Source organism: Mucilaginibacter ginsenosidivorax (assembly GCF_007971525.1).
Taxonomy (GTDB): Bacteria; Bacteroidota; Bacteroidia; order Sphingobacteriales; family Sphingobacteriaceae; genus Mucilaginibacter; species Mucilaginibacter ginsenosidivorax.
In genome coordinates this window covers 6,736,340-6,851,682 of the sequence record NZ_CP042437.1, presented here as the reverse complement: position 1 = coordinate 6,851,682, position 115,343 = coordinate 6,736,340, and the positions used below count along the sequence as shown (strand labels likewise).

The following is a 115,343-nucleotide window of genomic DNA, read 5'->3' as shown; positions in this document are numbered from 1 at the left end:
GTTTTTTGTAATACCGGGCTTTGGTTTCGTCCTGTATCTTGTTATAAGGCGTTTGCCTGCTGTTTAGGGTAGCGATTATCTGCGCTACCCCCTGCACCTGCAGCTGGCTAAATGCCTGGTTTATATAATTGTAGGTGTGGTATTCTTCGTTTTTAATATTTTGTTCCCAGGTAACCGCGCCGCTGTCAAGCTTATTGGTTAGTTGGTGTATACATAAGCCTAATTCTTTTTCGCCGTTTTTCAATTGCCAAAAAACCGGCGAAGGCCCCCTGTATTGCGGCAGTTTACCAAAGTGGATATTATACGTTCCCTTTGGCACACCACTTAATTCCTTTATATCAATTTTATGACTGTAACCTGTTATGAAAATTATATCAGGTTCGTTTAGTTGTTGCCAGTTATAAAGCTCTTTTTTATCATCTTCTGCGTAGAACGGTATATAGTTCATCCTGCAAAAACCGGCCATGTCATTTACACTCACATCAGCATGGGCCGATTTCCCGAAGTATAGTATAACCTCTGCTTTAATACTGCTTAGGTATGAAAGCAGAGGTATACATATTTTTGAATTTGATACGATACCAACTTTCATTGGCATGTATTGAAATCCATCAAAGTTTTGTTCATTATTATGGTCTTGAAGGCCAGATTCCCTGCCAGGCAATAATGAAATTGACGGCTAAATAAGGTGTTACTACATTTACAGGTTGGTTACCACCTGCAGGTGCAACAGCTAACGGATTCATTTGCGAATCTGTTGTTGAGGCGTAGCTATTAATAATTGTGCCTAAGGCCGGGTCTGAAGAAGCAGCTGGATACCCTGCCGCCGGAACTGCAAGGTCTGCAGTTGAAGAACAATTGATTACGTGCGAGTGCGCAGGCATTTGCGGTGCAATTAAGGTAATGTTTTCGTTGCCGCCCACCTGGCCAAGCTCATAACGTGATACGTTTTTTCCTTGCCCGTTACCCGAGTGTATAGGGGCACGACCACGAAGATCTGGTATTTGAAAAGTGCTCATGCCATCGCCACCATAAGTAGTGCCTAATAAAGAAAAAAATGCACTGTACTGTGAAATTGATAATAATGAGCCATCACAAAAAAACCACCCCTGGGGTGCAAAATTGCCGGCGAACATGCGGATTTCGCCAATGTAAGGTTCCATAGTGTTTAAATTTTAGGTTTTAGTTATAAGTTATTTTAGGTTTAGAATTGGTTAATTCTATTTAATTATCGGTAAATATATATTATTAAAATTTAACAACAGCTTAATTCGCATTTGATAACAATAATAAAAATTTTAATTACCCACTTAAAAATCAATCACTTACAATAATATACTATAAGCTAATTTACACATCGGATAAAGCACAACACCAGCATTACAAAGCATTAATATTGCCGATAAGTTACATTTAACCGAAAATTTGAATTATTTAAAAAAAGAACGGACGTAATGTGTTCTGTATTTGCATCACATCACAAATGTCTATCATAGTAAAAGGACAACATAGGGTGTAATCAGCTTTTTTTAAGGTGTTTTTAAGGGTGAAAAAAGGTTTAATATAGATGTTGTGGTTGTACCGATTATTAACCACTTTCGATAAACTTAATTAACAATATTATGACCCTAAAAATTACCCTAATTACATTGGCAGTTGCCGCTATTGGTTTTAGCGCATGCCAACAAAAGCAGCAAGCCGATGTTAGCACAAATAAAATTGGCATCAACATGGATACCTTGAGTCTTCAAACGGCGCTGAGGTATGTAAAAAATTACAGTAAAAATGCCGGCACAGTTGATTCAGCCTTTTCTGATGCGCAAGCCGTGGAAAAGACCTATAAAGGATCAAACACAAGGTGCATTTGGTTTAGTGTTGACAGGCTGCAGGCTCTTGTTGATTCAATAAAAAAGGAGAGAGGTGATGGCGTTCGTTTTTACCTGGCTACTTATGACAAATCTTACTCCGAAGATTTTAAGGGCGGCCATAAGCCCGATAAACAATACTGGGGCTATAATACACTTGTAATGGTATCGACAAAAAAAGACAGCACTTCAGGCAATATAATTCACCAGGATTACTATGGCAAAAACCCCCAACCGGGCCAAAATGGCAGCCAGCAAGGCTTTATTGTTGGCTCCACTCCCGAAAATCGCGGCGAACAATGCCCGCCACCAGCTACCTGTAAAGGTGCAACCCTATTGCTATTAGGCAACTAAATCAACTAAAACAAATGATGTTCATCACCATAAATACCGGGTGTGAATTTATGTGCTTCCTGGCTGCCTTTATTTTTTTAATAAAAGATAAGGATACAGCCTGGAAGCTGTTTATCCCATACCTGCTGCTAACCTGCCTTGTTGAAGTAACCGGTGTATACATGCGCAAAGTAGCGCACGTGCCTAATTATAACCTGTACAATGCTTTTTTACTGGTTGAATGTGGTATTACTGGCTACACTTTTTATAGTTTATATAAGCCATTTAAAAACACAGGCAAATGGCTTATTACATGGTATGTCATTTTTATAGCCACCTACCTGGCAGAACTGGTGATGACCCATTTTAAGGCATTTGTTTCAATAACGGCAACCGTTATGTCGGTTGTATTTGTACTGGCAAGCCTTTATTATTACTATCTTAAACTGATGGATGAAAACTTTGACCGGCTTGCATTTTCTGCACCCTTTTGGTGGGTAAGCGGATCGCTGTTTTTTTACTTCGGCAGCACAACCTGCAACATTTTTTTCGATTATCTTTCCAGCTTAAAACCTATTAATAACCAACTTTCCATCCGGTATTATATTTTTATTTTATTAAACATAACCTTATACTCTTTTTGGACATACGCTTTTTTATGCAGATATCTTCGCAGGAAATCATCTTCCTGATTGGGCTAACATCCCTTATTTTCCTGATTGCCCCACTCTTCCTGATCATTTATGTTGCTTCGTACAATCGCAAAAAGAAGAAACATCAGGAGGAGAAATTGCTAATGCAAAAAACATATGAAAATGAGCTGCTTAAAACCCAGATAGAAGTACAGGAGCAAACACTTAAAACCATTGCCTACGATCTGCACGATAATATAGGGCAATTGCTGAGTATTACCACCATCACGTTAAGCTCTATCGACCTGAATAACACGGATAAATCTGCCGAAAAACTTGCGTTTATTGATGAGTTGACAACAAGGTCAATTAAAGAAGTAAAAGCCTTATCGCGCCTGTTGCACGGCGAAGAGCTGGTAAACCGCGGGTTGGCCGCAGCTATTGAATTTGAACTGGAATGGCTGCAACGATCAGACAAATTTAAGATCAATTTCGAAAAGAGGGATTTCGGGACCTTTAATCCCGATAGCGGTCAGGAAACTATCCTTTTTAGGTTGTTCCAGGAGATTATAAATAACATTATACAGCACGCAAAAGCAACCGAAATATTTATAACTTTAGAGCAGATTGAAAATTCATTTAAGTTAACAATCCGTGATAACGGCAAAGGTTTTAATGTTGAAGAAACCTTAAAAAGAAAATCCGGGATGGGCCTGCATAATATAACAAAACGGGCAGCCATGATTAACGGAACAGCCTTTATTAATTCGGCCCCGGAAAGCGGATCAGAAATTATTATAACTATACCCTACTAAATTTTAATGTACGCAGACAAAATAGATATTGTTATTGTTGACGATCATACCCTTTTTAGACAGGGCCTGGTAAGCCTGCTTACCGATTCGGGCAAAATAAATGTGATTTTTGACGCCGAAAACGGCCAGGATATGATCCAAAAGTTATCCCGACACCCCCTGCCGGAAGTGATCCTGATGGATATTACCATGCCCCTGATGGATGGCTACGAAAGCACCAAATGGATTAAAGAAAACCATCCTGAAATAAAAGTACTGGCACTAAGTATGTTTGAAGAAGATAAGCCGATTATAGGCATGCTTAAAAGCGGCGCCGGCGGTTATATGCTCAAGCAATCACGGGCTTCTGATTTGATTGACGCTATCACCGGCATCGCTAAACAATCATTTTATATTAATGAGCTGGTAAGCGGCAAACTGTTACGCAATATTCAAAACAATCAGCCTGTAAAAACCCAGCAGGTTGAAGTAAATGCCAACGAATTAAAATTCCTTGAGCTTTGCTGCAGCGACCTTACGTACAAGCAAATAGCCGATATGATGAACTTAAGCCCGCACACGATAGATAATTACCGCGAAGCCTTGTTCCAAAAGTTTGAAACTAAATCGCGAACAGGACTGGTAATTGCCGCCCTGAAGCAGGAATTGATAAAGATATAAGGGGGCTTCAAGCCCCTCTCAAACCCTCCCCGGAAGGGAGGGCTTTATTAAAACAGATAATCAAAAAGCTCCCCTACTCAATAAAGCTCCCATCTCCTCTCCTTTTCATCCGCTGTCCGTGGCGCATTGGCGAGCCTGTCCATTTTTGGAGGTTTAGTTTGGCACTAAACATGAAATAACGGCTTTGCGCGTTACTGAGGGTATTGGTTACCGAATTTTCGGTAGTTACCTGGCTAATAAAGTTGTTTTGTTTTAAAATATCAAACACCTGGAACGTAAGGGTAAGGTTGCGGCGCTTAAAAAACTGTTGTTCAATGTAAGCGTTAATTACCAATGGGTTACGCGTAAGGTTTTGCGAAATCCCTTTAACAAAGTTTTTGTTGGCGATGTATCCAAAAGTAGCTGTGCGGCCGGTAAGGAAATAAAATTTTCCATCAATTGCCAACGCCGTTGTGCTGATATTGGTATTTACCGAATGGGGCAATGTAAAATATGATTTTGCCACATCATAGGAAACATAAGGATTTATCTCCACCGATTCACTTGGGTTTATTTGAGGGCCTAAGCGCTCATTAAAATGCCAGGTAGTGTTGAAGTTTTGTACATTGTTACTCATGGATATGCCATGTCCGTAGTTAATTGTACCATTGAGTGATAAGTTATACTTTCGATCGGCCAGTTGTTTTGATATATTGTAGTTACCGCCAATGTTGTAACTGCCATTTAAGTTTATGTAATGCGTTTCGTTTTTTAAAGCACCAAGGGTATCGGCTATCTGCACCGTATTGGTAACAATCTGGTTTTTGATAAAACTTACATTGGCGTTGGCCGATACGTTGAACTTTGAATCGACTATGTAATTATTGTATTGCAGGTTAATGGAGTTCCTGAATGATGGTTTCAAATCAGGGTTACCCACAACCGGGTTTTGCGGATTGGATTCATCACGCACGGGTTGAATCTGGTTAAATGTTGGCTCCTGCGGGCTACCTGAGTAGTTAACCGAAAAACGCTCCTGTTTTGACCACACGTACTGAAAGCGCGCTATCGGTATCAGGTTAAAATTAGTACGATGTGTGCTTACCACCCCGCCGGTTATTTTTGTACCATCCAAAACGGTTGGCACACCGGTAACGCCTAACGAAATATTGTATTTTTTTTGATTGACACGGTAATTAAGAGCCAGCCGGGTTTCGGTAAATGAATATCTGAAAACATTGCTCAGCGAGTCGACCAGGTTGCGCCTGCCCAGCGAATCTATGTTGTAGGTATAAGCCTGGTTATCATAACTGCGCGAATTTACCTGCGCATTAAACTCCAGTTGCGATACATCTGTAAGCGGTTCAACATAAGTAAAACTGGTTCTGAAATTCTTACTCAGGTTGCTGCGACTAATATGGCGGTTTACCAACGAATCTTTTAAAACATGATTGGTTGAGTCCTGGTAGTAAATAATGTTGTTGTCCTGCTCGTTAGCTGTTTTGTTATCAGAGCGATTGTAACTTACCTGAAACGACAGGTTGCGCTTTGGCTTTTTAAATAAATGCTGATAAAACACAATAGCGCCCCAACTGGGCACAGTATTATTGCTACCGGTTAGCCCCAGAATATCCTGGTGAATAAGGCCGGTTTTAAAACTTTGAGATGTGTTTGTTGAATTTACGCCCGAGTAGCTAAAATTGGGTGTAACTTTCAGGTAGTTGGCACTATCAATATTATACTCCAGTTCCAGGTTCACATTATGAGTTTTGTTATTATTCTGCGAATTGGAGTTCCTGATAAAATTGGTGGTGCCCAATGTGCTAAACTGTTGGCCATCGCTATGGTTAATAGAATTAACGTCTCTGAAATTATAATTGTAGCTGGTATTTATTTGTATCTTTTTGGTGAGATAGCTCCGGTAGCTGATATTGGGGCCGCCTGTTTTGGTAGTACCACCGCTGCCGCCCCCTGTTCCGCCCGAAACCCCATTTACCGTGTTTACAAAACTACCTATCAGCCCTATCTGTTCGTTGCCGTTTATCCGCTGAAAAAACAAACGGTTATCATAACGATCATCACTACCTACACCCGCGCTTAACCGGCCAACATTACCTACCGATCTATCGGCCCTGGTAGTGATATTAAGTACTTTCTGCGGATCACCATCTTTAATCCCGGTCCGGGCGGCCTGGTCACCATAATCATCAACAATCTGGATTTTATCTACAATATCTGCAGGCAAATTTTTAATTGCTTGCGCTACATCGCCACCTATATAGTCTTTGCCGTTCAGCCTGGCTTTTACTACTGCTTGCCCCTGGTGGGTAACCGTTCCGTCTTTCGCAACTTCTACACCCTCCATTTTTTTAATCAGCTCGTCAACAGTTGCGTTCGGGCGTACCTTGTAATCGCTTGCACGGTATTCAACCGTATCTGCTTTATAAGTTACACTTGGTTCGCCGTTTATCACCACCTCGCCCAGCATATGCTGCTGCGGCTTTAAAACAAAGGCATCAAGCTCAAGGCTACGTGATTCGTCGTTGTTCAGCATCTTGCGTACTATCGTTTGAAACCCCACGCTGGTAACGGTAATCACAAACGTGGCCGACTTAACCTTCCCAAATCTGAACTTACCTGTTGGCCCTGTGCTGGTAACCATACTATCTGTAGCCGATACCAGCTTAATAGTTGCCCCTTCCAGTTTTTTATTTGCGGTATCCTTAACTACCCCATAAACTTCCCTGAAAGGCAAAGGACCTTTTTGATCTGTTGTACCGCGTTGCCTCCCGAAATTACCGGCGCCATTGTTTCCGTTCCCATTGCCACCTCCCCGGCGGTTTTGGGCATAGCCTGTGGCGGCAAACATCAATACAAATAAACAGAGTAAAGTTTTTTTCATGGTAAGGCAGATGTAGCTGGGTTAAGTCCAGAGTTAAAAAGTCTTAAGCCTTAATTTATAAGTTGCAAAACGGGCTATAACTTAAAGCTATCTATTTAAACTTGTAAAACTGACAGTAATTAACCTTGCTAAAAATACAAGGCTGCAACGGTTTATTTTAAACTGTTGCAGCCTTGTTACATAACATCCTTGTTACCTGCTTTCTTCAAGCTGTAAAACAACGCTTGTTCTGCCGCTGTTAACATCGGGGTTGATGCCTACGGTCATTAAAAAATCGCCTGTTAAAACCAGGTTATTTTCGATAGATGAGTTGGAGCCTGGATAAAGGTTAATTTCTTTAACCAGGTATTTTTTTTGCGGATCGAGGCCTTTCAAGCGGATAGGCACCTTTGTTCCAGCTCCGTAACGATTATTAACCAAATAGTTAAATACTACCGCTTTTGACTTGCTATCGTTAACATACATGATAGAAGCTGCATCGTTATCCCATGGCGATTGCAGGCGATATTGATCGCCGTGCCAGATGGCATCTTTCAGGTATTCGTAATTTTTAAGGGCATCGTGCACATAGTCAAGGTCTTGCTCACTTAATTTACTTACCACAATATCAAAACCAAGTTTACCCATCATCGCTACATCTGTGCGGAATTTTATTGGCTGTTTACCCCAGTCGGTAACGTGGTTTGAGCTGGTCATAGCCGGGTAAAAGTAGGAATACTCCCATTGGATAAACACCCTTTCTAAGGGTTCGGTGTTATCACTTGGCCAAAACTCGGTAAAGTATTTGAGTGCACCATAATCAACACGGCCACCGCCGCCGGAGCATAGCATCAAAGGTACTTTGGGATATTTTGCCCTGACACGTTCCAATACTTTATACAAACCGAAAACATAGTCGGTATACAAATGCGATTGATCCTTTTTCAGATAAGCCGAATATGCATTATAGATCACCGCGTTGCAATCCCATTTAATATAGGCGAGGGTAGGATTTTTGGTAAACAGGTCATCCACTATCCCAAATACAAAATCCTGTACCTTAGGATTGGCAAGATCCAACACCAACTGGTTGCGGAAATATTTTTCGGGACGGTTTGGTTGTTTTATCACCCAATCTGGATGTTTGCTGTAAAGCTCACTTTTGGGGTTAACCATTTCGGGCTCAATCCAGATGCCAAATTTTACGCCATCAGCCGTTGCCTCTTTTACCAACGATCCGATCCCGTTAGGTAATTTCAACTTATTTTCCTGCCAATCGCCTAAACCTGCATGATCGCCATTACGTGGAAATTTATTGCCAAACCAGCCATCGTCCAACAAAAACAGATCGACTCCTAATTTTTTTGTATCTTTTAATAAACCAAACAGTTTGCTTTCGTTAAAATCAAAATAAGTCGACTCCCAGTTGTTCAGCAAGGTAAGTCTATCGCCCTGCCCGTCAACAATTTTATATTTGCGTGCCCAGCGTTGCAGCTTGCGGCTGGCATCTCCCTTGCCATGATCGGAGTAAGTATAAACAAACGCCGGCGTGGTAAATTCCTGAGCTGGTTTGAGGTGATACTCGGCAGCTGCGTTGTTAATACCGGCAATAACCCTTAGGTTATTTGATACATCCAGCTCCAGGTCGATTTTAAAATTACCCGACCATTCCAGCGCGCCCAGCACTACTTTGCCTTCATCCTCGGTAGCCGGTTTATCCATAGATACCATGAACATCGATGGCTCATACAAATTGGCGCGGGTGCCCAGCTTGCTATCAATAGTTTTAATGCCGTGGGTTAGCTTTGCTTCTTCTGGCTGCATCTCCAATGCCCAGTTACCATGATATTGTTTAAGCCAAAAGCCATTACCTTTTAAATTAAGATTGGCTGATGCATATTTGTTTAGCGTTACTTCACCCTTTTCGTTATGTTTTATTACCGACCATTGTTCGGTAACGTCCTCTTTAAAATAGGTTTTATAATATAATGTTACTTCAAACGGATAAACAGGATCTTTCAGGTTAACAGCCAGCAGGCTCACATCTTCATCAACTTTGGTAACGGTGTGGCTTACATAAATTAGGTTGAGGGATTTATTACCATCGGTATGTGTAACCGTTATTGCCGGTTCGGCCAGGCTTTGCGAACCTGATGCCATATAGGCTTCAGTTAACACACCTGAGTCATCGGCCTGTCGGTACATTTTACCAATTTGTTCATACTCTTTGGCGTTACCCAGCTTGCTGCCGAAATAAACCATTTTAAGGGTTTTATCGCCATCGGTTTGCAGCACCAGGGCATTATTTTGCGTTTCTACAGGAATAGTAACAGTTTGGGCGTGGCTTCCCATAGCCATCACAACCGAACTTACAAGCACCACACCAAATGGCAGTACTTTGTTTATTAACTTCTTTTTCAATTTTTTATAGGTTATTTATCAGGTACAAATAAGGTTAAATTTATTGATTATTGGTTCTTGAATTCAAATTTATATAATGCAGCATCGGCAGCAGGAAGCTTTACATTCAAATCGGTATCGGCTCCTTTTAGTATTTCGCTGACTTTATATTTTTGCGGAGGAAGGCCTAATCTTTTAAAATCCAATGCAAACTCCTTAGGCTTATCCGAGTAATTAAATATAGCAACATAATAGGCATTTCCGATTTTTTGAACAAATAGTTCAGATGCGTTTTGGCCGGTGTTACCTTCTACCGGTTTAAAAGATTTACCATTTTTTATCACCGCTAATATTTCCGGGTTTTGATACCACTGCATAGCTCTTGCACTCCATTGCCCATGCACCGAAAAATCATCGCCGGTAATAAACGTCCCCGTAATAATAGCCGAAAGCATCCGGGCACGGTTAGCCCCTTCACTTTCGTTGTTTAATACCACATGGTCGGCATCAACAAAATTGTACAAATAGGTTTGCCACCAGCCGTAGCTTACACTATTTAAAGTGTACTGGGTATTATCGATACTTTTAAAAGCATCGCAGGCTATGCGGCGGGTATGCACATAACGGCCCGACGCCAAACTTGGCGATATGGCAGCGTAAATGAGCATCTGATCGCCCAGTTTGCTGATGAGGTATTCCATTCCTTTACGGTAAGCCTGCATGCCTGTGGTAACAGCCGGATCATAAAAATGGGTGGATTCAGCAGTAGCGTGGCCCAGGAAATCTATTTTAATCATTTTAAAGCCGCATTCTTTCAGCTTACCAATCACCAAATCAATATGTTGCAGCGTTGCAGGATGTGTAGGATCAACAGCCCTTGCACCATCTATATCGTGGTAGCCTTTGCCAACTTTTGTCCAGGTTTCGCCATAGGTGTAGTTGGTGCCGGCCACTTTTCTGTCAGGACCATCTTTCCATCCCCAATCGGTAAATGGCGCCCAATAAACTCCTGGTTGCAACCCTTTGCTTTTGCAGTAGTCGGCAAACTCCTTCAGCTTGCTGTAATCGCCCTCTAAGCCGCCCTTCAGCATAAAGTCCCAGTAGGAATCCAAATCAATAAAAGCGGTGTTACCTGTGCGGAAGGCTGATAGGCTGTCGGCAAAAAAATCGGCCACTTTGGTAGCTTTTTCGTAGGTAAGTTTTTCCTGCATTACGCCCCAGCTATTCCAGCCAACGGGTGTTGGTTTTATCCAGTTAAAAACAAACGGAGGTTCGGCAATGCGGTTGGCTTTAGCGTATTCTTCCATACCGGTACGCCAGTCATCGTAATAACCAATAAAAATCTTTGGCGACCGCACTATATCGCCTTTAACATCACCGTGCTCAATATTATCGCGGGTTACGCTTTCTTCGGTATACCCGCTCCAAACAACCATCCGGTTGCCTTCACCGGTGGCCGTGCTGCGTACCCCGGTTTTCCAAATCTCGTGCTCAACAGATCCGGCTACGTAACCGTTGCGGCTGGTGTTATCATATACGGTACCCACTTCGGCGCTGGTATTGCTGAAAGGGGCTTTAAACTCTTTGGCATTGTAGCGGATAAACGTATCGTTATCAAAGGGCACAAAAATGCTGCGGGCATCGCCGGTAACAGCAGGAATATTACCGGAAAATGGAATAATAGAATTACTCGAGAGTTTTTTTCCTGACAATACAACCTGGGTCAGGAAAAATTCCCGGCCCGGGTAAACGTAAAATACCTGTTCAATTTTTGGCAAGTTATTACCGGTATGCGTTACTACGTATTTTTCGCCTTTACCAAAACCATCATTTACAGGGGATGAAGCGTACTTGCGGTATAAATTATCGGTGGTAGCTACAGCCAAGTCTTTTATTTTGAACGTGGCTGTTATATTAGAAAACAAGGTTGTTTTGCCATGATAAACATTATAGGTACCGGCTTTAAGGTCATAAACAATGCTGTTGCTTTTACCGTATGGAATTGTCACGGTAGTTGTTTGCCTGGCGGATGCAATACTGACCAGCGTTTGTATGACTAACGAAAAGGTAAAAATTATTTTATAGCTTATTTTCATTGATTAGTATTTTTAATAATAAAGCGTCATTGCGAGGTACGAAGCAATCCCCGATATGCCAAGTCCCACATAGTTCAGGATTGCTTCGTACCTCGCAATGACGATAGTTTAGCACATTGATTTACTTACACCTTTTGCGCCATCACTTCTTTCATTACCCCGTTAACCTTTACTTTCACCTTACGCGGCGTGGTTGATGTAACGCGGTAGCTAATGACTTTACCATCCTTCCATTTAAAATCAACGGTAAAATTGCCGCGGGCACGTAATCCCTTCACATCACCCGACGCTTTCCAGCTGTCAGGAATAGCCGGGATCAGGTTGATGTAACCTTCATGGCTTTGGATCAGCATTTCGGCAATACCTGCTGTAGTGCCAAAATTTCCATCAATTTGAAACGGCGGCCCCGCCGACAAGAGATTTGGATAAATACCGCCCCCTGCACCGTAATTTATGCCTGTACTTGTAGTCGGTTTCATGATCTCGGTGAATAGTTTATAGGCCCGGTTACCATCGTGCAGCCTTGCCCAGAATAAGAGTTTGTAGGCGATAGACCAGCTTGGGCCATCGTCTCCGCGTACATCCAACGTTTTCTTAGCTGCGGCTGCCAGGTCGGGTGTGCCGTCTGCTGTAATTTCGGATGCGGGGTAAATACCATACAGATGCGAAATATGCCTGTGCTGTGGCTCGGTTTCCTTATAATCTTCCAGCCACTCCTGTATGCGGCCATCTTTGCTGATGATACCGGCAGGGGGAATTTCTGTTAATCGTTTTTTTAATTGGGCACGGAAAGCGGCATCAATACCTAAAGTTTCTGACGCGGTAATTACATTGGCGAACAACTCGCGCATAATCTGGTTATCGATAGTTGCACCGATGCAAATGCTGGCGTGATTGCCGCTGCCATCGGGCATCATAAAGCTATTTTCGGGCGATGATGACGGCGCAGTTACCATATAACCGCTTTTAGGGTCTTTTACCAATATGCTGTTGTAAAACTGTGCCGAGCCTTTCAAAATGGGGTAAATACTTTTCAGATAGCTTTTGTCATTTGTAAAAGCATAATGATCCCAGATGTTACTGCACAGCCAGCCCGAGCCAGCTTTGGTTACGCCCCATGAAGCGCTTTCGCCGGGCTCAGTCCATCCCCAAACATTGGTTATTACGTGGGCAACCCAACCATCAGCATTGTAGTAAGCCTTAGCTGTACGCTCACCGTTTTTCACCATACCGCGCACCAGTTCAACCAATGGCAGGTTTAGCTCAGACAGGTTAGAAACTTCGACCGGAAAATGGTTCATTTGAACATTTACATCCAGGTGGTAATCGCCATTCCAGGGGGTATGAACTTCGTTGGCCCAAAGCCCTTGTAAATTGGGCGGCAACAAGCCTACCCTTGTGCTGCAAATACTTAAATAGCGCCCAAATTGATAAAACAAAACTGGCAAACCTTTATCGTTGGCAGGCGCTTTATGGAAGCTAATGAGCCGCTGATCGGTGGCCTCTGCCGAGTTATCATCGCCTAAATTGATACTTACCCGGTTAAACAGCTTTTGAAACATGCTGATATGCTCCTGCTTTTCTGCCGCGTACGGCCTTAGCATAGCATCAGTTAAATTCTTAGCCATTTTAGTCTTAAAATTGGGACTTTTAAAATCGGTAGTTGCCGAAATGTAGATAATAACCTCGGTAGCATTTTTGATAACCAGGCTATTATCTGTGGAGGTTAAAGTCCCCCCGGTAAGCCTGGCTTTAACATTGGCTATGTATTGCATGCCGTTACCATCGGTACCGTTATCCAACCGGCCTTCCATTTGCAGCGTATTACCAATTGTGGTGGTTTTTGACCGCTCCGGTCGGCTAATACCAATACTAAAATTCAGCTTGCCGGGCTTATCGGCGCTAAGCTTAATCACATCCACATCATTGCCAAAACTGGTAAAATACTCCCGTTTATAGGTTACGCCGTTAACAGTATAAATACTTTTAGCAATAGCGTTATCCAGCGACAATTCACGCTGATAGTTGGTAAATTTCGAAGCATCGGCACCATTATAATCAAACTTAAGGTTTAAATCGCCAAGAGTTTGAAAACAACCCCATTGTTTGCCTCCCGATCCGGGGCCTTTGCATACAAAATCTTTATCTATCAGGGCCTGCGCTTCCACGTTTTTGCCGGCTAATAGCAATGCCTTTATCTCGGGCAATTTTTTATAGGCGTCATAATTATTGGCGTCCTGCACGGAACCCGACCAAAGTGTTATGTCATTAAGTACAATTTTTTCATCACTCACTCCCCCATCCGGCATCATGCCTAAACGGCCGTTGCCCAGGGCAAGAGTCTCTTCCCAGCGCGATGCAGGCTTATCATAATGTAAATTAAGCGCCTTTTTCTGGGCGATTGAAACCGTCGACAGCAATAAAAAAGCAGCTGCAGCGGGTATATATTTTTTAAAATTCATTTAGTTTGGTTATGATTTTATTACAGGAATATCCATAGCGTTAACATCAACTTCCAACACAATTACCGAGCAATTTTCATCAGGTAAAGTGGCAGGCAACTCTATTTTATAGCCTTTACTATCCGACCGGATGGCAACGGCGTTACCATTCAGAAAATAAGATTTCAGGATTTTGGTATTGGGCAGTAATGGAATATTTAACGTGCTATCCTTACGTTGAAAAACGTTGATATAGATTTTGTTCCCTAAACGGGTCGCACCGTATTCGGCTGTCGGCACATACGGACCACCTTTTGTACCGTAAATTGCCTCGCCATTTTGCTTTAGCCAGGCCCCCATTTCTTTTAAGCGGGCTACCTGCCGGGCTTCCATGTGGCCATCCATCGCCGGACCGACGTTAAATAACAGGTTACCATTACCCGATGCCGATGTTACCAAAGTTTGGATGCACTGTTTTAATGATTTCATCCCATCGTTTGGTTTCCAGGCCCATTGGTTGCAAATGGTAATGCAACTTTCCCACGGCTCATCCATATTAAGTTTGCCTATGGTTTGTTCCGGTGTTAAAAAATCGCCAACCGCATCACCGCCCAATTTTTCGCTTATCTTACCCAGGCGATTATTGGTAATTACGTTAACATCAACGCTTTTGATGTAGTTGTAGATTTCCTGACCATCGGCCGTTGTCCATGGGGCTTCCCAATAGCCATCGAACCAAAGCATAAAGGGGTGATATTTGGTTATCACTTCTTTAAGCTCATTTTTCATCCGGGTTTTAAATGCAGTCATATCACCTTTGCGGGCATTTATTTCGGGATGGTGCGGGTTATCTATCGGGTAATCTTTATCGTGCCAATCTAAAACGGTACAATAAATACAAAAAGTGATGCCTTGTTTTTTACAAGCTTTTTCCAATTCACCTACAATATCTCTTTTAAACGGCGATTTTGAGATATTATAATCTGAGAAAGCGCTTGGCCACAACAGGAAGCCATCGTGATGCTTGGCCGTAATAACAAGGTATTTCATCCCGGCATCTTTTGCGGCTTTTACCCATTCATCGGCATTAAATAATTTAGGGTTAAACTCGTGGTATAAGTTATCGTAGTCCTCCTCGGGCACCTGGTCGTTACGGCTCCAGCCAATTTCGGTACCGCGTTGGGTTACCGGGCCAAAATGAATAAACATACCAAAACGCTTATCCATAAACCGATCCATAACCGCCTTAGGAGTTTTAACCGGAATTGAACTTGTTGCCTGCTGCGCTATAGCTAAACAGGTACTTAATAAAAGGACTCCCAATAGTCCTGCTTTTCTTTTCATAGTATAGTTTAATTATTTTTTTGGTTAGATTGGATTAGATTACTTTGATTGAGTTGGATTAGGTTAGTTTGGCTTTAAAAACTACTCACTCATTCAACCCAATCAACCACTCACTCATTTATTTACAAAAAAGTTAACAATACGACAGGCATGACCTTTACTTAAGTTGTTCTTTTTGTCGCTTATTTTAATTTTCAACGTATGGCTGCCATTAATAAGGTTATCGCCCAGCATGTGGTAAACGCCCAGGTGAATCCAGCTATAAAATTCAGTCAACAAGTCAAGATCTTTATAGGCACCACCATCAATGGAATAAGATACAATACCGGCGTCGGGCCCGGCCACTACTGCAACACCAACAGCTGTGCCTTTGAATGGTAGGCTTAATTCGCTACCCGGTTCTGTAGCTTGTAGCATAGGCACATCAACAAACCCCGGGCGGGTTGACAGGCCATCCCTGGGATTCCATTTAGCATCAATAGCCCATCCTTTATCCAGCCTGGCGTTAGTAATATTATAATAACTGCCATTATTATAGCTGGCCTTATCAATTGGTTTAGGCAAAACAGCTTTAACAGGTTGTTTGTAATTTGCAGCAACGCCGGCCTGCAACAGAGCTTTAATTGTTTCAAAGTAAAGCTCCTGCCCATGATACCAGGGGTGGATATCTTTAAAATCATCGGCCCAGGTTAACTCCTTATTTTTTATTTTATCGTTAACTTCCAATGCCAGGTTTACATAGGGCAAATTGTAGTGGGTAGCTACCCGTTGATGATTCAACAGTTCGGGCGATACTTTCCCTTTAGCATAGCTTTCTATTTTCTGAGGGTCAACAAAGGCCATCATAATAACATCCATCATGGGGTTGTTCATTTTTGCATGCCTTACAATGCCTTCTAACGCCCGAACCTGCGTAGTACTATCGGTGCCCCTATCGTTTACAGCGGCCTCTACAAACAGCAGATCGGTTTTACCCGAATCAAGTATATCTCTTTGTAACCTGAACGCATGCGGTAAACTGCCTAAGGACGGGATACCGGCTGCTATAAAATGAAAATCCGTTTCGGGATAAGTTTCCCTGAGGTATTTGCAAATCTTATCGCGCCAGCCGGGATTAAAAGTGATCGATCCGCCCAAAAAAGAAACGGTAGCTTTTTTATTTACTGTAGCAGCGTAGTAAAAATTATTTAAGCCGCCTGCTTTTTTGATATAATCTGTATAAGGCAGTATTCTTTGTACCGGGTACGAGTTATTGTATATAAATTGGGCATAGTAAGCCGGGCGATCTACCGTAAAATGATGCCCTTGTAACTCCATTGGCCCCTGTGTTATGGGATGGATACTAATGGGGCCACCTAAAGCAATATAGCGTTTGGCCAGCACATCACTATTCTCGGCAGGCGGGGCGAGCTTATCCTCGAGCCCTATGGTATGTAAAATAGGTACACGGAATGAGGCCAGGCCTTCCAGGTTATCAATCGGGTTATCGTTGTAGGCTATGGCCTGTTCTTCGGTAAAATGATAAACCTGTTTTAGCTCATTCCAGGCACTGGCGTCTCCGGGGCCCTTAAGTTTTCCACCTGGCCAGCTTTTAATATCACAAACCGGCGTTTCTGCATAAATACAGGTCACTTTATCGGGGTTGCGTTTGGCCCAGGCATAAGCATAAAGGCCTCCCCTGCTTACCGCCTCGAGGGCCACCTTTGGTGCAAAGGCAAGTTGCGTGGTTAAATAGGTATAAAACACATCATAAAAACTCATTGCCGATGGTGCACCATACTGGTTATCGACATTGATAAAGGCTATGTAAAACCCTTTTGCAAGCAAAATGCTGTCAATTTCGGTATGCCAGTCGGGAAAAGATGTGCGCCAAACCCAGGGATTACCAGGCAGCGGGTGCGTTGGCTTAACATAGTAAGCATCCTTATCGGCAAATTTTAGTTGTACTCTCTCAAAGCCCTTCCATAAACTGGTCTTGCTTTGCGCATGGACACCAATAAAAGCAGTTAGTAACGACAATAAGATAACAGCGTGTTTAAATTTTGACATTGGCTTTAACATTTCAATTTCGGGCAAAGGCATTTGCGAGCCTTGCTATTTTAGTGAATAAAGTATTTTTAAATAGGCCGTATTACGGCAATGTACATGTATTAAAAAATGCAGCATCTACCCGATTGTGTTATTATTGGTTAGGGTAAATGTATCAGCTAATTACTTTTCAAAAAATGGATAAACCTTTTAAAACGATGGACAATCCACTGAAATCATGGAGTTAGATATGTATATTACTCCAAAATCACTCAACACCGTTTCATCAGCAACTACCGCACAAAAAAACAACTGCAAATGATTAAACCTAAAGGTAATTGTATCAATTTTGTTATCCAGACATGGAGAAAACACCTATATGTTTCTACCGTTCTTTATCGGTTATAAATTCTATTAAGCAATACCAGTGTATTTGTACAATCCTTAAATTTTATCAGGCCAGCTTTGGCAACAGGCGTACTGGTAACTTTGAAGCTGTTATTTAACACCCTGATATTAGCAGTGCTTTTTGCATAAACTGCCTCGGTGGCTGGCAATAAAATAAATTCATTACCCGTCACTAAAATATTGTTGTGTACTTTTATTACGTTGTTTTGAGTATTTTCGGGCGATACCAACACAACGGGACCGCCACATAAATAGAATTTATTATTCCTGATAGCCAGGCTCTTAACCATCCCCGATTCGTACCAACTTGCTGCATCGTCGGCTACGGCTATGGCGCTGTTATTGACACGCCGAAAAATGTTGTTTTCTATTACCGCTTTGCCACGCGTGGTAACCAAAATCCCCCTTGTGGGAATGCGTTCGATGGTATTATTACTTATATATACCCGAGGTGTCCAGGTAATATTTTCTACCACATCATTTGGCATTATCGTATCGGTTAAGGGCGCTTTAAGGGTTAACAGTATGTCTTTATCATTTACCCTTACCGCCTTTGATACAATGCTTTCCCCATATTGCAAAAGGCTGTTTGAATGTACAAAAGCGATACTATCCCCCTTAACAAAAGCTTCGAAACCAAAAGTTTGGTTGTGCATAAACCGGACAAGGAGCTGATTGGGTTGCGGTTGCTGTATAATGCGCAAATAGGTACCATGCACATTAACGGCATCGTCATTAGCACCCGACAACCAGGAATTGATGATCGATATTTTACCGACACAGCCCGAAAAATGTAAAATATCGGCCCAGGCTGCGCAGGTTCGCCCGGAGTTCGCAGCCGGCTTTACAAAAACAGAATCGATGGTAATATTCCGGCAAAACTGGCTTACCGCTCCCATGCCGTGCATAAAATTGATATGGATGTTTTTTAATACCAGGTTATTGCTCCTAACTAAAAAAATTCCTGCGCAATCCCTTGTAATATCCCTGTTTTGATATACAAGCCCGGCTTTAAAACCGGGATTACGTTTAAAATAAACCCTTACATTATTTATACCTGATGCCACATATTTTAATCCCTCCATATTGATATCAACGCGTTGAAGATGGCCTGTTGCAGGGTCGAGCACCTGCCATAATGATATCGAATTATACCCCCAACCCTCTCCTTCCCAGGTAAGCAGGCTATCTTTAATACTATACTTTGAATCTGGATGAATTTTCAAATCGGCAAAATTATCTGCCGTTTTTATCACTTCTAACTCTGATACTGTAGGTCTGTAATAATCATACGTGGCGCCATGTATTTTGATATCATGACTATGATCAATACAGGTTTCTATCATCTTCCCGCGCATCAGCATTTTCGCTCCCACGGCTTCTATATCTACATAGCTTGAACTATCAATATAGATAGCAATAGCTTTTGGCGTGTAGGCATCATCATTGGTATTTGATATAAAGAATTGCTTTTTAAAACTTGCTTCCGGATAAAAATTATAGGTACCTTTTTCAAATACCAATTTAACGTGTTTTTTATTACTACCGCGCGCTACCAGGAACAGCGATTCCCGGAAATCTGCAGGTCCTGTAATTACTATCCTGTCTCCTGCCGAAAAGATCCGCCGGTTAACCTGCTTGAAGGTTTTCCAGGAATGTTTTTTATCTACTCCTGAGTTATCATCATTTCCTTTTTCAGCGTCCATATAATACGTAGTATTACCCGGCGATACTTTACGATTACTGATGTCAGGATATTTTGCTACGGCATACAAGGGTAAACCGATATGAATAGCCAAAAATGCTAACAGAAAAATTAAGTATCGAAACCCGGATTGATTGCTATTATTTACCCGCATTGAAAATATACGTTTTACCGGCAACTGAATTAAACTGGTATTTAAAGTCGTTGTTTACCATAACTCCGGGAATCTCTTTTCCTTCGGCCATCAATTTATTTGGCGACCGTAGGCTACACATCCCGCCAGCCAACGATTTAACTACAATGCGGGTAATTTTACCACTTTTCCATACCATATCGGTAATCTCAAAATCGCCACGGGTTTTAAGGCCATGCACACTGCCGTTTAACCAGGCTTTTGGTAATGCCGGCAAAAGCTGAATTTCATCGGTTTGGCTTTGGAGCAGCATTTCTGTAACACCCGCCGTATAGCCAAAATTGCCATCTATCTGGAAAGGGGGATGCGCGCATAGCAAATTAGAGTAAACACCGCCGCCGTTGTTATAATCAACACCCGACCCTCCTGCCAGCGTAATAAAATTATTCAGGATTTTGTAAGCATGATCGCCATCCTGCAGTCGTGCCCAAAAATTCATTTTCCAGGCCATTGACCATCCGGTTGAAACATCGCCACGCGCCAACAGACTAACTTTGGCAGCTTGCGCCAATTCGGGGGTTTTTATAGTGCTTATGCGTTTGCCGGGGTGCAGGCCAAACAAATTTGATGAGTGACGGTGCGTATCTTTAGGGTCATCACGATCAGTTTCCCACTCTTGTAATTGGCCCCATTTGCCAATTTTAGGCTTCAACAAATGATCGCGCATATCGGCAACATGATCGCGATAAGTTTTATCGGCGCCTAAAACATCTGCCGCCGATATATAATTGGTGAACAAATCATATACAATCTCCTGGTCATAAGTTACACCATCCTCGGTTGGCCCGTGCTCGGGCGACCAGCCCAATGGCGAAACCAGGGTGCCATCCGGGCGGCGTTTTAAATGATCGTCCCAAAACTCCACAATCTCTTTAAGTATAGGGTAGGCAAAAGTTTGCAAGTAGCTTTTGTCTTGGGTAAACGCATAATGCTCCCAAATACCCTGGGCATACCAGGCGCTACCGGGAGTATTCCACAAAAAGCTCCCGCCGCCGTAAACGCCATTTTCGGTTTTCACTGTCCAGCCGCGCACACCAGGATACTCTTTTTGTGTACTTACCTTTTTAACCTCGCGCATGCTGTTGATATAATCAAGGTATGGTATATGGCATTCCGAAAGGTTGGTTGGCTCGGCCAGCCAATAATTCATCTGGATGTTGATATTGGAGTGGTAATCACTTCGCCATGGCGGGTTGTTGCTCTCGTTCCAAAGCCCCTGCAGGTTTGCAGGCAAACCGCCTTTACGAGACGAATTGATTAATAAATATCGCCCGTATTGATAAAGCAATGCCTCCAGTTCCGGGTCGGCCTGTTTTTTATAATTAATCAATCGCTTGTAGGTGGGTTCGGCGGCATCCGGTGGTGGTGTTATACCCAGGTTTATGGCAACCCGGCCAAAAAGTGCCGAATAATCGCTTATATGATTATTTAATAGTTGCGCGTATGTTTTGGCAGATGCCGCATCCAGACTTTGTTTCACCTTTACACCTGGTGCTTCACCACGCCAGTGCTGTTCGCGCTTGTTGCTGTAATCGGTAGCTGCCGAAAGTAATAAGGTAAAACCATCGGCATTGCTGATATTAAGTTGCGAACCGCCTTTGCCATCGCTTTCAACCACCGCCGTACCGCCTGTAATTTTCACCTCAATACCTGCTTTATAAGCCAGCCCATTATTCAGCTTGCCTTCAAATTCCAAAGATTTGGTGGTGCCGGAAACTTTTGCACCATGTGCATCTTTGAGGCTGATAATAACCGAGTAAGCGCCCTTTTTATTGGCAGCATAATGCAACACCATCACCTTATCCGGAAAACTGCAAAAGTATTCCCGTTTAAAGGCTACACCATTATCACTATAAGTTATTTGCTGTACTGCTTTACTGATATCCAATTGCCTGCGATAATTAGCAGGTGTAGCCTGTGTGGTGTCCTTGTTTTTAAAGTTGACAAATATATCGCCAAAGGCCTGGTAGGCCCCGGTGTCGTCTTCATCACCGGTCCACAGGCTTATTTCATTAAACTGGATATGCTCTTGTGCCAGACCTCCAAAAACCATCCCACCGAAGCGGCCATTGCCCATTGGATAGGCTTCTGTCATCCAGGTTTTAGCGGGTTTATCATCCCATATTACCGGCGGTTTTACGCCAATGTTAGTTTTATTTTGCGCGTTTGCAGCATTTACGAATACACCGCCTGTAACAATAAAGGCAATGCAAATTAACTTTTTGATCATGTTTGGTTTAAAGTAGGATGAGCTAAATATCTATATAAAACAGCCGTTTATAAACATCGATATTAGCAAATGATTGCGTTTTTAGAACATTAACAGTATTGTTACCAGCAAATTTGCTAAAAAAGAACCTCCCGGGCACTTGCGGCCGGGAGGTTCTTTTCGGTATTATATTAAACAAACAACTATTGTTTATTCCAAAAGGTTATTTCGCTCATGTTGCTGTAGCCAGATCCTGTTACAGTATGCAACACCCTTATACGTATATACCTGACAGGAGGAGGATTACTCAATAAATCAACTTTCAGAGCAGCTTGTCCGTCGTCTGTCCTGGTAACCGATTTAAGTAATATCCATCCTTTGGCAATAGCTTCTGCTTTCCAGCCACTGTTATCGGCCCTTAAAGTGGTGGTAGCACCGGTTAAACTATTTATCCCCCAAACTTCAAACTGATCAGGGTTGTTACAGCAGTTCCTTCCGACTTCTTCCATCTGACCCAAATTACTGTATGACTGCCCCATATCAAACGTAAGCACATGTGGAATATATGAGCCATCGCTGTGGAAAATATTGGGATAGCCTTGCGGACCATCGCTGTTATCCCACAATTTACTGATCGTAGTTTCGCCAGAATAAGTACTAACATCCTGTGGCAGATGAACTTCCGAAAATTTAGATTTATCGCATTTTACATAAATATAGATTGTAGGAAATGTATCAAATTGTGCTACGGCAAATGTGTCGATTGACGTTCGCTCGGGTATGTAGTACGATTTGTACGTAATAGGCGTACCTGCTTTGTAAGTAGGCAGCGTTATTGAATTTACATTTGGAGCAAGCGAAAGCTGCGATGCTACACCAGCTGCATTGGTATAATTAATAACGGTTTTAATGTTAATAGTATCGGGTGTGATAAAGTTTAATTGCACCGACCCATCGCCGTTAACAACATAGGGCGTAGTTGCGTTATAGCCCCGGTTTAATAAATTAGATGCATATACCGGTCCGTAAGCCTTTGCATTATTTAACTCATAAGGAATTGATTTATTTCCTTTTGCATCGTATGAATAAATGGTGAATGAATAGGTATATTCCTGCAAGTTTTTAATTATGGTTCTTATTGTATCTGCTTTAGTAGTAATATTAACAACTTGCGAATCGGCGCCGTTGTTATAATATACAACGTATTTCACAATACTCGGGTCAGAGCTTGCCTTCCACTTCAGGCCTATTTCCAAATTACCAGGTTGTACAATAGCCTGTGCTACCGCACCTGTGTAGGTTAATTCATGACCATCGTAGAATTTTTTATAATCGGTTGCGAGGCCATCTTTTTTGCAGCCGTACCATGCTGCTGCTAAAAAACAGGCAAGCAGTATATATATCAATTTTTTCATGTTTATTTTTTATAAAAATTAACTACTCAGGTTTACCGTATAGTGAAATTTCCATTACGTGCGCAAAGTTACCGCCCGACCACGTTTGAGCGACAGCAAGTCTGATAAAGTGAACCGGTGGCGCTGCCAATGATATATTAAAGTTTACTCCGGCTAATACAAATGCATTATCGGCCGAATTTACAGCTGTTGGCGGTAAACCCGACGGTGGATCGGGGTAACGATAGTTGCCAATATTTGTCCAGTCGCCGACAACGGTACCTACTGCTGATGATACCGGCAACTGTGAATCTTTTGGCGATGAAACATTGGAGCCCCATAACGAGAATATTTTAGGATTACCATGGCCATAGGCATATTGATCTGGCCGTTCCCATAAAATAAAGCGACTTAATTTGTAGGTTAAGCCCACATTAAATGTGCAAACAAACGGTGGATTATGGCCCGGATTGGTGTGCCAACCAGCGCTGTTTCCATCAGTTTTGCCATCCCATAAGTTTGGAAGCACCCATCCATAGCCTATTTCCGTATCCGAAGCCAGGTTGTAAGGACTAAATTTACTCTTGTCAAGTAATTGCTCAAATAAGGGGGAGATAGCTTGTTTGATAGTATCTGAGATATTGCCGAATTTATCGGTTATATAAACCCCAAAGTTCCTGTTGTCTGTATTAAACCCACGCACCGAATAATCAATGGTATCTGATTTTGTATAATGCTGATCCTGGATTTCCATGGCATTGGTTGATTTATCAAAAGCAGTAACAATAACACCAATTTCCTTTTTCAGCGGGTTTAGGGCCTTAACGTTAACACCACCAAAATCGGCACCAATGCTGGTTGTTGCTTTAATAGATATGTAGGGCGGCGTTTGCGGGTGAACCGTAACCTTAACCGGGTCTGATTGTATATTTGCCCTGCTCACGGTATATAATGTAACATCGTAATCAGCTTCTTTTGCAAAACCTTCAACATTTACAGTATCAATATAATAACTTGATTTTGTTTCCCTTGACACACCATTCCTTATCTGGTATTTAGCCTGTACATATAGTATATTATCTGAGTTCGGCAGTGTATAGGTAATATATGCTCCCCCAGGGTAATTATCAACCTTCACATTTGTAATTACACCTGGTTTTGATTTATCTGTTGATATTGGCTCCCTATCCCCGTCGTTCCTTTTACACGATGTTATGCCGGCAGCCATTAATCCCATAAAAACCAGGACTAAATAATTTTTAATATTTTTCATTTTTTTCATATTTAATGATATGATTATTAAACTCTTAACTTACCAGTTTAAATTCTGCACCAGGTTATTATTAACAACCAGGTCATCACTTAGTATAGGCCACAAATAATTCCTGACATTAAATATTGGAATAACCATAGTGGCGGGGCGGTAATAATTTGTTGCCGATGATTCGTAAATATTCCAGCCTTGTAAAGGTTTGCTTAATGCCAACGGCAATTCTTTCCACCGGCGAAGGTCCCAACCCGGCGTACATTCAAACGCAAGTTCGATACGTGATTCCTGGTGAATGATTTGGCGAAGACCAGCTTGTGTGGTATATTTTGAAGGGTCTTTTGAATAGGTTGTCCATGATTCGGCTACCCCTTTTAATCCAGCCCTTGCCCTAACTTTGTCAATCCATGGCAACACTTCTGCTGTGGATTTTCCCTGCTCATTCAATGCCTCGGCATAAAGCAGGTACATACCCGCCAGTCTTATTACCGGCAATCGATAATCGGCAATAGTATAACCATCATCATATACAGTTAAATAGTTTACCAGTTTTTTAGGCCAATAACCGGTAATATTTAATCTTACCCTATCTGTTGGCCCGGCTAACGCGCCGCTTCCGCGTGCCTGAACATAATATTGCGAGTTTTGATTCACCTGCCCGTTACCAAACCATGTACCGCCGTCAAAAGCTATATCAGCATAAAACCTGGGCTCGCGGTCAAAGTGTGCTTTTACCGTTGTGTAGCCATTGCCTATATAAAATCTGTTGGCATCATCACCCGTGCGGGTATCATACCGGTTCACATAATCCCAGGTTTTATCCTCGTTAATAGGAACGCCATTGTGGGTATAAAACAGTTCCTGTTCCTGTATAGGCACGGCGAAAGTGCCCTGGAACGATGGGTTAGCAGCAGCTTTTGACGTAAGCCTTGGCATACAATAACTTTGATCTGGGAATACTGGATTTAAAGCCCATATTGTTTCGGTATTAAGCTCCCATTTTTCAGTAATTGTTGTTTGCAGATCTAACACCGTTTTTAGCGAATCGTTAAGGCCGTTAACACTGGCTGTAGCAATAAACTTGTGAAGCGCAGCACCGTTTGCTTCGGCATTGGTAATTGCTGTCAGGCAAGCCGCAGCTGCTTTATCCCACTTTGTAGCATCGTAAGCCGCAGGAAAAAGCGCCTTTCCATCTTTATTTTTTACGCTGATATAATCCGGGTTACCGTTAAAAAGCGGGCTTGCGGCTGTAGCGAGTATTTGTGCTTTAACTGCAAGCGCAATAGGCTGGGTAATACGCCCAAGCTCTTTGGTAGGGTTAAGTATCACAGGCGGCAAATCGACAGCAGCCTGGTCAAGCAACCTTACCATATAATTTACTACCGAATCAACCGGGGCCCTTTTTACTCTTACTTCGTCGGTCGAGCTATTAATAGGCAGGTTTACATCAACAATCGGAATGGGACCATATAGCCTGAAGAGTACAAAATGATAATAGGCCTTCAAGAACTTCACTTCGGCTATCCATCTTTTCTTTTCATCGGCACCCAGATCAATTGGTTTGTCTATATTTTCCAGCATAGTGTTACACCGTCTGATAGCTTTCCAGGTTGCCTGGCCACCATTATAACCATCCCAATAGTTAAGACCTGGGTTAGCGGCGTTTTGTGTTCCTCTTATAAGATTAAACCCGGTTGGGTCAATTCCCTGGAAATCAGTCAGGTTGTTTGGAAATATAATCTCGCCCGAAGTGGTAAAACCAGGATTATTTTGAACATAGGTTAACTGCTGAATGGTAGCATAACAGGTAAATAAGTAGTTTTCTGCTTCATTCCGGTTCCTGAACGCATAATCTATAGTACCAACATTATCAGGCGTAACATCCAGGTACTTTTTACATGACACGCAAGAGATTGCGAAAACTGCCATGAACAAATATTTATAATATGATTTCATATTTATTTAATGTTATAAATTGACATTTAAACCTATGTTAAACACCTTTTGAATAGGGTATGCAAATCCGTTACCACCCAGTTCAGGATCCCATAATCTGAATGGGCTCCAGGTAAACATGTTTAAGCCGTTGAAATAGATGCGGGCATTTTTTACCAGTAAGGCTTTTGATATCCTTTGTGGCAAAGTATAGCCAACCTCAATAGATTTAAGCCTTAGGAAACTACCATCGCGCAGCCACCAGGTGCTGTTTTGCCTGTTGTTTTCGATAGACGCGCCATCCGGGCCAAGTCTTGGATATAATGCGTACAGATTTTGGTTGTCTTCGCTCCAATGATCATTGGCATAAGCCTGCAATACCTGTGTATTACCAGTGTAATATGACTCGGGGCTTTTTATGAATGGCGCAGTGGTAGCCGGGTTAATAAAGAAGGATACTTTTGCCTGTCCCTGGAAAAATCCGGAAAGATCGAAGTTTTTATAACTGGCAGATAGACCAAAACCATAAACAATTTGCGGCACCGTTGGATTACCGATAAAAGTTTGGTCGGCACCGTCAATTTTCCCATCTCCATTTAAATCCCGGTATTTAATATCGCCGCCCTTTGGAGGGAAACCACCGGTACTAAATATTTGTGAGGGCGAGTTGGCCGCTTCGTTGTCGTCAACAAACAATCGTTCGGCAACGTAACCAAATTGGCGGTTAATTGGCTGCCCAACTTGATGCCTGTACGACTCGGCATAATCAGGAGCTTCAAACTGGGTATATTTATTGGTTGAATAAGTAAAGTTTCCTCGCATCTGTAAAGAAAAGTCTCTGCCTATATTTTCTTTACCATCTACCGATATATCAATACCTTTTGATTCGGCCTTGCCAATGTTGGCAGAGATACCCGATTCAAGGCCCATTGTTGATGGGATTGAAGAGCGGTCCTGAAGGATATTGTATTTATTGTTTTTATAAACCTCGGCTATAACGTTAATCTTTTTAAGCAAGGTAAACTCAATACCTAAGTTGGTTTGTTTAGATGTTTCCCAGGTTACATCATCATTTTCGTAGTTATTGATACTTACACCATTGCGGTAGTAACCATTGTTTTGCCCAAAACTGGCAAAATTTCCGCCATTAAGATTCACATCAGATAGATAGAAAAACCTCCTGTCGCTAATGGCATCATTACCAACCAGGCCATAGCTGCCGCGCAGTTTAAACCTGTCAAATACGTTATACAAATCGCCCCAGAATTTTTCGTCTGAGATAATCCACGATGCGCCAATGGTTGGAAAAAACCCATAGCGATGGGCTGCCGAGAAACGCTCTGACCCGTTTAAGCCAAAGTTAAATTCAAGATAATATCTCCCTTTGTATGAATAGGTTGCCCTACCGGCCAAAGTTTGATTGCGAAAAGGCAATGAGTTGAACAAAGAATTTGCAGGGCCGTTAAGTGTTTGTTGCTCGGTACCTATTAAAGCGGCGCTTACATTATGGTCTACTGCAAAAGTATGGGCGTAATCTAATACGCCTTGCAAGTAAAGGAATGAACTTGCATTGTTACCGAATGAATTATATTGCAAATATTCCCTTGCTACGTTATTGCCGGTAGGCAGGTTATTTATCCAGTTTAACTGGTAAGTGTTGGTAGTTTTATCGTAATTGATGGCATTATAGTAAAAAGGGTTATAACTTAAATACGATTGGAAAAATGAGTGCCTGTTGGTGCTCATAATTGCGTGAAAATTTAACCCTGATGTTAAAAAGTCCAGGTTCTGGTTTAATTCCAATTGCGCAAGCATTCTCGATTCCGACGAGTTTTGGTGGCCTTTTAATAACTCGGCATATGGGTTAATGTATCGGCTTCCACCGTCAGTATTGGATATTGCCGGCGAGTTACCGAATAAGATATGTTGCGTACGCAGATTGGCAGAATCGGCCGGGTAATAAGCCGGAAAATCAACCGGGCTGGTGTGCGATGCCAGGTTATAAAGTTGCGTCTGCTGGGTTCCATCGCTGGTAAGCGGCCCATTATAATCAGCAAAAGTACCAGATAAGCGAATGATCAACTCAGTTTTGCTGGTTACGTTAATGTTTACGTTCGATCGTAACTGGTATGTTTTGTAATTAACGTTGTTATTATTATTGTTCCTGATATCGGTACGTAAAATACCGTTATCATTGGTGAATGCGCCGGCAACATAGTAGCGGGCAACACCGCCGCCACCTTGTAAACTTAAATTAGCGCGTTGCGTATTGGCTCGTTTTTTAAACAACATGCCCAACCAATCAGTAGCCGGGTAAACGTACTGGTTACTACCTGGAGCATGGTTGATAGTAGCCTGTGTGTTGATGATTTTATTTTCATCATATGGCAGCGGGTCTAAAGGATACCGTGTGCGTGTAGCTTCGTTAAAAAGCCGCATATAGGTAATGGGATCGGCAAGAGCAATGGTTTTAACCGATTGTGATTGTGAGTTTTCTACCCTTACATTAATCTGGGCTTTGCCTGCTTTGCCTTCTTTGGTTTTTACCAAAATTACGCCATTTCCTCCCCTTGCACCGTAAAGCGCGGTAGCACTTGCATCCTTAAGTACCGAAAAACTTTCGATATCATCCACATTTAAGCGGGCAAGGTCATTCGTGGTTAACTCAACGTTATCTATCAAAATCAAAGGATCCTGCTTGTAACCAAATGTAGTTACCCCCCTGATAAAGAATTTGGCATTATCCTGTCCGGGCTGACCGCTTGGTGTGAATGCAATAACCCCTGCAACCTGGCCCGCCAGGGCATTGGTTAAGTTACTTGCAGGTATTTTTAAATTGCCGGGCTTTACAGTGGTAACAGAGCCTACAATGGCTTCCTTTAACTGCTTACGACCATAAGCGGTTACAACTACTGTTTCGGCAGCGGTAACATCTTCAACCATTATAATGTTGTACACTTTTTTACCTGGCGTAACTGTAATTGTTTGGGTTTTGTAACCGATGTAAGAAATTTTCACTTCCGTTCCATCTTTCACATCCAAAACAAATTTTCCGTTGTTATCAGTTAGGGTACCAGATTTTTTATCGCCGATAGCTGCGATGGTAACCCCGGCCAGGGCCTCGCCCTTTTCATTTTTTACTGTACCTGTTATTGTTATATCAGCTATAGCTTCAACCGATGTAGCAGAGGTGTTTGTAACCGGAGCATCTTTAATGATAACCGATTTACCTTCAATTAAATAAGTTAGCTGAAAATCTTTTAAACAGGAAGCAAGCACCTGGTCAATTGACGCATCTTTAAAAGCCGCATCAATTTTATGGTTGCTGTTAATGCTTTTAGGCGACCAGAATATATTGTATCCTGTTTGCTTATTAATTTGTTTAAATACTTGCTTTAGCGTAGCATCCTTATTTACATAAGTGATTTTTTGTGAAAAAACCGCTGCGCTCACCTGCATAAAAGCAAGCATGAGCATAAAGCTTGTCATCTTCATTATGAGCAGAAATTTCTTGATGTAGCCCGAAGGCATACAAATGTTTGTAGTAAAATTTTTATACATTTGTTAAGGCTGTTAAAGTTAAAAGTGGAGTCACATTAGCATTTTAGCTTATAAGCTTTTAGATCGGGAACATCGCGAGTGTTCCTGATCTTACTTATATTATAAGCCATCTTTTACTCTTCAGGTAGTATTTTTCTTCATACAGGTGGTTTTAATTTAGGGTTAACAATTGGTTATATATTGGTTTTGGTAGTTTACTTTTTTGCCTTTTTACTGATAATAATCTTTGATCCTTCAATGCTAAAACTTACGTCGCCGGTTTGTTCCATTATTTTAAGCAGGGTTGATATATTGGCAAAGCGGGTGGTTACGGCGGCAAACAAATCGTCTTTAACATCATTATCGCGGTAAACAACATCTACATTATACCAGCGGGAAACTTTACGCATAACTGTTTCCAACCGCTCATCATCAAACCTGAAATAGCCATTCTTCCAGGCTACGGCCTCTTCTGTATCTACATCAGATATCTTAAGATGGTCTGTAAGGCTTGCTTCCTGGCCGGGCTTTAACATGGCGCTTTTATCGCCGCCGGTAACTTTCACCGCCCCCTCAAGCAGTGTTGTTTTAGTATTTGGTTCGTCGTTATAAGCATTTACGTTGAAATGGGTGCCCAAAACTTCAACTACCTGCCTATTTGTAATTACCCTGAACGGGCGATCTTTATTATGGGCTACCTCAAAATAGGCCTCGCCGCTTAATTCAACCCTGCGCTCGCCGGCCGATCCAAAATCTACCGGGTATTTCAATGACGATGCTGCATTAAGCCATACCCTGGTACCATCGGGCAAAAACAACTGAAATTGGCCGCCTCTTGGAGTTTCCATGGTGTTATATTGCGCTACAGCAATTGCATTTGAGCCTCCATTATCATCAGCTGCTGTATAAACCAATTGTCCGTCGGCAGTTTTTGATATCTGAACTCCTTTTTGCTGAGTAATTTGCCCTTTTTGCGCGTCTGTGAGCGAAATTTTTTGACCATTGGCCAATGTTAGGATGGCTTTGTTTCCGCCGGGAACTATTACTGTATTATGAACTAATTCTGGCTTCTGGATACTCCCATTTTTTTTTATAAAAAAAATGGCTCCAGCAGAAAGCAAAAAAAGTATAGATGCTGCGACAGACCAACGCTTCAAAAAAAAGCGATGCGGTTTTTGAGGTTTAGTTTGCTGATTCAGGCGCAAAAGCATTTCCTCCTCAACGCTGTCTTCGTCGTCGGGAAATTCGGCGTCCTGATTGGCTACGCTACGATACCATTCGGTTAAAGTTTCCTTTTCCGATTCGGTCGCAGTATTATCTTTATACTTACGTATTAACTTGTAAATGTCTTGGCGGTTCAATTGGTATTGCGCTTTAGTATAGATATGTACCACGAAAACGTTGATACCCTACATGGTTATTAAAAAAAATAAATAAAATGGCGAAAGCGTTGTTGCGCCTCCACACCGACCATGTTTTTTTATAGAGTTAAAGCCTGAAACTACATATAGCATTATCGCTGCCAAGTAAAACGCAATCTTTTAAGCTTTAGCTGATATTATGCCTACCTTTAAAAAATAAACCTATCCAATGAACATTATTGAACAAGAGGCAATCCACCTGATTGGCCTTTCTCTGAAACATCAAACTATAAATGCAAACGGCCAGTCTGCTATAGATTGCGGTAATTTATGGACGAGATTTGAAAAAGGGAACTACGCGCATCAGGTACCAGATAAAATTAATGAGGCCGTTTTTGCGGTTTACCACGATTACTTAGGCGACTATACACAACCTTACAGTTATTTTATCGGCTGCAAAGTACAGCCAGGCACCTATGTTCCGTCAGGATTGGACAGCTTAATAATTCCTCCCGGCAGCTACTTCCATATCCCGCTGAAGGGAAAAATGCCGGATATGGTAGCTGATGGCTGGCAAAAAATATGGCAGTCGGACCTTCCACGTGCTTACAGGCCAGATTTTGAGGTTTATGATAAAAGGAGTGAGAATTGGGAGCGGGCAGAAGCGGATATTTTTTTATCCGTTAAGCCTGTTTAATTTTTAAGGCTCCCTTAAAAAACTAACAACATACAACACACCGTTGTTAAAGGTTAATATTGCTTTTAAACTGATTTTGATTAAACAAAAATCGCGATTTCAAACAAGTATAGCTGGGCCATAAATGACAAAAGCAGAACTGTAGTGCTTTTTCTATTTGAACAGTCTGTGGATATGAATGGCTATGATGAGTATCCAGCCATGATTTTTAAGTTCGCCCCTGATAATACGGAGCGCGCGGGTAAGGTTTGCTTCTACCCCTTTCTCGGTAATTTGTATTTTGGTAGCTATCTCTGAATTTTTCATCCCAAGGTTGCGGCTGTAGCCAAATACCAGGCGGCATTTTTCGGGCATTTTTTCAACAATTCCGTTTACATACTCTTGCAAAAAAATCGCGTCCAACTTATCTTCATCATTTACAATAGTTTCATACTCGTAATTTTGTAAAGCCAGGTCGTTCCTGCGCTGCTCTTTCTGATAGTACTTGTAAACGGTAAACTTTACCGAGGTTGCCAGGAAAGCGGATAGGTTATTGATCTCAACATCGGTATATCTTTCCCACAACGATATAAATACATCGTGTACAATATCCTTTGCAGCAAGTTGGTCTTTACTATGGTTCCAGGCTATTAACAACAGTTTTTTCCAATACCGCCGGTAAATTTCGGTATAGGCAGCATGATCCCCCTCTTTTAAAAGGGCGGTAAGCTGCTCATCTGTGTATGTGCCGTAGTTAAACATAACCGCCCACCTTTTTCATTTAGCGGGTCTGATTTACATGATTAACAATGCATATCGCATTTTTTACCAGCGGTTTAAACGGATAAAGTTCAAAAAGAATGATGTTTTTGTTAAAAAGTAAAGTTTTCCTCATATTTTAAGTTAACAGGTTAAATATCAGTTTATTTAGTTTTTATCTAATACTATTCGCGCCTATAATCTGTTATACAATCTATCAGCATCTTTCCCAAGGGTTAAAATAACTATATATCGTGTACAATTAAAAACTCAAAAAAACGCCAGGTTTATAACGCAACAGTCGCTTTTGGTGATTCGACAGTTTAAAAATCAAAACTAAATAAAATCCATTAAAGTTAAACATTACGTTTTTCACTAACAATGGAATATTCGCTGTTAAAACACCACTTTATTTTTACGGCATCACTTCAGTTTTAACCAATTAACAAAACAGGATACGTTTTTTACGATTTAAATTAAGCGAAGGTTTTATTCCGTATGAAACACCTCGTCCATTATTTGCCATTGCTGCTTGTGAGCAGCAGCCTCGGGTAGGGGTATTTGCGTTGGATCGGTTTCTTTCCACCAACGTCTGGTGGTTGTATCAGCCGCCATTTTGGCCATATCGCCCTTAAAATCAGAACCCACATATTCAAAGTAACTAAACAAAAAATATTTACCTTCTATTTTTTGAATATAGATGGAGTAATTGCGAATGTTACATTCTTTTATCTTTTTCAAAACACCTGGCCAGGCATGCGCATGCAATTGCTTATAGTAGGCCATCTTTTCGGGCTTTAAGCCGGTTACCATACCGAAACGCTGTACATTCCCCTGCTGTGTTATTTTTGTTGATGCAGTATCCTGCGGTAGGGCCACTTTTTTACTGCCACTTTTACAGGCAAATAAGCCGACGCTGCAAGTGACGAGTATAATTGCAAACTGTTTAATCTGATGGATATTCATGATGCTTATTACCTAAAAATGTAAAACAATATGGCCATTATGCCAATTAACAAAACCGAAAGTACTTTATAGCTGCCCAAACCACTCCAGGCTACACCACGCAGAGGTTCCCAGGGCGATTTCCAATAAAGCACAGCGCTTTCTGCAGTATGCCGAACCGGGTATATATATGATAACATAACCTGCAACAACAAGCATATTACAAATAGATAAAAGGCCATCATCATAAAAGGAATTGAGCCAATTGCGCTTGCCGGGCAAACCTTGCCAATGATGAACACCGCCACTCCTATTGCCGAGCCTATCCATAAAGTATATTTGGCCGAAACAGCCGACGCCTTTTCCCAGAATACACCTAACAAAAACACACAGGTTATTGGCGGGGCTATGTGGGCTATAATGTCATTTAAACCGTTAAAAATGCTCTCGTAATTATTGAGCAATGGCAACAACATTAATGACAGAATAAGTGCCACACCAGCCGCTATTTTACCAATGTTCACCAGTTTTTTATCCGTTGCTTCGGGTTTATATCTTTTATAAATGTCATAGCTTACAATGGTTGATATTGAATTTAGCGCTCCCGATATCTGGCTCATTAAACCCGATAACAATGCTGCAACCAGAACGCCTATCAGCCCGGGAGGAATTAACTGGGTAATCATCAACGTATAAATCCCTTTGCTGTTTACTACTTCTTTCCCATCAACCACACTTTTTAACGCCGAAATATCAAGGTGCCCGCTTTGGGCCAGTGTGTAGGCAAACAGGCCCGGCATCACAAATATAAAAACAGGTAATATTTTGATAAAGCCGCAAAACAGCGGACCAACCCTGGCATGGTTTTCATCTTTGGCACCTAAAACGCGCTGTACAATGGTTTGGTCGGCACACCAGTACCAGATTCCCAATACCGGGTAACCTAAGAAAACAGCATACCAGGGCATGCCGCTGCCATCTCCATGAGGGCGAAGCATTGATAGTTTATTAAGCTGCCCTGTATGTTTTAATACTTCAACCATCGGCTCCCAACCGCCCATTTTGGTGTAAGCTGCTATACTCATGATAACAGCGCCACCTAAAAGTACCACGGTTTGGATAGACTCGGTAACTACCACTGCCGTTAAGCCACCAACTACAGTATATATAGTGGTAATAATAGAAATGATGATGACACTGGTATACATATCAACCCCAAACAGGGTGTGCAATACTATGCCGCCGGCCAATAACGAAAAAGCGATATGAATTAACACCGCCGATACCACCGATATAATAGCCAGCCAATCGCGGCTGGCCCTGTCGTAACGTTTCTCTAAAAAGTCCGGCAGGGTTGACACGCCCGATTTGATATAAAAAGGTGCAAAAAACAAAGCCAGCAATATTAGCGTAAACGCAGCCATCCATTCAAAATCGCCGTTGAGCAAACCGGTATCAAAGCCACTTTGGGCAAGGCTCACCAGGTGCACGCATGAAATATTGGTGGCAAATAAAGCCAGGCCAATCATTGGCCATCGCAGCTTTTTACCAGCCAGGAAATATTCGCCGGCCTCGTTATTGTTATTTTTAGTTTTTTGTTGGTGACGAATACCCGACCACAGCCCGATAATAAATATCGCCGCTATGTACAAGCCACTAATGATCAGATCTGGTGTATGTATCATATTTTTTGTAGATTCAAGAGTTAAGAGTCAAGACAATCCCAACCTTGTTAACTCCATGATGCAACCTTCTTTCTTGATTCTTGACTCTTAATTCTTGATTCTTATTTTAAAACTTTCAAATCACAGCTGCTCCCTGGCTCCTGCGGTGTCTGGTATACGCCACCTGTTATGTTCACCGGGTTTACAAAATGCTTTTGCAAGTGTGGGATATGTTCTAAAAATAAAGCCTCGTGACCAACTGCTATATGATTAAACAACACCAGGTGCTGATGCAGCTGGCCCATATCGCCCACGTGCGGCACAACAGGTACCCCATATTTTTTGCATAGCAGGCTTACGGTTATAAATTCACTTACGCCCCCTACCCTTACCGCATCAACCTGGATAAATGAAGCCGAGCGGGTTTGCAGGTAATTTTTGAAAGTGATCTTGTTGGGCACATGTTCACCTAAAGCCAGTTTTAACGGCGAAATAGCATCCGCCAGAGTTTTATGGGCCAAAACGTCATCGGGGTGAGTTGGTTCCTCTATCCAATAAGGGTTCATGCTTTTAAGTTTATTGCATATCGATATCGCCTGCGGCAGGTTCCATTGCTGATTGGCATCAAGCATCACTTTTACACTATCGCCGGCAACTTCCCTCACAATATGCGCACGGCGGATATCCCTTTCCGGGTCGGCCGAACCAACTTTAAGCTTCATGGCCGTAAAACCTTCTTCCAACGCAATTTTGCAGTTTTCGCGTACCTTCTCATCAGAGTAATTAAACCAGCCTATGGATGTATCATACCCAGGATAGCCTTTTTGTAAAATACTTTCACGGATTGTTTTGGTTGCTTGTTGCTCTTTGAGCATAGCGGTGGCTTGTTCATGAGTCAATTCATCTTCAAGGTACGACAGATCTAAAGTGGATACAATTTGTTCTGGACTTAGGTCTGTTAATAATTTCCATAATGGCACACCCCGTTTTTTGGCCCACAAATCGTAACAGGCATTGGTAACCGAAGCAAGCGCCAAATGCACTATTCCCTTATGCGGCCCTAACCAGCGAAATTGCTGATCGTTAGACAGTTTTTTGAATAAATCGCCAAAATTGGCCATGGTGTCTTCAATGTCCCTGCCCTTAATTTTATCGGCATAATATTGGGCAGCCTTGCAAACCAAATCATTACCCTCGCCCAAAGTAAATGCAAAGCCAACACCTGTGTGGCCGCTATCGTCAAATAAACGGGTTACCGCGTATGAGTAAACAGGATCGGTATGTATAGCATCACTACCGGCCGCGCCATCAAGCTTATAACGGATATCATCAACCTGAATATTTTTAATCATATTATATAAAGTTTTTTAGGGATTGATTAAATGGTTTGGTTTAACACACGGCGATAACCTAATTCGGCGCCACCGGAAACGGGTAAAATACATCCGGTTACAAACCGGGCTTGGTCTGATACCAGGAACAAACAAGCATCGGCCACAACATCACCTTCGGGGCAATAGCCCAGGGCGTGAATATTATCCAGGTAATTTTCAATGGAATTGGTATCTGGCTGTTGCTGGCTCCAGGCCCGCAGCATGGGTGTCCAAACACCTGCCGGAGCAACCGCGTTTACGCGGATACCGTAAGGGGCATAATCAAGCGCCATCGATTTGGTTAAAGCGTTTACGGCGCCTTTAGTTGCGCTGTATGCAGCATGAATCTCCTGCCCCATATCGCCAACCAGGCTACTGGTGTTCAAAATATTTCCGTGAGTTTTTTTCAGTTCGTCAATGCCATATCGGGTGGTGTTAAATATGCTCTTCACATTTACATCAAAAAGGACATCCCACTCATCAGCGGTGGTTTCATGAATAGCTTTTGAAGGGTTGCTAATGCCTGCGTTATTATGAATTACGTCAATTTTTCCGAAATAATCTACAGTTTTAGCAATAGCCTGCCGTATGGCGGCGGCTACTGAAACATCGGCTTTAAGGTACAGTACCTCAACCGACTGTAGTGTTGAACGGGCCTCATCAATGCTCCGCTCCGAATTAGAAACAATGGCCAGCTTGGCGCCAGCCGCATGGTATATTTTGGCGCACTCAAAGCCAATGCCTTCGGTACCGCCTGTTAAAAAAATTACCTTATCCTTTAATAACATATAAATGATGTAGTGTAGCCAGAGCAAAACCGGGCATACACAGGTTTAATATTTAAACTTTAATGTTTTAACCACATAAAAGCTTGAAGCAGGCCATTTGTAGTTTACCGCATTCAACGGGCAACAGGGCAAACTTAAAAGCAACATTGACAGAGCTGGTTATATTGGTTATTACGAACAAACCAAAAGTAAACTGATGTTTGTGAGTTTATAATAGCCTAAACATTTTTTTTAATGGATTATTCAATTAAACCACTTTCAAAATTGTGGTTTATTGGCATAATGCTGTGGCAGGTTTACAATACCGGGTAATTGATTGTAATTTATAGAATGTTTTATCTATAATAGCGCTCAAATGCCGGATGCTATGTTTCTGCTGATGTAATATCCCACTGTAATACCAATTATTCCTTAATATTATATTTGATGAGTAACAGCTTTAAAAGACGGCAAGGTTTTGAGGGTGAAAAATTTATCAGCATTCCTCAAAAAGTACTCCGCGACGCAAAACAACGTCATCCCGAACTTTTTCATATCTACATTACACACATAGGTTATTTCCCTAAGGCGGCATTTCATTATCGCGAACGCCGCAAAGGCTGCGAAGACAACATACTTATTTACTGCCTACAGGGAAAGGGGCATTATATTGTAGATAACAAGCGTTTTGAAGTACGCAGCAACCAGTTTATACTGATACCGGCCACCGATAAATACATGAGGTATTGGGCCGATAATGACGACCCATGGACCATTTACTGGGTACATTTTACTGGTGATAAAATAGAAAGCTTTAACAAATCACTCAACTTAAGTATTGCCCGCGGGCCGTTGAATATCCCTTTTAACGAAAACGCGATTACGATTTGGCAAAATATTTACCAAACCCTTGAAATGGGCTATAGCCTTGAAAACATTAACAGCGCGTGCTTTTGCCTGTACCACATTATAGCTACTTTTTTGATGCCCGAACGGCACATGCAGCACGATACGGATGAGGACGGTGACATCATCACCAAAACTGTTCACTTTATGCGTAATAACCTAAACAAAAAACTGAGTGTGGAAGATATGGCCGGCAAGCATAGTTTATCGGTATCACATTTTTCTAACCTGTTTCGTAAAGCCACCGGCATGCCCCCTATTGATTATTTTATTCACTTAAAAATGCAAAAGGCCTGTCAGCTGTTATATGCCAATAGCGATAAAATAAAGGCCGTAGCTACCCAACTGGGCTACGAAGACCCCTATTATTTTTCGCGCATCTTTAAAAAATACATTGGTTCATCGCCCGAGCAATATCGCATTACGGCGAAAAATACCGGATAACATGGCGGTGGCTACAAGTAAATTATCCATTCAATTTAGAATATTATCTATTTAGCACTTGCCAGTATAACTATATTTTTAGCAAGTTCAATCCCCTTATTGTGGGATAAAAAATCATCAACCTAAAACATGATCAATTTTTACAAAAATGCCTGTTGCCTTGGCGCGCTGTTAGCTATTGGATTTGTGGCACATACTCAAACAATCAAAAAGTTAACCCCTTATGTAAACCCTTTTATTGGTACAGGCGCAGTTAAAGGCAGTTTATCCGGTAATAACTATCCGGGCGCCACAGTTCCGTTTGGTATGGTACAACTAAGCCCGGATACCCGCGATGAACCTGAATGGGATGCTGCCTGCGGGTACGACCATAATGATAATTTTATAGCCGGTTTTAGCCATACCCATTTAAGCGGCACAGGAGCGCCTGATTTGTTTGATATTTTATTTATGCCCTATACCGGCGACGAAAAAACACGAGCCGGCAATGCACAGCAGGCCGGCATCGGCTATGGCTCAAGGTTTTCGCACGATCAAGAATCGGCAAGGGCTGGTTATTACCAGGTTAAGCTGGATGATTATGGCATAAATGTAGAGCTTACCGCTACAGAGCATGCAGGGTTCCACAAATATAGCTTCCCCAAAAAAAGTAAAGGCAGAGTGATAATTGATCTGAATCATTCGCTTAAGAAGCCAAATTTCGGCTGCCATGTTATCGCTGCCCAATTTCATATGGTAAATGATCACACCATAGAAGGTTTTAGGGTAATTACCGGCTGGGCCAAATTGCGTAAGGTTTATTTTTATGCCGAATTTAACAAAGTCATCAAAAGCAACGACCTTGTTGACGGCGGAACCCAGTATTTTGACCAGCAGTTATTAAATGGCACCGATTTGCGTGCAGTACTGAATTTTGATCCCGCCGATGGTACGCCCCTAATGGCTAAAGTCGGCCTGTCTACAGTGAGCACTCAAAATGCAAAACTGAACCTGGTTACCGAGATACCAGCCTGGGATTTTACCAAAACAGTAGCCCAGGCTGACGCCAAATGGGAAAGGGAACTGGATAAAATACAGGTTGAGGGTACATCGCAACAAAAACAAATTTTTTATACGGCATTGTACCATACTCTTATCCAACCTAACAACTATGCGGACGTAAACGGCGATTATACAGACATCGATTACACAACACACAACACAAAAGGAGGCTTCTACAGCACGTTCTCCTTATGGGACACCTATCGTGCAGCCCATCCCCTTTACACGCTTATACAGCCAGAACGAAGCGCCGGATTTGTTAACAGCATGATAAGCCAGTATAAAGCTTATGGTTACTTACCCATTTGGCAACTGTGGGGACAGGAAAATTATTGCATGATTGGCAACCATGCCATACCTGTTATAGTTGACGCCGTTTTAAAGGGCATTCCAGGCATAGATATTAACCAGGCCTATGAAGCCGTAAAAAACTCGTCGGTAACAGATCATCCCGGCTCGCCGTTTAAGGTCTGGGAAAAATTTGGCTACATACCCGAGAATGTTCTATCGCAATCGGTATCTGTTACGCTCGAGATGGGCTATGATGATTGGTGTGTTGCACAACTGGCAAAAAAACTTCATAAAACTGCCGACTACACCCGTTTTATAAAACGATCACAATATTTTAGAAACCTGTATGATGCGCAGACCGGATTTTTCAGGGCAAAAAACACCGATGGCAAACGGCTTGCACCATTCAATCCGCTGCAATATGGCGGCAACGGTGGTAACCCGTATACTGAAGGTAACGCCTGGCAATATGATTGGTACGTACCGCATGATGTTAAAGGGCTTATAGCTTTATTTGGCGGCGAGCAGCAATTTACAGCTAAGCTGGACACTTTTTTTACCCTTAACAGCAAACCCGGCGAGGTAAATGGCAATGCTTCGGGTTTTATTGGCCAGTATGCGCATGGCAATGAGCCAAGTCATCACATTACCTACCTGTACAATTATGCAGGCCAGCCATGGAAAACACAAAGGTATGTAGCCAAAATCTGTAGTGAACTTTATAACACTTCTTCATCCGGCTATGCAGGAAACGAAGATTGCGGGCAAATGTCGGCGTGGTACGTTTTTAGTGCCATGGGATTTTACCCGGTAAACCCGGCAAGCGGCGTTTATGTAATAGGCACGCCGGTGATGCGCAAATCTGTAATGTTGCTTCCGCTGAACAAGCGGTTTACGGTACTCGCGCCAAACAGCTCGGCCGAAAACATTTATATCCAGTCGGCCAGGCTTAATGGCAAGCCATACACCCATACTTTTATCACACAGCAAGATATCATGAAAGGTGGCACCCTTGAGTTTGTAATGGGACCAAAAGCCAACGAGCATTGGGGTATCGGCTTAGCTGACAGGCCAACGAATTAATAGCTGAGTGCGCAGACATACGAAGTTTTGAAAACTTCGTATGTCTATCGCCATGCTATCAACAATTTTTACTCCCTATGCCTTTTATGCTTTTTCTTCTTGTTTGATTTAGAAGAACTTTTCTTCTCAGATTTTTTTGTCGTTGGCTTATCGTCTTGTTTATTTGGTGCGGCATTTGCTGTACCTGCTTTTGGAGCCACATCAACAGAATCTTTGCTTAGTTGCTTTACGGTAAATTCGTTGCGGCTTAACCCATACTCCAGCTGGCGTTTTGCGCCTGTTGAAGCAGCATCTTTACCGCTGCCTTTATAAATTGGAAATTCACGAATGAGTTTGCCATCGCGAATGTAAAAATTGTCATCGCCGCGGTAGCCTTTACGCTGTGAATTGTTCAGTTTAGGAAAATCGAGTTTATTGGCTTTGCCATTATCGTTACTAAACTCAAATGCATAAATACTGGTACGGTTAATGGTATCTTTTGATTTTGCGGCTATCAATATCTCGGGGTTACCATCTACATCCATATCCGAGTTATACACGTCAATAATCTGGCCTTCCAAATCGCCGGTGGTGGTAGTATATTTTATGGCGGCCGAATCAGAGTGCAGGATCATAAAGGCACCCGCTTCCTGCGATCCCCTGCCCCAGCTAAACACATCATAATTTTGCCCCGGCGAAACCTCAATCATTTTATGGTACCTGAATGGTTTCATCAGTTCGGGCACTTTGGGCTTTGCAGGCGGGCCGACTGTTTTAGGTTGATTACCGCCACAGCCGGCCATAGTCACCGCGGCCATTAAAAAAGTTATATAATAAAATCTCCTGACCATTATATGTTTTATCCTTCTGTTAATTTTTCAGCACATCGGCGGTCAACTCAGCCTTGGTTTTGCCCGGTGCCGATATAAACACTTTCAACGTGTTGTTGCCACCGGCGTCTACATATTTAAGTGTAAACTTGTGGTAACCTTTTAATAAAGGCGCGGCACCAAATTGCTCATTGGTTATATGCTTGCCATCATTATCAACTATAACCTGGTCTTCTATCAACAAAACCGAGCCGTTGGCCGATAATGTCGAGAAGCCATAGTTGCCATCAGCTTCAATATTAATAAATCCGTTGTAAATTACACCAAACTTACCTTTACTTTTCCTGAAATCTGTTGTACTAAAGTTTTTTACCGCTCCGCTATCGCTTGGCAAGCCTATTAACTGGCTTGTACTGCCAAAAGTGCCTGTAAATAATTGGTATTTAAGGCCACTTGCGTTGCCTGTGTAATTAACGGCTGCAAAAGGTACTTTATTGTAAACCAATGTGCGGGTAACATTGCTACGCTTGCCCGATGGCGTAATTACAATAGTTTGTAATTCGCGGTACTGGTCGGTTGGTACATCGTAGTTCATCGGAATATGATACTCCAAATCAGTTTCGCGTGGCGTGTAGCCATCAATAGTATAGTAAATTTTTGCACCATCAACCGGCGATTTCAGGTTCACGCTCACCTGCGACCCAATCATTACGGTATCTTTTGCTCCAATAGCAACCGGCACATGATAATCAAGGTTGTTTTTATCCAGCCAGGCTAAGTGCGATGGTAAACGGGTTTCACTAAAATCTTTAAAGTTTTTGTTAGCTAACGGGCTCCAGGCAATTTCAGATAAGGCCATTAAGCGTGGCAGCAGCATAAACTGTACTTTAGCCTCGGTAGCTACATACTCGGTCCAAAGGTTGGCCTGTACACCCATAATGTAAGTTTTTTGCTCGGGTGTTAATGCTTCAGGAGTTGGATCGTAGCTATAAATTTTTGATAACGGCTCGTTACCGCCAATATTCAGTGGCTCCTGGCTTGGTTTGCCCTGCCCGTGATCTATATAAAGGCCGTGGCTGCCAGGTGTCATTATCACGTTATGCTTTTGTTGAGCGGCTGCAATACCGCCTTCTTCGCCGCGCCAGCTCATTACAGCAGCATTCGGGGCAAGGCCACCTTCTAAAATTTCGTCCCAGCCAATGATGTTGCGGCCTTTGGAGTTTACAAATTTTTCAACCCGTTGTATAAAATAGCTTTGCAGCTCATTCTCATCTTTCAGTTTTAGTTTTTTAATCAGCTGCTGGCAAAATACCGACTGTTTCCAGGCATCTTTAGGGGCTTCGTCGCCCCCAATGTGGATGTACTTGCTGGGAAACAGCGCCATCACCTCAGTCAATACATCCTGTATAAAGGCAAATGTTTTATCGGACGGACAATAGATATCTTTAAATACGCCCCAGGTTTCGGCGGGTTTGTACGTTTTGGTTGGGTCGCAACTCAGCTCAGGGTAAGCAGCCAGCGCGGCTTGCGAGTGGCCCGGCATTTCAATTTCGGGTACGATGTTGATGTACCTGGCGGCGGCATATTTTACTACATCGCGAATTTGGTCCTGGGTGTAAAAACCGCCGTAAGGGGTACCGTCAAACTGCTGTGGTGTTTTGTCGCGGTAACCACCAATGAGCGTTTGCGCACGCATACTGCTGATTTGCGTAAGCTTTGGATATTTTTTTATCTCGATGCGCCAGCCCTGGTCTTCGGTAAGGTGCCAGTGAAAGTTGTTTAGCTTGTAGGCAGCCAGCAGGTCGATATATTTTTTAACCATCTCTACGCCAAAAAAGTGCCGGCCTACATCAAGCATGGCGCCACGGTAGCCAAAACGTGGATAATCCTCAATCTGCACGCAAGGCAATTTAGCTGTGGCAGCCCTATCGGCAGGGAATAGCTGGATAAGCGTTTGAATGCCGTAAAACAATCCGGCTCCTTTACCAGCTACTGTAATTTGCTGCGGGGTAATGGTTAGGCGGTAACCTTCGGCAGGCAGGTTATCGGTACCTGCTGATGTTAAGGTGATGACATTTGAGGCTGCTACGGCGTTTTTTGCAACTATAGCCGCGTTGTACGCCTGGTTGCCGGCCAGGTAATCTTTAAAAAACGCCACCGCTTTGTTTGAAGGCGAATCGGCCTGAACCTTTGTTTCCTGGCTGAACAGGAAAGTTCCGGGGGATTTTGTGAGCGACACCGGCGCCGGGATAATCCCTGCATACGGATCGGTATCCTGGGCTTTAACAATAGTAAACACGGTTAACAATGCGCTTAGCATCACGACAGTTTTTTTGAGCATAGTAGTATGAGATTGGTACTGAGCCGTGAATATATAACTTTTTAAAAAAATATAAGAAGTTTTCTATTGTAACAAACTCATGTTTTTTTGCCGAAACGGCAACGAAAAAAAGCAGTCTTTTTTGTCACTTTTGATACATTTTTCGGATACTTTTCAGATACTTTTGCATACTTTTTATACACTATTAAACATTTTTTTCATATTCGCTTACAACATATAAATCTGATAGTCAAATATTTAATAAAAAGAATTAATAACAACGTTTTTGTCATTAATAAAAACAGGGCATTTACCTTTGCAAGATAATGCCCTGTTTTTTGTTGCTATACAAATATACAGAAAATCAAGGAAAATTTCACCAGCCACCGCCAAAGTGCCTAAGGAAACCGCATTTAAAAGTTGATCCAGAAGAAAGGTAGCTCCTATGGAGCAAAAACGGTTGAACAGTTTGTTCTACAAACTGGTAGCCTCTACGAGGCAGCTTAAAAGTGTATTATTTTGTAAAGGTAAACCGTGTACAGCTAATAAAGTTTAAAAGCTATTACTATGCCAAAATGCCCAATAAAAAAAGCCGCCCGTTTCCGGGCAGCTTTCAAATGCTTATTCAAAGCCCTCTCCCTTTCGGGGAGGGTTGGGTGGGGCTTTTACGCCGTTACCACATGCTCTTTGCCGGCAAGGTAACGCTCGGCGTCGATAGCGGCCATACAGCCGGTGCCTGCGGCTGTTACAGCCTGGCGGTATATATGATCCTGGGCATCGCCGCAGCAAAATACACCTTCTACGTTGGTTTCTGTTGATCCGGGGCGGGTTATGATATAACCTGTCTCGTCCATGTTTAACCAGCCTTTAAAAATATCGGTATTGGGGTGATGACCTATCGCCACAAAAAAACCGGTAACGTTAAGGTCGGTTTCAATATTGGTAACATTGTTAATTACTTTAACCGCCGTTACGCTTTGCCCATCGCCAAGAATCTCTTTGGTTTCGGTATTGTACAGGATTTCGATATTGGGTGTATTTTTCACGCGGTGCACCATTGCTTTTGAGGCGCGGAATTCATCGCGGCGAACAATCATGTAAACCTTACGGCATAATTTGGCAAGGTAGGTAGCTTCTTCGGCAGCGGTATCGCCGGCACCTACAATGGCTACATCCTGGCCTTTAAAAAAGAAACCATCGCATACGGCACAGGCCGAAACACCAAAGCCACTATATTTTTGCTCGGATGGCAGGCCCAGCCATTTGGCCGATGCACCTGTTGAAACGATAACGGTATCGGCAAGAATAGTTTTCACCTCATCAACCACCACTTTATGCGGCAGGCTGGTAAAATCAACCGAGCTTACATAGCCAAAACGGATGTCGGTACCCAGGCGTTCGGCCTGTTTCCTGAAATCTTCCATCATTTCGGGGCCCATGATGCCTTCCGGATAACCAGGGAAGTTTTCTACGTCGGTTGTTTGTGTTAGTTGCCCGCCGGCTAATAAACCAGTATACATTACCGGTTTAAGATCGGCCCTTGAGGCATATATGGCAGCAGTATATCCTGCCGGGCCCGATCCGATGATCAGGCATTTTACGTGTTCTAATTCTTCAGACATTTGTTATAAATGAGGCACAAATTTATAAAAAAAGTGGGATTACAGGGTCAGTAAAGGGTAAACAATTTATTGGTATGAACCTGTTTGAAGATTGTATTTTTTATGGAGATTAGCCGGATTACTTAAATTCAACGACGACTCGTAGATATTAAGGGTTATGGTAAAATTGCAATTAATATTTTGCCCTTTTGCAAACGCAGGTTTCCATTTAGCAGAGCTGGTTAAAGCATCAACAACTAAATCATCAAGTTCCTGATCAAAAGAGGTGATGACTTTAGGATTTGTTATGCTCCCCTCTTTTGTAACCACAAAGCTTACAACAATTTTCCCCGTGCTTCTTTTAAAAACGTAATTTTCAGTTTTGCGTTTCATATAGGTACTCAGGTTATAAGGCATCTCCGGCGCACGAAAATCGTTTAAAACGTAATTGTAGTGCTTAACTACAACCCCTTTTTTATTAAAAACCTCTACCCTATCTGCAAAACCGTCACTACCCAAAGTACACCAGTCGCCCTCTTTATGCCCATTAACGTAGTAACCCTCAAAAACAACCCCATCGCCTGCCATACTAAAATTTTGGTACAATCCATCCAATTTATCGTCGACGTAAGTTTTTAAATATTGTAGCCTGCCAGTGTCATACTCGCGCCAAACGCCATTTTTTTTACCATTTAAAAAATATCCTGAAATTTTTATGTGGTTCATGGTATCTACATTTATGCCTGCGAACCCGGTTAATGGTTGTTTTTTTTCGTAATAAATGAATTTACCGGTTGGAATAGTCAATTTTTCATCTTTGTAATAGCCCGAAGAGATGATAGTATCGCGCATATCAAACTCTTTTACAAACCATGCCGAATCTTGCAGCTTTTGGATAAATGAATAAGAAGCCGCCTGCATCCTATCTGCCACGCGTTGGCCATTACGATCCATAAAAACTACATACTTATCCTGGGCGTATAGATTTGAACTTATAACAGTTACAGAAAACAAAATGAAGAGTAATTTTTTAATCATATCGTGATAAAAAGGTTATCGCAAATATAGCTATTTCCCCGTATTAGCCTTCAAAACCCGCATCACATTGCCGCCTAAAATTTTATCAATATCTTTTTCGGTGTAGTTTAGTTTCAGTAGTTCTTCGGTGATTTTTGGATAATCGCTCACGCTATCAAGTCCCAGCGGATAGGATTCGGCGCCATCAAAATCCGAACCGATGCCTACATGATCCACCCCTATTAATTTTACTATGTAATCGATATGATGAATGAGTAAACTCAGGGGCGGACGAATTTTGTCCGATTCGGCTTTATACATCGCATTCAGCCTGATGTTGGCCAGGTCGCCATCGTTGTAAATTTTGGTAAGCGAATCCAGCTCGGCTCTGTGCTGGTGTAAAAACACGGCCACTTTTGGCGAATAGGTGCTATCCACAAATCCACTATAAAAATTAAGGCAGATCACTCCCCCGTTTTTGGCCAGGGCTTTCAACTGATAGTCTTTCATATTGCGCCTGCTGGGGTCGATACTCCAGGCGCAGCTATGCGATGCAATAACGGGCTTGGTAGTGGTGGCCAGCACATCATAAAAGGTGCGTTCGCCTACGTGCGATACATCAACCATAACCCCCAATTGGTTCAGGTGCTTAACAATTTGCTTGCCATAATCGGTAAGGCCTAAAAACTTCAGGCTGTCTTTTTTAGTCACCTCATCACGGGCCGAAGTTGCCCACGAGGTGCTGTTGTTCCAGGTAAGGGTTAAATAATTCATGCCCCGTTTGGCCAGGCTGTCAATATAATCCATTCGGTCTTCAATCATGTGCCCGCCTTCAACCCCGATTAGTGCGGCCAGCTTTTTTTGGTCTACCGCTTTTTTCAGTTCGGCGCTGTTATGTACCAGCGTAATTTTATCCGGATAGCGTTTTATAAGCGCGTATAACGAATCAATTTCGCGATTGGCAAAGGCAAAGGCGGTACCTTTACCATAATTTTCGCCACACCAGATAGAGAAGATCTGTGCATCCAGCCCGCCCTCTTTGGCGCGTACCAAATCAAAATCGCCCTCGGTTTGCCGTTTACCCAAATCAAACTTCGTAATCAGTTCGTTAGATAATACATCGTTATGGGTATCTATTAAAATTGCTTTCTGGTGAATTTTAGCGGCATCCTGCGCGCAAAGTTTTAAAGAAAGGAAAAGTAAAGGAAACAGCAGTTTTTTCATGCGTCAAGATAAAAATTTCAGGGATAATATATGCTTTTTTTATAGAAATGCTACTATCAGCACCACAAGAGCAGGGAAATCGCTTTTATAAGCTGATCCTGAATAAAGGTAGCTCCGAAGGAGCAAAAAAGGGTTAACTGTTGGTTTTCTACAAACAGATAGTCTATACGAGACAGCTTAAATGTGTATTATTTTGTAAACGCCAACACTATTGTAGCCGAGAAAATTTAAAAGCGGTTACCCTGCTATAAGAGAACCAGTTACTGCTATTATATTCCCACTTACTTCTTCTGCAAATTATCAAAAATGAATTAGGGTTATCATATAAAGCACAAAATCAAAACAATAATGAGAGGAATGAATTTATTTTTTCCTGAATGGGCAAGGCCTTTTACTTTTAACCTGTAACTTCGCAGTTTTTAAATCTATAAATTATGAAGTATACTATCATCGCAGCCTTTATTATATTAACCTCGCTTGCCGCAAATGCGCAAACTGCACCCGCTACCGGCACAGTCAATACTGTTGTTTTTGTTAATTCAGATTCGCTTATCAACAATTATGAATATTATAAAGCTGTAAAATTTAAATTGCAGGACCTTTCGCAAAGGGCGCAAGCCGAAATTACAGCAAAAGGCACAGCATTTCAAAAGGAAGTAGCCACTTATCAAAAAAGCGCGGCTTCACTCAGCCTGGTACAGCGTACCGCTACAGAGAAACGCCTGGCAGCAAAACAACAGGCATTACAAGCGTTGTCCCAAAATACAGGCAAGCAATTGCAGGATGAAGAAGCTGAACAAAACACCAAGCTTTACGACCGTATAACCGCATACTTAAAAACTTATACTAAAACAAAAGGCTATAAAATTGTGCTTACTTACTCAAAATCAAACCCATCCTTGCTTTATGGTGACGAAAGCCTTGATGTAACCAAAGAAGTACTTGCCGGCCTAAATGAGGAATATAAAAAGGAAACAGCGCCGGTGAAGTAACTCGCACGGCGGCGACTCGACTCACCCCGAACATCGCTATGCTCGTTCTGCCCCTCTCTCTCCGCTTCGCGCATAGAGGGGCAAAAATATAAAATGGGGTTTACCCTCTATGCGGCGTAAGCCGGAGAGCGGGTCGGCCAGCGTAGCGTAGCCTGGGTGAGTCGTGACCAGCGTTCATCCTAATGTTTATGTAAATCCCAACATGGCATCCCGAGGAACGAATGATCTATCAGCTGTGCATGACTGTTGGAAAAGTTCGCGAACAGATCCTTCGTACCTGCCATTGACACATTTGTAACTATTTGATTATCAATTGAAAAAGTGTCATTTACAATGCGATCATTTGTGCGCAAATAAAGGTTACTCAGGATGACAGTCTGACGGGGGCGGTTAATTTGGAGAATATTGGTTTAATATATAGTAATTAGTACACCTGCTAATATCACCACACCTATCAGGGCAAGTACCCACCCTAAAACTTTACTTAAAAAGTTGTCAATTATAAAATGCTTGTAATCTGCAGGGTCATATATTATTTTGACAACATCCCCTTCTTTATATGCCGAAGGGTTAGAGCCAACGGCGTATTCTTCAGTTATCCAGTTTTTATCTAAAGTAACATACCTGATTACCGGATAGTATAAAAGCATTCGGTCTGTTCCGCTGCTTAAGCGCTCTTCTAATTTAAAAACTACACCATCAACCTTAAGCCCGGACTTCAGTAATTTACGACGTTCATTTATTTTCCCTATCCCCCAAACTATCAAAAAGGTTCCACCGGCCAGTAAAATTAATTCGTCAATTGTTGCATTCATAACAGGATTTTTTCTGAACCGCGATTAAGCAGATTGATCAGATTTTTTGGATTTTGTTCGTTCGATTTAACATAATGCCCACTCACAACTCACAACTCACAACTACGTCTGTATCACCCCCACATTAAATGCCCGCTCGATCGGTGCATGGTTGGCGGCCTCTATCCCCATAGATATTACCTTCCGCGTTTCCAACGGATCGATTATACCATCAACCCAAAGCCGTGCTGCTGCATAGTATGGCGTGGTTTGGCTGTTATACCTGTCGGTGGTTTGTTTTAACAGTTCCTGCTCCTTTACCTCATCTACCAGTTCCCCTTTTGCCTTTAGCCCTGCTGACTGCATTTGCACCAGCACTTTGGCTGCCTGCGCACCGCCCATAACGGCTATTTTTGCCGATGGCCAGGCATATATCAGCCGGGGATCATAGGCCTTGCCACACATGGCATAGTTGCCCGCACCATAGGAGTTTCCTATAACTATGGTAAACTTAGGCACTACCGAATTGGCTACCGCGTTTACCATTTTGGCGCCATCTTTTATAATGCCTCCCTGTTCGCTGCGGCTGCCTACCATAAAACCGGTAACATCCTGCAAAAACACCAGTGGTATTTTCTTTTGGTTACAGTTCATAATAAAACGGGTTGCTTTATCGGCCGAGTCGGAATAGATAACGCCGCCAAACTGCATTTCGCCTTTTTTCGATTTAATCACTTTGCGTTGGTTAGCCACGATGCCTACTGCCCAGCCATCAACCCGGCCCAGGCCGCAAATGATGGATTGACCGTAACCTTCCTTATATTCTTCAAAAGCCGAATCGTCCAATAACCGCAAAATAATCTCGCGCATGTCGTACGCCTTCTCGCGGTTATCGGGCAAAATACCGTAAATATCTTTGGGGTCTAATTTGGGGGCAACAGGCTTAATCCTATCAAACCCAGCCTTGTTATAGTCGCCCACCATGCTCATAATGTTACGGATAGAATCGAGGCAGGCCTGGTCGTTAGGTTGTTTATAATCGGTAACGCCCGAAATTTCGCAATGCGTGGTAGCGCCGCCCAGGGTTTCGTTATCCACATCCTCGCCAATGGCCGATTTTACTAGGTATGATCCTGCCAGGAAAACCGATCCGGTGCCCTCTACAATCATAGCCTCATCGCTCATGATAGGTAAGTACGCGCCACCGGCCACGCATGAGCCCATGATGGCCGAAATCTGAACGATACCCATACTGCTCATCATGGCGTTGTTCCTGAAAATGCGCCCGAAATGTTCTTTATCAGGGAATATCTCATCCTGCAAAGGCAAATACACTCCCGCCGAATCTACCAGGTAAATAATAGGCAACCGGTTTTCCATGGCTATTTCCTGGGCACGTAAATTTTTCTTGGCGGTTATCGGGAACCAGGCGCCGGCCTTCACCGTGGCATCATTGGCCACAATTACACATTGCCTGCCCGATACATAGCCGATACCACAAATTACACCGCCAGACGGGCAGCCGCCATGCTCGGCATACATGCCATCGGCGGTAAAAGCGCCAACCTCCAGCCAGGGTTTATCTTTATCTATCAAATAGGCCACCCGCTCGCGCGCCAGCATTTTGCCTTTTTCTTTTTGTTTCAAAGCAGCTTTTTCGCCGCCGCCCAGGTAAACTTTTTTAAGCCGGGTTTTAAGCTCATAAACAAGCTGCTTGTTTATATCTTCATTTATATTGAATGACAAATCCATAATTGGTTTTATAATAGCGATGGTAATTTAGGGATAATTACCGTTGTAAAGGTAATTTTTAGTTTTCAATTGGTCATTGGTCATTGGTCATTGGTCATTGGTCATTGGTCATTGGTCATTAAGGGCAAGTCTGATTGTGTGACAACTGTTTTATTTTTTTTTAATAAACCCATCAATGACAAGCGCAGCGACAATGACCAATGACAGCGTAGCGAAACAGTAGCACTACGTTTAAAATAGCGTAAAAACACGTATGTATAATTACCAGAATCCATATAGCTTTACTTCACAATTACTTAGCCCCCATCTGTCATGATACAAAAAACCCAACACTACGGCTGGACTCCCGACCTGCCCGATCACCGCGATTTAAGATATGCCATTGTAAGACCCGAAGCTTTAGCCAAGCCGTTGCCACCAATGGTTGACCTGCGCCTGCAATGCCCTCCTGTTTATGATCAAGGCCAATTAGGGTCATGCACGGCCAATGCCATAGGCGGCGCTTTTCAGTTTGAGCTGATGCGGCAAAAACTGCCGGTTTTTAACCCATCGCGCCTGTTTATTTATTATAACGAACGGGTGCTGGAAGGTACTGTAAGCCAGGACAGCGGCGCCCAGCTACGCGATGGCGTAAAATCTGTAGCCACCCTGGGTGTATGCGATGAGAAGCTTTGGCCTTACAACATCAAGAAATTTGCTAAAAAGCCAACAAAAACATCATTTACAAAAGCTAAAAAAAGCTTGGCCATACAATATACCCGCCTAAACAACGCCAACATCAGCGAGTTAAAATCGTGCCTGGCAACAGGCAACCCCTTTGTTTTTGGCTTTACCGTTTACCAAAGCTTCGAAAGCACTACAGTTGCCCAAACCGGCATACTGCCTATGCCAGCAAAAACCGAAAGTGTTTTGGGTGGCCACGCGGTTATGGCTGCCGGGTATGACGATAGTAAGAAAGCATTCATTATCCGCAACAGTTGGGGCGACGCCTGGGGGCAAAAAGGTTATTTTTTGATGCCCTATGATTACATCACCAGCACCGATCTTGCCGATGACTTCTGGACAATAACGCAGGTAGAAGGGTGATCTTTCGATGTGCAGATTTCAGATTTCAAATGTGCAGATGATTTTTTGCATGTTTACATCTGAATCAGGAATTCTCAGATTTCAAGAAAACGAAGGTCATAAAGTACCGTCATTGAGGCACGAAGCAATCCCCGAACTATGTGGGACTTAGCATGTAGGGGATTGCTTCGTACCTCGCAATGACGGATGTTTATGCTAACAGTCAACAACTTACAAACGCGTCATTATAAGGCACGAAGCAATCCCAAAGTATGTGGGACTTAGCATATAAGGGATTGCTTCGTATCTTGCAATGACGGTTTGTTTTTTTAATTTTAGACAGCGTCCTTAGCTTCTCTGTGCGAAATTAGAATTCTATTGAGTTACAAACGTGTCTTTTTTTTGAATTTTGACTTAAAAAAGGTTTCTATCCTTAAACCAAACTTCATCGGGCCTGGCGTCGAAATTACTCATCAGGCTTACCAGTTCGATAGGGTCGCCGGAGGTGATGACCAGTTCGCGGTTGGCGGGTTTCAGGAATTTCTGTTCAACCATTACATCCAGTTGTTTTAACAATGAATCGTAATATCCGCCGGTATTAAGCAGGCCTATCGGGTGGTTGTGCAGGCCCAGCTGCAGCCACGTAAGTACTTCAAAAAACTCTTCGAGGGTGCCAATTCCGCCGGGCAGGGTGATGATGCCATCGCATAAATCATTCATCATTTGCTTGCGCTGGTGCATGTTATCTACAATGTGCAGCTCGGTTAGCCCGGTATGGCCAACTTCCTTATCCATCAAAAATTGGGGTATCACCCCTATCGCTTTACCACCACGGCTTAAAATGGCATCGGCTATCAATCCCATAACGCCAACTTTACCACCGCCAAATACCAGGGTAATATCGCGGCTTACCATAACTTCGGCCAGTTGCTCAATAGCTTGTTTTAATAAAGGATCGCCGTTAAAGTTGGCGCCGCAGAATACAGAAATGGATTTCATGGCGCAAATATAAAATTTACAGTCGCCACTTTACAGGTTACGATAGTATAATCCATTAACTTTAGCCGTTTATCCATTTAATACGTATTATTACATAATTACATTTACCAAACCTTATAAACCAAACACCCATATGAAAAAAGCCTTAATCCTTGCAGCCGTATTATTTACAATTGGCCTTAAAAATTCTTTTGCCCAAACTGTTACCAATCCCGATATTGAAAGTACTGACAGCCCGACAAGTACCATCACCAAAATTGAGACCGATCAACAGTATACCGTAGTAAGCTTTAGGCATTATGCCGGCAGCGATAACGCCTGGGCCGTGCTTAACAGGGAAATTTATATTCAAACAGATGTTGATAACAAACACTACGGGTACGTAAAATCGGAAGGGATTGCCGTAGCGCCCGAGACCAGGAACACCTTAAAAAAACTAAATGATAAGCTGGAGTTTAAAGTGTATTTTAAAAAGATTCCCGCCAACGCCAAAACCATCGATATTATTGAACGCGCCGGCAAACGGAGTGATGGGATAAACTATTTTAATTTTTATAACGTTGATGTTACACACTCATCGCCCGGAGATAAGGGCATAAAAATAACCAACGTGGAATTATTGCCACCGCCACCGGTAAATGGGACGGAACAACCTTCTTCAGATGGCGCTAACGGAATGGCAAATGCCATGGGCGCTATGGGGCCCATGTACGCTTCGATGGCAAAAAGCCTGCTTGACGCACAATTTGCTTATTTTAAACAACCCGGCAAAATAGCCGAGATAGCAAAACTAAATAAAGAGTATTTTGATGCCCTTACCAAAGAGGGCTTTACCAACGACCAGGCTTTAAAAATAATAACAGCAAACAGCATCATCCCAAAGTCGGCATCCATTAACGGTCAGTAAGAATCAATTATTGAATTATTGAATTATTGAATTATTTTCATTTAACGATGTAAACATTGAATGACAGAATCATAAAATCAATAATTCAGTCATTCAATAATTCAATAATTGCTTACCTGCTTGTGTAATTAGGCGCTTCTTTGGTAATAGTAATATCGTGTGGGTGGCTTTCGCGCATGCCGGCTGCGGTTATGCGTACAAACTTGGCGCGTTGCAAATCTTCTATGTTGGCGGCACCACAGTAGTGCATACCTGCACGTAAACCGCCAATGTATTGGAATACCACTTCGGCCATACTGCCTTTGAATGGTACACGGCCTACAATACCTTCGGGAACCAGTTTGGTTACCACATCGGTTTCGTCCTGGAAATAGCGGTCCTTTGATCCTTTTGCCATCGCCTCAACCGAGCCCATACCACGGTACGATTTAAACTTACGGCCTTCGTATATAATAGTTTCGCCTGGTGATTCTTCCACACCGGCAAAAAGCGAGCCTGCCATGATAGAGCTTGCGCCGGCTGCAATAGCCTTAACGATGTCGCCGGTTTGTTTGATACCACCATCGGCAATAACCGGGATGCCACGGCCTTCTAATGCTTTAGCGCACTCGTAAACGGCGTATAGTTGCGGTACACCCACACCCGCAATAATACGGGTAGTACAAATAGAACCCGGACCAATACCTACTTTAACGGCATCGGCGCCTGCATCTGCAAGAGCAATAGCCGCATCGCCTGTGGCTATGTTACCGGCAATAACCTGCAGGTTTGGATGTAAGGCTTTAATGGCTTTCACCATATCAATAACCCCTTTGCTATGGCCGTGGGCGGTATCAACCGTAACCACATCAACACCGGCATTTACCAGGGCGGTAACACGGTCGATATTATCGGCAGCAACACCAACGGCGGCGCCTACACGCAGGCGGCCAAACTCGTCTTTACAGGCGTTGGGGAAGTTTTTAACCTTCTGAATGTCTTTGTATGTAATTAAACCTACCAGCTTACCATTGGTATTTACAACCGGTAACTTTTCTATTTTATTGCTTTGCAGTATCGCGGCAGCTTCGGTAAGTGTAGTGCCTTCGGGAGCAGTGATCAGGTTTGTTTTAGTCATTACCGAGCTAACGGAAACGCTCATATCTTTTTGGAAACGCAGATCGCGGTTGGTAATAATACCTTTAAGGCGATGATCGGCATCAATTACCGGGATACCGCCGATACTAAACTCCTTCATGATCTGGAATGCATCTGCAAGCAGGGCATCTTCCAGCAAGGTAACCGGATCCTGGATCATGCCGCTTTCAGATCGTTTAACTTTACGAACTTCATCGGCCTGTGCCTGAATGGTCATGTTTTTATGCAGCATACCTATACCACCCGCCTGGGCAATGGCAATAGCCAGGCCAGATTCGGTAACAGTATCCATAGCTGCCGAAATGATGGGAATGTTTAAACGGATGTTTTTTGTTAACCAGCTGCTGGTGTTAACATCGCGCGGTAATACTTCTGAATAAGCGGGGAGTAGTAAAACGTCGTCGTAAGTTAATCCTTCGGCAACAAATTTAGATGGGTCTAACTGCATAGCAAATAATTATTTTGGAGTTATTATTTGCCGGGCAAAGGTAATAAAAATTCAGGTAAACAGAAATGCTTTGTGAAATAGAGTCAAGAATTAAGAGTCAAGAATCAAGAATTTTACATTTCGCAGAAAAATATCGCTTTTGCCGATCTTTGCAGCTGTCTTAATTCTTGATTCTTAACTCTTGACTCTTCCTTAATACTTTCCCACTATCACTTTATAGAAACGCTCAAAATGGAAATATTTATTGGCTAACTCCAATAACCTTGCCGAGTCGACACTTTTTACAGTGGCGGCATACCTGTCGTAATAATCATAATCCAAACCGGCAAAGTATATGCTCTTGAATTTATCGGCATGCGAAAAAACATTCTCCAGGCTGCCTAACAGCGAACCTAACATATAGTTGCGTACCAATGAAAGCTCCTCGTCGGGGATCAGTTCAGTTTTCAGGATATTGATCTCCTTTTCAATTTCGGCAAGGGCTGGTTTGCATACGTCTGCGCCAACCTCGGTGGCTACAAAGAATGATCCGGCCTGTTTAAACGAGCCCAGGCCCGAGCCAATGCCATAAGTATAACCCTTATCCTCGCGGATATTGGCCATCAGCCTTGAGCCAAAATAGCCACCCAAAACCGTATTGAGTACCTGTAACTGCTGAAAATCGGGGTGGCTGCGGTTAATCATCGGCGTGCCTATCCTGATAGCCGATTGTAAGGCTTCGGGTTTTTCGGTAAAGTAAAACAACTCTGTTGCAGGTACAATTTCCGGTTGGGTGGTATCGGCGGGTTTATCGCCGTTAACCCATCCTTTATCAAAAGTATCGGTAATAAGGGTTAAAGTTTCCGGTTCAATTTTACCTGAAATGATAATGGTGCAGTTTGATGGCTGGTATTGCTCTTTATAATGCGCAACTAATTCATCGCGCTGCAGCGCTTTATAATTATCAAAGCTTGCACCCACTCCGTATATGGTATCGCCATAAACAGCTTTGTTAAAATTTCGGCGGCCAACAACATCGTTTTTTTGAAGGCTAACCTGTAGCTTTTGCTGCTGGTTGCGTTTAAAAGTTTCCAATTCCTTCTCGGGGAAGGTTGAATTGGTTAAAATATCAACAATAACCGGCAAGGTATGGTGCAGGTGCTTGTTCAGGCTGTACAATACAACCTGCGAGTTTTCGTACCCGTATTCAACCTGCAAAAAGGCGCCGTAAAAATCAACCTTATCGGCAATCTGGGCAGCGCTTAGCGTACTGGTACCTTCGGTAAGCATGGTATTTACGGCCATGTTTAACAACGGCAGTGCCGGGTTAAAACGCAGGTTACCAAAAATCCATTCTATGCGAACCAATTCCTGGTCGCCGGAGTTAAAGCAGAAAATATTACAGCCGTTATCAAGCTTTTGATGCGCGGGCCGTATCAGGTTTATATTATCTATAGCCTTAAAATCAGGGGCTAATGTTCTATCTAAGTTGGTCATTGGTCAGTGGTCATTAGTCATTGGTTCTTTTCTGAACCTGAATTCGTCGAATTAAAGAATGGCCGGAATTAAGAAGAAATTAATTCAAAAAATTCCTTAATTCGACAAATTCCGGTTCAGACAGATTCCAATTCTGTTAATTCTCTAATTCTGAAAATTCTGATTCAGAAACTTCGGCTTTCTCGGCCAGGTATATCAGCGTTGATGAATTATCTTTCCTGAATATCTTGTTGGCAGCTTCTTTGATCTGCGCGGGGGTTACAGCCAGGTATTTGGCGGTTTCCTGGTTCAGCAGGTCGGCATCGCCCAGCAGCTCAAACGAGGCCAGGTTCATGGCTTTATCCAGCAACGACATTTCAGAAAACACCATAGTCGATTCGGTTTTGTTTTGCACCTTGGTTAATTCATCAGCCGGAATCTCGGTGGCTTTTACTTTTTCCAACTCATCCCAAAACGCGGCTTCAGCCTGTTCAATACTAATGTTTTCCAGTGGCTTGCCCTCTAACACAAACATACCTTTATCCAGGCTGCCGGTAATATAGGCATGTACCTCGCTAAAAATTTGCTTATCCTGCACCAAACTGCGGTACAAACGTGAGGAATGGCCACGCGACAGGATATCGCTCAGCAGCTCCACCGGGTAATAATCATCATCCAGCCTTGCTCCCATCTGGAAGGCTATGTACACGTCGTTCAACGGCACTTTGGCAGTAACTGTTTCGCGGCGTTCGTCATGCTGTTCGGGTTCCTGCGGCAGGTTGCGTGTGTATTTATCACCGGCAGGGATTGGGCCAAACCATTTTTCGGAGAGTTTTTTAACCTCCTCGGTAGCAATGTTGCCCCCTACTACCATAATGGCATTTTGCGGGTTATAGTGCTTTTTGAAGAATGCTTTCACATCTTCAATTTTGGCATCCTCGATGTGCTTAATGGTTTTACCAATGGTAGCCCAACGGTACGCGTGCTGTTTATAAACCAGCGGACGCAACTTTAACCATACATCGCCGTAAGGCTGGTTAAGGTAACGCTGTTTAAACTCCTCAATTACCACGTTACGCTGCACCTCAAGGCTTTTTTCGCTAAAGGCGAGGTTTAACATACGGTCGCTCTCCAGCCAAAATGCTGTTTCGATATTAGCCGATGGCAGGGTGATGTAATAGTTGGTGATATCGTTACTGGTAAAAGCATTGTTTTCGCCCCCTACCCTTTGCAGTGGCTCGTCATAGCTGGGAATATTTACAGATCCGCCGAACATCAGGTGCTCAAACAAATGAGCAAAGCCGGTTTGCTCGGGATCTTCGTCGCGTGCGCCAACATCATACAGAATGTTGAGCACTGCCATAGGCGTGGTATTATCTTCATGAACAATAACCCGGAGGCCATTATCCAGTGTAAACCGGTTGAATTTAACCATGGATAGTTCTTATTTTAACAAAGCAAATGTAAAACTTTTGACGACAATCGGGGGGAAAGATGCAAGAATCAAGAGTCAAGAATCAAGACAGGAGAAAACTGGCACTCAGCAGCTGGTATAAAAGACACCGATAATTAATAAAAAACGACCGCGGATTTGCTTTAAAAAAGGCAATTCGCGGTCGTTGTAAAAGGTAACGTTAGTTTTCTTTTATATTATTCAAACCAGGCCATCACCTCGTCTTTGGTGGGCATGGCAATATCCAGTTTTAATTTTTTGCGCATTCCGCCAAGGTCGTTAAATACTTTGTTGGGGTTGCCGGCTTTTAGTTCTTCAACGGTGTTAAAACCCATTTTATTCAACACGGGCACCCACTCGGCGGGTACGCCAATGTTTATAAAATCTTCGGCTGTAACCACTTTAGCTTTCTTCTCCGGGCGCATCTGCGGGAAGAATAATACTTCCTGGATGGTGCTTTGGTTGGTCATCAGCATCACCAACCTGTCGATACCGATACCCAGGCCCGATGTTGGCGGCATGCCATATTCCAGGGCTCGTAAAAAGTCGTCGTCCATGGCCATAGCTTCGTCATCGCCCCTGCCTGCAAGTATCAACTGCTCTTCCAGCCGTTCGCGCTGGTCAATCGGGTCATTTAACTCCGAGTAGGCGTTGGCTATTTCTTTACCATTTACAAAAAGCTCAAAACGCTCTACCAGGCCATCTTTGGTGCGGTGTTTTTTGGCAAGCGGGGTCATTTCGATTGGGTAATCGGTAATGTATGTTGGCTGGATCAGGTTATGCTCAACCTTAGCGCTGAAGATTTCGTCAATCAGTTTGCCTTTGCCCATAGTTGGGTTAACTTCTATTTTCAGTTCGGCACAGGTTTCGCGCAAAGCGGCTTCTTCCATGGCCGATACATCTATACCTGTATATTTCAGGATAGAATCGTACATAGATAATTTTTCGTACGGACCGGCAAAGTTGATCTCGTTGCTGCCAACCTGTACAACCGGGATACCATGAACGGCTTTGGCTACGGTTTCCAAACATTCTTCAACCATGGCCATCATCCATATATAGTCTTTATAGGCTACATAAATTTCCATGGCAGTAAATTCCGGGTTGTGGGTACGGTCCATACCCTCGTTACGAAACATTTTACCAAATTCATATACCCCGTCAAAACCCGCAACAATAAGGCGTTTCAGGTAAAGCTCATTAGCTATGCGTAAAAACAAAGGCATATCCAGCGTATTATGATGTGTAGCAAACGGGCGTGCTGCCGCGCCGCCGTGTACCGGCTGCAGTATTGGAGTTTCTACCTCCATCCAGCCCTGCGCGTTAAAGTAATTGCGCATGCTGCTAATCACTTTGGACCGGTTGATGAATATTTGTTTGTAGGCCGGGTTAACGGTTAAATCAACATAACGCTGGCGGTAACGCAACTCGGGGTCTGTAAAGCCATCATGAATGGTTCCGTCTTCCTCCCGCTTAACAACCGGTAACGGTTTAAGCGATTTGGAAAGCACAATCAATTCGCGAACGTGAACCGAAATCTCGCCGGTTTGAGTTAAAAACACATAGCCTTTAATGCCTATGTAATCGCCTATGTCAAGCAGTTTTTTAAATACGGTGTTGTATAAGGTTTTATCCTCATCAGGGCAAATATCATCGCGTTTCAGGTATATCTGGATACGGCCGGTCGAATCCTGCAGCTCGGCAAATGACGCGTTGCCCATAATACGGCGGGTCATGATACGGCCTGCGATAACTACATTTTGGTAGGCCTCGGGTTTTATTGCAAAATTATCGGTAATATCCTGTGCCCAGGCGTTAACATCAAATGCTTCGGCGGGGTACGGGTTTATACCCAGTGCCCTTAATTCATGTAAAGATTTGCGGCGGATAATTTCCTGCTCGGATAGTGCAATACTCATGTTTTGAACGGTATTTTTAATAAAGGTGCAAAAATAGCGTTTTTAATGGAAAAGCCCCACCTAAATCCTCCCCGGAAGGGAGGACTTTAAAAAGAAATACAATAAAAGTCTCCCCAACCGGGGGAGATTTAGAGGGGGCCTCTTCTTTTTCCTTCAAAAACCTCTTACATTAGCCAACCAATTACCCAAACCATGAAAAAACTGTCCTTGATATTATTTAGCCTGGTAGCTGTCACTTGCAAAGCATTTGGCCAGGATACAACTTCTTTATACAATGCCGGCACCAAAGCTGTGTTAGTTGCCAAACAGTTCGCGTTTACCGAGGGGCCGGCAGTTGATAAACAGGGCAATGTATTTTTTACAGATCAGCCCAATAACAAGATCTGGAAGTATAGCACAGATGGCAAACTATCTGTTTTTATGGATAGCGCGGGCCGCAGCAATGGAATGGATTTTGACAGCAAAGGCAACCTCATAAGCTGTGCCGATGGCAAAAACGAGCTTTGGTCTATCAGCCCCAAAGGAAAAATAGAAGTATTACTTACCGGCTATAAAGGGCAAATATTTAACGGACCAAATGATGTTTGGGTGAGGCCCGATGGCGGGCTATATATTACCGATCCCTACTACCAACGCGACTATTGGACACACAAAAAGCCCGAACTTGACGGCCAAAAGCTTTATTACCTGGCCAAAGGCAAGCACGAAGCTGTTATGGTTGATGATAAATTTAAGCAGCCGAATGGTATAGTAGGTACCGCTGATGGCAAACAGCTTTTTGTGGCCGATATAGGCGATAACAAAACCTATCGTTATGACATCAATAACGATGGCTCATTAAGCAATAAAATGCTTTTTACCTCGCAGGGATCAGACGGGATGACAATTGACGAACTGGGCAACATATACCTTACCGGCAAAGGCGTTACTATTTTTAACCCTAAAGGCGAAAAAATTGGCCATATTGATATTGATGAGCCCTGGACGGCCAACATTTGTTTTAGCGGAAAAAACCGGGATGTGCTTTTCATCACCGCCTCAAAAGCCGTTTATACTTTTCAAATGAAGGTAAAGGGAACTAATTAAGTCGGAAGTCTTAAATCGTGAGTCATAAGCCGGATTTAGTTTTTTTATTAAAAATTTAGACCTTTCGACTATAGACTACAGCACTATGCTTTCTGTTGTAATATAGATATAATTTGCTGCTGCTCGCCGTTGCTGAGCAGTTCGCCTTCGTAGTGCCATGGGCCTGATTGGGGAAAATAGATTGCGCCTAAATAATCCGGATTATCCTCATCGGCCAACGTGGGGCCATCGCCATCAATTTCCATTTCTTCGGTAAACAGCATGGACTCATTGTCGACCGAAGTTTTGTAAATTTTATATACACCCGTATCCGCAAGATCATGTTCCAGCATCGGTTCGATGATAATGTTTCTTGAACTGCCGTCGGCGTGCTTTAAATCTGCGTAAACCGGATTTTTCATAGGTGAGTGGTTATCGTAAATTAATACAAAAATAAGGAACTTTTGTTTTAGGTGCGAGGATAGGTGCAGGCACCATAAACAATTCAGGTTATTAAATAACCAATGAAAACAACAAGTTTCTTTATACAAAAAATAGTAACTTGGAAATGCGTTAATCCGTTTCATTAATGAACCCCATCTGTAAAATATTATTTCTTTTAATCCTGCTCAATATCAAGCAAGCGGGATCATATCGGAATTTGCGACCGATTTTCACAACGCTAACAACGAAAAAAGATTCAACCAGGCAAACTGAAACAGCAATTGTGAACGGCATTAGTTATACAGCAATAAATATTTTGGGCGGCAAATTTTGCATAAAAGATAATAGTGGCAAAGTTGTTTATAGCTCACCTGCAGATGATGGAGTAATCCATTTTAAATTTATTGATTTTAATGGAGATGGTTATAAAGATATCACCGTAGATTTAAGTACCGTGGATTCAGGCGCCCAAGACTTGATCATTTACGACTTAAAGTCAAAAACATTTAAATTCGCCGGTAATTGTTCCAACGCCGAAAAAATACGAAACACAAAGTTTTACTATACTTACGAGGACTGTTGTATGGGAAGAAACTGGAGCAGTAACTTGTTTTACATTGCTGATTCAAAGATCATAAACGTAGGGTATATTAACTATAAAGATGGCGAAGGGCTTTCGTTTTATAAAGTCAACGGTAAAAAGAGTGTATTTGTAAAAAAGTGGAACGTGCGAATTAATGGTAACACGCCCATTACCACAGGTAAGCATATTAATTTCAATTTAAATAATTATTGGAAGAACCACTGGTATAGCTTCATTGCCCAACGCAGTTGAATTATGTAAAAATACCTAAATAGTACCCCGAAAATTTATATAAGGTGATATTAGCGTTGATGCAAATTCAAAAAAAACAAAAGGATCGATAGCTACCTCTTTTCTGAAGCACTTGTTAATTTAGCTTTTATACTTTGCAATCCGGGGTTTAATGCAAGCGCCTTTTTGTAATAAGTAATAGCTTTTGAACGGTTACCCTTTTTTAGGTACGCATCCCCTAACTGGCTAAAGGCGGTTGACGATGCAGGATAGTTTTCGGCATTTATTTCAAATAAACTTATCGCATTATCCAATGCCCCGGGCTGGGTCATTAAATACATTGCCGTATTGCTTATATTTAGCTCGGTTGGTATAATAGCATATCCATATCGTGCAGATAGTTGCTGGTAATGTTGTTTTACAACAGAGGCGTTCAATAATTTCGGATCCATATCTGGCAGGTCCCATTGCTTGTAAATAAATCGTAAAGCATCGTAGTAGCCTTTTACCGGCTCCGTCATATGTATTTCCTCAGGATAGTAAACATATTTATGGTCTAACCCTGTTATTTTACTTTGAGTTATTAAAGAGTCGAATTTTAACAGATTAACATGAAAGGTAGATTTGTCTGATCCTCCTTCGTTTGCGTCACTATAAAAAATCATTTTATTTATAACAGGATTAGTTTTCAGCTTCTTATCAGCAAGGTTAAGTAAATATTCCTTATCCCACCAAAATGATGGGCTTATGGCTATATACGCGCCAAACGTATCCGGCTGTGTCAGCAAGCAATTAATTGTGGTGATGCCGCCAAATGAGTGCCCTGCAAAAATCCTAAAAGGTTCTGTTTTGTAGTGCGCGTCAACATAAGGTATCAACTCGCTGCTAATAAACTTTAAAAAATTGTTGCCGCCACCGCTTGGCTTTAACCAGGATTTTGAACTGGTATCCGGCTTTCCATAATAATCAACAACGCTATGAGTTGGGGTAAGGTCGCGGGTACGGTTGGTATTGGGGATACCTACTATGATCATTTCGGGCGTTACATTTACGTCCCAACGGCTAAGGTACCGGCAATATTCTGCAAGCATACTAAAATGATTATCGCCGTCAAGTACGTATAATACGGGGTAGCGCTTACCAGGCATTAGCGTATCGGCAGGTGGCACGTAAATATAAATTTTCCGGTCTTCATCCAATACTTTCGACGAAAGTTTGATAATATCCGGCGCTATGGGCTTGAAAACCGGATCGGTTTGGGCAAATAAACCTTTAGGAGTTAACAATAGCAGAAGAATATATATAATGTTGTTATTTCTAAAATGGCGCGTTAACCAGTTTCTGTGAGTCATAACGGTTGAGTTTATTGGTTGGCATTTGAAATTACTGTATTTTTTTAATAAAGTATTATTTATAACCCGATATTTTGTCTCCGGGAAGGTATCACCAAACAAATGCTTTTTACTTTATCACCGCAATGTTATGCTGCTTGATCCGTTAGAGATACCACCTTCTTCCTATTCAGGCTTGCTAAATTATATGCTTAACTATTTATCCACCCCCAACTTTTCCGACTGATCCTAAATAATAGCAGTGTTAATTACAAAAACCTATAGAAACAAGAAGCGCCCTCTGATGGGCAGGGGCGCGTTCTAACCAATTATAAACCTAAATTATGAGAAGAGCTGTAAGGGAGGTCTCGAACCTTCTGGTGCTGCCGTTCAGCGCCTTACAAATACTACACTGCAAATATACAACACATCTTTCATTTTGCAAATATTTTAAGTAAAAAAGTAAACTATTAACAATTTAATAATACAACAACATTTTACCTGCAATATTCACAATATAATAATTGTCATTTGAACACATTATTTGCCTGTATATCAATATGTTCATTTAACGCAATAATAATACCAATAGTCTTCGATAATTAAAAAATCTGCAAACTTTATTCAAATAATTGATAAAGCTTGCAGATATTGATATGATTTGTTGAAATTGACACTATTTTAGCAGCCAAAAATAGGCTATTAAATTAAACGCCAACACGTTGTGTATTTTTTACGACACGTATGCCGGCCAATAAAAAATAAAAAGCGCCAAATGCCGAATACCCCGCCAGGTTAACAATGCCCATACCTGGTTGATGCGCCATAACAATAAAGCTTACGCCAGCCAATAAGGATTGCCCTCCGCTTATGATCATTGGCCATTGCCCGTCCAGTTGTTTGCGTCTTTGTAAGCCTGTAATAAGCTGAATAATGCCGGTTAACCCAGCCCATATACCAAAAACAATTAGTGCGGCCGGTACGCCACTTTGGCTGGCAATGGCCACAGCTATAGTTACAATTACGCTTATTGCAGTGTTTACATATTGAGCGGTTAAGTTTTGCCCCTTATTAATGCTGATATCCCATGCGGTGGCCACCACATCCCAGGCTGGGTAAATGACAAGCAATATGGTAGCTGCCAGGGGCATGCTCCTGGTGAATAATGCGACCAATGTAACCCATATGGCCGAAAATGCCACTCGGATAAAATAAAGCTTGCGCTGTGCAAAAGGATTAATAGCGGTAGTTAAAGTGTTTTGATCTGTTTTCATTGTGCTGTGTTTTTTGATTGCTCAAAGTTGAACACTATAAAAACAGCAAATTTTCACCTAAGTGAAAACGGCCGCCGTTTTTTATGGCAGCGGCTGTTAATTACTTTTGGCTGACAAGGCGCTTTTTTATACGCGTTAATGAGGGGTTTTTAATACCCAAGTATGACGAAATATGGTAGGCCGGCACACGGTTTATAATATTAGGATGCTGTTGGGTAAGCTTAACATACCGTTCCTCGGCGGTGTTCAGTAAAAATTCTTCAGCACGGGCCTGCGAATAATTAAAAAACAACTCGGCTATAAGCCGGCCAAATCTTTCCCACCGGGTTGGAGTGGTGTATAAATATTGCAGGTCCTGATAGTTTATGCTGATGATCTCGGCATCTTCCAGGGCCTGTATATAGTAATAACAAGGGTACTGGTTGATAAAACTTCGAAACGATACCAGGAACTGCTTTTCAGAAAAAAAGTAAACGTTTACTTCCTGCTGCGTTTCGGGGTGTACATAATATATTCTGAAAATACCTTTTGAAATGAGGGCCAGATCGGTACAAACAAAACTTTGCATGTTAAAAAAATCGCCCTTACCTATCCTCCGGTTTCGCCATAAACTTTGGCCAAGGGCAATATCGTTGTCTGATAAATCTGCAAAGTTTTTCAGCACCTCGGTTAAAACCAAATGTTTATCGTCCATATAAAACCATTAGCCAACAAAAGTAAGCAATAGGCTTACACAAAATGCATTAGAAATGTAAAAGCCACCCTGCTTAAAGGATGGCTTTTAATACAGCTATAATAGTAACCGTTAATTTTTAGGCGCAGGCGCCGGTTCAATTTTTTTTCGGGCCATTTTTCTCTCTCTTTGAGCGTCAACAAAAGCTGTATACTTTGTTTTTTGGTCGGGCGTTAAAATAGCTTCCAGTTTGGACTGCGCATTATCGCGGATAAGCTTATGCGCGTAATGTTGCTCCTTTTTATCATTTGTACCTTTAAGGGCCTTCAAACTATCAAGTCCTTTACCCTGCTCCAGCAATACCGCGTTTACCTGGGTTATCTGGCTGTTGGTTAAGTTAAGCTGTTTGGCCAATACCTTAGTTTGTTTTGCAGCCCGTAACGCCGGCGTTGCTTTTGCTTTTTCTTGTGCACGTGCAAATAAACCCAGCCCTGCAATAAAAGCTATCATCATGAGTACCTTTTTCATAGTTTATGTTTTTTATGGGGGTATGACTGATTTTTGAAGTATTGGTTTAAATTTTGCCGACCACAAATAGTAGCTGTGGTACCGCTGTTACTACTTTACTATCTGTTGAATAGTAAATATAAATACTTTAAGTATTTTTGAACTATGCCGTTTATATCTGTAAATGTCGAAAAAAGTATTCGCTACAAAATACTGATACCACAAGTTAGCTTGATTAACTTTTTTAGATACTTTTTAGCCTGGTGTTTGGGCTTAGCATTAATTTTTGTGAGCATTGGAGTTAACTTAAACCCCAAAAATCATTATTCGTTATTTTCAACGCTTGTCTTTTATAGTTTCGCTTTGTTTTTTACACTTAACCTGGTACTGTTAAATAATTTGACCCACCTTAAAGGATTTAGTGAAGATGCTAACCGCGCCGATATTACAGCTGTTTTAGAGGAATATTTCGGCAATGCCATTCCACTTGCTACCGGTAGGATTTCAAGAAATGTAAAAGCGCCCAAAGGCCTTAATTCGGGCAGGATAGTAACTGTTATTTTCGATAGGGAAAACGTTTATATAAATGTTACATCAATCGTAGGCTCCAGAAATATCATATCGCCCTATCATGGTCTTTATAATTACATAAAGTGTAAACGTATAGCAAGGGATTTCAAAAGGAGGTAAGCATAATCAACAAAGTGTGTGTACCACCCGGAAATGAAACACTCAGAAACACCATGACACGGGGTGGTACACCTCTTCCTCACCTGTGTTGGCATCACCCGAAATACCAATGAACCATTGAACCAATTAACTAATCAAAAACTTTCCTCTCCAACATGATGTTATTCCATTAATTAAACATCAGTTACCATGAGCCTGGAAACATATGCCCAAAAGCGGGATTTTACCAAAACCGCCGAACCCAAAGCCGGAAAAAGCAAGGACAAAAACAGCCTCGTTTTTGTAATCCAAAAGCACAATGCTTCGCGACTGCATTATGATTTCAGGCTGGAGATGAGTGGCGTGCTCAAAAGCTGGGCGGTGCCCAAAGGCCCGTCAACAGATCCTAAAACCAAACGGCTGGCCATGATGGTAGAAGATCATCCTTATGATTACCGCAACTTTGAAGGCATCATCCCCGAAGGCGAATATGGTGGCGGTACGGTTATAGTTTGGGACGAAGGCACCTATGAACCCATCGAAAAAATTAAAGGCAAGAAAGAGCAGGAAAAGCACCTGTTGAAAGAGCTCGAATCCGGATCGGTAAAAATAAAGCTTCATGGCGAAAAGCTGGAAGGCGAGTTTGCCCTTGTAAAAACCCGCGGCATGGGCGATAATGCCTGGCTGCTTATAAAACATGATGACGATTTTGCATCAAAAAAAGATATTACCAAAGAAGATAAATCCGTAATATCGGGCAAAACCATCGAAACGATGGAAAAAACCAGCGATAAGGTTTGGCATAGCGGGCACGAGGAAAAGATAGGAAAGCCCAAAAAATCATCGTCAAAAGAAAAATCCACTAAACCAGCCGAACCTGATGAAAGCGTGGCCGAACCTGAAGATATTAACGTGCCCATGGTATTAAAAAAAGCCCCCAAAGCCAAAATACCCACCGGCATAAAGCCTATGCTGGCCACATTGGTTGATGAACCTTTTGACGGCCCCGATTGGGTTTACGAGGTAAAATGGGATGGCTACCGTGCGCTCGCGTTCGTAAACAAGGGAGAGGTGGAGCTGTTATCGCGCAATAATAAAACGTTTAACGAAAAATTTTACCCCATCTACAAGATTCTAAAAGGATGGAAAATTAATGCTGTGTTTGATGGCGAGATATTGGTATTAAACGACAAGGGCGTATCTAACTTTGGCAACCTGCAAAACTGGCGCAGCGAGGCGGATGGCGAACTGGTTTATTATGTGTTTGACATTTTGTGGTGCGATGGAAAAAACCTGATGAATTTACCACTCTCGCAACGCCAGGCCATACTAAGGGAGGTTTTACCGGCAGATAACGACAACGTGCGCACCAGCAAAGTATTTAATGCCAGCGGCACCGAATTTTTTAAAGCTGCCGAAAGGATGGGATTAGAAGGTATCATCGCAAAAAAAGCAAGCAGCATTTATTCGCCGGATCTACGATCGAAAGAGTGGCTCAAGATAAAAGTACATAAAAGGCAGGAAGTAGTGATAGCAGGTTTTACTAAAAATGCCGATACAGCTAAACAGTTTAGTTCATTGCTGTTAGGCGTTTATGAAAACGACAGTCTTCAGTATGTAGGTAAAGTGGGCACCGGCTTTTCGGATAAAGTACAAAAGGAAATGATGGCACAATTTAAGCCTTTAATAACCGATAAAAGCCCTTTTGATACCATACCCGATGTAAACAAGCCATCGCGTTTCAGGCCAAACCCGCCCAAGGCCAAGGCAACATGGCTAAAGCCCCAGCTGGTTTGCGAGGTAGCTTTTAGCGAAGTTACCAGCGATGGCGTGTTTCGTCACCCATCATTCCAGGGCATGCGCGTTGATAAAAAGGCAACGGATGTAGTGCGTGAGGTTGCAGAGCCTACTGAGACAGCAATTGAACAAGCGGAAGAAAAACATGAAGATAACCATGCATCGGCCATAAAACCACCAAAAGAGAAAGGAAGAAAAACCTTGCTAAACCCAACCGACGAAACCCAGGTACGCAAAATTTGCGGCCACGATTTAAAGTTTACCCACCTGAGCAAAATTTACTGGCCCGAGGATAAGGTAACCAAGCGTGATATGTTTAACTACTATTACCAGGTGGCGGAGTATATTTTACCGTACCTGAAAGATCGCCCCATGTCGCTTAACCGGTTTCCCGGCGGTATTCACGGGCCAAGCTTTTACCAAAAGGATGTAAAAGGTAAAGCGCCCGATTGGGTAAAAACTTTTCCGTATACCAACGGCGAGGGCGAGCACAAAGAATATTTGGTTGGCACCGATGAGGCAAGCCTGCTATGGATGGCCTCGTTAGGCTGCATCGAGATGAATCCCTGGTTCAGTCGTATCCAATCGCCGGATAACCCTGATTATTGTGTAATTGACCTTGACCCCGACAAAAACACCTTCGACCAGGTGATCGCTGCAGCGCTGGAAGTAAAAAAAGTGTTGGATGCCATTGATGTGCCCTCCTACTGCAAAACTTCCGGCTCAACCGGGATGCACATTTATATTCCTACTGATGCCAAATACAGCTACGATCAAACCCAATTATTCGCCCGCATCATTGTAAACATCGTTCATAAACAAATACCCGATTATACCAGCCTGGAACGTATGGTTGCCAACCGTAAAGGTAAAATGTATCTTGATTTTTTGCAAAATCGCCCCGGCGCAACCATTGCCGGCCCCTACTCACTCCGCCCCAAAATTGGAGCAACCGTATCTATGCCCCTCCACTGGGACGAGGTAAAACCCGGCCTCACCATGAAGCATTTTACCATTTTTAATTCGGTTGACAGACTTAAGGTTGAAGGTGACCTGTTTAAAGGTGTATTAGGAAAGGCTATTGATTTGGAGAAAACAATGGAAAAAGCTAAATCAGTTTTCGGTTAGCAGTCATTGGTCATTGGTCATTGGTCATTGGTCATTGGTCATTGGTCATTGGTCATTGGTCATTGGTCATTGGTCATTGGTCATTGGTCATTGGTCATTGGTCATTTAAGGGCGAGTTTAATTACGTAGTCGTTGTTTTAAAAATTTTCAAATAATCCACCAATGACTAATGACAGCGAAGCGAAATGACCAATGACAAGCGAAGCGACAATGACAAATGGCAGCACAGCGAAATGACAATGACAAGCGCAGCGCTAATGATTAACCACCGGCAATTTCACTATAAAAACAGAACCTTTGCCTTCTGTACTTTCAACCTGGATAGTGCCCTTATGGCTTTCAACTATCTGGCGTACAATACTGAGCCCCAAGCCTGTTGATTGTTCGCCACGCAGGCCGGCGCGGCCGGCCCTGGTAAAGCGGTTAAATATTTCGGGGAGCATAGCCTGCGGTATCCCTACACCATAATCCTGAACTTCTATAATCACATCTTTATTAACCTGGCTTAACCGCATGTCAACACGGCTGTTATCCTTTGAAAATTTCACGGCGTTGCTCACCAGGTTATCAATTACACGAGAAAACTTTTCTTTATTAATGAGCGCATAGGCCGGGTTTACGCTGCTGGTAAAAATAACATCAATGTTCAGTTTGCTCTGGGTACGCCAGGAATTTACAGCGGTTTTAAGCAACTGATTCAGTTCTGTTCTTTCGGTTTCAATAGGTTTTCCGTTTTCATTGCGGGCGGCATCCAGCAGGTCGTCAATGATGGAGCGGGCTTTGGCGCACGATTCTTTAATCATATTTAAATTGTCCTGCGTATCCTCCGTCACCTCATCCAGTTCCATCATCATCGCTATCGATTCAACCGAGGCAATAGGGTTACGTAAATCATGCGCAACCATACCCAGCACCTGGTTCTTGAAGACGTTTGCCCCCTCTATCAGCTGATTTTTTTCGCTTATTTGTAAAACCTGCTGGTAACTATTGGCTTTATAAGTAAAAAAGTATCGGGAAGTTAAATAAAAAGCAGACAACAACACGACCGAAATTAGCTGATTATAAACCATTTGCGTAGGCGATGTTTGACTATACAGGAGCAACGCAGTAAAAAACAGCTCTATACCTATAATAAGTATTACCGTTTCGTAATATTCAAATACTACTGTCGCGCTAATCAAACATAAGGCTATCAGGTAAAGTGTAAGCGAATTACTTGGATCAGACGTGGCTATAAAGCTGGAATACATGCCACAGGTAATAATATACAGCGAAAATAAAAACACCGTAAACGCCATAAGCTGGGTGCTTTTTTTTCGCTTTTTGTATTCCAGTATCAGCAAATTGGCAGCTATCAGGAAAAAGGGAGTCACTACCAGGAATACCCAGTTGCTTGTATTAAATTCGGGGAAGTTTTGCGCTTTGGTAAGGCTCGACGGAAAAACAACATAGAGCACCCTTATAATAATGTTCAATAATAAAAATATGATACTTGCAGCCCGTACAGCAATCAAATTCTGGTACGTGTAAAAATCTTTGTACAATGATCTGTACTTAACAGGCAGGCTATTGAAAAAAAAGCGAGTGTTCAACATGAGCTGGTATCTACAAAATTAATAAAAGTATTAAAAATGTTACAATTATTATGAACCGCGACAAAATGACGCTCAATCTTTTTTTCACGTGACTTTTTATCATGTTTAGTCAACTGGCAAGGGTTTTGACTATTACCACTCATAACACTAATCAATATGAATTTTAACAACTTTACAATAAAAGCACAGGAGGCTGTACAAAAAGCTTCTGAGATTGCTACCGGTAATCAGCAGCAGGCAATTGAGCCGGCGCACCTGTTAAAAGGTTTACTGCTGGTTGATGAAAATGTTATTTCCTATTTACTAAAAAAGCTTAATGTTAACCTTAACCGCCTGAACGACGTACTGGATACCCAGATAGCATCGTTCCCCAAAGTTAGCGGCAGCAATGTTTACTTATCATCTGATAGTAACTCGGCCCTGCAAAAAGCGCAAGGATACTTAAAAGAATTTAAAGACGAGTTTGTATCGGTGGAGCATATCCTGTTGGGCCTGCTGGCAGCCGGCGGCAAAGTAAGCGGGGCGCTTAAAGATTTTGGCGTAAACGAAAAGGATCTTAAAAAAGCCATCATCGCATTACGCGGTGATAGCAAAGTAACCGACCAAAATGCCGAAGCAACCTACAACGCCCTGAATAAATATGCCCGTAACCTGAACGAGTATGCCGAAAGCGGCAAACTTGACCCTGTTATTGGCCGCGATGATGAGATTAGGCGTGTTATCCAGATCCTGTCCCGCCGTACCAAAAACAACCCGATATTGGTTGGCGAGCCGGGCGTTGGTAAAACCGCTATTGCCGAAGGCATCGCTTTCAGGATAATTAAAGGTGATGTACCCGAAAGCCTGAAAACCAAAACGGTGTACTCCTTAGATATGGGCGCATTAATTGCAGGCGCCAAATATAAAGGCGAATTTGAAGAACGCCTTAAAGCCGTTATAAAAGAAGTTACACAAAGCGATGGCGAGATCATTTTATTTATAGATGAGATACATACGCTGGTTGGCGCAGGCGGTGGCGAAGGCGCTATGGATGCTGCCAACATTTTAAAACCGGCCCTGGCCCGTGGCGAATTAAGATCGATAGGTGCAACTACACTTAACGAGTACCAAAAGTATTTAGAAAAAGATAAAGCGCTTGAACGCCGTTTCCAAAAGGTAATGGTTGAAGAACCGGATGCCGCCGATGCTATATCGATATTACGTGGTTTAAAAGAACGTTACGAAACCCACCACAAGGTGCGGATTAAAGACGAAGCCATTATTGCCGCGGTGGAAATGTCGCAGCGTTATATAGCCGACAGGTTTTTGCCGGATAAAGCTATCGATTTGATGGACGAAGCCGCATCAAAACTGCGCCTGGAAATGGATTCGGTACCCGAAGTGGTTGATGAGCTGGAACGCCGCATTATGCAGCTGGAAATTGAGCGCGAAGCTATAAAACGCGAAAGGGACGACCGCAAGGTGAGTGAATTAAGCGAAGAAATTGCCAACCTGTCGGCCGAGCGTGATTCGCTCCGTGCCAAATGGCAGGGCGAGAAAGATTTGGTTGATGGCATAAATACCAAGGTTGAGCTGATTGAAAATTATAAGCTGGAAGCTGAACAAGCCGAACGCGCCGGTGATTATGGCAAAGTAGCCGAATTACGCTATGGTACCATTGTACAGGCCCAGGCAGAGGTTGAAAAACTGAAAGCCGCCTTGCTGGAAAACCAGAGCGATAGCCGGATGCTGAAAGAGGAAGTTACCGCCGATGATATTGCAGGCGTTGTAGCCCGCTGGACAGGCATCCCGGTGAGTAAAATGATACAAAGTGAAAGAGAAAAACTGTTAAACCTGGAAAGCGAGCTGCACAAGCGTGTTGCAGGGCAAGAGGAAGCGATAGAGGCGATAAGTGATGCCATACGCCGCAGCCGCGCCGGTTTACAGGATAAGCGTAAGCCAATAGGGTCGTTCATATTTTTGGGCACAACCGGCGTGGGTAAAACCGAGCTGGCCAAAGCCCTGGCCGAATACCTGTTTAATGACGAAGGCGCCCTGGTGCGGATAGATATGAGCGAATACCAGGAACGCCATGCCGTTTCAAGGCTTATTGGAGCGCCTCCGGGCTATGTGGGTTATGATGAAGGCGGCCAGTTAACCGAGGCCGTGCGCAGGAAACCTTATAGCGTGGTGCTTTTGGATGAGATTGAAAAAGCGCACCCGGATGTATTTAACATATTGTTGCAGGTATTGGATGATGGCCGCTTAACCGATAATAAAGGCCGCGTGGTAAACTTTAAAAATACCATCATCATCATGACCAGCAACATAGGATCAAACATCATCCAGGAAAACTTCCAGACTTTGGAGGATAGTAACCGCGATGAGCTGATAGCCAAAACCAAAAATGAGCTATTTAACCTGTTGAGGGCAACCATTCGCCCTGAGTTTTTAAACAGGATAGATGAGATCATTATGTTTACACCGCTAAGCCGCAACGAGATACAGGACATTGTAAAATTGCAGTTTGCACAGGTACAGCACACCCTGGCCGAAATGGGCATTACCATGGAGGCAAGTGAAGAAGCCCTGGATTGGCTGGCCCAGTTGGGTTACGACCCGCAGTTTGGTGCCCGTCCGTTGAAACGTGTTATCCAGAAAAAAATCCTGAACGAGTTATCTAAACAGATACTGGCCGGCACGGTAGATAAAGACAGTACCATTAAGGTAGATATGTTTGATAACAACTTTGTATTCCTGAACACGCCTAAGGTTGGCGAAGTGGTTGGATAAGTGAGTGGTTGATTAGGTTGATTGGGGTGCTACTGCAACACACATCACGTTAAATCTTATTAAATGAGTTAACGGTTTTTTAATTAGCTATATATAAAATAGCCGCCCGGTTTTCGGGTGGCTATTTTTGTTTGGTGTTTGATCGCTTGAATATCGTCTTGGTTCTTGACTCTAATATCTTGGCTCTTTTCCCGGGCGTTGCCTGCGGCCCGGGCTCTATGCTCATACTGCACAGGCCTTAGCCACATTGGCCGGTATCCGCGCCGATCTAACGCAAATTTGTCTGAACCTGAATTTTTCACATTTTATTTGTTTTTAAGAGGTGTTCAAGAAGGCTACGCCATTTACAGAATTAAAGAGCTTTCAGAATTGCCTACCTTGTTCGCCAATTTACCTCAGACCTCAGACCTCACACCTCACAACTCACAACTCACAACTCACAACTCACAACTTCTCCTCATCCTCCTTCTTCTCATCAACCATTTCAATCTGGGTTTCGTTATCGTTAAAACGTTCTTCGTTTTTGGCAAGTATGGGTGCTGCACCGGCAATAGAGATACCGGTTACAGCTAATAATAAAAACAGGCCCAGGCAAACAAGCCTGAGTAGCTTTTTTAGCTTTTTCATGCATATAGCAATGTGCTTAACAAACGCCGGGGCGGGTTAAGCGGGTAAGAAATTTTTACTTATTCCATTAAATGGATAAACTGGAAGGCACTAAGCGATAGCTGGATATTCCTGATCGACAGGATATAAAAGTCGGATAAATTGAAAATTGGTAATGCTTTTATGCACTAATGAAAGATATTTTACATGCAGGTATTTGATGGCAACGACTTTATTATAAACCGAAATCCTGTTGGCAGTGCTTTCTTTTACAGTTAAATAATGAACAGCTGTTCTGCCACAAAAAGCCAGAGAAGCCCTTTTGTAGCTTATCCCCCGCCGGCCTGCGGGTTCCCGAACCGCCAGGGTTTCGCTATTTACCGGCCTTGTCGCCGACCGGTTATTGTTTATATAACCCGAAATAGCGAAAAAACTCAACAACAAAGTAAACGCCAGCAAACCATGCCTGGCCTTATTTTTTATGCTGATTAAGATTTCGTGGTTGAGCATTGGTAAATATAGTAAATGATTACTTAAATGCGTGTCGGGCCAGCTAAAAACAATCCAATTGTACTACCTGGCAAAATTCAAGACAAACAACCTATTCCAACTCAACCTAATCAAACTCGATCAACCACATTTAACAATAAGTTAATATATTAGCAATAGTTAATTACATAATAATCACCAAGTTTGACACACAGTTAATAAACATATACTTATACATTAATCACCTAAAAAACACACCATGCTAAAATTTACCAATGTAAGGCTGCTTTTTGCTGCCTTGATGGCTGCCGGTGCGCTTATGAGCGGCTGCCAAAAAAACGGCAGTTTACCCGCTCAAAATGCCTCTGCCACGCAAAACACAACAAAACTAAAAACTGAAGCGGTATCACTTACCCAGGGTTTCGAGGTTGGTTCAACAAGCCCAAAAACGGCTTATGATGTATCACCTACAGGCTCAAGCAGTGGTGATAACGTCACACTATCGGGCAACTCATGGAATTTGTACGATGCTTTAATTGGCAACCTCTCTGGCGATTTAAAGGCGGGCTCATGGGCAGCACGCATCCGCAATACAGGTAAAATTACCATGTTGTTTGATGTTACCACCGGCATTAGCACCGTTACCGTAAAAAGCGGCACTTATGGCACTGATGGCGCAAGCACATGGGGGTTGTTTTACTCTGTAAACGGCGGCAGCAGCTGGACACAGGCCGGATCAACCATTACCAGTACTACAACCTTAACCTTATCAACTTTTACAATCACTGGTGTAACCGGTACCGCACGTATCGAAATCCGCAAATTAAGCGGTGGCACTAACCGTGTGGATATAGATGACATCACTATAAATGACAACGGCGGCACCGGCGGCGGCGGCACCGTACTTACAGGTAAAAAATTCCTGTTTGATGCCAGTCATCTTGAAAATGCGGGCAGCGCCGATTGGCAAATTGATGCCGATGGCACCGAGAGCGTGCCAATTTATACCGGCGGCACCACTGTAGAAACAAAAGCACAACGCATCCCTACCCCATCATATACCGGCATAACATCAGGCACTGCCGAAACTTATTGGAAAGGAGCTTTGTCATCATGGGCAATTGAGTTGGTTAAACGCGGTGAACTTGTTGAAACGCTGCCAAGCGGATCGACAATTACCTATGGCACATCTGCCGCACAGGATTTGAGCAATTACGATGTATTTGTGGTTTGCGAACCAAACCGCCTGTTTACCGCCGCAGAAAAAACAGCGCTGATGAACTTTGTTGCCAATGGCGGCGGCTTATTCATGATTGCCGATCATACAGCGGCTACCACTGCAGGCACAGATGCCAACGGCTATAATCCATCTGATAGAGATGGAGATGGCTACGATTCGCCCCGCGTGTGGAATGATTTAATGACCAATAACGGCATTAACAATAACAACCCGTTTGGTTTCAGTGTTAATTACGTTGATATCAGCGAAAGCCCATCAACCAACGTATACACCGGCACCAATGCAAGTGCGCAACTGGTATTAAACGGTGCGGCCGGCACAGCATCTAAGCTGGCTTTTTATAACGGATCGACTGCGACGTTAATACCTGCTAACAACTCAAGCGTACAAGGCTTATTTTGGCGTAACAGTGCCACCAACGGCGGCACAGCAAACGCTATGGCCTTGCTGGCAACCTACGGAAGCGGCCGTGTTGTATGGATTGGCGATAGCTCAGATGCCGACGATGGCACAGGCGATACTAACGATAGCTTATTTAATGGTTGGTCGGGCGATGCACCATCGGGATACACCTCGCATCCGGCTTTGCATTTAAATGCCTCGCTATGGCTGGCTAAAGCACAGTAAAATCTGGATATAAACTTTAAAAGGATAGTACTTTAAATAAACAAAATGTCCCGTTACTTAAATGCAACGGGGCATTTTGTTTTAATATAGATTTACCGGAGGCTTATTATATTCATTAAATCAAAACAACATCAATAGTTCATTGGTTACACAAATAGGCGCATTATTAAACGCTGTTACTTAAACAAAACATCACCATCATGAAAAATTACGAGAGCTTACTTGATGCCACCAATGATCTTTTCAAACGTGGATATACAGCCAACCTTAGCCTGGAAGGCGACACGATAGATGATAAAGCCCAGGCGATTCATATGGGGGCCGACGATTTTATAATTGACGAATTTTACCGTTTTGAAGGCGCCAGCAATCCCGATGATATGTCGATAGTATATGCGGTATCATCACCCAAATATAACCTTAAAGGCGTATTAGTGAATGCTTATGGCACGTATGCCGATGATAGTTCGTCTGCCATACACGCTAAACTGCGTCATGGCCAGGTGAGCCATAACTTACACGGGGAAGATAGACCGCAGGCGTAATAGATGTGCAGATTAAGCCTTTCGATAACCTGCACATTTGAAATTTGCATATCCCGAAGCTCATCCATCTGCACATCTGAAATTTGAAATCTGCACATCTGTAGTTTGAACATCTACAACCCCTTCAATATTTTCTTTCCACCTGCCTGGATAGCTGCGCTGCCGTTGCGCATTAAAAACTCCATTTGGGCGCTAAGCTCGTCTTTAACCCAGGGGAATGAATCTTTTAAATTATATAGCGCATAAGCTGCAAATACCTTTACGGCAACCTTTACTTTTGGATTTATCATCCAATCAAAAAGTTGTTCTACAACCGGTTCAAGATTAATTTTTTCCAGTTTCAATCGCAAAGATGCGGGTACTGTGGCATCAGTTATGTGCATCATTATTTTGGCATAATGCCGCATGCAGCCGGGATTTTTCACTTCGTTAATACGCGATATCATGTACTCCAGATCGGGCAGGTAACTTTCAGGATCTGTTAAAAAAATATTTTCCAATATCCAAACTGCCCTGAAAGCAACAGCCCTATCGGGGTGAAAAGTAATATCAATCAAATCGTGCAATGCAAATTGCTGATCCTTCAATATCCGGCTTAGTTCAAGCACTTTGGGTTTACCAATAATGCTGGTAATGCGCTCAATAAGTTCCGATTTGGTCATTTACGTATAAAGATAATAAGTCTTTATAATATATTATCCCGTTTAAACGTAGCTGTATAAAAATTCAAAGGTGGGTTACCATAACAATTTGTTAATGAAAGCTTAAAGCAAATACAATCTGCAACTAATTAATATTGGTTATTATTGTAATAAACATAATATACAAACATCATGACCAATTCAATTCTGGAGATCACCGAAAACGAATACCTGATAAAACTAAACAGGAGCAATTTCAACCTGTCGTTTATCAGGAGTTTATTAAAGATGGTTGAAGTGGCCAACCCGAGCGACGAAAGCGAGTTTTCATATAGCGACCGTATAATCCACCCCTATCAAAACCACTCTGCCACAGCCGACTATTTTAGCGCTATTGACGAAAAATAAAAGGGACCCAGTTTTGGGTCCCTTTTATTTTTTATCTTTTTTCCTTTAATTTTATTCTTTCTACCTGCTATTTGGATTAAAACTGGCGATATCCGCCTCTTACTACCTGTTTATCCATTTGTGCCAGCTGGCCTTTCATCATTTTTATCTGCTCGGTAAGTAATTTATTCTTATCATCTTTTGATGCTTCGGATAAATACATCTGCGCTTCGCGTTTGTTGCGTTTTGCCATCGAGATACCTGCCAGGCTTAATTTAGCCAATGCTATATTGTGCGACATTTTCATGCCCAGTTGTAATGATTTCTTAAAGTATTTTTCAGATTTCATCGGCGCCTTGCGCGATTCGATCAAACCGACCAGCAGGTTGTAATACCCATGCTGATTTTTATGCAATTGTTTTTCATAGTCGGTAATTTTCAATAACCAGGCTTCGGCTTTTTCGGAATTCTCTTTGCGCAAAAAATATTGCGCCAGTATCATGTTTTCGTTAAAAAAGAAGCTTAACAGTACAATACCACCAAATAACAATACTAAAATCCCCCAGCCCCAAAAGCCAAAAGCACAAAGCGCAACGGCTGCGCCAAAGAATACACACGCTACTACTAACCGAACGATATTTGACATAATTTACTTTACTATATATAAGCGCAAATATCTGTTTATTTGTACGCTAAATCAACATCTATAAAAATATTTATGGCTAATTCATTAGACCCATCATGGCAGGCGGTTTTACAACCCGAATTTGACAAGCCTTACATGATAAAACTGAAACAATTTCTGCTGAAGGAAAAAGAATCGGGACAAATAGTTTACCCCAAAAACGCAGATATTTTTAACGCTTTTAATACCACCCATTTTGATGATGTTAAAGTAGTTATCCTGGGGCAGGATCCTTATCATGGCGCACACCAGGCACACGGGCTATCATTTTCTGTTCAAAAAGGGATAGCTATCCCGCGGTCGTTATCCAATATTTACAAGGAATTAAAAACCGATATCCCAGGCTTTACCATCCCCACACATGGAAACCTGGAAGAATGGGCCAAACAAGGCGTATTGCTATTAAACGCCACATTAACCGTTAGGGCAAGCACACCAGGCTCGCACCAGAAACAGGGCTGGGAAGAATTTACCGACGAGGTTATCAAAACCATATCCGATAAAAAAGAAGGCATTGTATTTATACTCTGGGGAGCCTTCGCCCAATCAAAAGCAGCACTGATTGATGAAAAAAAACACTTCATCATCAAAAGCGCCCATCCTTCGCCCTTCTCGGCCGACAGGGGCTTTTTCGGCAGTAAGCCATTTTCAAAAACTAACGAGATATTGAGAAAAGAAGGTAAAAAAGAGATTGATTGGCAGGTTCATTAGAAAAGAGTCAAGAATTAAGAGCCAAGAATCAAGACAGCTGCAAAAAAATATTGATGGATTGCTGGTGATAAACCATTAAGACAACGGCAAAAAAAAGCGTAAAAGAAAAATCTTTTACGCTTTGAAAAATTCAGTATACAAGATGAACTTATCTTGATTCTTGGCTCTTAATTCTTGACTCTATTAGTATTCCAACGGCACTATCGGTTCCTTTTTGCTGGTCGACATGATCATCATGGTTTGGAAGGTTTTTACAACGGTGATGCGGCTTATTTTTTCCATAATCAGTTGCTCGTATGATTTAATGTCGCGGACATAGCACTTTAGTAAAAAATCGCACTGGCCGGTTACGTGGTGGCACTCGGTTACTTCTTTGATATTTTTTATCTCATCTAAAAAAGTTTGGATGGTGTTTTTTTGATGAAAATCTAACGAAATCTGGATAAAGGTTTTAATACCCAGGCCCAGTTTTTCTTCATCAACCAGGGCATGATAACTTTTAATGTATTCGGCATTTTCCAGCTTCCGCACACGCTCAAGCGTTGGCGCCGGCGAAAGGCCAATTTCATTGGATAATTGAAGGTTGGTTATCCTTCCATTTTCCTGTAATATCTTCAGTATCTGTAAGTCTATTTTATCTAATTCAGCGCCCATAGTGTTGCAAATATAATATATTCCGCATTTCACGAAATTAAATTTCAATTAAAACGAGTAAAACAAAAATATATTTCTCAACTCTTCATATTTTAGATTAGTCTAAATTTTTTATTAGATTTGTATAAATGAACACGTTAGCCGAGGAAAACTATTTAAAATGTATTTACCACCTGGCAACAGGTGCCGGAATGGCCAGCACCAATCAAATTGCGGCATCATTAAATACCAAGGCTTCATCGGTAACAGATATGCTGAAAAAGCTGGCAGATAAAGCGCTTATTAACTACACCCGTTACCAGGGTGTAAGCCTTACGGCAGCCGGTGAAAAGATAGCGATTGGCATTATTCGTAAACACAGGCTTTGGGAGTACTTTTTGGTTGAGAAACTGAACTTTAAATGGGACCAGGTACACGACATGGCCGAAGAAATGGAGCACATCTCGTCGGAAGAGTTGATTGACCGGCTTGACGAATTTATGGGCCACCCAAAGCATGATCCTCATGGCGACCCGATACCGGATTGCAACGGCAAGTTTAAACCAGCCGAGCTTAAGCCGGTTTCGGCATTAACAATTAACGATTGCGGGGTAATTTCGGGAGTGCGCGACCATACATCGCCATTTTTACAATACCTGGAAAAGCAACAGCTCACCATCGGCAAAAAAATAACCATTACCGATATCATCGAATATGATCATTCGGTAGCATTAAAACTCGATACAAATAAAGAAGTACACATTAGCCGCGAGGTTGCCAACAATTTACTGATAGCCCTATGAGCAATAATAGCACACCCGATAATCATTCTTTAGGTAACGTACACGGTTCGGTTAACCCGGAAAGCCTTACGGGCTGGCGCAAAATAATGGCCTTCCTGGGCCCGGCCTACCTGGTTAGCGTAGGCTATATGGACCCCGGCAACTGGGCAACCGATATTGCCGGAGGAAGCGCCTTTGGTTATAAACTCATCTGGGTTTTGTTTGTGTCAAATCTCATCGCATTGTTGCTGCAATCGTTGGCGGCCCGGCTGGGCATAGTACGCGGACTGGACCTTGCACAGGCTTCCAAGAACGCTTACCCCCGTTTTGTAAATTTCTGGTTATATATATTGGCCCAGGTTGCTATTATAGCCTGCGATTTGGCCGAAATTATCGGCATGGCCATTGGTTTAAAGTTACTATTCCATTTGCCACTCATCTGGGGTGTATCGCTTACTATAACAGATACGGTGCTGATGCTTTATTTGATGAACAAAGGCATGCGCAAGCTGGAAGGTTTTATTATATCGATGATCTTCATCATCGGTGTTTCGTTCCTGGTAGAAATGTTTATTGTTGGCCCACACGTACTGGATGTTGCAAAAGGATTTATCCCCGGCAACCTGTTTAAAAACGATGCGGTGAGCCAGCAAATGTTATATATAGCCATTGGTATCATCGGTGCTACGGTAATGCCACATAACCTGTACCTGCACTCATCGCTGGTGCAAACCCGTAAAATTACCCGTACCGAAGAGGGCTTTAAATCGGCCATAAAATTCAACCTGTTTGATACCGTTATCGCCTTAAACCTTGCATTTTTTGTAAATGCTGCCATATTAATCCTGGCAGCTACCGCATTTTTTAAAAATGGATATTTCCAGGTAGCCGAAATACAGGATGCCTATAAATTATTAGAGCACATATTTGGCCGGATAGCGCCCGTACTGTTTGCCATTGCCCTTATTGCATCAGGCCAAAGTTCAACCATTACCGGTACGCTTGCAGGGCAAATTATTATGGAAGGGCATATTAACCTGCGGATTGAACCCTGGCTACGCCGCTTACTGACCAGGGTATTGGCTATAGTGCCCGCGGTGTTCACTATTATTTACTTTGGCGAGGATGCTTTGGGCAGCCTGATTATTTTAAGCCAGGTAGTATTAAGCCTGCAGCTCGGTTTCGCGGTTATTCCGTTAATACACTTTACATCTGATAAAAAGCGGATGGGGAATTTTGCCATCAGCCTTAAAGTAAAAATATTAGCCTGGGCAAGTGCCATCCTTATAGTTGGCCTTAACGCCAAGCTGGTGTATGACCAGATTGGCGACTGGCTGAAAGGAAACCCACAAGCCGATTTGTACATCTATATTTTTGTTGTGCCGATAGTTATTGGCATAGCTTTATTGCTGGTTTATGTATTTTTAAGACCGATGCTTTATAAACATGCCGACACGCCGATATACATACCCCACGGTATTGCAAACGCAATTAATGACCTGGACGCTGTTGAATACAAACACCTGGCCATCACCATCGATTTTTCAAAAAATGATAACGACTGTATGCGCCATGCCATTATGCAAGGCGGTAAGCACGCTACCTATACCCTTATACACGTAGTAGAAACTGCCGGAGCCCGTTATTATGGCGGCCAGGTAATGGATAGCGAAACCCAAAGCGATTTTGATAACCTGGATAAATACGTGCAGGCCATGAAAAAATTGGGCTACAAGGCCGAAGGTGAAATTGGCTTTGGCAACCCCGCGGACGCCATTGCCGGTATTGTAAACAAAAACGGGATAGACTTTATTGTGATGGGCTCGCACGGGCACAAGGCTTTAAAAGATCTGATATTTGGAACAACCGTAAACTCGGTAAGGCATAAGGTTAACGTGCCGGTATTGATTGTGAAGCCACAAAAGGCGTAGTATCACCTAAATCCTCTCCTTCAGGGGCTACTGTGTATACACATCTTTTTAATAAAAGAAAATGTCATTTCGATAGAGCTTGAGCGGGAAAGAGCGGGGCGCGAAAGAGAAACTACCTCTTGAGCGTAGCGAAAAATCTTAGACGATTTACATCCCGAGAAGCCTATCGGGATGCAGGGTGTATAAGATTTCTCCTCACCCCAATGCCCTAATCCACCTCTGATTCGTTCGAAATGACACCGTTTTGTTAAATGATAAAGGATTAAAAGATGTGTACACACTATAGCCTTAAGGGGAGAACTTTAAAAAACATCAAAAGGATTCGCCATTTATCTAAGATAGAGAGCGGGTTATTTTTTTGTAAGTTTGCAAGCTTTACATCTGAATACAATGGCCGAGGATAAAATATACATCAAAAACAAAAAAGCTTACTTTGAATACCACGTACTGGATAAATACACGGCCGGCATAAAATTACTGGGCACCGAAATTAAATCCATCCGCGAAGGTAAAGCCAACATTAATGATGCATTTTGTACTTTCATTAATGGGCAACTATATGTGCGTAACCTGCACATATCCGAATATTCGTACGGCTCGTTCTATAACCACGAAGCCAAACGCGACCGTGTGCTGTTGCTCAACAAAAAAGAACTCAAAAAACTTCTTACCCGAGGCGAAGAAAAAGGATTAACCATTATCCCCCTTGCCCTGTTCATCAGCGAACGCGGTTTTGCCAAACTCGAAATCGGTTTAGCACAAGGTAAAAAAACCTTTGATAAGCGGGAAACGATGAAAGAAAGGGATACAAAGATAGAGATGGACAGGGTGATGAAACGTTAGCCCCCCGGCCCCCTAAAGGGGGAGCAAAAAATACAAAGCGGATGAAGTTTATATACCTCATCCGCTTTTTTATAACTATACAAATCAAAAGTTCCCCCCTTCAGGGGGTTAGGGGGCTTTGCCACCCTACCAGGCCTTATCCCCTACCAGCGGTACAAACCTGAAGGTATCCAGTACGATTTTTTCATAGTCGTGCTCAGCCACTTTAAGGATGGTTACCATTTTTTGGGTGTCCTCGTCGCCAACAGGTATTACCAAAATGCCGCCAATTTTTAATTGCTTTAATAATACTTCGGGTACTGTGGGGGCGCCGGCAGTTACAATAATTTTATCATAAGGCGCATGTTGGGCTATGCCAATAGAGCCGTCGCCGCAAAAAAAATGCGCTTTGTAGCCCATTTTTTCGGGTAGTACATATTTAGTTTTTTCGTAAAGTTTTTCCTGCCGTTCGATGGTGTAAACGTTAGCACCCATCTCCAACAAAACGCAGGTTTGATAGCCAGATCCGGTTCCAATTTCCAGCACCTTATCACCCTTACGAATATGGAGTAGTTCCGTTTGATAGGCTACCGTATACGGCTGCGAAATGGTTTGGCCCTCACCTATCGGGAAGGCGATATCTTTGTAAGCCTGGTTCCAAAAAGTTTCGGCAAAAAAATAGTGGCGGGGTACGGTACCAATTGCTTTTAACACTTCCTGATCCTGGATCCCTTTCTTCTCCAACAAATCAACCAGCCGTTTACGGGCACCTTTTTCGCGATAATTATCGATGTACTTTTGAGCCATTACCCCGTAAAGTTAGCAGGATTTTGGTGATTTTACACCGGGGAGCAAAATGCAAATCGTAAACACTTATGTGTTAACCAATAAATTTTCCCTTTGTCATCCTGAGGAACGAAGGATCTATTGACTGTGCAAGACCATTAGAAAAGTTCGCGAATAAAGGCTTATCCCTACGCATGACGCATCCAATTTTCCTGTCATCCTTCGTTCCTCAGGATGACAGTCTTTTATTTTTAAACGTCATTTCCCTTTCAGAATTTCGCGAAATTTTACCACTTAGCTTGACAGTTTTTTATTTTTGAAGGTTATCTCCCCTTCAGAATCCGCGGATTTTACCGCTTATAATGACAAAATGGAAACATTATTTAGTAAGGATCCACATCCGGCTGCACAATACTTCCTTTACTCAGCTTAGTAGTCTGGAACTGCACAATCACATCCTTCAATATCGCCTTGGCCTTTACAATGGAAATTCCATCCTTCTCGAACTTCAACATGACAGATTTGATATAAAAATTACGGATACGGCTAATCAACGGCGACTCGGGGCCGATTACTCTTTCGCCGAAGTGCTTACGTAACTCGTTGGCCAGGTAAACCGATTGATTATAAAGTATCTCGGGGTTTTTATGTTTAATATCTAAATTAATAATACGGTAGAATGGCGGATATTTGAAGCTCTTACGCTCGGCCATTTCGGTATAATACAGATCATTGTAATCATTGGCAATTACCTGTTTAATAACGCGATGGAACGGATCATAAGTTTGTATCACCACCTTTCCCTGCTTGCCCCTGCGCCCGGCCCGGCCGCTTACCTGGGCCAGCATCTGAAAACTACGCTCATTAGCGCGGTAATCCGGAAACTTGAGCAGGCTATCCGCATTGATGATCCCGATTAAGGTAACGTCACTAAAATCGAGACCTTTGGCTACCATTTGGGTACCTACCAGTATATCTATCTTTTTTTCTTCCAGGTCATTCAAAATGGTTTGCAGCGAATTGCGGGCACGTGTGGTATCCAGGTCCATACGAGCAATACGCGCGTCGGGCAACAGCAGGCTTAACTCGTCCTCAATTTTCTCTGTACCAAAACCCTTGTATTCCAGGTGCGTGGATCCGCAGGCGGGGCAAATAGATGGCGAATCTTCCTTGTACCCGCAATAATGGCAATGAAGCTTACCGCTGCTTTTATGGTAAGTAAGGCTTACATCGCAATTAATGCACTTGGGCGTAAAGGCGCAAATTTTGCACATCAGCACCGGGGCATAGCCACGCCGGTTCTGAAACAGGATAACCTGCTCTTTATTAGCCAGCGCTTCGGTTATACCAGCCATTAGTACGCTGGTAAAGTGCGATTGGATAGTTTTTTGCTTGGTTTCGGTAGCAATACTCACAACTTCTACATCGGGCAACTCTACCCCTCCAAATCGCTCTGTAAGTTCTGCAAAACCATATTTGCCGGTTTTAGCATTATGGTAACTTTCAAATGATGGCGTGGCCGAACCTAACAATACTTTGCCATGATGCATGCCTGCCAGAAATATGGCAGCATCACGCGCATTGTAGCGGGGAGCAGGATCGAACTGTTTGTAGGATGTTTCGTGTTCTTCGTCAACAATAATCAGCCCAAGATCATTAAAGGGCAAAAACAAGGATGATCGTGCACCCAATATCACCTTATAATCGTTATTAAGTACTTTTTGCCAAACCTCTACCCGCTCGTTATCATTAAAACGGGAGTGATATACACCAATGTCGGCACCAAAGTAAATACGCAGCCGTTCGATGATGTGGGTGGTAAGCGCAATCTCGGGCAACAGGTAAAGTACCTGCCTGTCGTTGCGCATCATCTCCTCTATCAGCCTGATATAAAGCTGTGTTTTGCCAGACGAGGTTACGCCATGCAGCAAGGTAACGTCTTTTTCAAGGAATTGCCGCCCGATGCTCTCCAGCACTTCCGTTTGCTGGTCGCTCAAATCAAAATTGGTAATGGCATCCAAATCTTCCTCAAAATGAAGCCGGCTTACGTTCTTTTCAACCGCCAATAAAATTTCTTTTTCAATAAGTGATTTTATACTTGATTCTCCAGCCCCACTCTCCTCAATCAGTTCGTTTTTGCTGACAGCTTTTTGGGTACGCGATAGTTTGATATATGCCAGCAAGGCATCGGCTTGTTTAGGCGCGCGTTTTTCCAGTATCGGAAATAACTCGCGCAGGTTATCGGGGTTGTTGTAAACCGGGTTTAAGGTGATAAACGTACGTTTGCGGGGCTTGTAACGTTCGCTTACTTCTTCGCTAATGTGGATAAGATTTTTTTCAAACATCAGCTTCAAAATAGGCATAACCGTTTTTTGGCCCAACAGTTTAGCTATGTCGCTTATAGTTAACTCGGGCTGAATATCCAGCGCTTCCACAATTAAAAACTCCTTATCGTGCAACGCGCTCCGGTCTATATCAAATTCTTTATTAAGTTCAATTTTGGTTTCGCTGGCCAGTTTCAGGGCGGCAGGCAGTGCAGCATTCATTACCTCGCCTACGTTGCACATGTAATAATCGGCCACCCATTGCCAAAAGTACAATTGGTGGGGGGTAACCACCGGCAGGTTATCCAGCACCTCAATAATATATTTGGCCTCATACTTTTCGGGGGCCAGTTCGCTTATTTCTTTTATAACCGCGGTATAAAGCTTGCTTTTACCAAACTGCACCACTACCCTTTTGCCAATGGCAACAGCATTGTTCATTTCAAAAGGTACACGGTAAGTGTAATTTTTTGAGATAGACAGCGGCAAAATCACTTCTACAAAAAGTGTTTTACGATCGGTATGCTCAAATTCGGTAAACTCTAACATGTTGTTTTTAGCAGAGTCAAGAATTAAGATTCAAGAATCAAGACAACGCTGGTCTATTTCCCGTCTAAATCCCTGATGGTGAACTTTAAAATTTTGCTTGTTAAAAATTGATCGAGAGTTAGAATTCAAAAATGGTTACCAAATTTCCGTCTTGACTCTTGATTCTTAACTCTTGATTCTTATTTAACTCCCTTATCGCTCAAGGCAACAATCGCCATCATTAGCCAGCCTAAAATAAACAGCAGGCCGCCCAGCGGTGTTACCGGGCCCATGTATATCAGCCAACCCCAGCCTATGACATTGCGGCAGCTTAGCAGGTATAGCGATCCCGAAAAAAATATTATCCCGAAGGTAAAAAGGTAATAAGCGGCTTTAATCAGCTTCCCTTTTGGTTCTTTAAAGGTAGATAGAAAAAGCAGGGCAAATACATGGTAAAAATTATATTGTACGGCAGTATGCCAAACCTCTAACTGGCCGGGTTGCAAAACTGCCTTAAGCCCATGTGCCCCAAAAGCGCCGGTTATTACGGCTAGCATTCCTAAAAACGAAGCGGTGACGATTATTTGTTTGTTCATGCAGATATAAAAAGCTAAGTTAACCAATTGAAAGTATTACTTTAATGCCGCAGGGTAAAATTCTATCTTTGTAAAGCAAACCGCTATGAGACGACTGATAGTAACCACCTTAATTTTACTTGCTGCTACTGTATTTATAACGGTTGTATATTTTAAAAATTTAAATCCGCCAGGGGTACGCAACAACCAGGTAATGCAAAGCATTCCCGATAACGCTGTAGCTGTATTTGAATTTAATAACGAGAAAGGGTTTTACGATATTTTTAATGGCAACCAGCTTTTGGCCGCTGTTGTTGGCAAACAAAAATTAAGCGACCTAGATACTTTACGCAAGTTGCTGATGTCTTCGGCTTTGTCTGATCAATTTTTTTCGGGTCAAAATGTTTTCATTTCAGTTCATCCTGCCGATAACGACGATATAGGATTATTGGTGACAACAACGGCATCAGTTGGTTTTGAACCAAACTCGTTTAACATGATAGCCGCACAATCAAAAGGAGCCCTTTCAATAGCTGTTAATCACAATGCTTTTGGGCTTGAGTATGATATTTTGGTAAAAGTCATTAACAAGCACTTTTACATCATTAAAAAAGAGGATAATATTGTTGTAGGCAGTTTTTCAAAAGCTTTGATAAACCAGAGCGCGTTGTATAAAAACGACAAAAGCAAAACCATATTTGTATCCCTGCCCGAACAGCAGAATGCAAACTCACTGGCTAATTTATATATCAATTACGGGCAGCTATCTCCCTTGTTCGACGAGTTTTTTAAAAACAAAAACACCGATATTTTTAAAAGCTTCCGTTTATTGCCGGCCGTTGCCGCGCTTAGCATAAATTATAAAAACGATGCATTGATGTTTAATGGCCTAACCAGTTTAAATACCCATACCTACAGTTATTTAAACCTTTTTACCAGGCAACAGCCGGTTATCAACCATTTAAAAGACATGTTCCCGGCAACTACGGCCTATAGCATCTGTTTTGCCGTATCCGATCCGCAAAAGTTTGAGGCCGACTTATCGCAATGGCACATTAAGGCAGGGGTAAACAGCGAAAAAGGTAAGCTTTTTGATAAAATAAGACAAGAAACCGGCTTATTTTTAAAAACAGAATTTGAGCCCTTGCTAAGTAATGAATTTGCGGTAGTAACCACCCGCTACCAGGAAAAATTTGCCATTATTACTGTTAAAGACGGATCAAAACTACTGCCTTTAATGACCAACATCAGCACCATGGTGAGCGATCATATAGGGCAGTTTAATTATGAGAAACTGCCGTTTTTTTTATTGGGCGATGCCTTTAGTGTTTTCAGGAAACCATATTTCATGATTGTAGATAACTACCTGGTGCTGGCGGCCTCATCATCAGAACTGGTTAGCTATACTGATACTTATATTAACCGCAAGTTCATCAGTAAAACCGACCAGTATAACCAGTTTGACAATTTGCTGGCCGAGCGGAGTAACGTTGCTTTTTTTATCAACTTTAAAAATACGCAGGCTATATTAAAACGCGACCTTAAAGACCCATTTTATAATGCCTTTGAAAACAACCATCCCGGCTGGAAAGATTTTTATGGCGCAGCCTATCAATTCACAGCATCCGACAAGAATTTTTACACCAACTTTTGTATAAAAGCGAACAATATAGACACGGCAGCGTTAACAAAATAAATTACTTTGTCCATTTCACAACCAACTTACGCTCAAATACGTTAAAGTAACCGATTAATTTATTCTTTTTTACAGATAACCGTTTTTGAGTTTTATCTTTAAAAAATTAAACGGACTAAGGCTCGCGAGATATTATATGAATAAAATTTACATTCTTTTCTTCTTTTTGCTCATCTCTTTCTCGGCTTCGGCCCAGCAATTTTCGCAATATAACACCGGTACGCTTTATGATTCATTCGAAAACCCGTCTGTAAGATCATTTATACCCGATTCAAGCAGGCAATACGCATTTAACTTTTTTTTACCAAACTTTGGCGCAAACGCTTATGTAACGGGAGATATTCAACAGGCGCTTAAAAACAGGCTTTTTTCCAGTACTCCAACTTATAAAGCATCGTCACTTCAAATTGGTAAAAGCAAGTACAATCATTTTAATGCCAATGTTAATGCCTACGGCATTATGCTTAAATCGTTCACAAGTCTTAATGGCGATGTGGAAATGGGCTTTTCGTACCAATTAAAAGCAGAAAGCCGCGGCCTGGTATCCGATGAAACTATTGCGTTGTTTGATAATGTTGCCAACTTTAAAGGCAACCCTTATGATGATATTTTTAACAATCATTTTCAATTACAAACCTATAACCAGATCAGCTACTCGTACCGCGAACGCATAAACAAACAGTTTGCATTTGGTTTTAAGCTGAGTGCTTTGTTAGGCGTAAAATATTCAAAATTTGATATTACAGGTTCGCACGCTGTGTTTGATTCGGTTAACAACCAGGCTACCCTTAGCATGCGCGGCCGCTATTATTCAAGCTACATACCGGGTCAGCCATCGGCGCATGATTACCTACCCAACTTCCGCAGCCCGGGTGCTTCAATAACCATTGGAACATCGTACATAACCGACGACAAAATAACCATACAGGCCAATATTAAAGATTTAGGCTTTATACACTGGAGCAGCCGTTCGCTTGCTTCAAATTTTGATAATACTACAACCATAACCGGATTAGCGTCGGGCCACCGTGAAGATAGCATATACAATGCGGTAATTAAGCTATTCAGAAGTACTGAAGCGATGTCAAAAATTGGCTCGTTCACTACAAAAACAAATGCAAGGGGCGAGTTGAGCGCGTCGAAAACCTACTGGATAGATTACGACAACAATTTTAAATACACGCCAACGCTGATAGGCTCAAAAGAGTTTTGGTTTACGGGCTTTACCGCGGCGCTGGTGAACCATGTGCAATATCAAAACTATACCGCCACCATTACGGCCAGTTATGATGATATGAAGCTATTTAATGTAGGTGCCCAGTTGATGTATAAAACGCCTAACTTTGAAGTATACGGAGGTACCGAGAGGCTTATTAACACGGGCAGGCTTGCATTTGCGGCGCTGGGCAATCAAACCCAGATAGATCATATTGGCACCTACTCAGGTATGGACATATTTCTTGGTTTCTCGTTGAAATTCGGCGCGGTGATTGAGCATCCCATGAATTCAAGTTATATCCCGATGGGCGAAAAAGGCTTTTTTGGAAGGCTGTGGGGACGATTATTTAAAACAGGCAATTAACGACAGAGTCAAGATATTAGAGTCAAGAATCAAGACAGCTTCACCTTGCGGATTGTTTGTGTTTTTAAATTAGCCTTTAAGTGAACACGGACAGATTATTACAGGTTGCTTTTTTTCTTTGGCCGTTGCTCCAAAAATCTTAATTCTTGACTCTATCCTCTTGGTTCTTTTTTAACCCCGGCTATAAAATCCTTCAGATAATAGGGTTCAAAATAGGCTACATCTTCAAAATCTTTATTAACAAATTTTTCAGCTGCTTTTTGGGTAAGATACGTGGCAGAGTTTTCGAATTTGTGTAAAAAACGGGCGTTGGGATTGCCGCCTAAAATAGCTTCACACTTATCAGCGCCATCGCCAAAAAAAAGGATCTTGTGGTCATTCAGCAAATGAGCAAAACTATGCTCATCAATAATTTCGGCAGCGGTGTCTTTAAGTTTTTCGCCGGTTATATTAAAAACTGCGCAGTAAACCTCCATTCTTCGGGCGTCAATCATGGGGCATAGCAGTGTATTATCATCAATAGATATAGTATTATCATTAATTACACCATAAGCCATCGCCTCCAAAGTTTCTATAGCTATAAGCGGCTTATCAAGCGCGAAACAAAGCCCTTTTGCTGTTGATACTCCTATCCGCAAACCTGTGTACGAACCTGGGCCGCAGCTTACCGCAATGGCATCCAGGTCGCGGTAAGTAAAATTACCGCCGGCTATAAGTTCTTCGATAAACAACGTGATTACTTCCGCATGTTTATTCCGCTCGTTTACCTGTTTAAAATTCAAAACTTTACCGTCAGCAGCTAATGCTACCGAGCACGATGTTGTTGCAGTTTCTATTTGTAAAATAAGGCCCATCTTGTGAGTTGTGAGTTGTGAATTGTGAATTGTGAGTTGAAAAAATCAATCACAGCGGCACTTTACAAAACAAAATATTAACCTTTTAAGCTTAGGGCAACCAAGAAAACTCAAAACCCATCACTAAAGACTTAAAACTAATTAAGGTACCGGGTCATGCCCATGCCCTCCCCAGGGATTGCAGCTGGCAATTCGCTTAATGGTTAGCCATCCGCCTTTGAAAGCCCCGTGCTTCCTGATAGCCTCTACCCCGTATTGCGAGCATGTTGGCGTATACCTGCATGATGCCCCTGTCATCGGCGAAATAAAATACTGGTATACTTTTATTAAAGCTATAAAAACATAGCCTATAAGCTGTTTAAGTAATCTTACCAGCACCATTACACCAATGTGTTATTAGCGGCAGTTAATTGCTCAGACAATAGCGCAAGCATCTTCAGCATCTTTTTTTCGATGGTGCTGTACGGCACAATCTCCTTACCAATATAACCTACAGACAGCACGATGGTTTTATCGGCCGTTTGCAGCAAATTGTATAAGTTTTGTTGTTTGTGTAGCCGGTAGCTTTCGCGCATACAGCGCTTTATTAAATTTCGGTCGACAGCATGTTTATAACGCTTTTTGGAAACCGAAAATAATATCTGGGCAGGAAATTGCTGTGGTTCTGTATGATACAACCACGAGGCTTTAAAAGGATAACACAAAAAAGAAGAGCCGCTATGAAAAAGCTTATCAATAAGCCTTTTATTACATAACCGTTCTTCTTTTTTAAAAGTATACATAGTTGCTTATCTGGAACCGGGATTTAAGCAGACAATCGGTATCCATTGATTGGCAAAACACCAACCAGCGCAACCGGTTTATGCTTTATGACGACCCTCGTCAGAAACTGATAATCTTTTTCTGCCTTTAGCTCTTCTGGCTGCTAATATTCTCCTGCCGTTAGCAGTTGACATGCGTTCACGGAATCCGTGTTTATTTCTTCTTTTTCTTTGAGAAGGCTGAAACGTTCTTTTCATAACTATTTATTCTATTCGTCGTTTTAAAAACAAGAGCGCAAATGTAGTAATATTTTAAAACTTATCAAACACTATTTTTCTTATTTGTCGCTCTATATTTATTGCTGTAAATTAAGCGTTTTAAAACCATAATATGAAACTATCTATTCTGCTGCTTATCATTTGCTTGCCTTTTGTTGCATTAAGTCAGGCAGCCCCGGCTATCCATTATAAAATATACAATACAGCAACCCAAAAGCAGGCTACAGTTGCCGATATTATCAACAACATGGCGGGGGCCGACGTACTTTTTTTTGGTGAGGAACATAATGACTCCACCGGGCACCTGTTGGAGCTGGAACTTTTTAAGCAACTGGCCCAACAATATCCCGGCAAAACAGCTTTATCGATGGAAATGTTTACTACAGACTGCCAGCTGGTGTTAAACGAATACCTAAACGGCCTCATCCGCGAAAAAAACCTGGTAAGCGATGCACGCACCTGGCCCAATTATAAAGATTATCGCCCAATGGTTGAGCTGGCTAAACAAAGTCAAATACCAGTGATAGCAGCAAACGCCCCATCGCGCTATACTAACATGGTAACACGCGGTGGTTTAAACAGCCTGCAGCAACTTGATACGCAAGCCAAAAGCTTTCTTGCTCCCCTGCCTATTGATACTGCTACGGGCCCCTATTACGATAAATTTGTAAAGATAATGGGTGGCCACTCCGCTATGGCAGGAATGCAAATTTATCAATCGCAAAACCTTTGGGATGCAACAATGGGTTGGTCAATAGCCCGGTTTTATAAAAAGCATACCGATTTTAAGATCATGCAAATTAACGGTGGCTTTCATAGCGAAGAAAAAATGGGCGCCGTAGCCCAGTTAAAGAAATACGCACCCAAAGCACGTGTTATTACTATAGGCGCTTATGCGGATGACAGTTTTGATAATCCCGACTGGAGCAAGTTCAATAAAATGGCCGACTTTGTAATTTTAACCGATCCGAAATCATCAAAAACGTTTTAACTTTTAATAAAAAACCTTTAGCTTTATTAAAATTATAAACCAATGATTCGCCTAAACCAAATAATTTGCATAGCGTTCAGCTTGTGCATTACCGTATCATCCTGCAAAAACGACAAAGCTTCCGCCCCCTCGCCAGTACAGCAAACAACACTGCATAATCCATTGCTTACGTTTGATGTAGATAATGCGTTGTTGGCTACTAAAATAGATACCGTAAAAAACTATGTTAATATTGTTGTAAAAAATACGGCGGATGTAAAAAAGCTCAAAACAACTTTTTCACTTGCTTCTGGTGTTAATGCTTTTATTGGCAGTAACACGATAAAGAGCGGCGACGTTATAGACTTCAGTAAAACGGTTACACTAACCATAAAATCAACCGATAATAAACAATCGGTAGCCTATACCATACTGGTTGTAAACGAACTTTTTTATCAAGGCCTCGGTTTCCACCTCGATGCTGAAAAAACTGCAGAAAAAAATTACGATATCTATTTAGATCAATTTGACAGCGGCCCTTTTTCCCCTATCAATTGTGGGCCCACGGTAATAACAATGGCTATGAGATGGAGCGATAGTACCTTTAAATTATCGCCTAAAGATGCCAGGCAGGCAATAAAGCCTACAGGAGGCTGGTGGACAACTGCCGATATGGAATATTACATGAGAGGAACTGGAATTTATAATGACACTTATCCATTAACAGACATAGAATCTACAATTACGCAAATAATTGATAATGGTGATGTAGGTATTCTTTGTCTGGATATGTTTTACGTTGGCCTTAACACTGCCAATGAACAGCATACCAACAAATTTTACAACACAGACGGTAAAGACTGGGGGCATTTTTTATTGGTAAAAGGATATAAAAAAGTTGATTCAAAATTCTACCTCGAAGTAAATGATCCTTATTCTCGTGGCGATAGATATATTACGCCCGATGCCATGGGACAATATAAAGGCAAAAGCAGGTTTTATGAAAGTAGCGGCATTAAACAATCGGCAGATATTTGGTGGCCATACATCCTGGTAATAGCCCCTAAAGGTAAAAAGGTAACGCCCATATTATCAAGCACAGGGTCCAGGTTAAAAGTCAACTCGGTGATACCCGTGGCAAGCGGCAGATAATACCAGTTGGCTGTAAAGCTTAAACGTGCAGCCAACTGATAATTATGATTTATGCTTTTTTTGCTAATAAATCGCGAATCTCGGCCAACAGTACTTCTTCTTTAGTTGGCACCGGCGGTACAGACGGCGCTACGGCTTCTTTTGTTTTAAGCGCGTTGATCCCTTTAACTACCAGGAATATACAAAATGCGATAATAAAAAACTCGAGTACGATATTGATAAAGTTACCTATATTAATATCTACTGCAGGCGTTTTAGCAATAGCATCCGCTGCTTTCAAATGGATTTTTACATCCTTAAAATCCACTCCACCCGTCATAAGGCCAATTGGTGGCATAATGATATCTGTTACCAGCGAGGTAACTATTTTACCGAAAGCAGCGCCAATAATAACGCCTACTGCAAGGTCAACAACGTTGCCGCGAAGGGCAAATTCTTTAAATTCTTTAACTACGGCCATGATATTGATTTTTGGTTAAGATTATTAACACACTAATCAAACAAAAGTTTTTATTTAGCATTTATCATCATTATTCCATTTGCCGTAAGTTATTTTAAAGTTAACGGTAATTGATGTATTTTTGGACACGTCTTAACTATGCTAAAACAAAACCTTCAACAAAAACTCTTACAAAAGCTATCTCCACAGCAAATTCAATTTATTAAATTGCTGCAGGTGCCTACCGTATCCCTTGATACCCGTATTAAAGAAGAGCTGGAAGAAAATCCCGCACTTGAAGATTTGAGTTTGACAAACCTGAATGAGCCTGTTGAAGAATACCCGGATCGCGACCCTGACGATGACACCTTTAATGGCGATGAAGAAAAGGGTGAAATGGATGAGTTTAACATAGACGATTATTTACAGGACGACAATGTAAATGATTACGGATCACGATATGACCAAAACGGTGATGACGAGGATGAGCGAAAAGAGATCCCGATTGCTGTACAAAGCTCGTTTTTTGAAAGCCTGCAACTACAGCTTGATTTGTTGCCGCTAAGCGATAAAGATTTTAGGATAGGTAAACAAATCATTGGTAGCCTTGATGATGATGGATATCTGCGCCGCCCTATCATGTCGCTTACCGACGACCTCGCCTTTTCGCAAAACGTAATGGCCGAAGATGAAGAAGTTGAAGACATGTTAAAAGTGATCCAGAGCTTTGACCCGGCCGGCGTGGGTGCGCGCAGCCTGCAGGAATGCCTGCTTATCCAGCTTCGTAAAAAAGATCCTAACGACCCAATCATAAAAAAGGCAATTATTGTTGTTGAGCAATACCTTGACGAATTTACCCGCAAGCATTACGATAAGCTGGAAAAATCGTTAAACATGGATTCGGACGAGTTGCGTGGCGTTATCAATGAAATTTTAAAACTGAACCCTAAGCCAGGCGACAGTAACGAGATTAACACCAAACAAATGCAGGTGATACCTGATTTTCACATCACCAATAACGATGGCGTGTTGATACTCACCTTAAACTCCAAAAATGCCCCCGAACTGCGTGTAAGCCGCTCATACCAGGAGATGTTTCAACATTATGATAAGGCATCGCAAAAAGATAAGAAGCTAAAAGAAGCGGTGCAGTTTGTAAAGCAAAAGCTCGATTCGGCCAAATGGTTTATTGATGCTATTAAACAACGGCAGCAAACATTGCTTAAAACAATGAATGCAATTATGCAATATCAGTACGAGTTTTTCCTTACGGGTGATGATAAAAACCTGAAACCGATGATCCTGAAGGATATTGCCGACAGGATAAATATGGATATCAGTACCGTATCGCGCGTGGCCAACTCCAAGTATGTTCAAACGGAATTTGGTACTTTTCTGCTAAAATCCTTCTTCTCAGAAGCCATCCAAACCGAAAGCGGCGAAGAGGTATCTAATAAAGAAGTTAAAAAGATATTAGAAGAGCATATTGGTAAAGAAGATAAACGCCATCCGCTTGCCGATGAAAAACTGACCGATATATTAAAAGATGCCGGCTATAACATAGCCCGCCGCACCGTAGCCAAATACCGCGAGCAAATGAATATCCCGGTTGCAAGGCTACGCAGAGAACTGTAGCTTGATGTGCAGATGACAGATTATAGATGTGCAGATGACAGATTTCAGATGTGCAGATTTTAAATTACAAAATGATATAAATATAAAATGCCCGGATTTTTCGATCAGGGCATTTTATATTTATAACGAGATCCTATCATTTGCACATCTGAAATCTGCACCTCTAAAACGTATGCTGCGGACAGGTGACCTTATAACGGTTGTTAAGCAGTATGCCGATAACTATTTCGTGCGATCCGTTACTCACGGTGTTTAATGCCGAAGTGGTAAAATCATAAGAGTAACCTACATTTATAAACGAGCTAAGGTTGAAACCAACCATGGCCGCAAAAGAATCGCTGCGGCGATACGAGCCGCCTAACCAAAACTTGTCCTGGAACGATACTTTCATGTTTACATCAAATGTAGTAGGCACTGGCTGTATAACTTTAACCAATACCGACGGGATAAGCGTAACATCATCAGACAAAAATAGCTTAGTACCCGCCGTAAAGAAATAATGAGGTACTGTTTTATTTAACGATGAAGATCCGGTTACATACAGGCTTTGCGGCAGTATTTGCTGTACCGACACACCAAAAAAGTAATCAGAAGCATAAGCCCAAACTCCAAAACCTAAATCGGGTTTCCACTGATTGGTGTTTAGGTTAGCCAGGATAGGATCAGAGTCATCTACCCCACCAAAATGAAGGGCCGCGCGATCAAGCACATTATGGCTTACCCCCGCCGATACACCAACTGCCAGGTTCAGCCTATCGGTAAGGCCTAAATGATAAGCATAGGTGGCATCGATAGTTGTTTGGCTTATGGGGCCTGTTTTGTCAGATACAAGCGTCAAGCCAATGCCGTGATGAGGTTCTGCAGCCTGGTACTGCTGGGTATACAGTCTGCTTGAGGGGTTAAGCCCGCCACTTGCCGGGAAAGCCGTAGCATCGCCCTGCACAAACCTATCGCCAATGGGCGCGTTGATGCTTAAATAACCGGTTGTGGGCGCACCTTCAAGGCCAGTCCATTGGCTTCGGTAACCTGCTTTAACATCGGTATAATTCTCAATCCCGGTTAGAGCCGGGTTTAGCAGGTAGTTATTAAAAATATACTGGGTGTATTGAGGCTTTTGCTGTGCATAGGCAAATTGTACACCCGTAATAAAAAAAACAATCGCGTATAAAAATCTCTTCATTAATTTATCTTATGATGGCTACAAAAACCAAATGCATGCGTCCGGTTTAGGCTCATGATGTGATGACACGTTCCCGGCGGTAAATAAAAAACATTCTATTTACCGGTACAGGGCGCTCTATAACCAATTGACGAATATAATCTTTCTCTGTATCTATTGCATATTCTATCGATAGAATTTATTAAAATATCGATGTTTTAGTTTTTACGTAAATTTTATAAGCATTATAACATAATTGCCTACCTCATAATCGTTACACTTCCTGACACCACTTTACGGCCATTTTTAGGGTTGATAATGTAATAATAAGTCCCCGGAGACAGGTAATTCCCTTTGTATCTGCCATCCCATGGCACAGGGTAGCCAATTGATGAAAACACCTTTTCACCGTACCTGTTATACACCTCGACAGTGTTATTAGGATACTCATCTAAATATTTTACATCCCAAACATCATTTCTGCCATCGCCATTAGGCGTAAAAGCATTGGGGATAACCAGGTATTTTAAAACTTTCACCATAACATCGGCCGAGCTTGAACAACCTTCTGCCGATGTTACGGTTAACCGGTAACTGGTATTTTCTGTAGGGCTTGCAACCGGGTTTAATACATCATCGTGATCTAAGCCTACGGCCGGATACCATTTATAACTCAGGTTATGGCCCGTCGCCGATGTATTCAAGGTAATTGTGGCACCTTCAAGCACGGTTAGTGGCCCGGCTGAGCTTACTGTAGGTGATGGGTATACCATAATTTGTTGTTTCACAGTATCAGGGCAGCTATTTGGAGTAGTATAAATATAGCTTACCTCGGCAGTGCCTGTACCGGCAACCGCCGGACTAAATAAGCCAGCCCCACTTACGCCCTTACCTGAATACGCTCCACTACCCTGCTGCCCTATAATACTTAAAGGCGCAAGCTGTACCGGTGTAGCTTCGGGGCAAATTGACGGTACTTGTGTCAAAGTAATAACGTGCGTAGCTTTTACAACTACCGGAAATTCCTGGATATTAGCACACACGCCACCCGAGTAGGCCGCAACATGCACATTAAAGGTACGGTCGCCATCAGTAAATATGGGATAAGTGTAGCGCAGTTGCTGCCCATAAGCAGGATGTTCATACACCCTTAACGATGAAGCATCTGCCACATCAAAAGTAACCTCCAGCCGGGTTATATTTCCAAAATTAACTGTCGACCGGTTTTCAAAGAAAACCTCCTTATTACTACATACTGCCGATGGGTCTTTTAATACCACGTTTGCTTTAGGAATATCGCCGTTAACCACAAAGGTTTTGGTTTTGGTGTAGCTACAGCCATATTTTGAAGTTACTGTTAAAGTTACCTGGTAGTCATCACGTGCCTGGGTATAATGATGCAGGGGATTTTTCTCAGCAGATATATTATTGGCAGCGGTGGCGTTAATGTCGCCAAAATTCCAATGGTAAATAAACTCATTCTCCGTATGGTCGGCTATAATGCTACTGTCTTTAAATTGAACATTATCAGCAACACACGCGTCGGGTAAAATAAAATCAACCACCGGAAGCGGGGTTATCACTATAGTTTTTTGTTTAACCGGGCCGGCACACCCGTTGGCATTCAATACTGTTAACTTTATATTGTAAGTGCCGCCAACCGGGTAAACGTGCGTAAAAGGAGATTTATCTGTTTTTATTACAACAGCCGTGCTATCCCCAAAATCCCATATCCATTTTGAAATTGCCCCATCGCCGGCAACAGACTGATCTGTAAAAGTTATATCCTGTGCAGGGCACCCGGATGCAGCTGCTTCGAAGTTTGCCACAGGTAAATTGCTGATGCTGACAGTAGCAGCATCCGATATATCGGCACAGCCGTTTTCGTTAGCAATAGTAAGCCTCACTGTGTAATTGCCGGCCTTTGTATACACGTGCCATGGGTTTTGCACCACGTCGGTATGTCCATCACCAAAATCCCACAGCCATGTTTTAATTTCGCGGCCGTTAGTTACCGATGTATCCCTAAAAAATGTGGTATCGCCCAAACATACCCCCGAAAAGTTTAATTTTGAAACAGGCGGATCAGAGATGTTGAAGTCCAGCTCCACATCTTCGTCCGAGCCGCATTCATCGGCAACAGGGTTAAATACAGTAGCCAATATGGTGTAATCGCCGGCTTTATAAACCTCATCGGCTGCATACTCATATAAATATAATGTTTGCCCGCCTTTTACCGACGTTGATTTTACAACCGGGTTGCTATCGTTGTAAGTAATGCCATTTTTAAAATCCCATTTGATGTGTGTTGTTTTGTAGGGCAGGGTTAATTGTATTTTGTAGCTTACGCCAGAGCAGCCGTTTAATGAAGTTATATTGGTTTTGGGGTCGTCCAAAGCAATAAACCGGGTTAGATTTTTCAGGTTGGTACCAGCAGCATAACCGTATGATTCGGCATTACCGAAGCCATATGCAATGGCGTTAAAACCATCAGATGCGCTGATGTGGTGAACCCCATTGTAAACATATATCTGGGCATATGAATAATCCGGACTATTGCTAACCGGAGTAAATTCAGTGTACGGTTTACCGTCGAGCGCAAAAGTGGGCACGGCAGCAGTTTTTATAATTACATTAATATAGTTATTGGCAATCCTGAAATTGCCGGTTGAATTTAAGGTAACATGATCAAGCGTTTGTTCAAGTGGGTTAAGATAAATCATTTCAGGGTCGCCTATATCAAGCGCGGTATCAATGCAGTTAATTGTTTTAAATTGAGTTACGGCATACTGAACAACCTGCACAGGTTTATCGGCCTTAATAACATTCGGACGGGTTGAATTAAACTCGTAATAAAGCCCGTTTACAAAATCCGAAGGTGAAAGATTAGTGCCGTTTAGGTTTACGGTTGTATTAGGGTCGCTTTTTACAATCCTGAAAACATCATAATAACGACTTTTTAAGGGAGCAGTAATATAATTTTTGCCCCAGGCACCGGTGGGATAAACCTGCTGAAAAAGGTTATCAGATGTATTATTTTTGGTGATACAACCGATAAGTATTTTTGAACTGCCCGAAAAAACGGCCACTTTTTTACATGTGCCCGCCTGTGTGCTTATAGTACGAATGCGCGTACCCGTTAAATCGTTATTAGCCAGCCCCTGGTACACCTGGCCTTTGTTTAAAATTACAGTAAAAGGCTTTCCGGGAGGCTCGCCATTAAGCAGGTACGTAATTGGTGTTATTTCTACTGTAGTATTATCCTCGGTACCAATAACCGCGAATGTGGAATAAGATGGCCTTTTTTCGCTGCTGAGCGAATTGGATTGCTGGGTGTAATTAATAGAAAGATAATCTTTACCCAGCACATTTACAGGCAGTAAAAGGGTAGCGCCCGAAACGCTTTGCGCAAAAATGTGGGCATAAACGGCAACCGGCTTTTGTGCTGTGATATGAATACCTTTTAAACTTAATCCCTGCTTATCGATAAAAGCGCTTGGGGGTATTACAACAGTAAGTATTTGCCTGGCAACCACATCGTAGCTTTGCGAAAAAGTACCATCGGCAATGGCAACCGTTACCTTGGTATCTGCATCGGCGGTAATATAAAGATCCATTTTACTTACAGTGCCGTTAGGATCGCTTGTGGTAGGTGGATCGATATGATCCATATATACCGTCCAGAATTCGGTTCCCTGGTTCGAGAAACCATTTTGCGCCTTTGCACCCGAATTAAAAAATACAAAAAAAAGAACAACAGATATGAGATATGATATTTGAGATTTGAGACTATTAAGTACCGCTAAACATAAACAATCACACAAATAAGCTTTGCAAATCGTTTTCATGTCGATATTAGCTTTGAAACGTGTGATTTGGAAAACTAAACATGTGCAGATAATTAATGCGTAGCGTAATGACCGTTAAACTTGTCTCAGAACTAAACTATCCCCCGGTTTTTTGAAGCGACTCAAGTTCGAGGTTTGCTATCTGCAATTTATAGGTTAGTTCTTTATTTTCCCGTCGCAACTCATATATTTCTATGGCGTTTTGAATGTAAATTTTTAACTCGTCGTTTTGCCACGGTTTTACAAGGTATTTGTAAACCTGCCCGCGGTTAATTGCATCCATTACCGCGTTAACATCCGAAAAACCGGTTAAAAGTATACGAATGGTATCGGGATATAAAGGTAAAATTGATTCCAAAAATTCAATACCGGTTGTAACCGGCATACGCTGATCTGTTATTATAACACCTATCTCGTAAGTTTGCAGTAGCTGGCACCCCTCGGCTGCCGATTGAGCTGTATATATATTAAAACTCCGTCTGAAGGCTGCTTTAAAACTATTTAAATTATTTATCTCATCATCAACATACAACACTCCAACGGGCATAGCAAAAAACTTAGGTAAAAAACTGGTTTAAATAATTGGTTTGTACAGTAAATTTATAGAAAGTTTTAATTTTTGCTCATTTTTTAGCAAATATTGCGCTATCAAAAAATTACAACAGGTAAATATGAAGAAATTTTTGTTAGCAGCATATTTACTACTCCAAAATGCTATAGCTTTTGCGCACAATGCAGATACGCTTGTTATCGGCAACAACCAGTCAAGGCTACTAAGCAGCAATTATTTTTATGAGCTGGAAGATCCATCGGGGAAATGGACAGTAAACCAGGTGCTAAAAAGTAATGCGTTTAAAAAAAGTCCGAATTCGCTGCCAATTTTAAGACTTTTTAATTCGGCTGTCTGGTTAAAGGTTACCATTAAAAACAGCGATGACGAGCCAAATATATTAATAAACACCGGCCCGGGCATCATTGATGCATTTGATTTGTACTATGTTAACCAGAACAATAAGATCTGCCATTTAACGGCAAGCGACGGGCCCGGCCAGTCGAAATTGCAAAGCCCAAACAGCATCAGCCTGCCACTCCCCTCCGGCTCATCAAAAACAATTTACCTGCGTGTTAAAAGTAGTTTATGGTCGGTAATTCCCATAAAAATTTATAGCCAGTGGTCTTTTTTCCGGAATCAAAATATCGAGAACGTAGTTACTGCGGCATTTGTGGGTGCTATTATGATCAGCGTATTGTACAACTTAATGCTTTTTTTTATTATACGCGATCTGAGTTATCTCTACTACGTTTTTTACATTGTGTTTATGGGGTTAACGCTAACCTTTACGCGGGGATATGGAAGCTACCTGTCGGGCGATAAAATTACCCTTAACAATTACATTATCCCGTTGGCCAGGGTGGGTTTTGGCGTATTTACCTTGCTTTTTGCCGGCGAGTTTTTACAGTTAAAAGAAAAACTGAAAGCAAGCTACCATATTAATTTGTTGTTACTGGCAATTTATATGGTTATTGTTATCGTAATTTTCAGCAAACACGTCACGCTTGCTTATGGCTTCATCAACATTATAATTATTTTCACCGCTGTTTATATGCTTTTTATAGGCTGCTATTTGTACTTCAAGGGCTTTAAACCTGCCAAATTATTTATGCTGGGCTGGGGAACTCTTTTTATTGGCATACTAATATCGGCCGCGCAAACTAAAGACGTAATTCCTTATACTATTTTTACTGCCAACCTTACACCTTTAAGTTTAGTTATCGGGATAGTTTTATTTTCGGGGGCATTGGCCGATAAAATTAACTTATACCGGAACGAAAAAATGAAAGCACAGAACTTTGCCATTTCGGTTGCCCGGGAAAATCAACGTTTAATTATTCAACAAAATATTTTGCTTGAAAATAAGGTAAAAGAGCGTACAAGTGAATTGATAAGTACCAATTTAGATCTGTCGAAAATTATTGATAACCTTAAAAGCACGCAGCACAGGTTGGTAGATACCGAAAAGATGGCTTCCCTGGGCAGGCTAACAGCTGGTGTGGCGCATGAAATTAATAACCCTATCAACTTTGTAAGCTCAAACATTAGTCCTTTGCGCCTTGATTTGGATGAGTTGTTCACCTTGCTTGCTAAATACAATGATGTTTTAAATAACCCCGATAGCGCAGAATATATTGGTGCGGCGCAGGCCTACAGGCAAAGCATCAACCCCGATTTTATAAGGGATGAGATAAACATATTACTAAACGGCATTGAAGAGGGTGCCAAACGTACCACCGAAATTGTTAAAAGCCTGTTTACATTTAGCAGTACAGATGAATTGATTATAAAAAAACTTGATATTAATAAAGCCATACGGGCCAACCTGCTTATTTTAAAAAGTACCATCCCCTATTACATCGAGGTTAAAACCGTTTTAAACAATATCAAACCAATAAACTGCTATCCGGGAAAAATTAACCAGGTGTTAATAAACCTCATTGCAAACAGCATACATGCTATTAAAGCAAAAGAACAGCATGATGCGGATAGCCTGCTGATAACAACCAGCGAACTGCCCGGTCATATTTCCATCGAAATTACCGATACAGGCATAGGTATGGATAACGAGACTAAAAACCGTATTTTTGAACCCTTTTTTACTACCAAAGATGTAGGCGAAGGTACAGGCCTGGGCTTATCAATTGTATTCGGGATCATCGAAAAGCACCAGGGCAGCATTGAAGTGGTATCTTCTCCGGGCAAGGGCACAACGTTCAGCATATTATTGCCTAAAAACCTGGCCTGATATCCGCATTCCTTAAAAAAACTTCTCAGGGTTTGGCACAAGGTTTAAAAACGACTCGAAATTTTGTTCGTAGTGCGATTGATCGAGCTTATAATAAAACGCGCCTTTTTTTGAGGATAGCTTATCCTTTTCGGGCTGCTTAACCAACAAACCGGTTGATAAAAGTTTGCGGCTGAAATTCCTGTCGTCGAATTTAGTTTGATAAACACCTTCGTACAATGCCTGCAATTGCGGGATGGTAAATTTTTCGGGCAAAAGCTGAAATAGTATCGGGTGAAGCGCTGCTTTATAGCGCAACTGCCTCAGTGCCAGCCTAACCATTTGGGCATGGTCAAAAATTAAATCGGGCATTTCATCCAGTAAAAACCATTCAGGGTGATATTCTTCACTCAATTGTTTTTCGTATTGGTGAATATCTATCAATGCAAAATAAGCTATAGAAAGCGTACGTTCAACCGGGTCACGGTCGGGGCTGCCAAAAACGCGAAACTGCTCCATGTACACATTTTTAAGCCCGGTACGTAATTCCAAAACGCGGTTAGCGGCATCGTCCGGCGATTCTGAGGGCTGAATAAAGCCGCCCATCAGGCTCCATTTATGTTTTTCGGGCTCAAGGCCACGCTGAACCAGCAATAATTTGATATTCCAGCCGTCAAATCCAAAAATGATACAATCGGTAGCCACTAAAATGCGTTTCTGGCCGCTATACTTCTGCATAATTTAGTTAGAGTTTATCTGCAAGTGTAAAAATAATTATGCAATTATTTAGTGTTAATCCGACAACTATTTTGTAAGAAGTTATTATCGGGTGTATATCCCCGTAATATCAGGTTTATCCCAGTTCTCTGAATTTTAAAACCAGCATCAGTGATGCATCTTTCAAGTGCCTTTGCAACTACTTTAGTGATACATATGCAACGCCTTTATCACATATGGCTATTGCGGGTAATGTGGCAAAAGATTAAATTATCCTTTTACCATTTTTGTTAATTTGTACATATTTATTGTCGGCGTATACATTTCGGTATTAAAAGGTATCATGAAAGTTTTACGGCAGCTTATTATTAAAACCGGGGAGCGGACATCACCCCATAGGCTTAGAGTGTTATTTAAAACACAAATTATCAACCAATTACTATTTCAAAGCTACTTTTATCACCAGTGATATAGGCTTCAAAAAACAGCACATAAGCCCGGTTATCCCTGGCACCAGGATGATTAACCCGCATTGCACGACCACCGGCCGGGTTTTATATTAACGACTTAACATTAACTTTGGCTATTGATAAAAAGTGACCGGCAATGCGTCGTTATCATTGCCTGTACTAAATTAGCAGCGCACCATTGGCACAGCCAATACTTACATGAATTTACCAATAAAACCGTCGTTTATAAATTACACCTTTATCCTTTTTATGAAAAAATACCTATGTTGCATTTTCCTGTTATCTGTTGCCACGGGCAGCCTATTTGCCCAGGGCAAACCTATTGATCTGGCCTCGCCCAATGGCGAGCTTAAAGTAACCATAACTACCGGCGATAAAATATATTACTCCGTATATGGCAATGGTAAACAACTGCTTACCAAAAGCCACCTGGGGCTTAATCTTAATGATGTTACCTTAGGCGAAAACCCCAAACTCCTGAACTCAAAGCGTATACATGGCGAAGAAACCATCAAACCATACGTCTCCCTCAAATTCTCGACCGTTAAAAGCATTTATAATGCCGTGTTATTAAACTTTAAAGGAAACTACTCGGTAGAGTTTCGTGCTTTTGATGATGGGATAGCCTACCGCTTCATTACCTTAAAAAAGGGAGATGTAACGGTAATGAACGAGGATTTCGGTATAAACTTCCCTGAAGATTACGCGTTAACCCTGCAGCAGCCGGGTGGCTTTAAAACCTCTTATGAAGATGCTTATACCCACGTTTCATCAGCTGCATGGAAACCGGCCGACAAAATGTCGACCCTCCCGGCGTTAATAGATACCAAACAAAACTATAAAATACTGATCAGCGAAGCCGACCTTTCCGATTATCCGGCTATGTTTTTAAAAGGTACCGGCAGCAACGGTGCCGAGGCTACGTTTCCAAAAGTTCCGCTGGAATTTGGCCCTGACGGCGACCGGAGCCAAAAGATCTTAAAATCGGCAGATTATATTGCCAAAACATCCGGCACCCGTAATTTTCCTTGGCGGTATTTTGTAATAGCTAAAAACGATAAGCAACTGTTAGAAAACACCATGACGTTAAGGTTATCGTCAAAAAGCGTTATTGGCGACGCCACGTGGATTAAACCGGGCCAGGCCAGCTGGGAATGGTGGAACGATGCCACTCCTTACGGGCCCGATGTAAACTTTGTGTCGGGCTATAACTTGGATACCTACAAATACTATATCGACTTTGCCTCCAAATACGGCGTTAAATACATTGTGATGGACGAGGGATGGGCCAAAAGCACAACCGATCCGTATACGCCCAATCCGAAGGTAGACCTGAAAGAGCTAATCCGTTATGGTAAGGAAAAAAATGTGGGCATTATTTTATGGCTCACTTGGCTTACCGTACATAACAATATGGATTTGTTTAAAACCTTCCACGAATGGGGCGTTAAAGGCGTTAAAATTGACTTTATGGACCGCAGCGACCAATGGATGGTAAAGTACTATGAAGATGTAGTTAAAGAAGCGGCCAGGAACCAGGTTTTTGTTGATTTTCATGGTGCCTTTAAACCTGCAGGCCTCGAATATAAATATCCAAACCTTATATCGTACGAAGGTGTACGCGGCCTCGAACAAATGGGCGGCTGTTCGCCCGATAACAGCACTTACCTGCCATTTATGCGTAACGCCGTTGGCCCTATGGATTTCACCCCGGGCGCCATGATAAACATGCAGCCTAACGTTTACAGTGCGCAACGCCCCAATGCGGCCGCCATAGGCACCAGGGTTAACCAGCTGGCTATGTACGTGGTATTTGAAAGCGGTGTACAAATGCTGTGCGATAACCCATCGCTTTACTACCGCAACGCCGATTGCACCGAATTTATAACCAGTGTGCCTACCACCTGGGACGAAACCCGGGCATTAATTGCTGATGCCGGCCAGGTTGCAGTGGTAGCCAAACGCAAGGGCGAAAAATGGTTTATTGGCGGCATAACCAATGGCAAAGAAAAAACCAGGGAGTTGGAACTCACTTTCGACTTTTTGGATAAAGACAAAACCTATACCGTGACCTGGTTTGAGGATGGCATAAACGCGGGTACCCAGGCTATGGATTACCGCCGTAAAACCAAACAGGTAAAAGCCGGCGATAAAATGACCATTACCATGGTACGTAATGGCGGTTTCGCGGCTGAGTTAAAATAAGTTTCTTTTTAGTGCCTCGTGGTCGAAGAATTGGATAGCCCGGATGAATTACCATCCGGGTTATTTTGCGTTTTGGCAGCGTTTAATTAGGATTCTGCAGGTCCGGGCTCTGCAACAATTTTACCACTTCATCGCCATAGTTTTCGATGTAGCCAAATTTCAGGGCAAGTATAAAGTTTTGTTTTGCTTCAATTTTTCGCTGCCGCGAGTTTAGCTAAAGCTGCCGCGAGTTTAGCGCAGCGTAACTCGTGGCACGCATAATTTAAGCTTCCAGCTTAAATTACAGCACTAAACCAATATAATATCAATTAAGCCTTTACCTCCGGCATAGTCTCTTGCACTGCTGTAAAGAAAATGGTGTGGTTCATCAACCCAGCCAGCTGTTACCGGGTTATTGTGTATATAATCAAGTTTCTGATCAAGTACTTTGTTTGTATATATTTCTATAGGATGATTACCTTGTTGCCAAAATTGGTAATTTTCGTTATTGGGGTTACTCTTGCCCTCACGTTCAAAAAACCACAGCATCCATTCGCGCCTGCTTTCCTGCACATTTTCAATAATAGCTTTGGTTATCGCTTTTGAAGTGTGCCTCTTAACATCCCGCAAAATATCCTGCATAGGCTTATCATTTGTACTGATAATTAAATGCACATGGTTACTCATAATAACCCAGCCATGTAATTGAAGCCCCTTATGTTTTATACAATACTTAAGGCTTTCTACAATGATATCTTTATACGCTCTCCTGGTCAATACATCTATCCATCTTACAACCGTAAAAGTTACAAAGTATAAACATTCCTGGTTACGAAACTTGTAATTGCTGCTCATGAGGTTAAATTAACAAATTAAATTTAAGCTGGAAGCTTAAATTATGCATACCACGAGTTACGCTTAAGCTAAACTCGCGGCAGCGGCATAACCTTACGGATAACGCGACAGCCAAAAAGCATGTAGCGTAAGGGAAATTATGTTTAAACTCCATTACCTCATGTAATAGCTTTTAATGTTGAGATAGGTAACCCCTACGGGGCAAAGGTTATTTTTTTTATTTTGCTACAAACAGGTAACCTCTACGAGGCACCGCACCTTTAGTTAGTATGACATTTTGAGACTGCCTCTACCTCTTTGCATCAAGTTAAAAACGATTTAACCGGCATATAATCTAAGACACTCCCGTCTTGATTCCTGGCTCTTAATTCTTGGCTCTCCTTCCCCCTAACTCACCCTCTTCCCATGCAGCAGCATATCAATCGCCTCATTTAAGCCACCTGCGCGGATCACCTCGCCGGAATTTACAAAGAAAATCTCGTCGGCATTTTCAATGGTGTTCAGGCGGTGGGCTATAATTACCCTGGTGGTAGTTTCGGGCAGTTTGTTCAGGATATCGCTCAGCAGTTTTTCGGTAATGGTATCAATGTTGGCGGTGGCTTCATCCAAAATCAGTATCTGCGGGTTACGCAGTACGGCGCGCATAAACGCTATTAATTGTTTTTGCCCCAGGCTGATGCTGTCGCCGCTTGAAAGTACCGGGGTTTCCAGCCCGTTCTCAAATATAGCCAGCAGGCTGCCCAGGTTGGCATCTGTTATTACTTTTTCTAATTGCTCGTTGGTATGTTCCCTGTACATATCGTTACTGTACAGGATATTCTCCTTCACAGTGCCGCTAAACAAGAACGGCTCCTGCAAAATAAACCCTATTTTAAGACTGCGCTCTTCGGCGGTATAAGTTCGGATGTCTTTGCCATCCAGCAATACCAGGCCTTTTGATGGATCATACAGGCGGGCTATTAACGATGCCGTAGTGGTTTTACCGCCGCCTGTTGGGCCAACCAGGGCGTAGGTTTTGCCTCGCTCCAGCTTAAAATTAATATTGTGCAGTATCTCTTTGCTTTCATCGTAACTGAAATGTACGTTCCTGAATTCAAGTAATGCGGCATTAGGTTCGGTAATGCCAACCGGTAGTTGCGGCAGGTCGCTCTCTAAGGAGAGTATCTGCGATATCCTGTCCCACCCGGCCATAGCCAGCTGAAAATTCGTCCAAAGAGCTGCCAACTGCCTTAGAGGGTTGTAAAAGTTAGTAGCGTATGATAAATAACTTACCAGGATACCAATAGTAAAAAGCCCTTTACCGATAAGATAAATACCAAACGACAACACAATAAGCTGCCCCATGCTGGCAAAAAAACCATAAACGGGTATAAATACAGTGCTGGCCAGGCCGGCCCCAATAGCCGCTTTGTAGTTTGCGGTATTGGCAATGCCAAAACGTTTCCTGAAATAATCGCGGCGGTTAAAGGCGATGATCACTTTAAAATTGTTCAGGCTCTCCTGTATCTCGCCACTCAGGCCGCCGGTACTTTTTAAGCTCGCCACGTTTTTTCGTTTTATCCATGGCGATAGTATCAGCGTTAAAGCAAGAATAACTATCGCAGGCGATAGCGCCGCAGCCCCCAGCTCGGGGTTAATCAACAGTAAAAATATACCCGCCCCTATCATGATGGATATATTGCTGATAAACTGCATCAGCGATTGTGAAAAAAACTGGTTCAGCTTATCGGTATCATTATTTACACGCGATATCAGGTCGCCCGCTTTATTCTGGTTAAAAAAGCCAACGGGCAATTGCTGCAGCTTGTTAAAGATGGAATTGCGCAGTGTAAACAGCATGCGCTGCCCTACACCGCCCATTAGCGTGGTTTGTTTATAGCTGGTAAACAACGCAACGGCATACATGCACAATAACAATATGCCATTGTGAATAACGCCGGCAAAATCTTTATACCGGATATATTTATCAATGGTGCGGCCTATAATTAAAGGCCCTAAAAGGTTGAGTGAGGAATTTATTAGTATGGCAATAAGCGCCATGATAAGTATCCGCCGCTCGTGCGATATCAGTCGGATCAGCTTGCCAAGGCCTGCCCAGGTGGATGTTTTTGGGGCCGTTTTACTAAGCTGGTTAAGATCGTAATTCATTTTGTGATAATATTTTTTGTGACACTTCTAAGTCGGAAGTCTTAAGTCATAAGTTCTGAGTCCAAAGTTTTGAGTTCTAAGTCGGCGGTAAGTCTTAGATCAAAAAAAATACTTTTTTACTAAGGACTTTCTACTCAAGACTTCTGACTTAAGACTTAGTGCTACAGACTCAAGACTTAACCGATTCGTAATTACTGGTACTTTGTTGCGAGTTGAAAATCTGCACATAATCGGTACTGGTTTTCATCAGGTCGTCATGTACGCCGCTGGCTACAATTTCGCCCTCTGTTAGTAAAATTATCTGGTCGTAATGCTCAACGGAGGCTATTTTTTGAGTAACCGATATTAATGTTAAGCCCGGATAATTTTGTTGAATATTGGTCAGTATTTTCTTTTCTGTATTGCCATCTACCCGCGCTGTAAAATCATCCAGCAATAAAACCTTGGGATTAACCGCCAGCGCCCTGGCCAACATAATGCGCTGTTTTTGACCGCCAGACAGGCTGGAGCCCCTTTCGGATACAATGGTATTTAACTGGTTGGGCAAACTGCCAATAAAATCTTTCAACTCGGCCGTATCAATCGCCTTTTGCAGCGACTCATCAGTTACCGTATCGCTAAAAGCAATGTTTTCGCGAATGCTCATATTAAAAATAATGCTGTCCTGGAAAACGAAACCCACCTGCCGGTGAAACGATTCGCTGTCATAAGCCGCTATACTTTTACCATCGTACAATACCTCGCCGCTTGTTGTGTTAATAAGCCCGGTTAACAGGTAAAGCAATTGGGTTTTACCTGCCGATGTTGGCCCGATGATGGCAATTTTTGATCCGGCAGTAACTTTTAACGATACCCCTTTAAGCGCCAGCTTTTGCCCGTACGCAACAGATACATCCTTTAGTTCCACATCGCCGCGAAGCACCTCTTTTAAATTGCCGCCGTCTACAACATCGGGAGCATCTAAAACCACACCAATGCGGGCATATGATGCGCTGGCCTGCGCTATCAGGTTACTCATAAAGCCAAGCACAAATATCGGGAATATCAGTAGCGACAAATAGCTGTAAAACGCCGCAAAACTACCCAGGCTCATACTGCCGTTTATTACAAAATGCCCGCCCATTACTAAAATGGTTAATTGGGCCATGTTGGCGGTAAAGGTTACTATAGGTATCAACCCCGCAAAAAAAGCGAGGATTTTTAACCCGTAATTTTTCGCTTCGGTATTGGCAGCCAAAAATTTGTTAAACTCCAGTTGCTGCGAATTGATAACCCGGATTAATGCCGCGCCCAATATACTTTCGTTAATAACCTTATTCAAGGTATCTATCACCCCGCGGCTTTTCATGAACAGCGCACGCACATTTTTTAAAACATACGCAAACGTACCGCCTATAATAGGAATAATAACAATAACCGCCAGCGCCAACCGCCAATTGATAATGAGCAGCATTACGCTGCAGCCAATAATGGTAAAAAGCGATGTGACGATTGATACCAGCGCCTGCGATACAAACAGTTTTATAGAGTCGATATCGGCGGTGAGGTTGGTTAACAGTTTTGACGGATTGGCCTGCTCGATAAATGCATGGCTTTGGCGCGAAATTTTATCGGCCAGTTTTTCGCGCAGATCCTTAGCCACCAGCTCCGATGAGTAGGTTTGTATAACACCCTGTATTGCGCCGCAAACAAATACCAAAATTGCCGCCAGCGAAAACTTTTTAATCACATCGTTAACTACAAACTGGTGATGGGTGTATGCATCAATACCATTGGCAATTATTTTAGGCAGCCAAAGGTTAATTGCCGTTGCCGCTACAGAGAACACTAATAATAACGTAACCCAGCCCAGGTATGGCTTCAGCAGGCTGAATACGCCGGGAGGTTTTTGATTTGGTTTGGTTTTATTGGGTTGCATATGCAAGTTATATTAGATACTGTAAAAGTAGATTACAAATAAACGCTACTTTATTGGACGATTGACAATCAAAAACATTTTAAATGCTTAACCAATAATTGATTTTCCAGGTCAAAATTGGTTATGCTGTCAAATATATAGGTGGAATTATGGTTTTTAAAACTTTAAAAAGTATAATTTTTTTTCAA

At 42.3% G+C, this 115,343-nt stretch carries 87 protein-coding genes (1 of these 87 cut by a window edge); 29 read left to right on the top strand and 58 right to left on the bottom strand.

Features of this window, described 5'->3' with window-relative positions:
- On the bottom strand, positions 1-592 hold the 5' portion of the coding sequence (locus FSB76_RS28290) for a methionyl-tRNA formyltransferase (protein WP_158643005.1). 329 nt of this gene lie to the left of the window's left edge; 592 of the gene's 921 nt are visible here — the first part of the coding sequence; its start codon is at positions 590-592; the stop codon falls past the left edge of the window.
- A gap of 37 nt (positions 593-629) precedes the next feature.
- A complete protein-coding gene (locus FSB76_RS28285; protein WP_147059475.1) occupies positions 630-1,163 on the bottom strand; it encodes a phage tail protein in 534 nt (177 codons plus the stop codon).
- A 459-nt stretch (positions 1,164-1,622) separates the two neighbouring features.
- On the opposite strand from FSB76_RS28285, the gene FSB76_RS28280 reads away from it, so the two are divergent.
- The 4 genes from FSB76_RS28280 to FSB76_RS28265 are packed head-to-tail and all read left to right on the top strand — an operon-like array spanning position 1,623 to position 4,305.
- Positions 1,623-2,219, top strand: a complete 597-nt coding sequence (locus FSB76_RS28280; RefSeq protein WP_147059473.1) for a hypothetical protein — start codon at positions 1,623-1,625, stop codon at positions 2,217-2,219.
- Positions 2,220-2,233: 14 nt separating this feature from the next.
- Entirely contained in the window at positions 2,234-2,890 is a 657-nt protein-coding gene (locus FSB76_RS28275) for a hypothetical protein (protein ID WP_147059471.1), read from the top strand.
- Positions 2,857-3,645: a sensor histidine kinase gene (locus tag FSB76_RS28270; protein ID WP_147059469.1), complete on the top strand. Its 789-nt coding sequence runs from the start codon at positions 2,857-2,859 to the stop codon at positions 3,643-3,645. Before FSB76_RS28275 ends, FSB76_RS28270 begins: the two co-directional genes overlap by 34 nt.
- A 6-nt stretch (positions 3,646-3,651) precedes the next feature.
- On the top strand, positions 3,652-4,305 hold the full coding sequence (locus FSB76_RS28265; protein WP_147059467.1) for a response regulator transcription factor: 654 nt from the start codon (positions 3,652-3,654) through the stop codon (positions 4,303-4,305).
- 73 nt (positions 4,306-4,378) lie between these two features.
- On the opposite strand, the gene FSB76_RS28260 is transcribed toward FSB76_RS28265, so the two are convergent.
- The 13 genes from FSB76_RS28260 to FSB76_RS28200 form a co-directional block, all read right to left on the bottom strand.
- Positions 4,379-7,186: an outer membrane beta-barrel family protein gene (locus FSB76_RS28260; RefSeq protein WP_147059465.1), complete on the bottom strand. Its 2,808-nt coding sequence runs from the start codon at positions 7,184-7,186 to the stop codon at positions 4,379-4,381.
- A gap of 192 nt (positions 7,187-7,378) precedes the next feature.
- Positions 7,379-9,586, bottom strand: a complete 2,208-nt coding sequence (locus FSB76_RS28255; RefSeq protein ID WP_225976337.1) for an alpha-galactosidase — start codon at positions 9,584-9,586, stop codon at positions 7,379-7,381.
- A 47-nt stretch (positions 9,587-9,633) separates the two neighbouring features.
- Complete coding sequence (locus FSB76_RS28250) at positions 9,634-11,661, bottom strand: alpha-galactosidase (RefSeq protein ID WP_225976336.1); 2,028 nt, start codon at positions 11,659-11,661, stop codon at positions 9,634-9,636.
- Positions 11,662-11,786: 125 nt separating this feature from the next.
- Positions 11,787-14,123 carry a glycoside hydrolase family 95 protein gene (locus FSB76_RS28245; protein ID WP_147059463.1) on the bottom strand — a complete coding sequence of 779 codons (2,337 nt, stop codon included), beginning with the start codon at positions 14,121-14,123 and terminating at the stop codon, positions 11,787-11,789.
- A 9-nt stretch (positions 14,124-14,132) separates the two neighbouring features.
- Positions 14,133-15,446 carry an alpha-L-fucosidase gene (locus FSB76_RS28240; RefSeq protein WP_147059461.1) on the bottom strand — a complete coding sequence of 438 codons (1,314 nt, stop codon included), beginning with the start codon at positions 15,444-15,446 and terminating at the stop codon, positions 14,133-14,135.
- A 114-nt stretch (positions 15,447-15,560) separates the two neighbouring features.
- Positions 15,561-17,495, bottom strand: coding sequence for an SGNH/GDSL hydrolase family protein (locus FSB76_RS28235; protein WP_147059459.1), 1,935 nt, complete (start codon positions 17,493-17,495; stop codon positions 15,561-15,563).
- Between the two features lie 374 nt (positions 17,496-17,869).
- Entirely contained in the window at positions 17,870-19,681 is a 1,812-nt protein-coding gene (locus FSB76_RS28230; RefSeq protein WP_158643004.1) for a right-handed parallel beta-helix repeat-containing protein, read from the bottom strand.
- A 46-nt stretch (positions 19,682-19,727) separates the two neighbouring features.
- Positions 19,728-22,010 carry a glycoside hydrolase family 95 protein gene (locus tag FSB76_RS28225; RefSeq protein ID WP_147059455.1) on the bottom strand — a complete coding sequence of 761 codons (2,283 nt, stop codon included), beginning with the start codon at positions 22,008-22,010 and terminating at the stop codon, positions 19,728-19,730.
- A gap of 182 nt (positions 22,011-22,192) precedes the next feature.
- Positions 22,193-23,404: a DUF4998 domain-containing protein gene (locus FSB76_RS28220; RefSeq protein ID WP_147059453.1), complete on the bottom strand. Its 1,212-nt coding sequence runs from the start codon at positions 23,402-23,404 to the stop codon at positions 22,193-22,195.
- Between the two features lie 22 nt (positions 23,405-23,426).
- Positions 23,427-24,656: a DUF4959 domain-containing protein gene (locus FSB76_RS28215; RefSeq protein ID WP_147059451.1), complete on the bottom strand. Its 1,230-nt coding sequence runs from the start codon at positions 24,654-24,656 to the stop codon at positions 23,427-23,429.
- Between the two features lie 39 nt (positions 24,657-24,695).
- Positions 24,696-26,579: a RagB/SusD family nutrient uptake outer membrane protein gene (locus FSB76_RS28210; RefSeq protein WP_225976335.1), complete on the bottom strand. Its 1,884-nt coding sequence runs from the start codon at positions 26,577-26,579 to the stop codon at positions 24,696-24,698.
- A gap of 39 nt (positions 26,580-26,618) precedes the next feature.
- A complete protein-coding gene (locus FSB76_RS28205; protein WP_225976334.1) occupies positions 26,619-30,146 on the bottom strand; it encodes a TonB-dependent receptor in 3,528 nt (1,175 codons plus the stop codon).
- Between the two features lie 194 nt (positions 30,147-30,340).
- Entirely contained in the window at positions 30,341-31,486 is a 1,146-nt protein-coding gene (locus tag FSB76_RS28200) for a FecR family protein (RefSeq protein ID WP_147059446.1), read from the bottom strand.
- A gap of 229 nt (positions 31,487-31,715) precedes the next feature.
- Between FSB76_RS28200 and FSB76_RS28195 the strand changes: the two genes are divergently transcribed.
- Complete coding sequence (locus FSB76_RS28195) at positions 31,716-32,183, top strand: GyrI-like domain-containing protein (RefSeq protein ID WP_147059444.1); 468 nt, start codon at positions 31,716-31,718, stop codon at positions 32,181-32,183.
- Positions 32,184-32,336: 153 nt separating this feature from the next.
- Here the strand turns inward: FSB76_RS28195 and FSB76_RS28190 are convergent, their stop codons facing one another.
- From FSB76_RS28190 to FSB76_RS28170, 5 genes are all read right to left on the bottom strand, one after another.
- Positions 32,337-32,924, bottom strand: a complete 588-nt coding sequence (locus tag FSB76_RS28190) for a sigma-70 family RNA polymerase sigma factor (protein WP_147059442.1) — start codon at positions 32,922-32,924, stop codon at positions 32,337-32,339.
- 486 nt (positions 32,925-33,410) lie between these two features.
- Positions 33,411-33,887 carry an L-rhamnose mutarotase gene (locus FSB76_RS28185; RefSeq protein WP_192910107.1) on the bottom strand — a complete coding sequence of 159 codons (477 nt, stop codon included), beginning with the start codon at positions 33,885-33,887 and terminating at the stop codon, positions 33,411-33,413.
- Between the two features lie 8 nt (positions 33,888-33,895).
- Positions 33,896-35,551, bottom strand: coding sequence for a sodium:solute symporter (locus tag FSB76_RS28180; protein ID WP_147059440.1), 1,656 nt, complete (start codon positions 35,549-35,551; stop codon positions 33,896-33,898).
- Positions 35,552-35,652: 101 nt separating this feature from the next.
- Positions 35,653-36,882, bottom strand: coding sequence for an enolase C-terminal domain-like protein (locus FSB76_RS28175; protein ID WP_147059438.1), 1,230 nt, complete (start codon positions 36,880-36,882; stop codon positions 35,653-35,655).
- Positions 36,883-36,908: 26 nt separating this feature from the next.
- Positions 36,909-37,691: an SDR family NAD(P)-dependent oxidoreductase gene (locus tag FSB76_RS28170; protein WP_147059436.1), complete on the bottom strand. Its 783-nt coding sequence runs from the start codon at positions 37,689-37,691 to the stop codon at positions 36,909-36,911.
- A 426-nt stretch (positions 37,692-38,117) separates the two neighbouring features.
- On the opposite strand from FSB76_RS28170, the gene FSB76_RS28165 reads away from it, so the two are divergent.
- Positions 38,118-39,020 carry an AraC family transcriptional regulator gene (locus tag FSB76_RS28165; RefSeq protein WP_147059434.1) on the top strand — a complete coding sequence of 301 codons (903 nt, stop codon included), beginning with the start codon at positions 38,118-38,120 and terminating at the stop codon, positions 39,018-39,020.
- Between the two features lie 129 nt (positions 39,021-39,149).
- Positions 39,150-41,435, top strand: a complete 2,286-nt coding sequence (locus FSB76_RS28160) for a GH92 family glycosyl hydrolase (RefSeq protein WP_147059432.1) — start codon at positions 39,150-39,152, stop codon at positions 41,433-41,435.
- Between the two features lie 68 nt (positions 41,436-41,503).
- Here FSB76_RS28160 and FSB76_RS28155 read toward each other — a convergent pair whose 3' ends face one another.
- From FSB76_RS28155 to FSB76_RS28135, 5 genes are all read right to left on the bottom strand, one after another.
- A complete protein-coding gene (locus FSB76_RS28155; protein ID WP_158643003.1) occupies positions 41,504-42,265 on the bottom strand; it encodes a hypothetical protein in 762 nt (253 codons plus the stop codon).
- A gap of 19 nt (positions 42,266-42,284) precedes the next feature.
- Positions 42,285-44,585: a family 20 glycosylhydrolase gene (locus tag FSB76_RS28150; protein ID WP_147059428.1), complete on the bottom strand. Its 2,301-nt coding sequence runs from the start codon at positions 44,583-44,585 to the stop codon at positions 42,285-42,287.
- A 644-nt stretch (positions 44,586-45,229) separates the two neighbouring features.
- Complete coding sequence (gene trxB / locus FSB76_RS28145) at positions 45,230-46,186, bottom strand: thioredoxin-disulfide reductase (protein WP_147059426.1); 957 nt, start codon at positions 46,184-46,186, stop codon at positions 45,230-45,232.
- Positions 46,187-46,252: 66 nt separating this feature from the next.
- A complete protein-coding gene (locus FSB76_RS28140) occupies positions 46,253-47,203 on the bottom strand; it encodes an energy transducer TonB (RefSeq protein WP_147059423.1) in 951 nt (316 codons plus the stop codon).
- Between the two features lie 30 nt (positions 47,204-47,233).
- A complete protein-coding gene (locus tag FSB76_RS28135; RefSeq protein ID WP_147059421.1) occupies positions 47,234-48,406 on the bottom strand; it encodes a dipeptidase in 1,173 nt (390 codons plus the stop codon).
- A 434-nt stretch (positions 48,407-48,840) separates the two neighbouring features.
- Here FSB76_RS28135 and FSB76_RS28130 point away from each other — a divergent pair, with 434 nt between their 5' ends.
- Complete coding sequence (locus tag FSB76_RS28130) at positions 48,841-49,398, top strand: OmpH family outer membrane protein (RefSeq protein WP_147059419.1); 558 nt, start codon at positions 48,841-48,843, stop codon at positions 49,396-49,398.
- Between the two features lie 410 nt (positions 49,399-49,808).
- Here FSB76_RS28130 and FSB76_RS28125 read toward each other — a convergent pair whose 3' ends face one another.
- Both FSB76_RS28125 and FSB76_RS28120 read right to left on the bottom strand, forming a co-directional pair.
- The gene (locus FSB76_RS28125) at positions 49,809-50,213 is read right to left on the bottom strand and encodes a DUF3592 domain-containing protein (protein ID WP_147059417.1); all 405 of its coding nucleotides are present in this window, start codon (positions 50,211-50,213) and stop codon (positions 49,809-49,811) included.
- A 102-nt stretch (positions 50,214-50,315) separates the two neighbouring features.
- Positions 50,316-51,944 carry an acyl-CoA carboxylase subunit beta gene (locus FSB76_RS28120; RefSeq protein WP_147059414.1) on the bottom strand — a complete coding sequence of 543 codons (1,629 nt, stop codon included), beginning with the start codon at positions 51,942-51,944 and terminating at the stop codon, positions 50,316-50,318.
- Positions 51,945-52,256: 312 nt separating this feature from the next.
- Here FSB76_RS28120 and FSB76_RS28115 point away from each other — a divergent pair, with 312 nt between their 5' ends.
- Positions 52,257-53,030 (top strand): C1 family peptidase, encoded by a 774-nt coding sequence (locus FSB76_RS28115; protein WP_147059412.1) that lies wholly within the window; start codon positions 52,257-52,259, stop codon positions 53,028-53,030.
- 393 nt (positions 53,031-53,423) lie between these two features.
- Here FSB76_RS28115 and FSB76_RS28110 read toward each other — a convergent pair whose 3' ends face one another.
- The gene (locus tag FSB76_RS28110) at positions 53,424-54,008 is read right to left on the bottom strand and encodes an LOG family protein (protein ID WP_147059411.1); all 585 of its coding nucleotides are present in this window, start codon (positions 54,006-54,008) and stop codon (positions 53,424-53,426) included.
- Positions 54,009-54,141: 133 nt separating this feature from the next.
- Here FSB76_RS28110 and FSB76_RS28105 point away from each other — a divergent pair, with 133 nt between their 5' ends.
- Complete coding sequence (locus tag FSB76_RS28105) at positions 54,142-54,915, top strand: hypothetical protein (protein WP_147059409.1); 774 nt, start codon at positions 54,142-54,144, stop codon at positions 54,913-54,915.
- Positions 54,916-55,027: 112 nt separating this feature from the next.
- Here the strand turns inward: FSB76_RS28105 and guaB are convergent, their stop codons facing one another.
- From guaB to lysS, 4 genes are all read right to left on the bottom strand, one after another.
- A complete protein-coding gene (gene guaB / locus FSB76_RS28100; protein WP_147059407.1) occupies positions 55,028-56,500 on the bottom strand; it encodes an IMP dehydrogenase in 1,473 nt (490 codons plus the stop codon).
- Between the two features lie 192 nt (positions 56,501-56,692).
- Positions 56,693-57,976, bottom strand: a complete 1,284-nt coding sequence (locus tag FSB76_RS28095) for a M16 family metallopeptidase (protein WP_147059405.1) — start codon at positions 57,974-57,976, stop codon at positions 56,693-56,695.
- A 136-nt stretch (positions 57,977-58,112) separates the two neighbouring features.
- Complete coding sequence (locus FSB76_RS28090; RefSeq protein WP_147059403.1) at positions 58,113-59,390, bottom strand: M16 family metallopeptidase; 1,278 nt, start codon at positions 59,388-59,390, stop codon at positions 58,113-58,115.
- 215 nt (positions 59,391-59,605) lie between these two features.
- Positions 59,606-61,327 carry a lysine--tRNA ligase gene (lysS, locus tag FSB76_RS28085; RefSeq protein ID WP_147059402.1) on the bottom strand — a complete coding sequence of 574 codons (1,722 nt, stop codon included), beginning with the start codon at positions 61,325-61,327 and terminating at the stop codon, positions 59,606-59,608.
- Positions 61,328-61,519: 192 nt separating this feature from the next.
- Between lysS and FSB76_RS28080 the strand changes: the two genes are divergently transcribed.
- The gene (locus FSB76_RS28080; RefSeq protein WP_147059399.1) at positions 61,520-62,413 is read left to right on the top strand and encodes an SMP-30/gluconolactonase/LRE family protein; all 894 of its coding nucleotides are present in this window, start codon (positions 61,520-61,522) and stop codon (positions 62,411-62,413) included.
- An 83-nt stretch (positions 62,414-62,496) separates the two neighbouring features.
- On the opposite strand, the gene FSB76_RS28075 is transcribed toward FSB76_RS28080, so the two are convergent.
- Entirely contained in the window at positions 62,497-62,814 is a 318-nt protein-coding gene (locus FSB76_RS28075) for a hypothetical protein (RefSeq protein WP_147059397.1), read from the bottom strand.
- 305 nt (positions 62,815-63,119) lie between these two features.
- Between FSB76_RS28075 and FSB76_RS28070 the strand changes: the two genes are divergently transcribed.
- Positions 63,120-63,671 carry a hypothetical protein gene (locus FSB76_RS28070; RefSeq protein WP_147059395.1) on the top strand — a complete coding sequence of 184 codons (552 nt, stop codon included), beginning with the start codon at positions 63,120-63,122 and terminating at the stop codon, positions 63,669-63,671.
- Between the two features lie 92 nt (positions 63,672-63,763).
- Here the strand turns inward: FSB76_RS28070 and FSB76_RS28065 are convergent, their stop codons facing one another.
- From FSB76_RS28065 to FSB76_RS28050, 4 genes are all read right to left on the bottom strand, one after another.
- Positions 63,764-65,002 (bottom strand): alpha/beta hydrolase-fold protein, encoded by a 1,239-nt coding sequence (locus FSB76_RS28065; protein WP_147059393.1) that lies wholly within the window; start codon positions 65,000-65,002, stop codon positions 63,764-63,766.
- Positions 65,003-65,688: 686 nt separating this feature from the next.
- The gene (locus FSB76_RS28060) at positions 65,689-66,255 is read right to left on the bottom strand and encodes a DUF308 domain-containing protein (RefSeq protein WP_147059391.1); all 567 of its coding nucleotides are present in this window, start codon (positions 66,253-66,255) and stop codon (positions 65,689-65,691) included.
- 100 nt (positions 66,256-66,355) lie between these two features.
- On the bottom strand, positions 66,356-66,949 hold the full coding sequence (locus FSB76_RS28055; protein ID WP_147059389.1) for a Crp/Fnr family transcriptional regulator: 594 nt from the start codon (positions 66,947-66,949) through the stop codon (positions 66,356-66,358).
- A 111-nt stretch (positions 66,950-67,060) separates the two neighbouring features.
- Positions 67,061-67,456: a hypothetical protein gene (locus FSB76_RS28050; protein ID WP_147059387.1), complete on the bottom strand. Its 396-nt coding sequence runs from the start codon at positions 67,454-67,456 to the stop codon at positions 67,061-67,063.
- 144 nt (positions 67,457-67,600) lie between these two features.
- Here FSB76_RS28050 and FSB76_RS28045 point away from each other — a divergent pair, with 144 nt between their 5' ends.
- Together FSB76_RS28045 and ligD are read left to right on the top strand one after the other, a co-directional pair.
- On the top strand, positions 67,601-68,125 hold the full coding sequence (locus FSB76_RS28045) for a hypothetical protein (RefSeq protein WP_147059385.1): 525 nt from the start codon (positions 67,601-67,603) through the stop codon (positions 68,123-68,125).
- A 189-nt stretch (positions 68,126-68,314) separates the two neighbouring features.
- Entirely contained in the window at positions 68,315-71,029 is a 2,715-nt protein-coding gene (gene ligD, locus FSB76_RS28040; protein WP_147059383.1) for a DNA ligase D, read from the top strand.
- A 254-nt stretch (positions 71,030-71,283) separates the two neighbouring features.
- Here the strand turns inward: ligD and FSB76_RS28035 are convergent, their stop codons facing one another.
- Positions 71,284-72,624: a sensor histidine kinase gene (locus tag FSB76_RS28035; RefSeq protein WP_147059381.1), complete on the bottom strand. Its 1,341-nt coding sequence runs from the start codon at positions 72,622-72,624 to the stop codon at positions 71,284-71,286.
- 156 nt (positions 72,625-72,780) lie between these two features.
- Here FSB76_RS28035 and clpB point away from each other — a divergent pair, with 156 nt between their 5' ends.
- Positions 72,781-75,396, top strand: coding sequence for an ATP-dependent chaperone ClpB (gene clpB, locus FSB76_RS28030; protein WP_147059379.1), 2,616 nt, complete (start codon positions 72,781-72,783; stop codon positions 75,394-75,396).
- A 444-nt stretch (positions 75,397-75,840) separates the two neighbouring features.
- Here clpB and FSB76_RS28025 read toward each other — a convergent pair whose 3' ends face one another.
- Positions 75,841-76,023, bottom strand: coding sequence for a hypothetical protein (locus FSB76_RS28025; protein ID WP_147059377.1), 183 nt, complete (start codon positions 76,021-76,023; stop codon positions 75,841-75,843).
- Positions 76,024-76,113: 90 nt separating this feature from the next.
- A complete protein-coding gene (locus tag FSB76_RS28020; protein WP_147059375.1) occupies positions 76,114-76,512 on the bottom strand; it encodes a hypothetical protein in 399 nt (132 codons plus the stop codon).
- A 238-nt stretch (positions 76,513-76,750) separates the two neighbouring features.
- Between FSB76_RS28020 and FSB76_RS28015 the strand changes: the two genes are divergently transcribed.
- Positions 76,751-78,358, top strand: coding sequence for a hydrolase (locus FSB76_RS28015; protein WP_147059373.1), 1,608 nt, complete (start codon positions 76,751-76,753; stop codon positions 78,356-78,358).
- A 200-nt stretch (positions 78,359-78,558) separates the two neighbouring features.
- Positions 78,559-78,903: a glycosyltransferase family 1 protein gene (locus FSB76_RS28010; protein WP_147059371.1), complete on the top strand. Its 345-nt coding sequence runs from the start codon at positions 78,559-78,561 to the stop codon at positions 78,901-78,903.
- A 113-nt stretch (positions 78,904-79,016) separates the two neighbouring features.
- On the opposite strand, the gene FSB76_RS28005 is transcribed toward FSB76_RS28010, so the two are convergent.
- Positions 79,017-79,565 carry a hypothetical protein gene (locus tag FSB76_RS28005; protein WP_147059369.1) on the bottom strand — a complete coding sequence of 183 codons (549 nt, stop codon included), beginning with the start codon at positions 79,563-79,565 and terminating at the stop codon, positions 79,017-79,019.
- 171 nt (positions 79,566-79,736) lie between these two features.
- Here FSB76_RS28005 and FSB76_RS28000 point away from each other — a divergent pair, with 171 nt between their 5' ends.
- Positions 79,737-79,952, top strand: a complete 216-nt coding sequence (locus FSB76_RS28000) for a hypothetical protein (protein ID WP_090649923.1) — start codon at positions 79,737-79,739, stop codon at positions 79,950-79,952.
- 76 nt (positions 79,953-80,028) lie between these two features.
- Here the strand turns inward: FSB76_RS28000 and FSB76_RS27995 are convergent, their stop codons facing one another.
- Complete coding sequence (locus FSB76_RS27995) at positions 80,029-80,577, bottom strand: DUF2892 domain-containing protein (protein WP_147059367.1); 549 nt, start codon at positions 80,575-80,577, stop codon at positions 80,029-80,031.
- A 72-nt stretch (positions 80,578-80,649) separates the two neighbouring features.
- Here FSB76_RS27995 and ung point away from each other — a divergent pair, with 72 nt between their 5' ends.
- Positions 80,650-81,327, top strand: a complete 678-nt coding sequence (ung, locus tag FSB76_RS27990; RefSeq protein ID WP_147059365.1) for a uracil-DNA glycosylase — start codon at positions 80,650-80,652, stop codon at positions 81,325-81,327.
- A gap of 183 nt (positions 81,328-81,510) precedes the next feature.
- Here the strand turns inward: ung and FSB76_RS27985 are convergent, their stop codons facing one another.
- Complete coding sequence (locus tag FSB76_RS27985) at positions 81,511-81,981, bottom strand: Lrp/AsnC family transcriptional regulator (protein ID WP_090649916.1); 471 nt, start codon at positions 81,979-81,981, stop codon at positions 81,511-81,513.
- Positions 81,982-82,109: 128 nt separating this feature from the next.
- Between FSB76_RS27985 and FSB76_RS27980 the strand changes: the two genes are divergently transcribed.
- The 3 genes from FSB76_RS27980 to smpB all read left to right on the top strand — a co-directional run bounded on the left by FSB76_RS27980 (position 82,110) and on the right by smpB (position 85,516).
- Positions 82,110-82,763, top strand: coding sequence for a metal-dependent transcriptional regulator (locus tag FSB76_RS27980; protein WP_147059363.1), 654 nt, complete (start codon positions 82,110-82,112; stop codon positions 82,761-82,763).
- A complete protein-coding gene (locus tag FSB76_RS27975; protein ID WP_147059362.1) occupies positions 82,760-84,673 on the top strand; it encodes an Nramp family divalent metal transporter in 1,914 nt (637 codons plus the stop codon). The genes FSB76_RS27980 and FSB76_RS27975 overlap by 4 nt, the downstream gene beginning before the upstream one ends.
- Positions 84,674-85,063: 390 nt before the next feature.
- A complete protein-coding gene (smpB, locus tag FSB76_RS27970; protein WP_147059360.1) occupies positions 85,064-85,516 on the top strand; it encodes an SsrA-binding protein SmpB in 453 nt (150 codons plus the stop codon).
- 126 nt (positions 85,517-85,642) lie between these two features.
- On the opposite strand, the gene FSB76_RS27965 is transcribed toward smpB, so the two are convergent.
- From FSB76_RS27965 to FSB76_RS27955, 3 genes are all read right to left on the bottom strand, one after another.
- On the bottom strand, positions 85,643-86,302 hold the full coding sequence (locus FSB76_RS27965) for a protein-L-isoaspartate(D-aspartate) O-methyltransferase (RefSeq protein WP_147059358.1): 660 nt from the start codon (positions 86,300-86,302) through the stop codon (positions 85,643-85,645).
- A gap of 362 nt (positions 86,303-86,664) precedes the next feature.
- Positions 86,665-89,154 (bottom strand): replication restart helicase PriA, encoded by a 2,490-nt coding sequence (priA, locus tag FSB76_RS27960; RefSeq protein ID WP_147059356.1) that lies wholly within the window; start codon positions 89,152-89,154, stop codon positions 86,665-86,667.
- A 179-nt stretch (positions 89,155-89,333) separates the two neighbouring features.
- Complete coding sequence (locus FSB76_RS27955; RefSeq protein WP_147059354.1) at positions 89,334-89,729, bottom strand: DUF423 domain-containing protein; 396 nt, start codon at positions 89,727-89,729, stop codon at positions 89,334-89,336.
- Between the two features lie 85 nt (positions 89,730-89,814).
- On the opposite strand from FSB76_RS27955, the gene FSB76_RS27950 reads away from it, so the two are divergent.
- Positions 89,815-91,404, top strand: coding sequence for a hypothetical protein (locus FSB76_RS27950; protein ID WP_147059352.1), 1,590 nt, complete (start codon positions 89,815-89,817; stop codon positions 91,402-91,404).
- A 136-nt stretch (positions 91,405-91,540) separates the two neighbouring features.
- Complete coding sequence (locus FSB76_RS27945; protein WP_147059351.1) at positions 91,541-92,986, top strand: DUF5723 family protein; 1,446 nt, start codon at positions 91,541-91,543, stop codon at positions 92,984-92,986.
- A 152-nt stretch (positions 92,987-93,138) separates the two neighbouring features.
- Here the strand turns inward: FSB76_RS27945 and tsaB are convergent, their stop codons facing one another.
- The 4 genes from tsaB to rpmH all read right to left on the bottom strand — a co-directional run bounded on the left by tsaB (position 93,139) and on the right by rpmH (position 94,859).
- Positions 93,139-93,840: a tRNA (adenosine(37)-N6)-threonylcarbamoyltransferase complex dimerization subunit type 1 TsaB gene (tsaB, locus tag FSB76_RS27940; RefSeq protein WP_147059349.1), complete on the bottom strand. Its 702-nt coding sequence runs from the start codon at positions 93,838-93,840 to the stop codon at positions 93,139-93,141.
- A gap of 141 nt (positions 93,841-93,981) precedes the next feature.
- Positions 93,982-94,221 (bottom strand): membrane protein insertion efficiency factor YidD, encoded by a 240-nt coding sequence (gene yidD / locus FSB76_RS27935; RefSeq protein ID WP_192910106.1) that lies wholly within the window; start codon positions 94,219-94,221, stop codon positions 93,982-93,984.
- Positions 94,221-94,622 (bottom strand): ribonuclease P protein component, encoded by a 402-nt coding sequence (gene rnpA, locus FSB76_RS27930; RefSeq protein ID WP_147059345.1) that lies wholly within the window; start codon positions 94,620-94,622, stop codon positions 94,221-94,223. The genes yidD and rnpA overlap by 1 nt, the downstream gene beginning before the upstream one ends.
- Before the next feature lie 78 nt (positions 94,623-94,700).
- Positions 94,701-94,859 carry a 50S ribosomal protein L34 gene (rpmH, locus tag FSB76_RS27925; RefSeq protein WP_076375290.1) on the bottom strand — a complete coding sequence of 53 codons (159 nt, stop codon included), beginning with the start codon at positions 94,857-94,859 and terminating at the stop codon, positions 94,701-94,703.
- A 133-nt stretch (positions 94,860-94,992) separates the two neighbouring features.
- On the opposite strand from rpmH, the gene FSB76_RS27920 reads away from it, so the two are divergent.
- Both FSB76_RS27920 and FSB76_RS27915 read left to right on the top strand, forming a co-directional pair.
- Positions 94,993-95,871 (top strand): ChaN family lipoprotein, encoded by an 879-nt coding sequence (locus FSB76_RS27920; protein ID WP_147059343.1) that lies wholly within the window; start codon positions 94,993-94,995, stop codon positions 95,869-95,871.
- 42 nt (positions 95,872-95,913) lie between these two features.
- On the top strand, positions 95,914-97,002 hold the full coding sequence (locus FSB76_RS27915; protein WP_147059341.1) for a hypothetical protein: 1,089 nt from the start codon (positions 95,914-95,916) through the stop codon (positions 97,000-97,002).
- A 49-nt stretch (positions 97,003-97,051) separates the two neighbouring features.
- On the opposite strand, the gene mscL is transcribed toward FSB76_RS27915, so the two are convergent.
- Entirely contained in the window at positions 97,052-97,462 is a 411-nt protein-coding gene (gene mscL, locus FSB76_RS27910; RefSeq protein WP_147059339.1) for a large-conductance mechanosensitive channel protein MscL, read from the bottom strand.
- 138 nt (positions 97,463-97,600) lie between these two features.
- Here mscL and rpoN point away from each other — a divergent pair, with 138 nt between their 5' ends.
- The gene (gene rpoN / locus FSB76_RS27905; protein WP_147059337.1) at positions 97,601-99,076 is read left to right on the top strand and encodes an RNA polymerase factor sigma-54; all 1,476 of its coding nucleotides are present in this window, start codon (positions 97,601-97,603) and stop codon (positions 99,074-99,076) included.
- Between the two features lie 163 nt (positions 99,077-99,239).
- Here the strand turns inward: rpoN and FSB76_RS27900 are convergent, their stop codons facing one another.
- From FSB76_RS27900 to FSB76_RS27890, 3 genes are all read right to left on the bottom strand, one after another.
- Complete coding sequence (locus tag FSB76_RS27900) at positions 99,240-100,256, bottom strand: PorP/SprF family type IX secretion system membrane protein (RefSeq protein ID WP_147059335.1); 1,017 nt, start codon at positions 100,254-100,256, stop codon at positions 99,240-99,242.
- 239 nt (positions 100,257-100,495) lie between these two features.
- Positions 100,496-104,083, bottom strand: coding sequence for a PKD domain-containing protein (locus tag FSB76_RS27895; protein WP_147059333.1), 3,588 nt, complete (start codon positions 104,081-104,083; stop codon positions 100,496-100,498).
- A 97-nt stretch (positions 104,084-104,180) separates the two neighbouring features.
- A complete protein-coding gene (locus tag FSB76_RS27890) occupies positions 104,181-104,630 on the bottom strand; it encodes a response regulator (RefSeq protein ID WP_147059331.1) in 450 nt (149 codons plus the stop codon).
- A gap of 124 nt (positions 104,631-104,754) precedes the next feature.
- On the opposite strand from FSB76_RS27890, the gene FSB76_RS27885 reads away from it, so the two are divergent.
- Positions 104,755-106,884 (top strand): sensor histidine kinase, encoded by a 2,130-nt coding sequence (locus FSB76_RS27885; RefSeq protein ID WP_147059329.1) that lies wholly within the window; start codon positions 104,755-104,757, stop codon positions 106,882-106,884.
- A 12-nt stretch (positions 106,885-106,896) separates the two neighbouring features.
- On the opposite strand, the gene FSB76_RS27880 is transcribed toward FSB76_RS27885, so the two are convergent.
- Positions 106,897-107,601, bottom strand: coding sequence for an NUDIX hydrolase (locus tag FSB76_RS27880; protein ID WP_147059327.1), 705 nt, complete (start codon positions 107,599-107,601; stop codon positions 106,897-106,899).
- Positions 107,602-108,299: 698 nt separating this feature from the next.
- Here FSB76_RS27880 and FSB76_RS27875 point away from each other — a divergent pair.
- Complete coding sequence (locus FSB76_RS27875; RefSeq protein WP_147059325.1) at positions 108,300-110,255, top strand: glycoside hydrolase family 97 protein; 1,956 nt, start codon at positions 108,300-108,302, stop codon at positions 110,253-110,255.
- A 288-nt stretch (positions 110,256-110,543) separates the two neighbouring features.
- Here the strand turns inward: FSB76_RS27875 and FSB76_RS27870 are convergent, their stop codons facing one another.
- The 3 genes from FSB76_RS27870 to FSB76_RS27860 form a co-directional block, all read right to left on the bottom strand.
- Positions 110,544-111,089, bottom strand: coding sequence for an REP-associated tyrosine transposase (locus FSB76_RS27870; RefSeq protein ID WP_090652938.1), 546 nt, complete (start codon positions 111,087-111,089; stop codon positions 110,544-110,546).
- Positions 111,090-111,476: 387 nt separating this feature from the next.
- Entirely contained in the window at positions 111,477-113,237 is a 1,761-nt protein-coding gene (locus FSB76_RS27865; protein ID WP_147059323.1) for an ABC transporter ATP-binding protein, read from the bottom strand.
- Between the two features lie 169 nt (positions 113,238-113,406).
- Positions 113,407-115,155 (bottom strand): ABC transporter ATP-binding protein, encoded by a 1,749-nt coding sequence (locus FSB76_RS27860; RefSeq protein WP_147059321.1) that lies wholly within the window; start codon positions 115,153-115,155, stop codon positions 113,407-113,409.
- Positions 115,156-115,343 lie beyond the last annotated feature (188 nt).

Coding starts and splice junctions, on each gene's coding strand:
- FSB76_RS28285 (WP_147059475.1), bottom strand. CDS start 1,163: ATGGAACCTTACATTGGCGAAATCCGCATGTTCGCCGGCAATTTTGCA.
- FSB76_RS28280 (WP_147059473.1), top strand. CDS start 1,623: ATGACCCTAAAAATTACCCTAATTACATTGGCAGTTGCCGCTATTGGT.
- FSB76_RS28275 (WP_147059471.1), top strand. CDS start 2,234: ATGATGTTCATCACCATAAATACCGGGTGTGAATTTATGTGCTTCCTG.
- FSB76_RS28270 (WP_147059469.1), top strand. CDS start 2,857: ATGCAGATATCTTCGCAGGAAATCATCTTCCTGATTGGGCTAACATCC.
- FSB76_RS28265 (WP_147059467.1), top strand. CDS start 3,652: ATGTACGCAGACAAAATAGATATTGTTATTGTTGACGATCATACCCTT.
- FSB76_RS28260 (WP_147059465.1), bottom strand. CDS start 7,186: ATGAAAAAAACTTTACTCTGTTTATTTGTATTGATGTTTGCCGCCACA.
- FSB76_RS28250 (WP_225976336.1), bottom strand. CDS start 11,661: ATGAAAATAAGCTATAAAATAATTTTTACCTTTTCGTTAGTCATACAA.
- FSB76_RS28245 (WP_147059463.1), bottom strand. CDS start 14,123: ATGAATTTTAAAAAATATATACCCGCTGCAGCTGCTTTTTTATTGCTG.
- FSB76_RS28240 (WP_147059461.1), bottom strand. CDS start 15,446: ATGAAAAGAAAAGCAGGACTATTGGGAGTCCTTTTATTAAGTACCTGT.
- FSB76_RS28235 (WP_147059459.1), bottom strand. CDS start 17,495: ATGTCAAAATTTAAACACGCTGTTATCTTATTGTCGTTACTAACTGCT.
- FSB76_RS28225 (WP_147059455.1), bottom strand. CDS start 22,010: ATGATCAAAAAGTTAATTTGCATTGCCTTTATTGTTACAGGCGGTGTA.
- FSB76_RS28220 (WP_147059453.1), bottom strand. CDS start 23,404: ATGAAAAAATTGATATATATACTGCTTGCCTGTTTTTTAGCAGCAGCA.
- FSB76_RS28215 (WP_147059451.1), bottom strand. CDS start 24,656: ATGAAAAATATTAAAAATTATTTAGTCCTGGTTTTTATGGGATTAATG.
- FSB76_RS28210 (WP_225976335.1), bottom strand. CDS start 26,579: ATGGCAGTTTTCGCAATCTCTTGCGTGTCATGTAAAAAGTACCTGGAT.
- FSB76_RS28205 (WP_225976334.1), bottom strand. CDS start 30,146: ATGTATAAAAATTTTACTACAAACATTTGTATGCCTTCGGGCTACATC.
- FSB76_RS28195 (WP_147059444.1), top strand. CDS start 31,716: ATGAACATTATTGAACAAGAGGCAATCCACCTGATTGGCCTTTCTCTG.
- FSB76_RS28190 (WP_147059442.1), bottom strand. CDS start 32,924: ATGTTTAACTACGGCACATACACAGATGAGCAGCTTACCGCCCTTTTA.
- FSB76_RS28185 (WP_192910107.1), bottom strand. CDS start 33,887: ATGAATATCCATCAGATTAAACAGTTTGCAATTATACTCGTCACTTGC.
- FSB76_RS28180 (WP_147059440.1), bottom strand. CDS start 35,551: ATGATACATACACCAGATCTGATCATTAGTGGCTTGTACATAGCGGCG.
- FSB76_RS28175 (WP_147059438.1), bottom strand. CDS start 36,882: ATGATTAAAAATATTCAGGTTGATGATATCCGTTATAAGCTTGATGGC.
- FSB76_RS28170 (WP_147059436.1), bottom strand. CDS start 37,691: ATGTTATTAAAGGATAAGGTAATTTTTTTAACAGGCGGTACCGAAGGC.
- FSB76_RS28165 (WP_147059434.1), top strand. CDS start 38,118: ATGAGTAACAGCTTTAAAAGACGGCAAGGTTTTGAGGGTGAAAAATTT.
- FSB76_RS28160 (WP_147059432.1), top strand. CDS start 39,150: ATGATCAATTTTTACAAAAATGCCTGTTGCCTTGGCGCGCTGTTAGCT.
- FSB76_RS28155 (WP_158643003.1), bottom strand. CDS start 42,265: ATGGTCAGGAGATTTTATTATATAACTTTTTTAATGGCCGCGGTGACT.
- FSB76_RS28150 (WP_147059428.1), bottom strand. CDS start 44,585: ATGCTCAAAAAAACTGTCGTGATGCTAAGCGCATTGTTAACCGTGTTT.
- trxB (WP_147059426.1), bottom strand. CDS start 46,186: ATGTCTGAAGAATTAGAACACGTAAAATGCCTGATCATCGGATCGGGC.
- FSB76_RS28140 (WP_147059423.1), bottom strand. CDS start 47,203: ATGATTAAAAAATTACTCTTCATTTTGTTTTCTGTAACTGTTATAAGT.
- FSB76_RS28135 (WP_147059421.1), bottom strand. CDS start 48,406: ATGAAAAAACTGCTGTTTCCTTTACTTTTCCTTTCTTTAAAACTTTGC.
- FSB76_RS28130 (WP_147059419.1), top strand. CDS start 48,841: ATGAAGTATACTATCATCGCAGCCTTTATTATATTAACCTCGCTTGCC.
- FSB76_RS28125 (WP_147059417.1), bottom strand. CDS start 50,213: ATGAATGCAACAATTGACGAATTAATTTTACTGGCCGGTGGAACCTTT.
- FSB76_RS28120 (WP_147059414.1), bottom strand. CDS start 51,944: ATGGATTTGTCATTCAATATAAATGAAGATATAAACAAGCAGCTTGTT.
- FSB76_RS28115 (WP_147059412.1), top strand. CDS start 52,257: ATGATACAAAAAACCCAACACTACGGCTGGACTCCCGACCTGCCCGAT.
- FSB76_RS28110 (WP_147059411.1), bottom strand. CDS start 54,008: ATGAAATCCATTTCTGTATTCTGCGGCGCCAACTTTAACGGCGATCCT.
- FSB76_RS28105 (WP_147059409.1), top strand. CDS start 54,142: ATGAAAAAAGCCTTAATCCTTGCAGCCGTATTATTTACAATTGGCCTT.
- guaB (WP_147059407.1), bottom strand. CDS start 56,500: ATGCAGTTAGACCCATCTAAATTTGTTGCCGAAGGATTAACTTACGAC.
- FSB76_RS28095 (WP_147059405.1), bottom strand. CDS start 57,976: ATGACCAACTTAGATAGAACATTAGCCCCTGATTTTAAGGCTATAGAT.
- FSB76_RS28090 (WP_147059403.1), bottom strand. CDS start 59,390: ATGGTTAAATTCAACCGGTTTACACTGGATAATGGCCTCCGGGTTATT.
- lysS (WP_147059402.1), bottom strand. CDS start 61,327: ATGAGTATTGCACTATCCGAGCAGGAAATTATCCGCCGCAAATCTTTA.
- FSB76_RS28080 (WP_147059399.1), top strand. CDS start 61,520: ATGAAAAAACTGTCCTTGATATTATTTAGCCTGGTAGCTGTCACTTGC.
- FSB76_RS28075 (WP_147059397.1), bottom strand. CDS start 62,814: ATGAAAAATCCGGTTTACGCAGATTTAAAGCACGCCGACGGCAGTTCA.
- FSB76_RS28065 (WP_147059393.1), bottom strand. CDS start 65,002: ATGACTCACAGAAACTGGTTAACGCGCCATTTTAGAAATAACAACATT.
- FSB76_RS28060 (WP_147059391.1), bottom strand. CDS start 66,255: ATGAAAACAGATCAAAACACTTTAACTACCGCTATTAATCCTTTTGCA.
- FSB76_RS28055 (WP_147059389.1), bottom strand. CDS start 66,949: ATGGACGATAAACATTTGGTTTTAACCGAGGTGCTGAAAAACTTTGCA.
- FSB76_RS28050 (WP_147059387.1), bottom strand. CDS start 67,456: ATGAAAAAGGTACTCATGATGATAGCTTTTATTGCAGGGCTGGGTTTA.
- FSB76_RS28045 (WP_147059385.1), top strand. CDS start 67,601: ATGCCGTTTATATCTGTAAATGTCGAAAAAAGTATTCGCTACAAAATA.
- ligD (WP_147059383.1), top strand. CDS start 68,315: ATGAGCCTGGAAACATATGCCCAAAAGCGGGATTTTACCAAAACCGCC.
- FSB76_RS28035 (WP_147059381.1), bottom strand. CDS start 72,624: ATGTTGAACACTCGCTTTTTTTTCAATAGCCTGCCTGTTAAGTACAGA.
- clpB (WP_147059379.1), top strand. CDS start 72,781: ATGAATTTTAACAACTTTACAATAAAAGCACAGGAGGCTGTACAAAAA.
- FSB76_RS28025 (WP_147059377.1), bottom strand. CDS start 76,023: ATGAAAAAGCTAAAAAAGCTACTCAGGCTTGTTTGCCTGGGCCTGTTT.
- FSB76_RS28020 (WP_147059375.1), bottom strand. CDS start 76,512: ATGCTCAACCACGAAATCTTAATCAGCATAAAAAATAAGGCCAGGCAT.
- FSB76_RS28015 (WP_147059373.1), top strand. CDS start 76,751: ATGCTAAAATTTACCAATGTAAGGCTGCTTTTTGCTGCCTTGATGGCT.
- FSB76_RS28010 (WP_147059371.1), top strand. CDS start 78,559: ATGAAAAATTACGAGAGCTTACTTGATGCCACCAATGATCTTTTCAAA.
- FSB76_RS28005 (WP_147059369.1), bottom strand. CDS start 79,565: ATGACCAAATCGGAACTTATTGAGCGCATTACCAGCATTATTGGTAAA.
- FSB76_RS28000 (WP_090649923.1), top strand. CDS start 79,737: ATGACCAATTCAATTCTGGAGATCACCGAAAACGAATACCTGATAAAA.
- FSB76_RS27995 (WP_147059367.1), bottom strand. CDS start 80,577: ATGTCAAATATCGTTCGGTTAGTAGTAGCGTGTGTATTCTTTGGCGCA.
- ung (WP_147059365.1), top strand. CDS start 80,650: ATGGCTAATTCATTAGACCCATCATGGCAGGCGGTTTTACAACCCGAA.
- FSB76_RS27985 (WP_090649916.1), bottom strand. CDS start 81,981: ATGGGCGCTGAATTAGATAAAATAGACTTACAGATACTGAAGATATTA.
- FSB76_RS27980 (WP_147059363.1), top strand. CDS start 82,110: ATGAACACGTTAGCCGAGGAAAACTATTTAAAATGTATTTACCACCTG.
- FSB76_RS27975 (WP_147059362.1), top strand. CDS start 82,760: ATGAGCAATAATAGCACACCCGATAATCATTCTTTAGGTAACGTACAC.
- smpB (WP_147059360.1), top strand. CDS start 85,064: ATGGCCGAGGATAAAATATACATCAAAAACAAAAAAGCTTACTTTGAA.
- FSB76_RS27965 (WP_147059358.1), bottom strand. CDS start 86,302: ATGGCTCAAAAGTACATCGATAATTATCGCGAAAAAGGTGCCCGTAAA.
- priA (WP_147059356.1), bottom strand. CDS start 89,154: ATGTTAGAGTTTACCGAATTTGAGCATACCGATCGTAAAACACTTTTT.
- FSB76_RS27955 (WP_147059354.1), bottom strand. CDS start 89,729: ATGAACAAACAAATAATCGTCACCGCTTCGTTTTTAGGAATGCTAGCC.
- FSB76_RS27950 (WP_147059352.1), top strand. CDS start 89,815: ATGAGACGACTGATAGTAACCACCTTAATTTTACTTGCTGCTACTGTA.
- FSB76_RS27945 (WP_147059351.1), top strand. CDS start 91,541: ATGAATAAAATTTACATTCTTTTCTTCTTTTTGCTCATCTCTTTCTCG.
- tsaB (WP_147059349.1), bottom strand. CDS start 93,840: ATGGGCCTTATTTTACAAATAGAAACTGCAACAACATCGTGCTCGGTA.
- yidD (WP_192910106.1), bottom strand. CDS start 94,221: ATGGTGCTGGTAAGATTACTTAAACAGCTTATAGGCTATGTTTTTATA.
- rnpA (WP_147059345.1), bottom strand. CDS start 94,622: ATGTATACTTTTAAAAAAGAAGAACGGTTATGTAATAAAAGGCTTATT.
- rpmH (WP_076375290.1), bottom strand. CDS start 94,859: ATGAAAAGAACGTTTCAGCCTTCTCAAAGAAAAAGAAGAAATAAACAC.
- FSB76_RS27920 (WP_147059343.1), top strand. CDS start 94,993: ATGAAACTATCTATTCTGCTGCTTATCATTTGCTTGCCTTTTGTTGCA.
- FSB76_RS27915 (WP_147059341.1), top strand. CDS start 95,914: ATGATTCGCCTAAACCAAATAATTTGCATAGCGTTCAGCTTGTGCATT.
- mscL (WP_147059339.1), bottom strand. CDS start 97,462: ATGGCCGTAGTTAAAGAATTTAAAGAATTTGCCCTTCGCGGCAACGTT.
- rpoN (WP_147059337.1), top strand. CDS start 97,601: ATGCTAAAACAAAACCTTCAACAAAAACTCTTACAAAAGCTATCTCCA.
- FSB76_RS27900 (WP_147059335.1), bottom strand. CDS start 100,256: ATGAAGAGATTTTTATACGCGATTGTTTTTTTTATTACGGGTGTACAA.
- FSB76_RS27895 (WP_147059333.1), bottom strand. CDS start 104,083: ATGAAAACGATTTGCAAAGCTTATTTGTGTGATTGTTTATGTTTAGCG.
- FSB76_RS27890 (WP_147059331.1), bottom strand. CDS start 104,630: ATGCCCGTTGGAGTGTTGTATGTTGATGATGAGATAAATAATTTAAAT.
- FSB76_RS27885 (WP_147059329.1), top strand. CDS start 104,755: ATGAAGAAATTTTTGTTAGCAGCATATTTACTACTCCAAAATGCTATA.
- FSB76_RS27880 (WP_147059327.1), bottom strand. CDS start 107,601: ATGCAGAAGTATAGCGGCCAGAAACGCATTTTAGTGGCTACCGATTGT.
- FSB76_RS27875 (WP_147059325.1), top strand. CDS start 108,300: ATGAAAAAATACCTATGTTGCATTTTCCTGTTATCTGTTGCCACGGGC.
- FSB76_RS27870 (WP_090652938.1), bottom strand. CDS start 111,089: ATGAGCAGCAATTACAAGTTTCGTAACCAGGAATGTTTATACTTTGTA.
- FSB76_RS27865 (WP_147059323.1), bottom strand. CDS start 113,237: ATGAATTACGATCTTAACCAGCTTAGTAAAACGGCCCCAAAAACATCC.
- FSB76_RS27860 (WP_147059321.1), bottom strand. CDS start 115,155: ATGCAACCCAATAAAACCAAACCAAATCAAAAACCTCCCGGCGTATTC.